The sequence below is a fragment of the Pseudonocardia ailaonensis genome (assembly GCF_039531635.1).
GTDB lineage: Bacteria > Actinomycetota > Actinomycetes > Mycobacteriales > Pseudonocardiaceae > Pseudonocardia > Pseudonocardia ailaonensis.
In genome coordinates this window covers 1-115,343 of the sequence record NZ_BAAAQK010000028.1, presented here as the reverse complement: position 1 = coordinate 115,343, position 115,343 = coordinate 1, and the positions used below count along the sequence as shown (strand labels likewise).

The following is a 115,343-nucleotide window of genomic DNA, read 5'->3' as shown; positions in this document are numbered from 1 at the left end:
GCCCTCGGCGCCCAGGTGGTACTTCACGTCGCCGGAGCCGTGGGCCTGGCCCGGGTCGAGGTTGCCCTCGAACTCGCGGAAGATCTGGGAGATCGGCTTGCCGACGATGTTGGCCAGCACGTTCAGCCGGCCGCGGTGCGGCATGCCGATGACGACCTCGTCGAGCTCGTTCTCGGCTGCCTTGTCGAGCACGGCGTCGAGCAGCGGGATGACGGTCTCGCCGCCCTCGAGCGAGAAGCGCTTCTGGCCGACGTACTTCGTCTGCAGGAAGGTCTCGAACGCCTCCGCGGCGTTGAGCTTCGACAGGATGTACTTCTGCTCGACGACGCTCGGCTTCTGGTGCGAGACCTCGATGCGCTCCTGCAGCCAGGCGCGCTGCTCCGGGTCGGCGATGTGCATGTACTCCGTGCCGACGGTGCGGCAGTAGGAGTCCCGCAGCAGGCCCAGCACGTCGCGGAGCTTCATGTGGTGCTGCCCGCCGAAGCCACCGACGGCGAACTCGCGGTCCAGGTCCCACAGCGTGAGCCCGTGGGAGAGCACGTCGAGGTCCGGGTGTCGGCGCTGGCGGTAGTTCAGCGGGTCCGTGTCGGCCATCAGGTGGCCGCGGGTGCGGTAGGACTCGATCAGCTCGAGGATCCGCGCGGTCTTGTCGACCTCGCCCTCGGGGAAGTCCTGCACCCAGCGGACCGGCTCGTACGGCACCCGGAGCGAGGTGAAGATCTCGTCGTAGAAGCCGTCGTCGCCCAGGAGCAGGCGGTGCACCCGGCGCAGGAAGTCGCCGGACTCGGCGCCCTGGATGATCCGGTGGTCGTACGTCGAGGTCAGCGTGATGATCTTGCTGACGCCGATCTGCGCCAGCCGCTCCTCCGACGCGCCCTGGAACTCGGCCGGGTACTCCATCGCGCCGACGCCGACGATCGTGCCCTGGCCCTGCATCAGCCGCGGCACCGAGTGGTTGGTGCCGAGCGTGCCCGGGTTGGTCAGCGAGATCGTGGTGCCCTGGAAGTCCTCCGCCTGGAGGTTGCCGCCCCGGGCCTTGTGGACCATGCCCTCGTAGGCGGACCAGAACTGCGCGAACGACATGTTCTCGCAGCCCTTGATGGACACGACGACGAGCGAGCGCTGCCCGTTCTTGCCGGGCAGGTCGATCGCGAGGCCGAGGTTGACGTGCTCCGGCTGCACGACGGTGGGCTTGCCGTCCGCCTCGGCGAAGTACCGGTTCATCGTCGGGAAGTCCGCGAGCGCCTTCACCACGGCGAAGCCGATCAGGTGGGTGAAGGAGATCTTGCCGCCGCGGGTGCGCTTGAGCTGGTTGTTGATGACGATCCGGTTGTCGGCGAGCAGCTTCGCCGGCACCGCGCGCACGCTCGTGGCCGTGGGCACGGCGAGCGAGGCGTTCATGTTCTTGACGACCGCGTTGGCCGCGCCGCGGATCGGGGTGACCGTGTCCTGGCTGGCGGGGGCGGGCTGCGGCGCGGCCTTGGAGGCGCTGCCGGCGGCCGGCTTGGCCTGCGGACGGGCGGCGGGGGCGCTCCCGTTGCCGTTCGTGGCGGGGGCGGCGGGGGCAGTGGTGGTGCTGGCGGGGGCCACGGTCTGCTTTCCGGCGTCGGTCTTCTCGGGGGTGGTGGGTGCGGCGGTCGGGGCGGCGGTCGCGCCGTTGCGGGAGGACCCCTCCTCGGCGGCGGCCCGTGCGGTCGGGCTGTCCTCGGCGGGCGCGGCTCCGGAGAGCGAGCCTCCCGGCTTGTAGTCGGCGAAGAAGTCGTGCCAGGCCGGGTCGACCCCGGCCGGATCTTCGAGGAACCGCTGGTACATCTCCTCGACGAGCCACTCGTTCGGGCCGAAGTCGTTGGCCCCGAACTCGCTCGTATGGCTGGACGTACTGCTGGTGGACACGCTCTCAACCGCCTTGGATCGCTTTTCAGCTCTGTGAGTCGCCGATGACCGCCCCCAAAGGGTAGTCCTCCCGGTGGCGGCGCCGGTACCGCGCCAGGACCGGCGTCACTGTCCGGCTCGCCACTCCCGGGGGATGCCCTCTCCGGGCTCCGGAAAACGGATCGGTCAGAACACCGGGAGGGCGCCGATCGCCGGGACCACCGCCGTGCGCACCGAGGTCTCCGCGATGACGGTGCCCTCGGTCAGCCCACAGGTCGACGCCCGGCGCAGGGTGTCGCGCTCCCCGGCGTACTGGCCGTCGACCGGGTCCACGAGGAGCTCCGTGCGGGTCGCGCCGACGTCGTGGACCAGGGCGAGGCAGAGGTTGCCGTCCAGATCCTTGACCTCGTCGACGAGCGTGACCGCCGGCAGCTCCAGCAGCGCGGCGAACAGCGGGGCGCGCAGGTCCGCGGGGACCGAGCAGCTGCGCAGCGCGTCGACGGCGCTGCGGAAGGGCCCGCTGTAGCTGCGGCCCTCGGGGGAGTCCTCGCGCAGCCTGGCGAGCAGGGCCACGGGATCGCGGGGGAGCAGGGCCAGGAACTCCGGCGTCGGGGTGGCCCAGGCGCCGGAGGGTCGCCGGGGCTCGCACTCGTTGAGCTCGGCGTAGAAGTCGCCGTAGGGGGCGCGGAACCGGCCGGTGGGCCAGGCGTCCCGGAGGTCGAAGCCCGCCTCCTCCGCGTCCGCCCCCGAGCCGGCGAGCCAGGTCACCCGCCCGGTGAGGACCCGGTCCAGCAGCCAGTCCGAGTCCTGCCGCGCCGGCGTCCACTGCTGCAGCAGGTGCTCGGAGAAGTGCACGTGGCAGGGGGCGTCCGGCTCCGGCTGCAGGAAGGTGCCCATCCACCACGCATGCGTCGCGATGTACCGGTAGTGCTCCGGTTCCATCGGTTCGTCGGACGTGCGCACGGGCAGTTCGGGCACCACGCAGCTCCCGGAGCGGTCGAGGACTCTCGCCTGAGCATTGTGGAACGGCCCCGATACGCGCCGTGACCCACCCCCTCTACCGAGGTGTCACGGGAGCCACTCCCGAACCTGTCCGAGGATCTTCGGTGCGTCGTTGGTGACGGCGTTGACCTGCAGATGGGTGATGCCGGCCTCGTGCAGCGCGGCGATCCGCTCCTTGACGAACGAGGGCGGCCCGATGAGCGTCGCCTGGTCGATGAACTCGTCCGGCAGCGCGGCGGCCGCCTCCTGGGGCTTGCCGTCGAGGTACAGGTCCTGGACGAGCTTCGCCGCGTCGCCCCAGCCCTGGCGCTGCATCACGGTGTTGTAGAAGTTCTTCCCGCGCGCGCCCATCCCGCCGACGTACAGCGCGTACATGCCGCGAGCGGCCTGCCGCGCGGGCTCCCACATCTCCTCCTCGAGGGCGAGGAAGCCGCCGCCGGTCATCTGTAGCGGGCCGAGCGCGGGATCGCGCTTGGCGGCGCCGGCGCGCAGCGTGTCCCCGAACGCCTGCTCCATCCGCTCCGGGACGACGACGTGGGGCAGCCAGCCCTCGGCGAGCTCGGCGGTCATCTCGACGTTCCTGTCCCCGAGCGCGGCGACCCAGATCGGGATGCGCTCGCGCAGCGGGTGGTTGATCAGCTTCAGCGGCTTGCCCAGGCCGGTGCCGCCGGAGAGCGGGATGTCGTAGAGGCCGTGGTGGTCGATCTTCTCCCGGCGCCAGACCTGCCGGCAGATCTCGATCACCTCGCGGGTGCGGGTGACCGGCTTGTCGAAGGGCACGCCGTGGAAGCCCTCGATCACCTGCGGTCCGGAGGTGCCCAGGCCCAGCAGCGCGCGGCCGCCGGACAGGGCGTCGAGGCCCGCGGCCGTCATCGCCGTCAGGGTCGGGGTGCGGCTGTAGATCGGCAGGATGCCGGAGCCGATCTCGAGCCGCTCGGTGCGGGCGGCGAGGAACCCCATCAGCGAGACGGCGTCGTAGCTGTAGGCCTCGGCGACCCACACGACGTCCAGGCCCGCCTTCTCGAGCTCGACGATCCGGGTGGCCCCCGCCACCGGGTCGTCCGAGTACGGGAGCTGCGTCGAGAGCTTCATGACAGTGAGACTGTCACGTTCGGCGGGCCTACACCAGACGACTCTCCCGGTCCGCCCAGTAGGGCTTGCGCAGGTCCTTCTTGAGGATCTTGCCGGTGGGGTTGCGGGGGAGCTCGGCGACGACGTCGATCCCCTTGGGGCACTTGAACGACGCGAGGTGTTCCCGGCAGTGCGCGAGGACCGCGGCCTCGTCGACGCCGTCCGGGGCCACGACGATCGCGCGGGGCACCTCGCCCCACCGCTCGTCCGGCACCCCGATCACGGCGACGTCGGCGATCCCCGGGTACTCGGCCAGCACGCGCTCGATCTCCGCCGGGTACACGTTCTCCCCGCCGCTGACGATCATGTCCTTGATCCGGTCCGTCACGTAGACGTAGCCGTCGGCGTCGAGGTGCCCGCCGTCGCCGGAGCGCAGCCAGCCGTCCGCGGTGATCGCCGCGGCCGTCGCGTCCGGCTGCCGCCAGTAGCCCGCCATGAGCTGCGTGGTGCGCACCCAGATCTCGCCGGGCCCGCCGGTCGGCACGGGCTCGCCGGTCCCCGGCTCCCGGACCTCGATCTCGACGCCGTGGATCGGCAGCCCCGCGGACAAGAGCCGGTGCGCGACGGCCGGGTCGTCGTGGTCCGACGGCGGCAGCGCGGACACGACGCCGCAGGCCTCGGTCATGCCGTAGACCTGGTGCATCCGGCCCGGGAACAGCGGCAGGCAGGCCCGCATCACCGGCAGCGGCATCGGCGAGGCGCCGTAGGACAGCGTGCGGATCGCCGAGAAGTCGCGCTCGGCCACGCCCGGGACCTGCGTCATCCCGGCCATCAGCGCGGGGACGAGGAAGGTGTGGGTGATCTTCTCCTCCTCCAGCTGCGCCACGACGGCGGCCGGATCGGGCATCCGCAGCATCACCATCCGTGCACCGTGCGCGATGGCGAGCAGTGCGTAGGAGGTGCCGCCGACGTGGAACAGCGGCATCGCGACCTGCACGACGGCGCTGGTGTCCACCTCGAAGCTGTGCGCGACGTTGTCCGCGTGGGCGAGCATCGCGCGGTGGGTGAGCAGCGCGCCCTTCGGGAAGCCGGTCGTGCCCGAGGTGTAGAGCTGCACGAAGCAGTCCTCGGGATCGGTCTGCGCGGGGCCCTCCTCGGGCTCGTGGGCGGCGAGCCAGGCCTCGTACTCGCCCGCGGTGACCGTGCGCGCGACGCCCGGGATCCTGTCCGCCAGCGCCGCGGCCGCCGCCTCGAACTCGGGGCCCACCAGCAGCAGCCTGGCCTCGGCGTCGTTGATCACGTAGACGATCTCGGGCGGCGCCAGCCGGAAGTTGACGACGGCGTTGGCGGCCCCGATCCGCGCACAGGCCAGCGTCATCTCCAGACAGGACGGGTGGTTGAGGTCGAGCACCGCGACCCGGTCGCCCCGGCCGATCCCCTCCGCCCGCAGCGCGCTCGCCAGCCGGCGCACCCGCTCGTCGAGCTGCGCCCAGGTGCAGCGGCTGTCCCCGAAGCGCAGCGCCTCGGAGTCCGGACGCTCGGCCACCCAGCGGGCCAGCAGGGCGGGGATGTCGGTGACGGCGCTGAGCGTCATCCAGGGCTCCTTCGACGGTGAGGGAGGTCACAAATCGGACAGCAGCCTAACGGGGCCGGGGCCGGTTGGGGAGCGCTTGCGAGGATGGCGGGCGTGACGCGCGAACCCGACGGCTCCGCCGGCCCGGTCGGCTCCGCCGGCGGCCGGGGCCGCCTGGAGGTCTCGGGCCTGGTGAAGCGGTTCGGGGCGGTCGAGGCCGTGCGCGGGCTGTCGTTCACCGTTGAGCCCGGCGCGGTCACCGGCTTCCTCGGGCCCAACGGCTCGGGCAAGACCACCACCCTGCGCGCGCTGCTCGGGCTCGTCGCTCCCACCGCGGGATCCGCGCTGGTGGAGGGCGTGCCGTACGTGGCGCTGCCGGCGCCGGGGCGGGTCGTCGGCGCGGTCCTGGAGGCGCAGGGCTTCCATCCCGCCCGCACCGCGCGCCGGCACCTGCGGGCCTGCGCCGCGGCGATCGGTGTGGACGCCGCGCGGGTGGACGAGGTGCTGGCGCTCGTCGCGCTCACCGAGGCGGCGGACCGGCCCGCGGGCGGCTTCTCGCTCGGCATGGCGCAGCGGCTCGCGCTGGCCACGGCCCTGCTCGGCGATCCCCGCATCCTGGTGCTCGACGAGCCGGGCAACGGCCTCGATCCCCAGGGCATCGCCTGGCTGCGGGACTTCCTCCGCCGGTTCGCCGCCGCCGGCAAGAGCGTGCTGGTCTCCAGCCACCAGCTCGCGGAGATCGCCCAGACGGCGGACCGGCTCGTCGTGATCAGGGACGGGACCTGCGTGTACCAGGGCGCGCGCGAGGGGCTGTCCGGTCGGCCCGGGGTGACCGTGCTCTGCGCGGACCCGGCCGCGCTGGCGGCCGCGCTCGCCGGCCGCGGGGTGCTGGAGATCGACCACCTGCCCGGGGGCGGGCTCGCGATCGCGGCGGATCCGGTGCTCGTCGGGGACACGGCGCTGGCCGCGGGCGTCGCGGTGTACGGGATGACCGAGCGGCAGGGCGATCTCGAGGCGATGTTCCTGCGGCTCACGGGGGGTGCCGGATGACCGCGCCCGCGCCGCGCACCGGGCCGGTTCGCGCGGGGCCGGTCCGCGCGCTCCGTGCGGAAGCCCTCAAGACGCTGTCGGTGAAGACCTGGTGGGCCCTGCTCATCCCGGCCGCCCTGGTCGCGCTGATGATCAACCTGTTCGGCGGGCTGTTCAGCGCCGCGATCGGCGGCGTCTCCCGGGACGTGCCGGGCGTCCTGCTCGCCTCGCTCGCCTACGCGCTGGCGCTCACCTCCGTGTTCGCCGGGCTGCACGGCGTCGTGCTCGCGACCGCGGAGTTCCGCCACCGCACCGCGACCACCACCTACCTCCTCGCGGGCCGCGCCCCGACACTGCTGGCCAAGGCGGCGTCGGCCGCGGTCGTCGGAGCGGGGTACGCGCTGGTCGCGGCGGTGGTGGGCGCGGTCGGCGGGCTGCTCGGCCAGGGCGGTGGGCGGCTGCCGTCGGTGGGCTCGCTGCTCGCCGTCGCGGCCACCGGGGTGGCGGTCTGTGCGCTCTGGGGCGTGCTCGGCGTGGCCCTCGGGACACTGCTGACGAACCAGGTCGGCGCGATCGTCGTCCTGCTGGGGTACGTGCTCGCCGTCGAGAACCTGCTGTCGATGGCGCTGCGCTCCGGCCTCGACGACGGTGTCGACTCCGGGCGGTCGCCCGGTGCGGTGGCCAGGCTGACCTCGTACCTGCCCGCCAACGCCGGCGACGTCGCCCTCTACGACCTGCCCGCCCGCGAGCTGGGTGGGCGCTACTCGACCGCCGTCGTCGAGGGGCTCGCCGGGGTGAGCGCGCCGCCACCCGGCTGGGGCGCGCTGCTGGTGCTGCTGGTCTGGGCGGCCGCCGGGGTGGCCCTGGCGTGGGTGGCCGGCGGGCGGCGGGACGTCACCTGAGGACTGTCGGTGCCCCGTCCTACTGTGGGTGGGTGCCCGACTCCACCACTCCCGCCCCCTCCTGGATGCGCCGGCTGGCCCGTGCCTGCCTGCGCCACCGCGGGGTGACGGTCGGCGCGATCGTCGCGTCCGTCTTCGGGGTGAGCCTGGACGCGGTGGGCCCGCTGCTCACCCGGGTCGCGGTGGACGACGCGGTCCGCGGGGTCACGGACACCCTGCTCGTGATCGTGCTCGCGATCCTCGGCCTGGCGGTGGTCCGGTACGTCGCCTCCTTCCTGCGCCGCTACCTCGCCGGCCGGATGGGCCTGGACGTGCAGCACGACCTGCGCCGCCAGGTGTTCGCCGCCGTCCAGCGGCTCGACGGGCGGCGTCAGGACGCGCTGCGCACCGGCCAGGTGGCCTCCCGCGCGATCACGGACCTCCAGCTCGTGCAGACGCTGCTGGCGATCGTGCCGCTCTCGGCGGGCACGGTGGTCCTGGTGATCGCGTCCGTCGCCGCGATGCTGTGGCTGTCCCCGCTGCTCACGCTCGTGTCGCTGGTGATGCTGCCGCTGGCCGCGTACGTCACCACCCGCACCCGGCGGTCGCTGTTCCCGGCCACGTGGTCCGCCCAGCAGCGCGCGGCGGACGTCGCGCAGCAGGTGGAGGAGACCGTCACCGGCGTCCGGGTGGTGAAGGGCTTCGGGCAGGAGATGCGCGAGGTCGGTGCCCTCGAGGGGCTGGCCCGGCGGCTGTTCGGCGAGCGGATGCGCGCCGCCCGGATGACCTCGCGGCTCAATCCCGTGCTGCTCGCGCTGCCCACGCTCGGGCAGGTCGCGGTGATCGGCATCGGCGGGCTGATGGCCCTGCGCGGCTCGATCTCGCTCGGCACCTTCCTCGCCTTCACCACCTACGTCGCCCAGCTCGTCGGGCCCGCGCGGCTGGTCGGGTCCCTGGTGGTCACCGCGCAGCTGGCCCGGGCCGGGGTCGAGCGGGTGTACGACCTGATCGACGCCGAGCCGGACGTGCAGGACCCGGCCGCGCCGCGCGCACTGCCCGAGGGGCCGCTCGCCGTGGAGCTCGACCGGGTGCGGTTCGGCTATGCCCCGGACCAGCCGGTGCTCGACGGCATCTCGCTGCGCGCCGAGCCGGGGGAGACGCTCGCGATCGTCGGCACCGCGGGCTCGGGCAAGTCCACGGTCGCGCTGCTGCTGCCGCGCTTCTACGACCCCTGGTCGGGCGCGGTCCGCCTCGGCGGTGTCGACGTGCGGGACCTGCGGCTGCACGAGCTGCGCGGCGAGCTCGGGGTCGTCTTCGAGGAGGCCTTCCTCTTCTCGGACACCATCCGCGCCAACATCGCCTACGGCCGCCCCGAGGCCACCGACGAGCAGGTCCGCGCCGCCGCGGAGGCCGCGCAGGTCGCCGCGTTCGTCGACGCGCTGCCCGAGGGCTACGACACCGAGGTCGGCGAGCGCGGGCTCACCCTGTCCGGCGGGCAGCGGCAGCGGATCGCGCTGGCCAGGGCCCTGCTCACCGATCCCCGGGTCCTGGTGCTCGACGACGCGACCTCGGCCGTCGACACCGCCACCGAGTCCGCGATCCACGACGCGCTGCGCGAGCTCACCGCCTCCCGCACCACGATCCTCGTCGCCCACCGCCGGTCCACCCTCGCGCTCGCGGACCGGATCGCCGTGCTCGACGGTTCCGAGGCCGGCGGGGGCCGGGTGGTCGACGTCGGCACCGAGGAGGAGCTGCGCGGGCGCTGCGCGCTCTTCCGCGAGCTGCTGGCCACCGGTGGTGAGAGCGACACGGCGCCGGAGCCGCTGCCCGCCGCGGCACCGGCCGTCGCGGTGCCCACGGGCGGGGTCACGCCCGAGCTGTGGCCGGAGACCGCCGAGCTCGACGTGGTCGAGTCCGATCGCGCCCTGCGCACGGCCGCGGCCGAGAGCGGCGGCGGCCGGGGCGGTGGCCCGCCGGCCCGCGGGACGATCGGGATGGTCGGCGGGATCAGCGCCACGCCCGCGCTGCTCACGGCGGTCGCGAACCTGGAGCCGGCCACGGACGCGCCGCTGCTCGGGGGGCTCGACCCGGCCGCGCCCGATCCCGGCTTCCGGCTCGCCAAGCTCCTGAAGCCGGTCCGCTGGACCCTCGCGCTGGGCATGGGGCTGGTCGCCCTCGACGCGCTGGCCACGCTGGCGTTCCCGTCGGTGGCCCGGTTCGCGGTCGACGGCGGGATCACCGCGGGCTCGACCCGCGTCCTGCTGATCGCCACGCTCGTCGGGATCGGCATCGTGCTGGCGGACGCGGTGGTCGTCGCGTTCCAGACGGTCGTCACCGCCCGGGCCGGGGAGAGCCTGCTCTACCTGCTGCGCATCCGCAGCTACGCGCACCTGCAGCGGCTCGGCCTGGACTTCTACGAGCGCGAGCTCTCCGGCCGGATCATGACGAGGATGACCACGGACGTGGACGCGCTGTCCACCTTCCTGCAGACCGGCCTCGCCCAGGCCGTGGTCAGCCTGCTGACGCTCGTCGGCGTCGCGGTGGCGCTGCTGGTCACCGATCCCGAGCTGGCGCTGGTCGCGCTGGCCGTGCTGCCGGTCCTGCTCCTGTCCACGGTGTTCTTCCGCCGGCTGTCCTCGCGGGCGTACGCCGAGGCGCGCGAGCGGGTCAGCGTGGTCAACGCGGACATGCAGGAGAACGTGACCGGGGTCCGCGTCGCGCAGGCCTTCGTCCGCGAGGAGCGCAGCGCGGCGGCGTTCGGGGAGCGCAGCGACGCCTACCGGCGCACCCGGATCCGGGCGCAGGGCTACATCGCGACCTACTTCCCGGGCGTCGCGTTCCTGAGCGACATCGCGCAGGCCGCGGTCCTCGGTGTCGGCGCCGCGCGGGTCGCGGCGGGGGACCTCACGCCCGGCATCCTCACGGCGTTCCTGCTGTACCTGGGCCTGTTCTTCGCGCCGGTCCAGCAGCTGTCGCAGGTGTTCGACGGCTACCAGCAGGCCCGCATCGGCCTGCTGCGGATCGCGGAGCTGCTGCGCACGCCCACCTCGATCCCGGCGGTCCCGTCGGGCGAGGCCGCGGCGGTGCCGGAGCGGCTGCGCGGGGAGATCGAGCTGCGCGGGGTCACCTTCCGCTATCCCGGCGTGGAGCGGCCCGCGCTCGCCGACGTGGACCTGCACGTGCGACCGGGGGAGACGATCGCGCTGGTCGGGGCCACCGGCGCCGGCAAGTCGACGATGGTCAAGCTGCTCGCCCGGTTCTACGACGTCGGCGAGGGCGAGCTGCTCGTCGACGGCACGGACGTGCGGCGCTTCCCCCTCACGGCGTACCGCCAGCGGCTGGGCTTCGTGCCGCAGGAGCCGCACCTGTTCACAGGGGACGTGGCCGGGAACATCGCCTACGGCCGCCCGGAGGCCACTCCCGCGGAGATCGAGGCGGCGGCGCGCGCGGTCGGGGCGCTCGAGCTGGTGCGCAGCCTGCCGGGCGGGTTCCGGCATCCGGTGGGGGAGCGGGGGCAGGGGCTCTCGGCCGGGCAGCGGCAGCTCGTGGCGCTGGCCAGGGCCGAGCTCGTCGACCCGGACGTGCTGATCTTCGACGAGGCCACGGCCGCGCTCGACCCGGCCACCGAGGCCGCGGTGCTCGCGGCCGGGGACCGGCTGACCTCGCGGCGCACGGCGTTCGTCGTGGCCCACCGGCTCGCGACGGCCGCGGCGAGCGACCGGATCGTCGTGCTGCACGCCGGCCGGATCGTGGAGCTGGGCCCGCACGCCGAGCTGCTCGCCGCGGGCGGGCGGTACGCCGCGCTGTGGCGCGCGGGCGAGCTCGAGCCCGCGGCGGACGCCGAGACGGAGGACGTCTCCGCGGCCCGTTCGGCCTAACTCTCTCGCGTTCGGGGGCAGACTCGCCGTGGAACTGCGCGATCGGTGCCCGAAACCGGGCACGGATTTGGTGGAAGGGCGCGGGATCGGGCAGAGTCGCCGCCGTGTCCGGTGAGCCGCATCCCGACCTGGTGACCCACCTGGTCCTCAGCTCCTCGCTCAGCGAGGGCGAGGCCAGCCGGGTGGTCGACGAGGTGCTGGCCTACTTCGCGGAGCGGACCGAGGAGTTCGTCCGCCGCCGGCACGCGGAGCTGCGCACCCGCGGGCTCCACAACGACCGGATCTTCGACCGGATCGGCGCCGAGCTGGCCGCCCGCCGGGTGGCGCCCCCCGCGCTGTCCGCGCGGCAGCTGCGCCGCCTGGTCTACGGCTGAGTGAGGAGCGCCCTGTGTGCGGGATCGTGGGATATGTCGGTGCGGGTGACGCCGTGCCCGTCCTCATCGAGGGACTGAACCGGCTGGAGTACCGGGGCTACGACTCGGCCGGCATCGCGGTCGTCCAGCGCGGCGCGCTCAAGGTGCGCAAGGTCAGCGGCCGGGTCGCCGACCTGGAGGCGGACCTGCCGGCGAAGTTCAGGGGCGCGCCCGGCATCGGGCACACCCGCTGGGCCACCCACGGTGAGCCGAGCGTCGAGAACGCCCACCCGCACGTCGACACCGCGGGCCGGATCGCCGTGGTGCACAACGGCATCATCGAGAACGCGGACGAGCTGCGCGCCAAGCTCACCGCCGACGGTGTGGAGTTCGTGTCGCAGACGGACACCGAGACCGTCGCGCACCTGGTCGCGAAGGCGTTCGCCGACGGCGCCGAGGACCTCGAGCACGCCGTGCGGATGGCGCTGCGCCAGGTCGTGGGCGCCTACGGGCTGGCGATCGTCGACATCGAGCACCCGGACCGGATCGTGGTGGCCCGCAACGGCTCTCCGGTGCTCCTGGGCATCGGCGAGAAGGAGATGTACGTGGCGAGCGACGTCGCCGCGATCGTCGGGCACACCCGCCAGGTCGTGTACCTCGACGACGGCGAGCTCGCCACCATCACCGCCGGCGGCTACCGCACCTACACCCTCGACGACCGGACCACGGCCAAGTCGCCGTCGGAGATCGACTGGGACGTCGTCGGCGCCGAGATCGGCGACCACGCGCACTACCTGATCAAGGAGATCGGCGAGCAGCCGCGCTCCATCGAGCGCACCCTGCGCGGCCGCATCGACGAGCGTTTCAGCACCGCGCACCTCGGCGGGCTCAACCTGTCCGTGCGCGAGGCCCGCGAGTTCCGCCGGGTGAAGATCCTCGGCTGCGGCTCGGCCTGCTACGCGGGCGACCTGGGCGCCCAGCTCATCGAGGACCTGGCCCGGATGCCCGCGACGAGCGAGTCGGCGTCGGAGTTCCGCTACCGCAACCCGGTCGTCGAGCCGGACACCCTCTACGTCGCGGTCAGCCAGTCCGGCGAGACCGTGGACACCCTGGCCGCGGTGCAGGAGCTGCAGCGCAAGGGCGGCCGGGTGATCGGCGTGATCAACGTCGTCGGCTCGACGATCGCCCGCCAGGTCGACGGCGGCATCTACATCCACGCCGGCCCGGAGATGTCCGTGGCGGCCACCAAGTCGTTCACCTCGACCGTCGTGGCGTTCGCGCTGCTCGCGGTGCACCTGGGCCGGATGCGCGACCTCGCGCCCACCGAGGGCCGCCGGATCCTCGACGGGCTCGCGGCGCTGCCCGCGCAGGTCGAGCAGATCCTCGACGCCGAGAAGCGGACAGGGGCCATCGCCGCGGTGGCGGGGGAGATCGCCCAGCGCAACAGCGTGCTGTTCATCGGCCGCCGGCGGGGCTGGCCGGTGGCCAAGGAGGGCGCGCAGAAGTTCAAGGAGGTCTCGTACGTCCACGCCGAGGCCTATGCGTCCGCCGAGCTCAAGCACGGCCCGCTCGCCCTGGTCAGCCCGGAGCTGCCCACCGTCGCCTGCGTGCCGGACGACGACCTGCTGGAGAAGAACACCTCCACGCTCGCCGAGATCCGCGCCCGCCGCGGCCCGGTGGTCGCGCTGGCGCACCGCGAGCTGTCCGCGGAGCTCGCCGACAGCACGATCGTGGTCCCGCGCAACGAGCCGGAGCTGGACCCGATCCTGATGAGCGTCCCGCTCCAGCTCCTGGCCTATCACGCCGCGGTCGCCCTCGACCGCGACGTGGACCGCCCCCGCAACCTGGCGAAGTCCGTCACCGTCGAGTAGCCGCATTATGGAGCCACAACTGTCGTTCCGAGCCCCGAAAATGACAGTTATGGCTCCATAATGCGTTTGGGGCCGGTGAGCCACTCGGTCTGCGGCGGTGTCAGAGCGATCTGCATGGGGACGTGCGGGGTGCCGACGTAGGTCTCGATCTCGCCCGCGGTGGCCCAGCCCAGGCGGTGGAAGAAGCGCTCGTTGGCCACCTGGACGTGCGCGTGCATGATCCGGCCGTCCCGGGCGCCGGCGGTGTCCACCGCGAACCGCACGAGCGGGCCGCCGATCGCCGCCGCGCGGTACTGCGGCAGCACGGCCAGCCGGTCGCCGAGCCACTCGTCGGGGCCGATCGGGTAGAGCCGCACGGTGCCGGCGGGGCGGCCGAGGTGCGTCGCCAACACGTGGATCACGTCGTCGCGGGCGTCGTGCGCGTCGACGTCCGACTCGTCGAACAGCCCCTGTTCCTCGACGAACACGGCGCGCCGGATCGCGTGGTGCGCGGCCAGCGCCGCCCCGTGCACCGCGGGCCTGCAGTGCACCGGATCCACCCCGACCAGCGCGTTCACCGGCCGCACGGGCCGGATCCGCGCCTCCGGCAGGGCCATGACGCGAGCCCCGGGCTCGGGTACGACCGCCGTCACCGCACACCCCCGAGCCGCCGACCCCCGAGCCGCCGACCCCCGATGAGCGAGCGGCCCTCTGGCTCACACCTAGTGAGCGAACGCACCGTTCGCTCACTCATGACCCGGGCCGCTTCCCGATCTGGAGCAGCCCCGGGCCGCCCCCGGAACCGCACGGCGTCGCGCCGCCGCTCTGCTGGACCAGGTTGAGCGACGAGCAGGCCTGGCAGCGCGCGCAGCCCGCGACCGCGGTGTCCGCGCCCAGCCCCTTCGCCTCCAGGAAGCCGGCGACCTTGCGGTAGATCGGCTCCGTGTACTCCCGCGCGGGCGCCGGCACGTTCTCCATCAGCGAGCCCGCGACCGGCCGCAACGGCACCACGAACGGGTACACACCCATGTCGACGGCGCGGCGGCACATCTCGACGGTCAGGTCCGGGTCCTCGCCCATGCCGAGGATCACATACGTCGACACCCGGCCCTCCCCGAACAGCGACACCGCGCGCTCCCACGTGCGGAAGTAGGTGTCGATGCCGGTGCGGAACTTGCCCGGCGCCACCCGCTCCAGCACGGCCGGGTCGAACGTCTCGATGTGGATGCCCACCGAGTCGATCCCCATGGCGTGCACCTCGTTGACCACGTCCAGCGAGCGCGGCGGCTCGAACTGCACCTCCACCGGCAGCCCGGAGGCCTCCTTGACCGCCTGCCCGCAGCGGGCGACGTACAGCGCGCCGCGGTCCGGGGCCACGGACGAGCCGGTGGTCAGCGTGGCGTCGACCGCGCCGTCGAGATCCCGCGCGGCGACCGCCACCTCGGCGAGCATCTCGGGCGTCTTGCGCGCGATCGTCGCGCCCGCGGCCAGCGAGAGCCCGATCCCGCAGAAGCCGCACTGGTCCGAGTTGCCCCAGTAGTTGCACGCCTGGACGACGGTCGACGCCAGCGAGTCCAGGTGCAGCAGCGCGATCTGGTGGTAGGGGACACCGTCCGCGGTCTCCAGGTCGTAGAAGCGCGGGCGCTTCGTGCCCGAGACCGACGCGACCTTCACCCCGTCGCGGTAGATCCCCTGGCCGTCGTCCTCCGCACGGAGCGAGTACGGGGACACGGAGCTCGGCGGCACCGTGACCGGCACGCCCTCGATCCACAGCATCCCCGAGTCCGACGGCCCGGCGCCGCCCTTGCGGGAGGTCTCCAGCACGGTCTCGATCCGCAGGCCCACGCTCTGCAGGTCCATGATCAGTTCGGCGATCCCCACCGAGGATCGCTCGTCCACCGCGGTCATCCGGGATCCCTCCACTATCGGACACGCTCGTCTCCCAAAAGAGAATTCACTATGGTGGACGCGTGCGCAACATCGTCAACGAACCTCGGGTGGCCCTGATCGGTCACTCGACGACCCCGCGGGGCGGGCACGTGCACACGCTCGGCCTCGGTGAGGCGCTCCACCGCGCCGGGCAGCCGGTGCACCTGATCGCCCTGGGGGAGCGGCTCTACCGCGAGGTCGACCTGCCGCACACGCTCGTCCCGGGGCCCCGCCGCGAGGGCACCACGCTCACCGAACGCACCCTCGACGGCATCGAACGCCTGGCCACGGCCCTCGCGGAGCGCATCGACGAGTTCGACGTCCTGCACGCCCAGGACTGCCTCGCCGCGAGCGCCGCGCTGGCCGCCCGCGAGCGCACCGGCGCGCCCGTCACGGTGCTGCGCACCGCCCACCACGTCGACGACTTCACCACCCCGGTGCTGGTGGAGTGCCAGCGGCGGGCCATCGTCGCGCCCGACCGAGTGCTCGTGGTGTCCCACATGTGGCGAGACATCCTGGCCCGGGACTTCGGGGTGGACGCCACGATCGTCCCCAACGGCGTGGATCTCGCCCGCTTCGCCCGGCCCGCCGCGGTCCCGAAACCCGACCGGTTCCTGCTGCTCGGCGTCGGCGGGATCGAGCCGCGCAAGGGCACGGTTCACGCGATCCGCGCGCTGGCGCGGCTGCGGGACCTCGATCCGGTGTTCGTGATCGTCGGCGGGCACTCGTTCCAGGACTTCGCGCCCTACCGGGAGGCCGCGCTCGCCGAGGCCGCCGCGCTGGGCGTCGAGGTCCGGGAGGTCGGCACGCTCACCGACGCCGAGCTCGCCGGCTGGTACGAGGCCGCGGACGTGCTCTGCTACCCGTCGACCGCCGAGGGCTTCGGGTTGGTCGCGATCGAGGCCATGGCGCTCGGGCTGCCGGTGGTGGCGAGCGATCTCCTGGTCTTCCGCGAGCACCTGACGCACGACGTCGACGCCCTGCTCCCACCCGTCGGGAACGATGTGGCCCTGGCCGCCGCGCTCCGCAGGATGATCACCGAAGCGGACCTCCGCGAGCGTCTGGCCGCTGCCGGGCGCGTCACAGCAGCCGGTTTCACCTGGGAGAACTCGGCCGAAGCCCACCGGCGCGTCTACGCCGACCTGAGCGAACGGCCCAGTCGCTCACTAGGTGTGAACGACAGTGCCGTTCGCTCACCGGAGGTGCCGGGTCGAGCGAGCGCGCCGGCCGCCCACCAGCACTGAGCGAACGGCCCCGTCGCTCAGTAGGTGTGAACGAGAGCGCCGTTCGCTCATCGGGAGCGGGCTACTCGGCGAGCAGCCGCGCCACCCTCGACTCCGCGACGGCCCGGCGGGGGTCGCCCACGGGCAGGAGGTCGACGAGGAGCTCGTGCGCCTCGAGATCGTCCCGGCCCATCCGGTGGGTGGTGAAGCTGTGCACCAGCTCGACGTCGTCCGACTCCAGCACCGCGCGGCGAAGGCCGACCTCCAGCTCGTCTCGCACCCCGCGGATCTCGGGGGCGTCCGAGCGCGGCAGCAGCGGGCCGGCGCAGGCCTTCAGCGCCTCGGCGACCCGGCCGTCCTGCAGGGCCCGGCGGACCCGGCCGAAATCCGTGTCCACCACCGCGTCGAGCCGGTACGGACGGGTGCGGAGCAGCTCGGGTCCGAGCAGCGCCCGCAGCCGGTGGATCTCGCCGCGGACGGTGGTCTGGTTGCCGTCGTCGCCGTAGAGCTGGAAGGCGAGCCGCTCGGCGGTGAGGCCCTCGGGATGCAGCGCCAGCGCGGTGAGGATCTCGGCCGGGCGCAGGGTGAGCGCGTGGCTCTCCCCGTCGAGCACCAGGCGGGGGCTGCCCTCGCCGAGGAACCGCAACGACAGCGCGTGCTGCGGGGTGCTCGCCGGGCGCGATCCCGCCCGGCGCGCAGCGCTGAGCAGGAAGCCCTCGGCCAGCGGCTCGACGTGCATCTCCCGCCCGTCCGCCAGCCGGACCCGGGCCGCGCCCGCGGTGAGCGCCTCGAGGTCCACCCGCTCCGGCCACTCGCCGAAGGGCTCGCCGGCGATGATCCGGCCGGTGGGGGTGACGAGCGCACCGGGCGTCCCGCGCAGGCTCGCCAGATGGGCCTGGTTGCGGGTGCGCAGCCGCTCGTCCGCCACCGCGAGCCGGCTGCGGAGCTGGGTCTCGGCGAGCTGCGCGGTCGTCGTGACCAGGGCGAGCATCGCCGGGTGCAGGGTGCTCCGCGGCCCGGTGATGTCCACGGCGCCGATGACCCGGCCGGTGTCGGGGTCCCGGACGGGGGCGGCCACGCAGGTCCACTCGTGCACCGCGCGCACCACGTGTTCGGTGGAGTGGATCTGGACCGGACGGCCGACGGCGAGCGTGGTCCCCATGGCGTTGGTCCCGATGACCTTCTCGGACCAGCAGGACCCCTCGACCAGGCCGACGCGGTCCGCCCGCCGGAGCACGGCGCTGGCGCCCTCGCGCCACAGCACCGTGCCCTCCTCGTCCGTGACCACCACGACGTGCATCGCCTCCTCGGCGATGCTCACCAGGTTGGTGCGCAGGAGCGGCATGATCCCGTGCAACGGGTGGGCGGAGAGGCGCTCGCGGCCCTCGCGGGGATCGAAGCGCAGGGGCGGCTGCGAGGTGGCCGGGTTGATGGCCGCGGCCAGGCTGCGCTGCCAGGACTCGGAGACGAGCGGGCGCACCACGGCATCGCCCGTGTCGTCCAGCACCGCCTCGAACAGCTCGTCGAGGGCCGCGTTGCGGGCGAACATGTGAGCGGCCTTCCGGGCGGCTCCTCCGGCGTACTCGGGCAGACCTGACACGGACACCCCGGTACCCGGCTCGCGCCCGACCACACCGTCGACTGGCATCGGCACTCCGCTTTCCGACGTCCTGCGTCCAGCCATCATGTCATCACCCCCACCCGGATGAGCAAGGCGAAGATGCCCTGTCCGAAAGGTGTGCGCCGAGCGGGCACGCGCGCGTGCAACGAACGGGCAACGTGACTCATCTTACCGTCGCGGCGTCAACCGCCCGTCGACGTTCGGAGGCTTCGCGATGACGGCTGAGGTTCTCGTCCTGGACTCACGTCCCGCCCACCCCACCCGGGTGCCGACGACGGCGGGCCGGGAACCGGGGCCGGGCCGCGGCGACTCGAGCATCGCGGCGGTCCGCACCGGCCGCCTCCTGGTGGTCGACGGCGAGGGCATCGTCCGCCTCGGCCTGCGCCAGCTCTTCGCTGCCGAGCCGGACCTGCGCATCGTCGGGGAGGCCGCGACCCCCCGCGACGCGCTCGTGGCGGCGGACCGGCTGCGCCCGGACGTCGTGCTGCTCGACGTCGACCTCGGCCGCGGCGACTCGGCCGGCATCGACGTGGCCCGCGCGCTGCTGCAGCGCCACCGCGGCACCCGCATCCTGGTGCTCACCAGCTGCCGGGACCGCGAGGTCATGCTCCGCACCGTGCGCCTGGGCGTGCACGGCTACCTCCGCAAGGGCGCCGAGACCGCCGACATCGTGGCTGCCGTCCGCACCCTGCTGCGCGGCGACGCCGTGTTCGACTCGCGCATCACCTCGCTGATGATGGACGCCCTGCGGGACCCGAAGGACAGCGCCGACGCGATCACGCCGAACGGCCCGCAGCTCACCAGCCGTGAGAACCAGGTGCTCCGGCTGCTGGCCACCGGCCGTTCCAACAAGGAGATCGCCGCGGAGCTGGTGATCAGCGAGGCGACCGTGAAGTTCCACGTGCGCAACCTCCGCGACAAGCTCGACGTCCGCCGCCGCACCGAGATCGTCTACACCGCGGCCCGGCAGGGAATCGTCTGACGACACTCGATCCCCACTGACCTGCGGAGACGACCTTCTCCACCATAGGAGACGGGCCTCCAGTAAGCTCAACGCCCGTGAGTACCGGTCCTGCGGCATGGGAGCCGATCGTGGACGCGATCGGCCCGAAGGTGCGTGCCGCGCGTAGTCGCCTCGGCCTGTCGTTGCAGCAGCTGGCGGTCCGGGCGGACGTGTCCGCCGCCGCCGTCCACAAGGTGGAGCGCGGGGACATGGTGCCCACCGTGACCACGCTCCTGAAGCTCGCGTCGGCGTTGGGGGAGCCCGTCTCGTCGTTCGTCGACGACGTCACACCGGCCGTGCCCGTCGCCGTCCACGTCCGGGCGGGGGAGCGGATCGCGGCACCTCGTGGCTGGGCTCCCGGGGCGCTGGGCGTTGCGGCACAAGGGATCGCCGCGCCGACCGACGTCCTGCGCGCGGCCGGGGTGGCCGCCGTCGTCGAACCGGGCGGGGAGAGCGGGGACACCGGGCCGCGGCGCAGCGGCGAGGAGCTGGTGCACGTGCTGGAGGGGACGTTGAGCGTGGAGGTCGCGGGCGCGACCTACGAGGTCGGGCCGGGCGACACGCTGCACTATCCGACCGACCGCGGGCACTCGTGGCGCAACGCCGGGGACGCCGCCGCCCGCGCGATCTGGGTGCGGCTCGATGGCTGAGCCGCTCCCCGGGCTGCTCCCGGTGCCGATCCCCGGGCCGACCCCCGGGACGCCCCCGCCCGACTCGCTCGCGGAGATCGCCGCGGCGTGCCTCGCCAATCCCGGGCTCGCCGCCAAGGCGGAGATCGCGCTGGTCGGCGAGGTGCTCGGCGACACGGACTGGGAGGGCGGGCCGGGGGACGACGGCGCGGTCGTCGGGAACGGGATCATCGCCTGCGGGGAGGCCCTGTTCCCGCCGTTCGTCGCGGCCGACCCGCACGGCGCCGGGTTCGCGGCCGTGCTCACGAACGTCAACGACGTGGCCGCGATGGGTGGGGTCCCGCTCGGCATCGTGGACACCGTGGTCGCCTCGGAAGCGGTGGCGCGCAAGGCCCTCGCCGGGATGCGGGAGGCCGCGGAGCTGCTCGACGTCCCGATCGTCGGCGGGCACCTGACGATGCACGACGGCGAGCCGGCGATCTCGGCGTTCGCGGTCGGGGCGTCGGCCGCGCCGCTGTCCGTCACGCGGGCCGCGCCCGGTCAGACGCTCGTGGTCGCCGCCGCGCTCGACGGGCGGATGCGCGAGGACTTCCCGTTCTTCCCCGCCTTCGAGGCGCGCGGGCGCCGGTGCGCGGGTGACGTCCGGCTGCTCGGCGCGCTCGCGGAGGCGGGCACCGTGGTGGCGGCCAAGGACATCAGCATGGCAGGGCTCGTCGGATCGCTGGCGATGCTGCTGGAGCCGGGCCGGCTCGGCGTGACGGTCGACGTCTCCGCGGTCCCGGCGCCCGCCGGGGTGCCGCTGACCCGGTGGTTCACCTGCTTCCCGAGCTTCGGCTTCCTGCTCTGCGTGCCACCGGGCCGCGAGGCGGAGTGCCTGGCCGCCTTCGCCGACCGCGACCTCGCCGCCGCGGCGGTGGGAATCCTGGACGACACCGGGATCCTCGCGCTGGCGCGGGACGGCGAGCGGGTCGAGGTCCTGGACCTGACCACCACCGCGATCACCGGCCTCCCCCGCTAGCCCAACCCCGCGAGTCGGCACTTTCGGTCGTCCGAATCACACGTACACGACGTCGTGGGGCCGGTCGTCGCCCGCGAGTCGGCATCGTCGGTCGTCCGAGTCCCACGTCCCGGTCGACGACCGAAACGTGGTTTTCGTGCTCCTGAAAGTGCCGACTCGCGGGTGTGGGGTCGGTCAGGGGGCGAGGCGGAGGTGGCGGGTGGGGGCCGGGACGAGGGTGGGGCAGATGCCGTCACCCGAGGCCCGGACCAGCGGATCGCTCGTGGGGCGGCGGCCGCGGAGGGCGGCGTCCGCGGCGGTGCTGAAGAGCCGCAGCGCGCGTTCCGGGTTCTGCCAGCGGTGCATCTGGGCGAACTCCACCCAACGGGCCGGGGGGACCGTCGCGGACTCGTCGTACTCCAGCTCGGCCCAGGTCACGGCCGTCTCGAACAGGTCGAGGACAGCGTCCGGGTCCGACTCGACGGCCAGCAGCCGGTCGTGGTGGGCACGGCGGGCGGTGTCCGCGCGGCACTCCGCGGGGCAGTCGATCCGGGCGGGCCTTCCTCCGAACGGCGTCACCCGTCCTTTGTAGGCCCGGCCCGTTTCCGGATTGTTTCCCCCGAATGAAAGCTCAGCCGAAGAAGACCTCGGCCTCGGCGTAGAGCGCGGGATCGACGAGGCGCAGCTCCTTCGTCGCCTCCAGCAACGGCACCATCACGATGTCCGTGCCCCGCAGCGCCGCCATCATGCCCCACTCGCCGGCCTGGACGGCGTCGATCGCGTGCAGGCCGAAGCGGGTGGCGAGCCACCGGTCCCGCGCGGTCGGGGTGCCGCCGCGCTGCACGTGGCCGAGCACCGTCGTCCGGGCCTCCTTGCCGGTGCGGCGCTCGATCTCGTGGGCCAGCCAGTCGCCGACGCCGCCGAGCCGGGCGTGCCCGAACGCGTCCGTCTGCCCGCTCTGCAGCACCTCCGCGCCGCCCAGCGGCATGGCGCCCTCGGACACCACGATGATCGGCGCGTACTGGGCGCGGAAGCGGCTCTCCACCCAGGCCTGCACCTGGTCGACGTCGAAGGGGCGCTCGGGGATCAGGATCGCGTTGGCGCCGCCCGCCATGCCGGCGTGCACCGCGATCCACCCGGCGTGCCGGCCCATGACCTCGACGATCAGCACGCGGTGGTGCGACTCGGCGGTGGTGTGGAGGCGGTCGATGGCCTCGGTCGCAATGGAGACGGCGGTGTCGAAGCCGAAGGTGTAGTCCGTGCCGCCGAGGTCGTTGTCGATCGTCTTCGGGACGCCGACGACCGGCACCCCGTCGTCGTGCAGCCTGGCGGCGACGCCCAGGGTGTCCTCGCCGCCGATCGCGATCAGGGCGTCGATCTCCCTCTCGGCCAGGGTCCCGCGGATCCGGTCGACGCCGTCGTCCGTGGCGAAGGGGTTGGTGCGGCTCGAACCGAGCACGGTGCCGCCGCGCGGGAGCAGGCCGCGGACCTCGGGGATGCCGAGCGGGCGCACGTCGCCCTCGAGGACGCCGCGCCAGCCGTCGCGGAACCCGACGAACTCGTGGCCGTACGCCGGTACCCCCTTGCGGACGATCGCCCGCAGGACGGCGTTGAGACCAGGGCAGTCGCCGCCCCCGGTGAGGACCCCGACACGCATGCAGCACTCCTTCTCCATCGATGCAGAAGACACTCCGATGTTACCGCCGTCACACTGAGGGGGCCTGCGCTGGGGTACCCGGCGACATGGCCGATCTCGATCCCGCCCACGCCCGCCCGCCCGGCACCTCCGACGAGCTGGTGGCCGCCGTCGGAAAACTCTCGGAGATGGTGGAGCGCGTCGAGCGCGCCCGCGGCGCGCTGTACGACTTCCACCAGCTGATGGGCGGCGCCGACGCGATGCTCGACGACGTCGTGGACGGCCTGCGCGCGACCGGGCACGAGGCCTGGGCGGACCGGATCGCCACGGAGCTGGTGGGGCGCAACGCGATCGAGGGCCGGTGGAGCTTCCAGATCGTCGAGGAGTTCGACGACTGCTACTACGGCCCGCTCACGGACACCGAACGCGCGCTGCGCGAGGACCTGATGGCGGGCCGCCGGCACGTCCTCGAGGCGGAGATGAAGGAACGCCGCCGCACCCGGGGCCACCCGCGGCACACCGCGACGCCCTCCGCGGGTGAGTAGCGGTGCCACTCACCCGCAGGGGGTGGGGGTGCCGGAGCCCTGCCGCGAGGTGAAGGAGAGGTGGACGTGGTCCACGTGGTTCTCGGTGGCGCTGCCCCGGTCCTCCATGCGCTGCCAGCCGGAGCCGTAGTTGATCCGCTGCTCCCAGATGACGTAGGAGATGCCGAGGGCCTTCTGGTTGCGCAGGGCGCAGGCGGCGATCTCGTCGCCCTTGGCGCCGCGGGCCATCAGGTCGAGGGCGAGGCCGCGCGGATGGTCGGAGACGCGGCCGCGGCCGGCGACGCCGATGAGGTCCGGCTCGTCGAACTGGCAGGAGAGGAAGCGGGCGGCGTCGCGCACCCAGGACTTCACGGCGCCGAGGGCCGAGAGGTCGGCGGGGCAGTTCAGGCGGGCCTCGGCGGCCTTGCGGGCCTCCTCGGCGGTGTGGGCGGCGTCGTTGAGCGCGGCGGACTTCAGCAGACTCCGCGCGGGATCCACGCTGTCGTCGTACCGGACGGGTAGCGCCATCGCGGCGAGCGTCGCCCCGCGCAGCGGCGGTTCCTCCTTTGCCGCGGCCTCCGGGGTGCGGGCCGAGCCGGCCAGGCCGACGCGGGCCTCGCCGGGCTCCGGGGCTAAGCCGCCGGCCAGCATCGTGACGGTCGGGGCGGCGACCGCGAGCGCGCCGCCCGTGACCGCGGCCGCGGCCGCGGCGAGCCCACGGCGCACGGCGGCCACGCCGGGTGTGGGGGAGCGGTGCCGCGACACGATCAGCCTCTCGGGCGCACGGCCCGGGCGGACCGCCGGCTCGCGGATGCGGGGAGCAGTCGAGCCGGGCGGATCGTCCGATCCGGGTCCGTCGGGGAGCCGGGCCGTCACGTCGCCGTCACCGTAGCGGAGAGTGGAGCATTCGTCCGATATTGGTGACTCGTGGTGAGATGTGCGTCACTGCGCGGGCGACGAGCGGTCAGCAGGTGGGCGTGCCGCCCGGTGCCGAGGAGGCGAACGAGATGTGCACGTGGTCCATGTGGTTCGCCGTCGCGCCGCCCCGGTCCTCCATCATCTGCCAGCCGCTGCCGTAGTTGATCCGCTGCTGCCAGATGACGTAGCTGATGCCCAGCGCCGCCTTGTTGCGCAGGGCGCAGGCGGCCAGGGCGTCCCCGGTGGACCGGTTGACCATGAAGTCCGCGGCCAGGCCGGACGGGTGGTCCGACGCGTTGCCGCGGCTGCCCACGCCGAGGGTCTGCGGCTGCCCGAACCGGCAGCCCAGGAACTTCACCGCCGCGCTGACCCACGGCTTGACCGCGCCGAGGTTCGCCGTGCTCATGCCGCATGACGCGGCGACGGCCGGTGCGGGGGTGCGCACGGTCTCGCCCGCCAGCGCCGCCTTGGCCCGCGCCTCGGTGGCGCTCCTGGCCGCGTCGACCCGCTTCTGGGCCTCGCCGCTCTGCAGCAGCGCCGTGGAGGCCGCCTTGGCGAGCGAGTCGACGTCGACCACCGGGGGTGGGCCGACCCGGGGTGTCGCGGCGAGCGACTCAGGCTCGTCGGCCAGGGTGAAGGCCGCCTGACCGGTGGCCGCCACGGGTGCGGGCACGGACGACGGGATGGCGGCCGCGACGACCGCGGCGACGCCGCCCGCGGTCAGGGCCACCCCGACGCCGCGGCGGACGGGGGTGGGCAGGCCCGTCTTCGGGCTGCCGGGGGAGTGAGTACTGGGCGACCGGACCGCGTCCCCCGACCGGGGGGAGCGACGCCGTGCTTCGGACGACGTCACCGGGCGGGGGAACGCGGTGCGGCCTCGTGGGGAGCGATGCCGGGCCACTGGTGCCTCTCGAGTCTTCGGTTGTGGGTGTCACGGGTCGAGCGGTGCCGGCGGGACGGGCGAACGGCTCCGGATGGGGAGTCCGACCGGGACGTTCGGGGCGTCCCGGTGCCGTTCGTGATCGTTCCGTGATCCGGCTCGACCGACGCTAGGGGGTCGGGGAGATGTCCGCTCGGTGAGGTTGCGGTGCTGAGACGATCGGGTCCGGCGGCGCGGTGAACGGCATTTCCGACCATTTGTGGCGGCCGTCACCTGCGCAGACCGTTCGGCGCGTCAGAAACAGCGATTGCAGGGAAACTGCTCCGAATGCCGCGACCGAGAATGGCGCGAAGGGACCGTTCGGTGGAGCGAAACGGCCGGGCTGCCTGAGGGCGTTCCCGCTGCGCCGCGGGGTGCGCGGGAGCGTCCTCGGACGGTCCGGACGGCTAGCGCCGGCCGCGGTGGCGGCCGCCGAGCGTCCCCGGGAGCCCTCCGCGCTGGATGTACTCGGCCTCTTCGGCCACCTCGCGCGTGGCGCACGGCCACGGCGCGGCGATGCCCGACGCCTCTCGGCACTCCCGGCAGAAGCCCCCGGGATCGGGGCTGTGCTGGGCGAGCGTGCGCTGGAGCAGGTCGGGCATTCCGGACAGGATCGACGCGAGCGCCACTGACTGTCACCTCCTGGTTTCGTGCAGGCGAAAGTAGTGGCCCGGTCACAGCTGGTGACATCGGGGGTCGTGACGATCCGATCAACGGGCACGGGCGATCGGCGTACGGAGGGCTGCCCCGGCAGGCGGCTCGGCAGGCGTGACCGCGACCACCCGCCCACCCGTCCGACGCGCCGGTGAGCGGTGCCAGGATCTCGGCGTGAGCGAGGTGCCGGGGGTCCTGGAGGTGCTCGCCGCGCGGCGCGCGGGGGAGCGGGACGAGCACGTCGTCGCCCTGGCCGTCGAGGGCGGCGGGATGCGCGGGATCGTCTCGGCCGCGATGCTGCTCGCGCTGCGCGACCTCGGGCTGATCGGGACCTTCGACCGGCTCTACGGCACGTCGTCCGGCGCGATCAACCTCGCCTACCTCGCCGCGGGCGCGGGGTGGGACGCGGTGGCGATCTACTACGACCACCTGGTGCGCGGGTTCGTCCGGCGGCTGCCGCGGCCCGGCCGGCCGGTGCTCGACATGGTCCGGGTGGAGCGGATCCTGCGCCGGGACGCGCCGCTCGACGTCCCCGCCGCGCTCGCCTCGCCCCTCGACGTCCGGATGGTCCTGACGGACGTCGACGACCGGCGGCCCGTCGCGGTCGGCACCCGGGAGGCGGGCGACCACCTGGTCGAGCACCTGCTCGCGGGCGCCTGGCTGCCGATCCTCGCCGGCCGCCCGTACCGCTTCGGCGGCCGCGCCTACCTCGACGGCGGGCTGCTCCGCCCGGACGCGCTCTACGCAGCGGCCGCCGACGGCGCGACCCACGTCCTCATGCTGTCGACCTCGACGGCGGACAAGGCCGCGGCACTGCCCGGCCCGACGACGCAGCTGCTCACCCGGGTGCTGGACGCCTGGTCGCCGGGCCTCGGCGCGGAGTTCCGGGCCGCCAACCGCCGCTGGCGGACGGACTCGGCGGTGCTGACGCCCGGCCGGCCGGTCCGGCTCGACGGCGTCGAGGTCCGGCGGGTGCGGCCGGCCGCGCGGGCCCATCGGGTCGAGCGGCTCACCCGGGACCGTGCCCTGCTGCTCGACGGCGCCCGGGTGGGCTACGCGACCGTCATGGAGACCTTCGGGCGGCCCCTGGGCGGCCACTTCGCGGTCGTCTGAGCCCCCCGGGTCGTGAGTGGCAATAGTCGCCATGGCGCCTATTGCCACTCACGGGGTCACAGGCCGTGGGCGGCGACGGCGATCTCGCGCTCGGACTCGGCGGAGAAGGGGCCGGCGACCGCCCGGGCGACGTCCTCGGTCACCAGGTCCATCGTGATCGCGCCGGCGACGCCCGCGGCGTGGGCGGCGGAGGCGATCACGATCGCGCTGACCTCGGCGAGGCTCCCAGCGACGTACACACCGGGGACGGAGGTCGCGCCGGTGCGCGGGGTCGTCGGGATCTGGCTGCCGGCCACGATCCCGTGCGCCTCGATCTCGACCGGCGTGATCCCGAGGGACTCCAGCACCGCCGAGCGGGCTCGGGCGGTCGAGGCCACGACCAGCGCTTCGCGGGGTACGACGGCGCCGGAGTCGAGCCGGATGCCGCTGAGCCGGTCGTCGGTCACCTCGACGCCGGTGACCTCGCCGTCGACCACCTGGATGCCGCGGGCGGCGAGCTCGGCCCACTGCTGCGCGGTCGGCTGGTCGCCGGTGTGCAGGAAGAGGGTGACGTCGCGGCTCCACTGCCGGAACAGCTGCGCCTGGAACAGCCCGGCGCCGCCGAGGCCGAGCACGCCGATCGGGCGGTCGCGCACCTCGTGGCCGTGGCAGAAGGGGCAGTGCAGCACGTCACGGCCCCAGCGGGCGGCCAGGCCGTCGATCGCCGGCAGCTCGTCGGTCAGGCCGGTCGTGACCAGCAGGCGGCGGCCGCGCAGCACCTCGCCGGAGGCGAGCGTCACCGCGAACCCACCCGGGATCCGCACCGCCGTGACCGCCTCGCCCGCCACGATCCGGGCCCCGTACGCCGATGCCTCGGCGCGCCCGACCGCCGTCAGCTCGCGGGGCGGGGTGCCCTCCCGGCCCAGGTAGTTGTGCACGCCGTCGGCCGGGGCGTTGCGCGGTTCGCCCGCGTCGACCACCACGACCGACCAGCGCGCGCGGCTCAGCACCAGCGCCGCACTCAGCCCGGCGACCCCGCCGCCGACCACCACCACGTCGTCCATGTTCATGGGACCGACCCTGCGCCCGGACGGACCTCGACGGCAACTAACCTTGCCGAAACCGCAAAGCAGTCTGCTCGACGCGCTCGCGATGGGCCACCGGATCGACATCCGGCAGGTTGGAGACGGCCTCCCGGTGCCCGGCCGCGCCGTCGGCCAGCTCCCGGACGATGTCCGCGTGGCCCGCGTGCCGGTGGGTCTCGGCGATCATGTGGACGAGGATCCGGTGCAGCGTGACGTCCGGGGTGGTCCACCACGGCACGCGGCCGGGGGCGTCGAGGGCGAGGGCGGCGATGGTCGCGTCGGCGTGCGCGACCGCCCGGGCGTGCAGGTCCAGGATCTCCGCCCGGCTCTCCTCGGCGGTGGCCCACATGTCGGCGTTGGGCTCGGCGTCCTCCTCGATCCACGGCATCGGCTGCGGGAACGGGCGGTCGAAGACCTCGCCGAAGTACCCCACCTCCATCGTCGCGAGGTGCTTGACCAGGCCCAACAGGTTCGTGCCGGTCGGGGTCAGGGGTCGCCGGGCGTCGTACTCGGAGAGGCCCTCGAGCTTCCAGACGATCACCTCCCGGCCGTCGCGCAGGTAGCGGAGCAGCTCAGACCTGGGGTCACGCATGGAGAGATCCTGATAGATGACCCTCAGTGTCCGGTTCGTAACGTCCAGGGGAATGGCGACGAGCGAGAAGAGGTGCTGAGCCCGAACGCGGTGAAATCGCCGTGACCTCGAATATGGAGGTACCGAACTCGACGTCAGGTGGGAGCCGGTTCGACCTGTTCGGTACCGAGTTGCCCCTCGGTCCGCATCGATATGTTCTCGACCGCCCCGCGCTGTACCAGGAGGCTCGCGCCGAGCTCGTCGAGCACTCCCTGGCCGACGACGAGCTCCTCGAGTTCCGTGAGCATTTCGGCCCGGACGAGCCTTTCGAGCTCGATGACGTGCTTGCCGGGGGCGAGGACGTCGTGCTGGCCGGAATTCGATTCGAGCGGGCCGAACGTCTGTCCGTCGGAGTGCGGGAGTCGCTACGGCCGGTGGTCGAGCAGTACGAGCGATCGGCGCTGCGTGAGCTCGCTGCGGCGTCTGCCCGGTTCCGCGACATCTACGCCAGGTTCGCTGATGCCCAGCGACAGGCGGCAGATGACGAGAGAGCCGCCGCTGACACAATACGCGGACTGATCGAGCTCATGCGGTCCGGTCAGCAGCCGGCGCCCGGACCTTCCGGAGGGATCCGGGCCGCCCTCGGAGCGTTCTCCGCACGCGTTCGCGCCCAGGACAAACCGGACCGAGGTCGGCCCGCCCGTGACGGTCTCACGGGGGACTGGCGAATCCTTGGACAGACACTGAGCCAGGCGCTGGCACAGGACATGGTCGAGTGCCGCTTCCGTCAGCAGACGATCCTCAAGCGGGCCGAGGCCGCGGCCGGCAAGGAATCGAACGCCGCCGCGGCGCTGATCGAGTGGGACGCCGCCCGTCGCGACCTCCTACGGGAGATCACCGCCGGAATGCTCAACATCATCCGGGCCGAGGTCGCCCGCCGGCTGGGGGCCACCTACACGACTGTCGTCGACGCCCTGCCGGCCGGAGGGCTGTCCTCCGCAGGCGACGTGGAGCAGCCTTTCGCCACCGACGCGTTCGCTCGGCTCGACGGGATCATGGCGCACCGACACGGGGCGAGCATTGGTCTGTCGGGACCGCGTGGTGCCGGCAAGTCGACCCTCATGCGACACGTCTGCTTCGGCGGGTCACCGACCACCGAGCCGGATGGGGAGCAGGAGTTCGCACCGCGGTTCGGCCTCCTGCTGCCGGCTCCGATCCGGTACGAGCCGCGCGAGTACATCCTGCACCTCCACGAGCAGCTGTGCCGGGCAATCCTCGGCCCCTCGGGCGAATACTTCCGGGACGTAGAGCCACTGCGTCCCCGAGATCCGCTGCCCCGGCCGAGCCGGACCTTCTACCCCGTCGTGGGGGTGTGCGCGCTCACCGCCTCGATCGTCCTGCTGTTCGCCGCGCCGCCCGTGCCGGGGGGAATGCTGGCTGCCGTTCTGGTTCTGGACGCCCTCGGGGTCGGGGCCGTGATCGTGGTGGTCGAACAGCTCGTCAGGAGCCGTCTGCGGATGTATTACGGCTACCGGTTGGCGTTCGTCCTCGTCCAGAGCCTCGCGCTGGTGGCGGCGGCCGTCGCCACTACCGGTCTTGTGCTGGGTGTCGTGCGACTGGGATTCGCCGGGGCAGGTCCGTTGATCGCTGTCGCCATTCTGGCCGCCGTCGGAATGGCGGCGTTGGTACGTACGGCTGAGCTCCGAACGGCCGTACCGCGCCGGTACGTCGAGGCGCCTGACGCCGTCCCGGAGGGGCAGTCCCTCACCCGGTTCGCAGCCAGGTCCCGTGACCACGACCGCCTGCTACCGGTCGCCTCCGCCCACCTTCAGCAGCTCAGGTTCTCGACCTCGTACAGCAGCGACTCGTCAGCGACGGTCAAGGCGGGCAACACCTCGACCGTGCCAGTCGGTCTGGAGGCGAAGCGAGGGCAGGGCGTGTCCTGGCAGCCGACCGCGCTGACCTATCCCGAGATCATCGGGCGGCTGCGGAGCCTGCTCGGCACCGTCGGCGAGCAGTACGAGGTCGTCATCGGCATCGACGAGCTGGACAAGATGCGATCCGCGGAGGACGTCGAAGCCTTCCTCAACGAGATCAAAGGCATCTTTGGTGTCACAGGATGTTACTTCCTCGTCTCCGTGTCGGAGGACGCCGCTGCAGCCTTCGAACGGCGCGGGGTCGCGATGCGGGACGTGTTCGACAGCAGCTTCGACGAGATCCTTATCCTGCCCTTCCTGTCCTTCGCACAATCCCGTCAGTTGCTCTACGCCCAGGCCGGCCGGTGGACCACCCCGTTGTTGATGCTGTGTCACGTGCTCTCCGGCGGCCTGCCGCGCGATCTGTTGCGGGTCGCCCGGCAGGTGTCCGGGATCGTCGGCCGCACGGCTGGCGAGCGTCGGGTCGGCGAGATCGCGAGGGTCCTGGTCCGGGACGACCTGGTGGGCCGGTGCGGTTCCGTTCGGCACGAGGTGCGCCGGCTGATCGGGTGGGCGGCGGCTCGCGAGCTATATGCCCGGATACCGCGCTGGGAGGGGCGTGAGGTGACCCCGGACTTGCTCCGGGCCGAGCTGCACGGACTGCAGCAGGTCGTCGCCAGTGCCGATCCGGACGACGGCATCGTCGACAGCGAGGCCGGTGCCGTGGACGCTCAGGTGCAACAGCTCGCCCTCGAGCTTGTCGCGGTGCACACCATGGCCGCGGTACTGGTTGAGTTCCTCGAGGTCGGATACACGACCGACCGGATGAAGCGGGCCGAGGGGGAGATCGAGAAGTCCGGCTGCGTTGTGGACTTCGTGGCCACCGTCGACGGGCTCGCGGAGGCCCGGCGGACCGTCGGGGTCGATCCACGGCTCGCGTGCACCCAGCTTGCGGCCTTCCGGGCGGCGCTGCTCCTGGATTGACGTCAGAATGCGGGCTCGTCCGGCCGGCAGACCGTGCCCTTCGGCGGCAGCACCAGGTCGGTCAGGTAGCGCACCCGGGCCGCGTCCACACAGGCGCTGGCCTGTTGGTAGGTCGGGTGACCGCCGCCGTTCATGACCACCAGCGAGACGTTGCGGAACCGCTTCTCGGCCGCGACGGCGTTCGGGTAGCCGGTGGCGGGGTCGTACCGGGAGTTGACCAGCAGGATCGGGGCGGTGGTGGTGGACGTCCACGGGCCGCGGTAGGCGTCGTCCGTGCGGCCGGGCCAGTTCGCGGCGCACGGCGCCCACAGCCACCAGCCCAGGACCGGGCCCCACAGCGAGCTGGAGTCCGTGAACGTCGGGACCGTGGACGGCCAGGACGACACGGGCCGGCTCGCGGGGCCGTCGAGGCAGGAGATCGCGGCCGAGGTCGTGGCTGCGGTGTAGGCCTCCGGCGAGCGCATCCCGCGGGCGACCGTCTCCAGCGCGGAGGCGTCGCCGGCCGCGGCGGCGTCGAGGTCCTTCGCGAACTGCGGCCAGCCGGGCGGGCTCCGCAGCGGGTTGAACGTGGACAGCAGCAGGTCGCCGTAGGACAGCGCGCCGGGCGGGTCCGCGTGCGGGGCCGGGATCGGGGCCTTCCGCGCCGCCGCGAGGAGCCCCGCGACGCGCTGCTGCACGGTCACGCCGTGGCCCGCGAGCGCGCACCCGGCCGGTCCGGCCGCCTGGCACTGCCGCTGGAACTCGGCGAACGACTCGTCCGTGCTCGCCACGTCGTTGCGGGTCCGCGCCTCGGCCGAGCGGGTCGTCGGGACGGGGTCCACCAGCCCGTCGAGCATCATCGCGCGGATCCGGTCGGGGAACAGGGCCGCGTAGGTCTGGCCGATCATCGAGCCGTAGGACAGGCCGGTGTAGGTCAGCTTCGGGTCCCCGACGGCCACGCGCAGGGCCTCGAGATCCCGTGCGGTGTCGGCGGTGGAGATGTGGTCGAGGAGGTCGCCGCTGACCTTCCCGCAGCGCTGCGCGAGCTCGGTGACCTTGCGCGCGTAGGCCTGCGACTCTGCCCGCGTGGTCGGGATGCCGACCCCGGCCCAGAAGCGCGCCTCCTCGGCGGAGCTGGTGAAGCAGCGCACCGGCGAGCTCGCGTTGGTGCCGCGGGGGTCCCAGCCGACGATGTCGAAGCGCCCGTCGGTCCACGCCTCGAGATCGGCGCCGCTCTCGCGGACCAGCGTCAGCCCACTCTCGCCCGGACCTCCGGGGTCGACCATCATCGAGCCGATCCGGTGCCCCGGGTCGCTCGCGAGCCGGCGCATCACGGCGAGGTCGATCTGTTTCCCGCGCGGCTGGTCCCAGTCCAGGGGGACGGTCAGCGTGCCGCACTGCAGCACCGGATCCGCGGGCGCGCACGATCGCCAGGAGATCGTCCGGTCCGGCTGCCCGGCGGCCGCCGCGGGAGCGGTGACGACCACCCCTGCGACCAGGCCCAGGACGACGATGACCACGCGCAGGGCTCGGAGCATCGCCGACCATCCGCCTTCCGTACGGGTCCACCATGGACCGGGAACGGCCGGTGAGGCCTCCGGGAGGACTCGCCCGACCGGCCGTCGGCGTTTCGTCCGTCTCAGGCGGCGGGCGCGACCGGCAGGAACGTCCCCCGCCGGATCCCGACGACCGTGCGGACCGCGATCCCCGCGATCAGGCCGGTGACGGCGGTGAGGACCAGGGCGGCGAGCAGCGCGGCGCCGGGCGGGCGGGTCAGGTCGATCCAGTGCAGCGCGTAGGTGGCCGTCGCGGCGTAGGCGAACGCGAAGGCCCACATCCCCGGCGCGAACGGGCTCCGGAGGTACATCCGGAGCAGGACCACCTGCACGACGGTCGCCACTGCCGCCCACACCCCGAACACACAGGTCAGCGCGTCGATCCGGCCGCCGTTGATCGCCAGGAGGGCGTTGCCGGCGAGCACGGGCGGGGTGATCTCGATGGCGAGGGTCGGGATCAGCGCCGCCGGCAGCCGCGGCCCGCGGAGCAGCCGCACGGTGACGATCGACCCGAGCACCGCCCAGCAGGCCAGCCCGGAGCCGAAGGCGATCCGCGCCGAGTCGAGCTGCCCGGTCCGGGCGAACCCCGCGGCCGCGAGGAGCCCGCCCGCCACCGTCGGCAACAGGTAGCCGGAGTGCAGCGTGCGCAGGGACGGCGGATGCGCGGCCCAGCATGCCGCGATCCGTGCGGCCAGAACGAGCGTCGCGAGGGCGAACACCGCGAAGACGGCGCCCCCGGCCGTGGGCGCGTAGGTGCTGAGCGCGAGCCCCAGCACCATCCCGCCGATGGGCACCAGCGACACGAACGGCCCGAGGACCGGATCGCGCCACTCGCCGACGAGCGTGCGGGAGCGCATCCGCGCCACGACCAACGCCAGCCAGACGGCGGCGGCCAGGGCGAACAGCGCGGCGGCCGGCCAGTCCGGCACCAGCCCCTGGCCGTGCGCGACCTGCCACGCCGCCCCGAGCCCGGCGGTGCCGGTGGCGATGCCGAAGAGGTTGGGCGTGATCCGTCCGTCTGGTGAACGCATGATCCCCTCCGTTCTTCGGCGTCGCCCCACAGTGGCCGGAGCGGCCGAGGAGGGGGAACGGGCGATCGACCGAGAAGGCGGGGGAGGCCGGGTCCGCCGATCGGGGGACGCGCCCGGCCCGACGCGACGCCGTGGAGTCAGCCCGCGTCGGCGGTGAGGGGCGTGCGCGCGGGCGAGCCGGCGGTCGGGTCCTCGACGACCTCGACGACGTCGAAGTAGTCGTTCTCGAACGTCGCGAGCCCGGCCCAGTACTTCTCGGCGCTGGTGAACCCGGGTTGCCGCAGGAGCGTGGCGAAGTGGTCGAAGGTGGACCACGTCCCGACGTTGACCAGGCGCTCGCCGTCGAGGCTGCGGTGGAAGTTGACGGTCCGCAGACCAGGGGTCACCAACGACGCGGGTGCACTGGCCGCGACCTTGTCCAGGAGCGCGTCGGTCCGACCGTCGAGCACCGTGAACAGGCCGAAGTGCACCAGCGGCGTGTGGGCGATCGATACCAGGGCCGGGGGTTCCTCGCCGTCCTGCCAGACGAGCTCGTAGGCCCGAGTGTCCAGCGTCCGGGCCGGGACTCCCCGGGCCGTGACGGTGTCCAGCACGGGCCGATCGGCCGACCCGGTGCCTGCGTCGAACCGGCTGTAGACGCTGATGCGGTTGTGGTCGCGGCCGGCGAGCACGATCGCGCCGCGGAACCCCGGGACGGAGCGCAGGCCCCGGACGTGCTCGATCACGTCCGGGAGCACGCGGACCTGCTCCGGAGCGCGGTACGGCACGGCGTGCGGAGGCTGCGGGGCCGTGGGACCCGGAGCGGCCGGCGCGGGTTCGCCCAGTTCGAGGCGCTCGACGACGGCGACCACCTCGGGACCGGCGGTCAGCGTGAGAGGTGCGGTGTTCATCGTTCCCCCGTTCAGGCGGCCGCGACGGTGGGGGCCTGAACGGAGGGGGCAGGCCGTCGCAGGCTGCGCCCGGCGAGCACGTAGCCGGGGACTGCGTAGGCCACCACCACGAGGTGCATCACCATCAACGCCACGACCCCGGCCGCGTTCGTCCCCGGGATGAAGCGCAGCGCGAGCAGGGCCAGGTCCGGCGCCAGCGACACCACGGTGGCCACCGGGACCAGCACGGTCAGCACCGCCCGCGGCCGCGCGGCCCGGCGCGTCACCATCCGCCATCCCAGCCATCCGACGAGCACCCCGAGGGCGGTGAACCCGCCGTACACGGCGGGCGTGAGCGGTGCGAAGTCGCTGTTCGCGCCCAGCCCGTGGGCGATCAGCGCGACGAGCGCGTTGGTGGCGACGGCGATCACGACGACCGCCGCCAGTACCGCGGCGGCGGTCCACGTTCCGCGGGAGCGGTTCTCGCTGAGCTGCTGTGCCATGACATCCACCTCGTGGGATCGGAGCGTCTTTCGGGACCCATTGGTTCCGTAACTTACGGTACCACTCGGTACCGTAAGGTGGGAGTGGTGAGTCCCCCCTCCTCCGACGCGGCCGCGCCGACCGGCCGCCCGCGCGATCCGGCCCTCGAACAGGCCATCCTGGACGCCACCGTGGACCTCATCGTGCGGCGCGGGATGGCGGGCACGACGGTCGCGGAGATCGCGCGACAGGCCGGAACCGGGAAGGCCGCGGTCTACCGGCGCTGGCCGACCAAGACGGCGCTGGTGGTCGCGGCGGTCCGCGCGCTGCAGGCCGAGGTCACCGTCCCGGACAACGGGTCGCTGCGCGAGGACCTGCACGACTGGGTGCGGCACTTCACGTCCGGCGACGAGAAGGCCGCCGTCCTGCTGGCCACCCTGCTCGGCGAGGCCTCCCGCGACACCGAGCTGCGCGAGGCCGCGGCCGCCGCGATCGGCCGCCCACCGGCGGCGGCGCTGCGCGCGGTGATCGGGCGGGCGGTCGAGCGCGGCGAGGTCGACCCGGCGGCGCCGGTCGACGTCGTCGTGGAGATCATCCCGTCGATCGCCTTCCGGCGGCTCGTCACCGAGGGGCGGACGCTCGACCCGGTCACCGCCGCGGCCCTCGTCGACCAGGTACTCCTGCCGGCGCTGCGGCATCACCCCGGCCGACCGCCGGCGCGGTGAGCCGTCGAGGGACTCAGAGGGCGATGCGGTCGAGCTCGGCCAGGTCCTCGGCGGACAGTGACAGGCCGGCACCGGCGATGTTCTCGTGCAGGTGCGCGGTCGACCTGGTGCCGGGGATGAGCAGGACGTTGGGGGAGCGCTGCAGCAGCCAGGCCAGCGCCACGGCCATCGGGGTGGCGTCCAGCCGGGCGGCGACGGCGGAGAGCTCCTGCGACTGGATCGGGCTGAACCCGCCGAGCGGGAAGAACGGCACGTAGGCGATGTGGTCGCCGGCGAGCGCGTCGACGAGGTCGTCGTCGTGGCGGTGCGCGAGGTTGTACATGTTCTGCACGCACACGATCGGGGCGACGGTGCGCGCCTCGGCGACCTGCTCGGGGGTGACGTTGCTGACGCCCAGCCGGCGGATCAGCCCCTGCTGCTGGAGCCCGGCCAGGGTCTCGAACGCCTCGGCGATGGACCCCGGCCGGGTGCCCTGCGCGTCGCCCATCCGCATGTTGACCAGGTCCAGGGCCTCGACGCCGAGGGTCCTCAGGTTCTCCTCGACCTGGCGGCGCAGGTCCGCGGGCCGGCGTGCGGTCGGCCAGCCGCCTTCCGCGTCCCGGTCGGCGCCGACCTTCGTGGCCACGAGCAGCGCGGCCGGGTAGGGGTGCAATGCCTCGCGGATCAGCTCGTTGGTCACGTGCGGGCCGTACGCGCCGCTGGTGTCGATGTGGGTGATGCCGGCCTCGATCGCCGCGCGGAGGACGGCGATCGCGCCGTCGTGGTCCGCCGGTGGCCCGACCACCCACGGGCCGGCGAGCTGCATGGCGCCGTAGCCGAACCGGCTGACCGCCGAGTCGCCCAGGGTCCAGGTGCCGCCGGGAAGGGTCGTCGACGTGCTCATGGTGGTGCTGCCTCTCGGGTCGTCCGAGGCTGGTGTTCCCGACCTCGCGGTCCCATACTGGAGATCATGCTTCCCGACGGGAAGTAGGCACCTCAGAGTGCGTTAGTCCCCGCTGGGAGGCGACCGGTGGCCACGACGACGAGAGCAGCCGACCGCCGGCAGAAGCGCGTCGAGTACGACGCGTTCCTGGCGGTCTGCCCCAGCCGCCAGCTGCTCGACCGGATCTCGAACAAGTGGGTCGTGCTGATCCTCTGCGCCCTCGGGGACACCCCGGCGGACGGGCCGGCGCCGCGGACGATGCGCTACTCCGAGCTCTCCCGCCTGCTCGCCGGGGTCAGCCAGAAGATGCTGACCCAGACCCTGCGCGCCCTCGAGCGAGACGGCCTCCTCACCCGAACCGTCACGCCGACCGTGCCCGTCACCGTCACCTACCGGCTGACCGACCTCGGCCTCTCCCTCCACACCATGACCAGGGCGATCCGGGACTGGGCACAGGAGCACATGGACGACGTCCTCGCCCACCGCGCCGAGCACGACGAGCCCGCCGGCTGATCCTCGACCGTTGTTGACGTGCCTCAGCGGCGGACGAGTGTCCACCCGGTCAACCGGCCGGGAATGCTCGAATCGAGCACCGCGGCGGACCCGGCTGGGTATCCTCGACCACATGAGCGAGCAGCCGGCCAGCGTCTCGGCAGACGCGTTGCACGCGGTCGGCGAGCAGGCCGCGTCGTGGGAGCAGGCGGTGCGTCGGGCCGAGAGCGGGGAGACCGTGGCGGTGCTCGCCCACGGCCGCCATGTCGCCGACGTCGTGCCCTCCGGTGAGATCGAACGGCTGCGCGAGACGATCGACGTCCTTTCGGACACGGACCTCCTCCGCGACCTGACCGCCGGTCTGGCGGATCTGCGTGCCGGCCGAGTCGTCTCCGCGGACGAGGTGGCCACGGATCTGAAGCGGCGCTCCGCGCAGACGTGACCTCGTCCGAGGGATACTCGGTGGTGTTCACCGCAGCGGCTCGGCGTGGGATGAATCGACTTCCGTCGGGTGCTGCCGCTGCGTTGTTCGAACATCTGACCGGGCCGGTTGTGGAGAACCCGTTCCGGCTGAGCAAGCAGCTCGACGCACCCCTCGAAGAGCTGCGTAGCACCCGACGGGGCGAGTACCGGGCGCTGTACGTCGTGGATGTCGAGAACCGGGTGGTGACGGTGGTCGCCGTCGCGCATCGTCGAGACGCCTACCGGATCTGACGACGGCGCAGTGGACGGCCATCTCCCGCGACTGATGTCGATGTCCAGGATGTGCCCCCGGCGCCCGCGGGCTTGGTCTTCTGGTCTTCGTTCCCCACATGAGTCCGTCGCCCCGATGATCTCCGAGCGGCGTCGGGTATGAGCGGAGCCCCTGTTTCAGCGATTGCACAGCCGCACCAAACCTACGGCCGGCCCAACGACTCGTCGACGGCAAAGAGGTCAGGCTTGTAGGGGACGTCAGCTTCTGTTGGATCAGGGTGGTCCAGTACCAAGACGTCGTTGTCCAATCGGATGCCGTATCCAGGCGGCAAATGTCGAGAGCCAAGTTCTTTGCGCTCGAAATTGAAAGCCGCACCAGGCCCGTAGTGGGCCTTCACCGAGGACAGTCCTGGGCGCTCCTTTTCGAGCCATTGGCCCATCGGTGCTCCATAGGCCATGCGTGTCAACGGTGTGTGGGCGTTTCCTGCGACGACGAGCGATCGGCGTGACGGGTCGACTGAACCAAGAATCCGTCGAGCCATGCCGTGATCACGGGCAGTCCACGATGACTCTCCAGGGAGGTCCGGTGGATTCCAAGGGTCGAACGCCAACCAGTCCACGGCAGGATTTCGGTCGGCGAGCTGCTTGAGCAGCGCAAGATGTCCAGGCGTCAGACGGCCGTCCCCGAGCCACAGAAGATCGTGATCGTGAAGGTGGCCGGTCCGTCGGAATAGATCGATGGTCTCCGTCAGCTGTTCGGGCCACTCCAGTGCCAGGATCTCGATGCCGAAGAGTTGGACAATCGCGGCGACCACCTGCGGTGTCTCCTTGACGCCGTGGACCTCCCCCAAGAGAAGAAGGCCGGAGCGGGAGATCGACTCATCGATGACAGCCTTGGCATCGTCGTCAACACGCAAGTTCATGGGTGGCGCGTTGCCCGCCTCCGCGATGAGCCTTCGAAGATCGGCCAAGGAGTCAACCGTGGGCATGGCGATGAGTATGCGGGTGAGCCTCGATGAGCCAGGCCGACTTTGGCCCGCCCCGCTCGCCGAGACCCCGCCCGCACGCACTGGGCGCGCTTGTCGACGTGGCTGAACGCGGGGGGCGGTAATCTCGACGCGCCGTGAATCCGCAGCTCACGAGCCTTCTCGGCTGGTGAGTGGTTGGTGCCCCCGGCAGGATTCGAACCTGCGCTCCCGCCTCCGGAGGGCGGTGCTCTATCCCCTGAGCTACGGGGGCCGTACGACGTGGAACCTTACCGCACGGGCTCGCGGAGCCCGTGCGGCGGGGTCCTCGTGATCAGTTCTGGGGCAGGGGCTGCGCGCCCCGGTCGCCGAGCATCGTGCGCATGAGCCCGGCCTCGGAGGTCTGGGCCGACAGGGCCTGGGCCGCCAGGTTGCGGACGACCGGTTCGCTGGCCCGGTCCGCGGCGTACTGCAGCATGTCCGCGCCGCCGACGTGGTGGCGCAGCATGAGCTGCAGGAACAGCACGTCGAGATCCTTGCCGGTGGCGGCGCGGAGGTTGCGGAGGTCCACATCGGTCGCCATCCCGGGCATGCGGGCGGCACCGGCCGAGGCCATGCCGCTCATCGAGTGCCCGGAGTCGGCCATCCACGTCATGTAGTCGCGGCCGACCGGGGCGGACGGCTGGCCCCACAGCGCCAGCCAGCCCTGCATCTGCCCGATCTGCTGCAGCTGCGTGGTCTCGATGTCGAAGGCCAGCTGCTTGACCTGCACGTCGGTGGTGTGGTCGCGCGCCCAGGCCGCCATCTCGACGGCCTGCTCGTGGTGCACGGTCATGTCCTGCGCGAACCCGACGTCGACCGAGTTCGCGGCCGGCGAGCTGCTCGTCGACGACGCGCCGGGCAGCCCGATCAGGAGCCCGGCCGTCGCCCCGATGAGCAGCAGGGCGACCGCCGCGGCGACGATCACCAGCGGCCGCACCCAGCGGGGCTGCTGCGGCGCGGGCGCCTCGGGGCCGTCGACGGCCGTGCCCATGTCGAGGCTCACTGTCCCGGCTTGCTCGGGTCCGCCGCCGTGCCGGTGGCGCCGCTGCGCTCGGCGACGACCGTGGTGCCGTTGATCTCACCGACGGCCGGGGTCGGCTGGAACGCCGGCGGGTTGTCCTGGTCGAACGCGCCCGGGCCCAGCGCCTGGCAGGTGGCGCCGATCTCCGGGTAGACGTACTGGTTGCGGCGCAGCGCGGTGATGAACTGGTCGATCCGCGGGTCGTTCGCGTCGGCCAGCTTGAGCTGGTGGTTCCACGCCTGCAGCGAGATCGGCTGGTCCAGGCCCGGGTACGGCGCCATCACCGTGTACGGCTGGCCGTCGACCTTCTTCTTGAGGACGTCGAGCGCGTCGCCGCTGACCCGGTCCGGGTTGTAGGCGATCCACACCGCGCCGTGCTCGAGGGAGTGCACGAGGTTCTCCTGCCGCACGGCCGTCGGGTAGACGACGCCGGTGCAGGCGGCCCAGTACTGGTCATGGTCCCCACCCATGGGCGGCGAGTGGGTGTAGGCGACGCGGGCGGGCGCGACGATGTGTCCCTGGCCGTTGCCCGTGTAGTTGTCCGTGACGACGCCCTGGATCTGGGCCGACGGGTCCTTGTTGGTGTCGCTGGGGGTGTAGGCGGCCAGCGCGGCCTTCGCGGCGCTGTTCTCGTTGCCCCGGTAGACGGCGTACCCGAAGATCCCGCCCGCGAACAGCACGACGACGAGCACTCCCGCGATCAGGCCCCACGGCGTCCCGCGCCGGTTCACCACGGTGTTGCGGGCCGTGCTCCGGCTCGCCTTGCTGCTCTTGCCGCTGGGGGACATGAACCGTCCAGATGCTCGTGGGGTTGCGCGAGGTCGCCCGAGCTGAGCCGATTCTCGCTCCGCAAGCTCCGCTCGGTCGTCGCGGGGAGGCAGTCTAGGAGCGCCGCCTGAGAAACCGGTGAGCACCACCTCCTATCCTCGACACGTGACTCCCGACGTGCTCGCCGACCTGGTCCGGACCGCTGCCGCGGCGGTGCTGGCCGCCCGAGGGCTGCCCGCCGACGCCCTGCCCGGTGACGTCGGCGTCGAGCGCCCGCGCAATCCCGACCACGGCGACTACGCCACCAACGTCGCGCTGCGCACCGCGAAGAAGGCCGGCGTGAACCCGCGGGACCTCGCGACCTGGCTGGTGGAGGAGCTGTCCGCGAAGCCCGGCATCGCCTCCGCGGAGCTCGCCGGGCCCGGCTTCATCAACCTGCGGCTGGCGGCCGACGCCCAGGGCGCCCTGGTCGGGGAGGTGCTGGCGGCCGGCGAGGCCTACGGCACCGGCGCCGAGTACGCGGGCCGGAAGGTCAACCTGGAGTTCGTCTCCGCCAACCCGACCGGCCCGCTGCACCTCGGCGGCACCCGCTGGGCCGCGGTCGGCGACGCGCTGGGCCGGGTGCTCTCCGCGCGCGGCGCCGCCGTCACCCGCGAGTACTACTTCAACGACGCCGGCGCGCAGATCGACCGGTTCGTCGACTCCCTGGTCGCGGCGGCGAAGGGCGAGGCCGCGCCGGAGAACGGCTACGGCGGCGCCTACATCGCGGACATCGCCGCGCGCGTGCTCGCGGCCGAGCCGGGCGCGCTCGACTCCCCGGAGCGGGACGAGATCTTCCGACGGGTCGGCGTCGGCTTCATGTTCGACGAGATCAAGGCCGACCTGCACTCGTTCGGCACGGACTTCGACGTCTGGTTCCACGAGGACTCGCTGCACAAGTCCGGTGCGGTGGAGGACAACGTCCAGCAGCTCAAGGACTCCGGGGCGCTGTACGAGAAGGACGGAGCCTGGTGGCTGCGCTCCACCGAGCACGGCGACGACAAGGACCGCGTCGTGATCAAGAGCGACGGCAGGCCCGCCTACATCGCCGGCGACATCGCCTACTTCCGGGACAAGCGCTCCCGGGGCTTCGACCTGCTGATCTACATGCTCGGGGCGGACCACCACGGCTACATCGGCCGGCTCAAGGCCGCCGCCGCCGCGTTCGGCGACGACCCGGCCGTCGTCGAGGTGCTGATCGGGCAGATGGTCAACCTCGTCAAGGACGGCACGCCGGTGCGGATGAGCAAGCGCGCCGGCACCGTCGTCACCCTCAACGACCTGGTCGAGGCGGTCGGGGTCGACGCGGCGCGGTACTCGCTGATCCGCTCCTCCGTCGACTCGGCGCTGGACGTCGACCTGGACCTGCTCACCAAGCGCAGCAACGACAACCCGGTCTTCTACGTGCAGTACGCCCACGCCCGGCTGTCCTCCCTCGCGCGCAACGCGGCGGAGGTCGGGCTCACCGCGGGGACGGAGTTCGGGCTGCTCGAGCACCCCCGCGAGGGCGACCTGATCCGGACGATCGGCGAGTTCCCCGAGGTGGTGCGCTCCGCGGCCGAGCTGCGCGAGCCGCACCGCATCGCCCGCTTCCTCGAGTCCCTGGCCAGCGCGTACCACAAGTTCTACGACTCCTGCCGCGTCCTGCCGATGGGCGACGAGGAGATCACCGAGCTGCACCGGGCCCGGCTGGCGCTCTGCGTCGCCGCGCGCCAGGTGCTCGCCAACGGGCTGGCCCTGCTGGGCGTGAGCGCACCGGAGCGGATGTGACCAGGGCGCATCCGGCCGGGCCCCTGCACGCCGGCATCTCGGCACCCCCGGAGACCGCGGGCCCGCGGCCGGGCAGCGCCGCGGAGCTCGACCACCTCGCGCCCGCGGTCTGGCCGCGCAACGCCGCCCGCGGCGACGACGGTGTGCTGCGGATCGCCGGCGTCGGCGTCACCGAGCTGGCCGAGCGCTACGGCACGCCGCTCTTCGTGATCGACGAGGCGGACTTCCGCTCCCGGGCGGCCGAGTTCGCCGCCGCGTTCGGCGCGGGCTCGGTCCACTACGCGGCCAAGGCGTTCCTCTCCACCGAGATCGCCCGCTGGGTGGCCGCCGAGGGCCTCTCCCTCGACGTCTGCAGCGGCGGCGAGCTCGCCGTCGCGCTGCGGGCCGGGTTCCCGGCCGGGCGGATCGCCCTGCACGGCAACAACAAGTCGGTCGCGGAGCTGACCCAGGCCGTCGAGGCGGGGGTCGGGCGCGTGGTGCTCGACTCCTTCCACGAGATCGCCCGGCTCGACGCGGTCGCCGCCGAACGCGGTGTGGCGCAGCCGGTCATGATCCGGGTGACGGTCGGGGTCGAGGCCCACACGCACGAGTTCATCGCCACCGCGCACGAGGACCAGAAGTTCGGCTTCTCGATCTCGGGCGGCAAGGACTCCGCCGCGGCGGACGCCGCGCGCCGGGTGCTCGCCGCGGGCAACCTGCGGCTCGTCGGGCTGCACAGCCACATCGGCAGCCAGATCTTCGAGACCGAGGGCTTCGAGGTCGCCGCGCACCGGGTCGTCCGGCTGCTGGCCCAGCTGCACGCCGAGCACGGCGCCGAGGCGCTCGCCGACCTCACGACGCTGGACCTCGGCGGCGGCATCGGCATCGCCTACCGCCCGGACGAGGACCCGCTGTCGGTCCTCGCGCTGGCCGAGGAGCTGCGGGCGATCGTCAAGCGCGAGTGCGCGGCCGCCGAGCTGGACGTCCCGGAGATCGCGGTCGAGCCCGGCCGGGCCATCGCCGGTCCGGGCGGGATCACGCTCTACGAGGTCGGCACGCTCAAGGAGGTCCCGCTCGGGGGCGGCTCCCGGCGGTACGTGAGCGTGGACGGCGGGATGAGCGACAACATCCGCACCGCCCTGTACGACGCGCTGTACGACTGCCGGCTGGTCTCGCGCGCGTCGGCGCTCGACTCGCTGCCGGGCGGGGACGCCCCGCTGCTGTCGCGGGTCGTCGGCAAGCACTGCGAGTCCGGTGACATCGTCGTCCGGGACTGCTGGCTCCCGTCGGACCTGGGCCCCGGTGACCTGCTGGCGGTGGCCGCGACCGGTGCCTACTGCTACTCGATGGCCAGCTCGTACAACCGGCTGCCGCGCCCCGCCGTCGTCGCGGTGCGGGACGGGCAGGCCCGGGTGCTGCTGCGCCGGGAGACCGAGGACGACCAGTTCCGGCTCGAGGTGTCCTCGTGAGTGTCGGCACCCATGGGTACCGCAATGGGCGCCGAGCGGGGATGATCCCGCGTCGGGCCTGCACCATCCGAGGAGGTTGTTGTCAGTGAGCGTCCGCGTCGCCCTTCTGGGCTGCGGCACCGTCGGCACCGAGGTGGTGCGGCTGCTGGAGGACCAGGCCGGTGACCTCGCCGCGCGTGTGGGTGCGCCGATCGAGCTGGCCGGGGTCGCCGTGCGGCGGCCCGGCCGTCATCCGGGTGTGCGCCAGGAGCTCCTGACCACGGACCCCGCCGCGCTGGTCGCCCGGGACGACGTGGACGTCGTCGTCGAGGTGGTCGGGGGGATCGAGCCCGCGCGGTCGCTGCTGCTGCAGGCCATCAAGTCCGGCAAGTCCGTGGTCACCGCCAACAAGGCGCTGCTCGCCGAGGACGGGGCCACGCTCGCCGAGGCCGCGGACGCCGCGGGCGTCGACCTCTACTACGAGGCCTCGGTGGCCGGCGCGATCCCGCTGCTGCGCCCGCTGCGCGAGTCCCTGGCGGGGGACCGGATCACCCGCGTCGCCGGGATCGTCAACGGCACCACCAACTTCATCCTCTCCGCGATGGCCACCTCCGGCGCGGGCTACGCGGAGGCCCTGGAGGAGGCGACCCGGCTCGGGTACGCCGAGGCGGACCCGACCGCGGACGTCGACGGCTACGACGCCGCCTCCAAGGCCGCGATCCTCGCCACCATCGCCTTCCACACCCGGGTGACCGCGGCGGACGTGCACTGCGAGGGCATCCGCACCGTCACGGCCGCGGACATCGCCGCCGCCGAGGGCCTGGGCTGCGCGATCAAGCTGCTGGCGATCTGCGAGCGGGTCCCCGGGGCCGGCCGGGGGACGGCAGCCGGCGGAGCCGGCGGGGTGGGTGAGCTCGGCGCGCCGGAGTCGGTGTCCGCGCGGGTGTATCCGGCGATGATCCCGCTCTCGCACCCGCTGGCGAGCGTCGGCGAGGCGTTCAACGCGGTGTTCGTCGAGGCGGACGCCGCAGGTCAGCTGATGTTCTACGGCCAGGGCGCCGGTGGCGCGCCCACCGCGAGCGCCGTGCTGGGCGACCTGGTCGCGGTGGCCCGCAACCGGGTCGGGGGCGGCCGCGGGCCGCGCGAGTCCGCCTACGCGAGCCTGCCCGTGCGACCCATCGGGGACGTGCTGACCCGCTACCACGTGAGCCTCGAGGTCGCGGACCGCACGGGCGTGCTGTCCGCGGTCGCGGGGGAGTTCGCGCGGCGCGGGGTGAGCATCGCGGCGGTGCGCCAGACCGGGGGCGAGGCGGACGGGGAACAGTCCGCGCGAGAACAGCAGGGCGCCCGGCTCGTCGTCGTCACGCACGGGGCGCCGGACTCGGCGCTGGCCGCCACCGTGGAGGCCCTCGCCGGGCTGGACGTGGTGCGCGGGGTGGAGAGCGTGCTGCGCGTGGAGGGCCTCGGACGGCCCGTGTCCACGCTCGGCGTCGCAGGCTGATCAGCGTCACAAGGCCGCTGAGCCGATGAACGGAGAACGAGTGAGCACCGTCAGCCCGCTGGCCCCCTGGCCCGGCGTGATCAACGCCTACCGGGACCGGATGCCCGTGCAGCCGGGCTGGGAGATCGTGACCCTCGGCGAGGGCGGCACGCCGCTGCTCCCGGCGCCGGAGCTCTCGGACCGCACCGGCTGCGAGGTGTACCTCAAGGTCGACGGTGCGAACCCGACCGGTTCGTTCAAGGACCGCGGCATGACGATGGCGGTCACCGCCGCGCTCGCCGAGGGGAAGAAGAGCGTGCTGTGCGCGTCGACCGGCAACACGTCGGCCTCCGCGGCCGCCTACGCCGCCCGCGCCCGGATGACCAGCGCCGTCCTCGTCCCGCGGGGCAAGATCGCGCTCGGCAAGATGGCCCAGGCCGTGGCGCACGGCGCCCGGATCCTGCAGATCGACGGCAACTTCGACGACTGCCTGGAGCTCGCCCGCAAGACCTCGGCGGACTACCCGGCGATCGCGCTCGTCAACTCGGTGAACCCGACCCGCATCGCGGGCCAGGCCAGCGCCGCCTACGAGATCTGCGACGCGCTGGGCCGGGCCCCGGACGTCCACTGCCTGCCGGTGGGCAACGCGGGCAACATCACCGCGTACTGGAAGGGCTACCGCGCCTACCACGCCGACGGCCTGGTCCAGGCGCTGCCGCGGATGTTCGGGTTCCAGGCCGCCGGCGCCGCCCCGCTCGTGCACGGCGCGCCGGTGAAGAACCCCGAGACGATCGCGACGGCCATCCGGATCGGCGCCCCGGCCTCCTGGAACGGCGCGGAGACCGCCCGCACCGAGTCGGGCGGCCGGTTCGCGGCCGTCACCGACGACGAGATCCTGGCGGCGCACCGCTTCCTGTCCGCGAAGGAGGCCGTGTTCGTGGAGCCGGCGTCCGCGGCCAGCGTCGCGGGGCTGCTGCAGTCCTCGGCGGACGGCTCGCTCGCGCCCGGGCAGCTCGTGGTGTGCACGGTGACCGGCAACGGCCTCAAGGACCCGGACAGCGTGCTGGCCACGGCGCCGGCGCCGGAGGTCGTGCCGATCGACCCGACTGCCGTCGCCGCGGCGCTCGAGCTCGCCTGATGGGACGCCCCACCGAGGTCCGGGTGCGGGTGCCGGCGTCGTCGGCGAACCTGGGGCCGGGGTTCGACTCGCTCGGCCTCGCCCTGTCCCTGTACGACGACGTCGAGGTGACGGCCACCACGGAGCCCGGTGTGCACGTCGAGGTCTCGGGTGAAGGCGCGGAACAGGTCCCGTGCGACGACTCGCACCTCGTGGTGCGGGCGATGCGCACCGCGTGGGCGATCTTCGGCGACGAGCCGGCGGGCATCCGGATGCGCTGTCGCAACGCCGTGCCGCACTCGCGCGGGCTGGGCAGTTCGGCGGCCGCCGCGGTGGCCGGCGCGGTGGCCGCCTGCGTGCTCTCCGGGCGCGAGCCGGAGCTCGAGCGCGAGGCGTTGCTGCAGGTCACGGCGGGGATGGAAGGGCACGCGGACAACGCGGCGGCCTCCCTGCTGGGCGGGTTCGTGATCGCCTGGGAAGAGGTCGGGAACACGTCCGCGCGCTTCCACGCCGTGCGTCTGGACACCCACGCCGGGATCGCGCCGGTCGCGCTCGTCGCGGGCCTCGAGTCCTCCACGAAGACGACCCGGGGTCTGCTGCCCGAGCTGGTGCCGCTGCCCGACGCGGCGTTCACCGGGAGCCGGACCGCGCTGAGCGTGCTGGCCTTCACCCAGCGGCCCGAGCTGCTCATGGCGGCCACCGAGGACCGGCTGCACCAGGGCTACCGGCGCCCGGCCTATCCGGCGTCCGCCGACCTCGTCGACGCCCTGCGCGCCGCGGGGACCCCGGCGACGATCTCCGGCGCAGGGCCGACGGTCCTCGCGCTCACGGCCGACGGCACGGTGCCGGCCGGTCTGGACCTCACCGGGTTCACGGTGCTGCCCCTGCCGGTGGACACCGTGGGCGCGCAGGTCGAGATCGCCTGAGCCACGGGCGGTTGAGATCTCCGACACGCCACCTCTGACCGGGGGTGTTGTTGCCGCGTGGCCGGGGACGGTCTACCCTCGGCGTCGCACGGCGATCCACGCGTCATCCGCGTGGCCTCTCGAGCCGGAACCCTCACTACAGCCCATGTGGTCGGATCCGGTCCGGACCGAGCGGCCTCTTCCCCGCGACCGTCGCACTGGTCGCCGCCCCTGCACATCTGCCGACGGCGGCTCATCTTCTCGTGCCGTCCCGGCGTCGTAGTCCGGCGGAAGAGCCGGGCGTGACGTGTGGAATCCGCTGGTCCGAGCATCCGCTACGGGCTGGTCAGGAAGGAAATTCGTGAGCGAGACCGATCTCGTCAGCACCCCCGGCACCGTGTCGCCCGAGGAGCCTGCCGCGCCGAAGAAGCGTGGCGGACTGTCCGGAATGGTCCTCGCCGACCTGCGCGCCCTCGCCGGAGAGCTGAACATCCCGGACATTGCCGGGATGCGGAAGGGCGATCTCATCGCCGCCATCAAGGAGCGCCAGAGCGGCGGCTCCACGGCGACGACGACAGCGCCCGCGCCCGCCAAGCGGGCCCCCCGCAAGACCCCGGTGGCCTCGGACCAGCTGCCCTTCGAGGCCGCGGACACCCCGAGCGCCGCCCCTGCCGCTGTCGCGGAGCCCGTCGAGGCGCCCGCCCCGGACCCCGGCCCGGCCCCCACCCGCCGCCGTCGCGCGGCGTCCCGCCCGGCCGGTGCGCCGGCCCCCGCGGCGGCCGAGCCCGCCGCCGAGACCCCGGCCGAGGCCCCCGAGGTCCGCGCCGAGCCCCTGGCCGAGGCGCCGGCCGAGTCCGGTACGAACGGCCAGGTCAACGGGCATGCCCCGGCCGCGGAGCAGGACGGCGAGGCCGAGGGCTCCCGCCGCCGGCAGACCCGCCGCCGCGCGGAGCGCGCCGCGGGCGAGCCGACCCAGTCCGACACGCTCGACGCCGTCGCCGCCAGCATCGGGGCCTCGGACAAGGAGCGCACGGACCGCCAGGACGGCCGGAACCGGAACGGCCGGAACAACGACGGCCGGAACAACGACGGCCGGGCGAACGACGGGCGCACCAACCGGAACGAGCGCACCGACCGCGCGGACCGCACCGAGCGGAACGAGCGCACGGACCGGAACGAGCGCACGGACCGCACCGAGCGCACGGACCGCAACGAGCGGGTCGACCGCAACGACCGCACGGACGAGGGGAACGCGAACCGGGGCGGCAACACCCGCAACGACCGCGACACCCGCGACCTGCGGGACGACGAGGACGACGAGGGCGACGGCCGCGGCCGTCGTGGCCGCCGCTTCCGGGACCGCCGCCGCGGTCGCGACCGCGACACCCGTCCGGGCGGCGGCACCGAGCGTGGCGTCGACACCGAGGTGCGGGACGACGACGTGCTGCTCCCGGTGGCCGGCATCGTCGACATCCTGGACAACTACGCCTTCGTCCGGACCAGTGGTTACCTGTCCGGCCCGAACGACGTCTACGTGTCGCTGTCCATGGTGCGCAAGCACGGTCTGCGCCGGGGCGACGCGATCACCGGCGCCGTCCGGCAGCCGCGCGAGGGCGAGCAGCAGCGCCAGAAGTTCAATCCGCTGGTGCGCATCGACTCCATCAACGGTGTCGACCCGGAGTCGGGCCGCTCCCGCCCGGAGTTCACCAAGCTCACGCCGCTCTACCCGAACGAGCGGCTGCGTCTGGAGACCGAGCCCTCGAAGCTCACCACCCGGGTCATCGACCTGGTGATGCCCATCGGCAAGGGCCAGCGCGCGCTCATCGTCTCCCCGCCCAAGGCGGGCAAGACGATGGTGCTGCAGTCCATCGCCAACGCCATCACCACGAACAACCCCGAGTGCCACCTCATGGTCGTCCTCGTCGACGAGCGGCCCGAGGAGGTCACCGACATGCAGCGGTCGGTGAAGGGTGAGGTCATCGCCTCGACCTTCGACCGCCCGCCGTCGGACCACACCGCCGTCGCCGAGCTCGCCATCGAGCGGGCGAAGCGGCTGGTGGAGCTGGGGCACGACGTGGTGGTGCTGCTGGACTCGATCACCCGCCTGGGCCGCGCCTACAACCTGGCGGCGCCGGCGTCGGGCCGGATCCTCTCCGGTGGTGTGGACTCCACGGCGCTCTACCCGCCGAAGCGCTTCCTTGGCGCCGCCCGCAACATCGAGGACGGCGGCTCGCTCACCATCTTCGCGACGGCCCTGGTCGAGACCGGGTCGACGATGGACACGGTGATCTTCGAGGAGTTCAAGGGCACCGGCAACGCCGAGCTCAAGCTCGACCGCAAGCTCGCGGACAAGCGGATCTTCCCGGCGATCGACGTCGACGCCTCCGGCACGCGGAAGGAGGAGCTGCTGATGTCCGCGGACGAGTTCGCGATCAGCGTCAAGCTCCGCCGGGTGCTGGCCGCGCTGGACCATCAGCAGGCGATCGACCTCGTGCTGGGCCAGCTCCGCAAGACCCGCACCAACATCGAGTTCCTCATGCAGGTCCAGAAGACCACGCCGGGGAACTTCGGCACAGGCGAGGAGTAGCGCGCCCCGACCGTCCGGCCCCGGTGGGAATCCCCGCCGGGGCCGGATGGTTGAATGGAGCGTCACGCATCCGGCTCCGGTTCACCTGCCCCGGCAGGACCCGGCGGCCGATCTTCGAGAGGAAACACCCCCATGCGCGAGGGCATCCACCCGCAGTACACCGAGACCCAGGTCTCCTGTTCCTGCGGCAACAGCTTCACCACCCGCAGCACGTCGACCAAGGACTCGCTGACCGTCGAGACCTGCTCGGCCTGCCACCCGTTCTACACGGGCAAGCAGCGGATCCTGGACTCCGGTGGCCGCGTCGCCCGCTTCGAGGCGCGCTACGGCAAGCGCGCTGCGGGCAAGGCAGCCGCCAACTAGCTCCGCCCACGGCGCCCGTTCCCCGCACCAGCCGGGAACGGGCGCCGTTCGCGTGTCGGGAGCCGACCCCGCGAGTCGGGACGCGGCTCCCGCGAGTCGGGAGCTGGTCCGCGCGAGTCGCGGTGTGGCTCGGCGCGAGTCGGGATCATGGTGAGGACGGGAGCAGGACGATGGCGGTGAGCGGCAGCCCGGTGGGCGTGGATGCGCTCGTGGACGAGTACGCCGAGCTGGAGAGCCGGCTCGCCGACCCGTCGGTGCACGCGGACACCGGGCTCGCCCGCAAGCTGGGTCGCCGCTACGCCGAGCTGGGCCCGCTCGTCGCCGTCGCCCGGGAGCTCGACTCCGCCCGGTCCGACGAGGCCGCCGCCCGCGAGCTCGCCGCCGAGGACCCGGCCTTCGCCGAGGAGGCCACCTCGCTGGCGGCGCAGATCCCCGCGCTGGAGGCGAAGCTCGCCGAGCTGCTCGTACCCCGCGACCCGCACGACGGCGACGACGTCGTCATGGAGGTCAAGTCCGGCGAGGGCGGCGAGGAGTCCGCCCTGTTCGCCGGCGACCTCGTGCGGATGTACACGCGCTACGCCGAGCGCCGCGGCTGGAAGGTCGACGTGCTCGACGCCGTCGACTCCGACCTCGGTGGCTACAAGGACATCACCCTGCTGCTCAAGTCGCGCGCCCCGACGCCGGACGGCGTGTGGTCCGCGATGAAGTTCGAGGGCGGCGTGCACCGCGTGCAGCGGGTCCCCGTCACGGAGTCGCAGGGCCGCATCCACACCTCCGCCGCCGGAGTCCTCGTCTACCCGGACACGGGGGAGGACGCGGAGGTCGAGATCGACGAGAACGACCTGCGGGTGGACGTCTACCGCTCCTCGGGCCACGGCGGGCAGTCCGTCAACACGACCGACTCGGCCGTCCGGATCACCCACCTGCCCACCGGGATCGTCGCGAGCTGCCAGAACGAGCGCTCGCAGCTGCAGAACAAGGCCCGGGCGATGGAGGTGCTGCGCTCGCGGCTCCAGGCGCTGCACGAGGCCGAGCAGGCCGCGGTGGCCTCCGCCGAGCGGAAGAGCCAGGTGCGCACGGTCGACCGCTCCGAACGGATCCGCACCTACAACTTCCCGGAGAACCGGATCTCCGACCACCGGGTCGGCTACAAGGCCCACAACCTGTCCACGGTCCTCGACGGCGAGCTCGACGACGTCGTCGCCGCCCTGCAGAAGTCGGAACGGGACGAGGCGCTCGCCGCCGCGGAGCAGGCGTGAGCCCCACCCCCCACGAGTCGGCACTTTCGGTAGGCCGAAACACACGTCTGCGACGTGGTACGGGCCTCGCGTGGGGAGCGCCGCGGCGTGCCGGCGGCCGGGGGCGCGGTGGGGCCGGCGCTCGGCCGCGGACTCCGCGTCGCGGTGGTCCGGCTCGGGGTCGGTCGTGACGCGGTTGCCGCTCCGGGTCGCGATCGCCGAGGCCGAGCGGGTGCTCGCCCAGGCCGGCGTCGAGTCCGCCCGGGTGGAGGCCGAGTTCCTCGCCGCGCACGTCGTCGGGGTGCCGCGCTCGCAGCTCGTGCTGCGCCCGCTCGTCGACCCCTCGCAGGTCGAGGCGCTGCAGGCCCTGGTGGCGCGGCGCGCGACCCGGGAGCCCCTGCAGCACGTGCTCGGCACCGCGGTCCTCGGGCCCGTCGAGGTGGCCGTCGGGCGCGGCGTGTTCACGCCCCGCCCCGAGACCGAGCTCCTGCTCGAATGGGGGCTCAAAGAGCTCGCCGGCGTGGCGAACCCGCTGGTCGTGGACCTGTGCACCGGTTCGGCGGCGCTCGCCCTGGCGTTCGCCGCGAGCCGGCCGGACGCCGTCGTCCATGCCGTCGAGGTCGATCCCGCGGCGCTGACCTGGGCGCGGCGGAACACGGCGGACAGCCGGGTGGTGCTGCACGCGGGGGACATCCGGACCCCGGACCTGCTGCCGGAGCTCGAGGCCCGCGTCGACCTGGTGGTGTGCAACCCGCCGTACGTCCCGCTGGGTACCCCGGTCCCGCCCGAGGTGGCGGAGTGGGACCCGGCGATCGCGGTGTTCGGCGGGGAGGACGGGCTCGACCTGGTCCCCGCCGTGATCGAGACGGCCGCGACCCTCCTGCGCTGGGGCGGTGGCCTGGCGATCGAGCACGACGACACCCATGCCGACGCCGTCCCCGCCCTGCTGCGCCGCCGGAGCGTGCTGACGGACGTGCAGGCCCACACCGACCTCGCCGGCCGCCCCCGCTTCGCCACCGCCCGCCGCACCCACCCCCCGACCTGAGCGAACGGCCCTCTCGCTCCCGCGAGTCGCGCCCTCGCGCTGCGCGACTTGCGCCCTCATCCCGCGAGTCGGCACTTTCGGGAGGCCGAATCACACATCTGCGACGTCCGCCCGCGGCGTCGACGGCCCCGTTCGGCCGCACGACCACGCCGGTCCCAGGGGTCCGGGCAGCGCCTGTCGGGTGCGGTCGTAGGGTGCGGGCGTGACCGCTCCGACCGTGCCCGTCTACGACTGCTCCGATCCCGACACCCGTGTCGAGGGCCTCGCCGCCGCGGCTCGCGCGGTGCGCGCGGGGCAGCTGGTCGTGCTGCCGACGGACACGGTCTACGGCATCGGCTGCGACGCGTTCTCCTCCGCGGCGGTCCGCTCGCTGCTCGCGGCGAAGCACCGCGGCCCGGACATGCCGGTCCCGGTCCTGCTCGGCTCCTGGTCGACGATCGACGGCCTGGTCCTCGGGGTCCCGCCGCAGGCCAGGGCACTGATCGAGGCCTTCTGGCCGGGCGCGCTGTCGATCGTGCTGCCGCACGCGCCGTCGCTCGCCTGGGACCTCGGCTCCACCAAGGGCACCGTCATGCTGCGCATGCCGTTGCATCCCGTGGCCCTCGAGCTGCTGCGTGACGTGGGCCCGATGGCGGTCTCCAGCGCCAACATCTCCGGCCGCCCGCCCGCCGCGACCGCGGCGGAGGCGATGGACCAGCTCGTCGACACGGTCGCCCTGTACCTCGACGGCGGCCCCTCCGGCGAGCCCGTCGCCTCCACCATCGTCGACCTGACGGGAAACAGCCCCCGGGTCCTCCGTGAGGGCGACGTGACCAGGGCGGATCTCGCCGAGGTCCTGGGCGTCGAGGTCCCCCTCGGCTGAGGTCCCGCCCCTCTCCCGGGTGATCACCAGGACGTCACTGCTGTTCGATCATGGAAAACTCGCGGTGAGGTCCTTCTCGGCGCTCTCGAGCATGATCATCAGGGCGTCGGAGCTGTGTGGGCCTCGGTTGCGGTGATCATCAGGACCTCAGCGCCCCCACCTGGTGATCATCAGGACCTGACCGCCGTCGCGGCGCGGTTCCCGGCGTCGACTTTCCCCGTTTCGCCACGGGCTGCGAGCCGGTCGGGAAGCGTGGCGCCATGCTCGACGCACCCTTCCGCGGATCCGACGCCGTCGCGTCCGGTCTGCTCACGCCCGGCGCCCTGCGCGGACATCGCTTCGTCCGCGTCTTCCCGGACGTCTACGTCCCCGCCGACCTCCCGCTGACGTTCGAGGTCCGCTCCCGCGCAGGCCACGTCCTGACCGAACGCCGCGGCGGTGTGCTCGCCGGATACTCCGCGGCCGTCCTCCTCGGGGCGTCGTGCGAGCCGCGCGGTGCGCCCGCCGAGGTGATCGTCCCGTCGCACGTCAGGAGGGTGCCTGGCCTGCTGTCGCGTCAGGGCGACGTGGACCCGGCCGAGCGGGTCGCGATCGGATCGGTGCCGGTCACCTCGCGTTTCCGGACGGCCTGGGACCTCGCCCGCCGGCTCCCGCTGCTCGACGCCGTGGTCGCCGTCGACGCGCTCGCCCGCCCGGCCCGCCCGGGCCGTCCGCCGCGCTTCGATCCGCTCGACCTGCTGGACCGGCGGACGAGCAGTCCGGGAGCGCGCGGCTGTCGTCGGCTCGACGAGGTCGTCGTCCTCGCCGATCCGCGCGCGGAGTCCCCGCCCGAGACGCTGATGCGGCTGGCGCTGGTGTTCGCCGGGTTGCGGCCCCGGGTGCAGCACGAGCTGCTCGACGCGCGCGGTGACGTCGTCGCGCGGTTCGACCTGGCGTTCCCGGAGGTGCTCCTCGCCGTCGAGTACGACGGCGAGGACCACGACGACACCCTCGACCGGGCACGTGACCTGCGGACGGGTGCGTTCGGCTGGCACACGATGCGCTTCCGGGGCGCGGACGTGCTGAGCCGTCCCGACCGGATGGTGGCCCTCGTCGAGGCGCAGATCCTGCACCGGCGGGGACTGCCGGACGTCGAGCGCGCCTCCCGAGCAGCCGCAGCGTCCTGGTGATCACCGGACAGGGCGGCGCCGATGTCCTGATGATCATGTCGTGGCGCGCCGAGAAGGACCTCACCGCGAGTTTTCCATGATCGAACAGCAGTGACGTCCTGATGATCACCGAAGCGGGACGCTGATGTCCTGATGATCAACGTGCGGGAGCGCTGAGGTCCTGGTGATCATCCAAGGCTGGGGAGGCCGGCGTCCGCGGCGAGGGCGGTGGCGACCTCGTGGAAGTACTTCTCGTGGTCGACCACCACGTTGTGGGTGTGGCCGAAGAGCTCGAAGCTGATCGCGCCGAAGAGGCCCGACCAGGCCTGGACCACACGCGTCCCCAGGTTCGTGTCCTCGGGGAGGCCGAGGTCGGCGAGCAGGCCGGGCAGGATGATCGCCTCGTCGTCGCCGGGGGCGGCGGTGATCGCGCCCGAGGCCAGGCCGTCCCGGAGGATGCCCGCGAGGAGCAGCGCGACCCGTCCGGCGGGGCCGGTGGTGTCCTGCGGCGCCGAGTAGCCCGGCACCGGCGAGCCGTAGAGCAGCGCGTACTCGTGCGGCCGGGCGAGCGCCCACTCCCGGGCGGCGGTGAAGACGGCCAGCCAGCGGCCGAGCAGGTCGGAAGCCGGCACCGCCGCGGCGGCCCGCTCGGCGGCCTCGCCCAGAGCGTCGTACCCCTCGATGATCAGCGTGGTGAGCAGGTCGTCCCGCGAGGGGAAGTAGCGGTAGACGGCCGAGGACACCATGCCCAGCTCCCGCGCGACCGCCCGGAGCGAGAGCGCCGCGGCGCCCGAGGTGCCGAGGTGGGTGCGCGCGACCTCGACGATCTCCGCGGTCAGCTGGGCCCGCACGCGTTCGCGGGCGGTGCGGGGGGCGGAACGCTCGGCCATCCGGCCACCGTACAGAGCACCGCACTCGAATGCGAGCACTGATCGCAGGAAATCGGGCGAGGGTCACGTCCGGACGGTCGGAACCCGCAGGTAGCCTGGTCCATCGTGAGCGAGCGTAGCGACATCCCGTTCTGGGGCCCGGACTTCGGCGCCCTGCAGGCCCAGGACCCCGAGATCGCGGGCGTGGTCCTCGACGAGCTGGAGCGCCTGCGCGGCGGACTGCAGCTCATCGCGAGCGAGAACCTCACCAGCCCGGCCGTGCTCGCGGCGCTCGGTTCCACGCTGAGCAACAAGTACGCCGAGGGGTACCCGGGCCGCCGCTACTACGGCGGCTGCCAGGTCGTCGACGTCGCCGAGGAGATCGGCAACGCGCGGGCCAAGGAGCTGTTCGGCGCGGAGCACGTCAACCTGCAGCCGCACTCCGGCGCGAGCGCCAACCTGGCCGCCTACGCCGCCTTCGCGAAGCCGGGCGACACCGTGCTGGCCATGGACCTCAAGCAGGGCGGCCACCTCACCCACGGCTCGAAGGTCAACTTCTCCGGCCTGTGGTTCAACGCCGTGAGCTACACCGTCCGCGAGGACTCCGAGCTCATCGACTACGACCAGGTCCGGTCGCTCGCGCTCGAGCACAAGCCGAAGATCATCATCGCCGGCGCGACCGCCTACCCGCGGCTGATCGACTTCAAGCTCTTCCGCGAGATCGCCGACGAGGTCGGCGCCAAGCTCATGGTCGACGCGGCGCACTTCATCGGCCTGGTCGCGGGCAAGGCGATCCCGTCGCCGGTGCCGTTCGCGGACGTCGTCACGGCCACCACGCACAAGGTCCTGCGCGGCCCGCGCGGCGGCATGATCCTGACCCGCGCGGAGCACGCGAAGGCGATCGACAAGGCCGTCTTCCCGTTCTCGCAGGGTGGCCCGCTGATGCACGCGGTCGCCGCCAAGGCGGTCGCGATGCGCGAGGCGGCCCAGCCGGAGTACCAGGCGTACGCCACCCAGGTGATCGCGAACGCCCAGGCGCTGGCCAAGGGCCTCGAGGCCGAGGGCATGCGGGCCGTCTCCGGTGGCACGGACACCCACCTCGCGCTGATCGACCTGCGCCCCATCGGCGTCACGGGCAGCGAGGCCGAGGCCCGGTGCGACCTCGCGCGGATCACGCTGAACAAGAACGCGATCCCGTACGACCCGGCGCCGCCGATGAAGCCGTCGGGCATCCGGGTGGGGTCGCCGAGCACCACCACGCAGGGCATGGTGGAGTCGGACATGGCCGAGGTCGCGAGCCTGCTGGCCCGCGCGGTCAAGGCCGAGCACGGCACCGAGGCGGGGGACCGCGAGCTGCGGGACGTCGCCGAGTCGGTCGGCGCGCTCGTCGCCCGCGCCCCGGCGTATCCGCGCGGCTGACAGCCAACAGATCGGCAGGGCACGTGGTCATCGCCCAGTCCCAGTTCGGCCTCGGGCTCCCGATCCGGGAGTACCTGCTGGTCGGGCTGGTGGCTGCGGTGGTGACCTTCCTGCTGGTCGGGCTCGTGCGGGTGCTCGCGCTGCGGCTCGGCGCCGTGGCGTGGCCCCGCGGCCGGGACGTGCACGTCACGCCCACCCCGCGCTGGGGAGGGCTGGCGATGCTCGGCGGCGTGCTCGGCGGGATCGGGCTCGCCGCCCAGCTCCCGGCGCTGCGGCTGGCCTTCGACTACTCGCGTGACGTGCAGGGCGTCCTGCTCGCGGCCGTCCTGCTCGTCGCCGTCGGGGCCCTGGACGACCGCTTCGAGCTCGACGCGATCACCAAGCTCGCCGGCCAGACGACGGCGGCGGGTGTGCTCGTGCTGTTCGGTGTCCAGTTCTCCGTGTTCTGGATCCCGTGGGGCGGCGGCGGCACCGGCATCTCCGGGTCGATCCTCTCCCTCGGCCCCGAGCAGGGCGTCGTCCTCACGGTCGTGCTCACGTTGGCGCTGGTCAACGCCATGAACTTCGTCGACGGCCTGGACGGGCTGGCCGCCGGCATCGGGCTGATCGCGGCGGTCGCGACCGGGATCTTCGCCATCGGCCTGGTCAAGCAGAACGGCAACGACGCGGCCGCGTACCCGCCGGCGCTGATGGCGTCCGTGCTGGCCGGGGCCTGCCTCGGGTTCCTGCCGCACAACTTCAACCCATCGCGCATCTTCATGGGCGACTCGGGCTCGATGCTGATCGGGCTGATGCTGGCGGCGGCGACCACGAGCGCGTCGGGCCGGATCCCGATCACCACCACGACGGACGGCACGGACGTCCTCGCGCTGTTCGCGCCGCTCATCGTGCTGCTGGCGGTCGCCTTCGTGCCCCTGCTGGACCTGCTCATGGCGGTCGTGCGCCGCACCCGGAACGGGACGAGCCCGTTCTCCCCTGACAAGATGCACCTGCACCACCGCCTGCTGGAGATCGGCCACAGCCACCGGCGCGCGGTGCTGCTGATCTACCTCTGGGCGGGGGTCCTCGCGTTCGGCGCGGTGGCGCTCGCCCTGATCAACGACCCGGCCTTCGTCCTGTGGGCGGTCGCGATCGGTCTCGGGGTGGCGGTCCTCGCCTCGGCCGTCCCGCGGGCGCGCGCCGCCGGACGCCGCGCCGGGCCGACCGGGGTGGACGGGTCACCGGCGGCGCCGCCGGTGCGCCCGGGGCCCCAGACGCGGAGATGACCTCATGACCGAGCCCGACCGAACCGACCCCGGCAGGACCGACCCCGGCAGGATCGACCCCGGCAGGACCGAGGCCGACAGGAGCGAGGCCGGTACCGCCGAGCCCGGCGCCCCTGCCGCTGCCACCGAGGCCCCGCACGTCCGGACCGTCCTGCTGCTCGCCCGGGCCATGCAGCGCAACGCCGTCGTCCTGGGCGTGCTCGCGAGCATCGTCGCCCTCGTGCTGAGCCTGGTCCTGCGCGGCACGTCCGGCCTGGTCGGCGCCGTGATCGGGGTGGCGATCGGGCTGGGCCTCGGGTTCATCGGCACCGGTGTCATGAAGGGCACCGCGCGGGCCACCCCGGGCGGGGTGATGATCGGCGCGATGGCCTCGTTCGCCGGCAAGTTCGTCGTCCTGCTGGTGTTCCTGCTGATCTTCCGCGGCACCACCCTCTTCGACGCCCGGACGTTCGCCTTCAGCCTTCTGGGTGTGACGGTGGCGTGGATCGCGGGCGAGGTCGTCGGTTTCATCCGGGCCAAGGCGCCGTCCGTCGACGTGTAGGGAGTGTCCGCGCTGGTGGCGGCCACCGTCGGCTGGGCCGAACGGGTGAATGCCGAAACCTGTCCGAGGTGTCCCAAACGTCCGTGAGCGCGGTCTCATCGCGACCTCGGTCACACCGGTTCGACAACTTCTACAAGCGATAGAGCGACGTCGGGGCCCTGTGGCGGCGCCGGACGGTGACGAGGGTTGCTCCGGCGGCCGTCACGGCAGGTCGTACCGGGTAAGTAGGTCGTAACTCGGCTGATAGGGTCCCTCGTGATGGAGCAGGAACAGCCACGGAAGGCGAGCGGGGCGCCGGGGGATCCGGCGAAGAAGACGCCGCCCGCCGCCGAGGCCTGGACCGCCCTGTCGCACCTCATCACCGGGATCGTCCTCTTCGGGGCGATCGGGTGGGGGGTGGATGCGCTGTTCGACATACGGGGCTTCACCGCCGCCGGCCTCCTGGTCGGCGCGGCGGCCTCGATGTACTTGATCTACGTCAGGTACGTTAAGTCCTGATCGTCTCGATTCCGTGAGGTCCGGCCCCCGGGCAGCGGAACCGAAAGGAGCATTGGGTGACCACGACGGCCACCGCCCCCGCACCGGGATTCGAGTCCCCGGGGGTCGCGGACTTCCAACTGCCGCCCGTTTTCGGACCGGTGACGAAGCCGGTGCTGGAGCTCGTGCTCGCGGCGATCCTCATCGTCGTCTTCTTCCGGCTCGCGGTGCGCAAGCCCGCGCTCGTCCCCGGCAAGATGCAGTTCCTCGGCGAGTCCTTCCACGGCATCGTCCGCAACTCGATCGCGCGGGACATGATCGGGCCGAAGTTCCTCGGCTACGTCCCGTTCCTCACCGCGCTGTTCGCCTTCATCCTGGTGAACAACCTGTTCGGCATCGTGCCGTTCATCCAGTTCCCCACGTTCTCCCACCCGGGCGTGCCCTACGCGCTGGCCGGACTCGTGTGGATCATCTACACGGTCGTCGGCGTCCGGCACCACGGTTTCGGCGGGTACATGCGGATCTCCACGTGGCCGCCGGACGTGCCCTGGTGGGTCCGGATCGTGCTCACGCCGATCGAGTTCCTGTCGAACATCATCCTGCGGCCGGTGACCCTGTCGCTGCGACTCTTCGGCAACATGTTCGCGGGCCACCTCCTGCTGCTGCTCTTCACCCTCGGCGGGGAGTACATGCTCTTCACCGCGGGCGACTGGCAGCTGAAGGTGCTCAGCCCGTTCGCCTTCCTGATGGCGATCGTCTTCACGTTCTTCGAGGCGTTCGTGCAGGTCATCCAGGCGTACATCTTCGTCATGCTCACGGCGTCGTACATAGGCACCGTCCTCGCGGACGACCACTAGGTCCCGTCGAGTCCTCCTCAAGAGACCCTTCGGAACCGCGGGCCTACCGCGGGCCGGATCGAAAGGAAATGCGACATGGTCACCGGTAACCTGAACGCCATCGGCTACGGCCTCTCGGCCATCGGCCCCGGTATCGGCGTCGGTATCGTCTTCGCCGCCTTCATCAACGGCGTGGCCCGCCAGCCGGAGGCTCGCGGCCAGCTCCAGGGCATCGCGTTCATCGGCTTCGCGCTCTCCGAGGCGCTGGCGATCCTGGGCCTGGTGCTCGCCTTCGCGCTCTAGTCGCCCCCGGTCCCTGGTGAGGCGGAGGAACACGCCATGAAGTTCATCGCTGCGGAGGAGCTCAACCCGCTCGTCCCGCACCTCGTCGAGATCATCGTCGGTCTCGTCGCGTTCGGTCTGCTGTTCTGGATCCTCGCGAAGACTGTCTTCCCGCAGTTCGAAAAGCTCTACGCCGAGCGGACCGACAAGATCGAGGGTGGACTCAAGCGCGCCGAGGAGGCCCAGGAGGAGGCGGCTGCCCTCAAGAAGCAGTACGAGGACCAGCTCGCCGGCCTCCGTGCCGAGGCGGCCCGCATCCGTGACGACGCCCGCGCCGAGGGGCAGCAGATCAAGGCCGAGCTGCGCGCCGAGGCCGAGTCGGAGGCCACGCGCATCCGTGAGCGGGCCGACGAGCAGATCGCGGCCCAGCGCCAGGCCGCGGAGCGGTCGCTGCGCGGCGAGATCGGCGGCCTGTCCGCCCAGCTCGCCGAGCGGATCATCGGGGCCGAGCTCACGGACCCGACCCGTCGTTCCGCGACGGTCGACAGCTTCCTCGCCGAGCTCGACGGCATGACGCCGCGGCAGGCGTCGAGCAGCGCCGGGGCCCACTGATGGCACTCGTCCTGCAGGCCACCAGCCGTGAGTCCCTGGCCGCGGTCGCCGGGCGGTTCGAGACCCTTCTCGAGCCGCTGGCCGCGGGGGACCGGCAGAAGCTGGGTGAGGAGCTGTACGCCGTCACCCGGCTGCTGGTCGCCCAGCGCGGCCTGCGCCGGGCGCTGTCCGACCCGGCGACGACGGGGGAGCAGCGCACCACGCTCGCGCAGGGGATCCTGGGCGGGAAGGTGGCGCCGGCGACCCTCGAGTCGGTCGGCGACCTGGTCTCGCTCCGCTGGTCCGGGCCCGGTGACCTCATCGAGGCCACCGAGTCGCTGGCCCGCACGGCGCTGCTGGCCGCGGCCGAGAAGCAGCGCGCCCTCGACGACGTCGAGGACCAGCTGTTCCGGTTCGGCCGGATCCTGGAGCGCGAGCCGCAGCTGCTCACGCTGCTCGGCGACGAGGACCAGCCCGCGGACAAGCGCGTCGCCCTCCTCGACTCGGTGCTGGGCACGAAGGTCTACCCGGTGACCGCGGCACTGCTGCGGGACCTGGTGCGGACCCCGCGCTCGCGGCACCTGGACGTCGCCGCGGAGGAGCTCTCCGAGCTCGCCGCGGCCCGGCGCAACCGGTCGGTCGCGCACGTGCGGACGGCCGTCGCGCTGTCCCCGGCGCAGGAACAGCAGCTCACCTCGTCCCTCACCCGGATCTACGGGCGGGACATCGCGCTGCAGGTGGAGCTCGACGAGAGCCTCCTGGGCGGCATGGTCATCAGGGTCGGCGACGAGGTCATCGACGGCAGCGTGAGCGGCAAGCTCGCCGCCGCCCGTCGAGCGATCCCCAGCTGACCAGCGAGAAGTTCGAAGAGAAGGAACAGACGACAGCCATGACAGAGCTGACGATCTCCCCGGAGGAGATCCGGAGCGCGATCTCCAGCTACGTCTCGTCGCTGGAGACCGGCACGTCCCGCGAAGAGGTCGGGACCGTCTCGGACACCGGTGACGGCATCGCCCACGTCGAGGGCCTGCCCTCGGCGATGACCAACGAGCTCCTCGAGTTCGGCGGCGGCGTGCGGGGTGTCGCGCTGAACCTGGACGCGCGCGAGATCGGCGCGGTCATCCTCGGCGACTACGCCGGCATCGAGGAGGGCCAGGCCGTCAAGCGGACGGGCGAGATCCTCTCGGTGCCCGTGGGCGACAACTTCCTCGGCCGGGTCATCGACCCGCTGGGCACCCCGATCGACGGGCTCGGCGACATCGAGGCCGAGACCCGCCGCATCCTGGAGCTGCAGGCCGCGGGCGTCATGGACCGCTCCGAGGTCCGCGAGCCGCTGCAGACCGGCATCAAGGCCATCGACGCCATGACGCCGATCGGGCGCGGCCAGCGCCAGCTGATCATCGGCGACCGCAAGACGGGCAAGACCGCCGTCTGCGTCGACACGATCATCAACCAGAAGCAGAACTGGGAGTCGGGCGACCCGACGAAGCAGGTCCGCTGCATCTACGTCGCCATCGGCCAGAAGGGCTCGACGATCGCCGGTGTCCGGCAGTCGCTCGAGGACGCGGGCGCGCTGGAGTACACGACGATCGTCGCGGCTCCCGCCTCCGACCCGGCCGGCTTCAAGTGGCTCGCGCCCTACACCGGTTCGTCGCTGGGCCAGCACTGGATGTACCAGGGCAAGCACGTCCTGATCGTCTTCGACGACCTGTCCAAGCAGGCCGAGGCCTACCGCGCGATCTCGCTGCTGCTGCGCCGCCCGCCGGGCCGCGAGGCCTACCCGGGCGACGTCTTCTACTTGCACTCCCGCCTGCTGGAGCGTTGCGCGAAGCTCTCCAAGGAGCTCGGCGCGGGCTCGATGACCGGCCTGCCGATCATCGAGACCAAGGCGAACGACGTGTCGGCGTACATCCCGACCAACGTCATCTCCATCACCGACGGCCAGGTCTTCCTGGAGTCGGACCTGTTCAACCAGGGTGTACGGCCGGCCATCAACGTCGGTATCTCGGTCTCCCGGGTCGGCGGCTCGGCGCAGATCAAGGCGATGCGGTCGGTCTCCGGCTCGCTGCGCCTGGACCTGTCGCAGTACCGCGAGCTGGAGGCCTTCGCGGCGTTCGGCTCGGACCTCGACGCGGCCTCGGCCGCGGCGCTGGGTCGTGGTGAGCGCCTCGTCGAGCTGCTGAAGCAGGCGCAGTACGCGCCCTTCGCGGTCGAGGAGGAGGTCGTCTCCATCTGGCTCGGCACCACCGGGCAGCTGGACACGGTGCCGGTCGGCGACGTCGGCCGCTTCGAGACGGACTTCCTCGCGCACGTGCGGCGCAACCACGAGGGCGTCTTCGCGGAGATCCGGGACACCGGCCTGCTGAAGGACGAGAACGTCGAGCGCCTGCAGAGCGTCGTCGACGACTTCAAGAAGAACTTCACCGCCTCGGACGGCTCCTCGGTCGTCAAGGACGTCAAGGCGGAGGCCCTCGAGGCCGACGCGGTCGACCAGGAGACGGTGAAGGTCAACAAGCCGGCGCCGGCTTCGAGCTGACGGGTAGGGACCCATGGCGGCACAGATCCGTGTGCTGCGGCGGCGGATCAGGTCGACGCAGTCCATCAAGAAGATCACCCGGGCGATGGAGCTCATCGCGACCTCGCGGATCGCGAAGGCGCGGGCCCGGGTGGACGAGGCGAAGCCCTACGCCGAGCAGATGACGGCGGTCCTCACCGAGCTGGCCTCCAACTCGGCGCTGGACCACCCGCTGCTCGTCGAGCGCGACAACGCCAAGCGGGCGGCGGTCCTGGTCGTGACCAGTGACCGCGGCCAGTGCGGCGGCTACAACTCGAACGTGCTCAAGGAGGCCGAGCAGCTCCAGTCGCTCCTGCGCGAGCAGGGCAAGGAGCCGGTCCTCTACGTCATCGGGCGCAAGGGCGTGAACTACTACCGGTTCCGCCGCCGCCCCGTCGCCGCCTCGTGGACGGGCTTCTCCGAGCAGCCCACCTACGAGAACGCGGCCGAGGCCGCCCGCGAGCTGGTCGGCGCGTTCATGGCCGGTGCGGACGACGAGGGCGACGGTCCCGGCGAGGACGGCATCCTCGGCGTCGACGAGCTGCACCTCGTCTACACCCAGTTCCAGAACATGGTGACCCAGGTGCCGCAGGCGCGGCGGATGGCGCCCATGGAGGTCGAGTACGCCGAGGTGGACACCGTGGCGGGCGAGCCCGAGCCGGAGCGGGCGGCAGCCTCCGCGGATGCGCCGAACGGCCTGTACGAGTTCGAGCCGAGCGCCGAGGTGCTGTTCGACGCGCTGCTCCCGAAGTACGTCGGGGCGCGGCTGTTCGCGGCCCTGCTGGAGTCGGCGGCGAGCGAGTCGGCGAACCGGCAGCGGGCCATGAAGGCCGCGACGGACAACGCGAACGAATTGATCCGTACCCTGACACTGGAGGCCAACCAGGCCCGCCAGGCACAGATCACCCAGGAGATCAGCGAGATCGTCGGTGGCGCCGACGCTCTTGTGACCGCAGGAAGTGAGAGCTGATGACCGCCACTGCTGATATCCCTGCCAACGCGGCTACCAGGGTTGGCCGGGTTGTCCGGGTCACCGGCCCGGTCGTCGACGTCGAGTTCCCGCGCGGCCAGGTGCCGGAGCTCTACAACGCCCTCACCGTCGAGATCGAGTTCGGCGAGCTGTCGAAGACGCTGACCCTGGAGATCGCCCAGCACCTGGGCGACAACCTGGTCCGCGCCATCTCGATGCAGCCGACGGACGGCCTCGTCCGCGGTCAGTCGGTGACGGACCTCGGCCGCCCGATCTCCGTCCCCGTCGGCGACCAGGTCAAGGGGCACGTGTTCAACGCGCTCGGCGACTGCCTCGACGACAAGGACTTCAAGCCGACCGGTGAGCTCTGGGGCATCCACCGCAAGGCGCCGAACTTCGACCAGCTCGAGGGTCGCACCGAGATGCTGGAGACCGGCATCAAGGTCATCGACCTCCTCACCCCGTACGTCCAGGGTGGGAAGATCGGCCTGTTCGGCGGTGCCGGCGTCGGCAAGACGGTGCTCATCCAGGAGATGATCACCCGTGTCGCCAAGAACTTCGGTGGTACGTCGGTGTTCGCCGGGGTCGGCGAGCGCACCCGTGAGGGCAACGACCTCATCACGGAGATGACCGAGTCCGGCGTCATCAACGACACCGCGCTCGTCTTCGGTCAGATGGACGAGCCGCCGGGCACGCGTATGCGGGTCGCGCTCTCGGCGTTGACGATGGCGGAGTACTTCCGTGACGAGCAGAACCAGGACGTGCTGCTCTTCATCGACAACATCTTCCGGTTCACGCAGGCCGGCTCCGAGGTCTCCACGCTGCTCGGCCGCATGCCGTCCGCCGTCGGTTACCAGCCGACCCTGGCGGACGAGATGGGCGAGTTGCAGGAGCGGATCACCTCGACCCGTGGCCGCTCGATCACCTCGATGCAGGCGATCTACGTGCCCGCGGACGACTACACCGACCCCGCGCCGGCCACGACCTTCGCCCACCTGGACGCGACGACGGAGCTCTCCCGCCCCATCTCGCAGAAGGGCATCTACCCGGCGGTCGACCCGCTGACCTCCACCTCGCGGATCCTGGACCCGCAGTACATCGGCGACGAGCACTTCCGCGTCGCCAACGAGGTCAAGCGGATCCTGCAGAAGTACAACGACCTGCAGGACATCATCGCCATCCTCGGCATCGACGAGCTGTCCGAGGAGGACAAGCAGCTCGTCGGCCGGGCGCGCCGCATCGAGCGCTTCCTGTCGCAGAACCTGCTGGTCGCCGAGCAGTTCACCGGCCAGCCGGGCTCGACGGTCCCCCTCAAGGAGACCATCGAGTCGTTCGACAAGATCGCCAAGGGCGAGTTCGACGACGTGCCGGAGCAGGCCTTCTTCCTCTGCGGTGGTCTCGAGGACCTCGAGAAGAACCGCAAGAAGCTCGAGGGCTGACATGGCTGAGATGACCGTGGAGCTCGTCGCGGTCGAGCGGCGCCTCTGGTCGGGGCAGGCGAGCTTCGTGCTCGCCCGCACCACCGAGGGCGACCTGGGCATCATGCCCGGTCACGAGGCGACGCTCGCCCAGCTCGAGGAGGCCGGCGTCGTCCGGATCGACCCGGTCGACGGCGCTCCGCTCACGATCGCGGTGCACGGCGGCTTCCTCGCGATCGGCCCGGAGACGGTGTCGATCCTGGCGGAGTTCGCCGAGCTCGCGGACGAGATCGACGTGCGGCGGGCGCAGTCCGCGCTCGATCGCGCGAAGGGCGACGAGCCGGCCGAGGCGGCGGCACGCAAGCGGGCCGAGGCACGGCTCAGAGCGGCCGACGCCGCGACGGCCGGCTGACACGAAAGACGCGCGAGAAGCAGTGGCCGGGACCGTGGCGATCGTCATCGGAATCGTGCTGCTGCTCGCGTGTCTGCTGCTGGGCTGGCTCGCCGTACGGCGGGTACGACTCATGCGGGGCGGCGGTGTGGACCTGTGTCTGCGCCGCCGTTTCGCTGTCACGGACTGGCATTTCGGCGTCGGCCGGTACCAGGGCGACGAGTTCGCCTGGTACCGGCTGACGAGCTTCCGGCTCGGCCCGACGGTCGCGATCGACCGCACCGAGCTCGAGATCCTGGACCGGCGGGATCCCCTGCCCTCGGAGTCCTTCGCCATCCCTCTCGCGGCCTCCGTGCTGCGGTGCCGGGGGGACGACGGCAAGGACGTGGAGCTGGCGATGTCCGGCGACGTCCTGACCGGTTTCCTGGCCTGGCTGGAGGCCGCGCCCCCCGGCCGCGGCGGCTACCGCCAGGCCAGCTGACGCCGCGGGTTAGGGTCGTCGCGTGGCTGTGCACCTCACGCGGATCTACACGAAGACCGGCGACGACGGGACGACGGCGCTCGGCGACTTCTCGCGGGTGCCGAAGACGGACGTGCGGCTCGCGGCCTATGCCGACACGGACGAGTGCAACGCCGCCATCGGGGTGGCCGTCACCGTCGGGCAGCTGGAGGAACGGCTGCTGGTGCCGCTGCGCCAGATCCAGAACGACCTGTTCGACGTCGGCGCGGACCTGTGCGCACCGATCGTCGAGAACCCGGAGTACCCGCCGCTGCGGGTCGAGGAGCGGTACGTCACCCGCCTCGAGGGCTGGTGCGACGAGTTCAACGAGGACCTGCCCAAGCTGGCCTCGTTCATCCTCCCCGGCGGCACCCCCGGCGCGGCCCACCTGCACGTGGCGCGGACGGTGGCGCGGCGCGCCGAGCGCAGCGTCTGGGCGCTCCTGGAGCAGGACGCCGAACGGACGAACCCGCTCACCGCCAAGTACCTGAACCGCCTGTCGGATCTGCTGTTCATCCTCGGGCGGTGCGCCAACCCCGCCGGCGATGTGCTGTGGCAGCCGGGCGGTCCGGAGGCGGGCCGCTGAACGGCGGGTCGCCGGAAGATCGCTCCGGGAGGGCGATACCGTCGCTCATCGTGACGGAGCATTTCGCGGTGCGTGGCGGGGCCCGGCTCTCGGGGACCGTCGACGTGGTCGGGGCCAAGAACAGCGTCCTCAAGCTGATGGCGGCGGCGTTGCTGGCCGAGGGCACCACGACGATCACGAACTGTCCGGAGATCCTCGACGTGCCGCTCATGGCGGACGTGCTGCGCAGCCTCGGGTGCACCGTCGACGTCGCCGGCGACACGGTGACCATCGACGTGCCGCGGGAGCCCGGCTCCCAGGCGGACTACCGCTCGGTGTCGAAGCTGCGGGCGTCGGTCTGCGTGCTGGGCCCGCTCGTGGCCCGCTGCCGCAAGGCGATCGTGCCGCTCCCGGGCGGGGACGCGATCGGGTCCCGTCCGCTGGACATGCACCAGAGCGGCCTGCGCAAGCTCGGCGCGACCACCGAGATCGAGCACGGCCGGGTCGTCGCGCAGGCGGACGACCTGCACGGCGCCCAGATCTGGCTGGACTTCCCCAGCGTCGGCGCCACCGAGAACATCCTGATGGCGGCCGTCCTGGCCGAGGGCACCACGATCATCGACAACGCGGCCCGCGAGCCCGAGATCGTCGACCTCTGCGTGATGCTGCAGCAGATGGGGGCGATGCTCGAGGGCGTCGGCTCCTCCACGCTGACGGTGCACGGGGTGCGCGGGCTGCGGCCCACCAGCCACCGGGTCATCGGGGACCGGATCGTGGGCGCCACCTGGGCGTTCGCGGCCGCCATGACGCGCGGCGAGGTGACGGTCCGCGGTGTGGACCCGCACCACATCGATCTGGTGCTCGACAAGCTGCGCAGCGCGGGTGCCGAGACGACCGTCGGCGAGCAGGAGTTCTCGGTGTCGATGGGTGGGCAGCGCCCCCGGGCCGTCGACTTCGTGACGCTCCCGTACCCCGGCTTCGCCACGGACCTGCAGCCCATGGCGATCGCGCTGACCGCGGTCGCGCAGGGCACCTCGATGATCACCGAGAACGTCTTCGAGGCCCGGTTCCGGTTCGTCGACGAGATGGTCCGGCTCGGCGCGGACGCCCGCACGGACGGCCACCACGCCGTGATCCGCGGCGTCGAGCAGCTCTCCAGCGCGCCCGTGTGGGCCAGCGACATCCGGGCCGGCGCGGGTCTGGTGCTGGCCGGCCTGTGCGCCGAGGGCGTCACCGAGGTCTGGGACGTCGACCACATCGACCGCGGCTACCCCCGCTTCGTGGAGAACCTCCGCTCCCTGGGCGCGGACGTCGAGCGGGTGACGGCGGACCCGACCCGCTAGGCGTCCGTCCGGCCCTGCGGGGTGGCTCGGTTGCCGCAGCGGCTCCCGATCGTGTGAGCCGTACGGCGGCACAGGGTCACCGGCGCGGTTCGAGCGACCCCGAATGGGGCATACCTCCGCCGACCCGATCCGACGGAGGACCCATGTCGAAGTCCGAGCCCGCCCGAGCCGTGCGCGGCGTCGCCGAGAAGGCCCGGGACGTGCTCCCCTCGGGGCACGACGCCCGGCGCGTCGGGCGCAGTGGGCCCGTGAGGAAGGGGGCCCGGGCCGGGATCGCGGCCAACGGCGTCCTCCACCTGCTGATCGCCTGGCTGGCGCTGCAGGTCGCGATCGGGGGCGGGGGACAGGCGGACCAGAGCGGCGCGTTGTCGACGCTGGCCCAGCAGCCCTTCGGCCGGGTGTTCCTCTGGGTGCTGTTCGTCGGGTTCGTGTGCGTGGTCATCTGGCGGCTGACGACCGCGCTGTTCGGCTTCGGGTACGTCGACGACGACAAGAAGAAGCTGCTCAAGCGCCTGACGAGCGCGGGGCAGGGGATCGTGTACGCCGGCCTGGCGGTGCTGACCGTCAAGACGGCCGTCTCCGGCCGCTCCGAGGGCGGCGGGGGCGGCAAGGCGACCGCGGGCCTGCTCGGGCTGCCCGGCGGCCAGGTGATCGTGGCGGTCGTGGGCGTCGGCATCGTGATCGGCGCGGGCGTGATGGCCTGGAACGGCTGGAAGAAGAAGTTCACCGAGGACCAGGATCTGTCCGGCGCGGACCACCGCGCCCGTACGGCCGACGAGCGCAGCGGTCAGATCGGCTTCATCGCGAAGGCCGTGGCGCTCGGGGTGCTGGGCGTGCTCGTGGTGTCGGCCGCGGTCAAGTTCGACCCGCAGGAGGCCAACGGCCTGGACAGCGCCCTGAAAACCCTTGCGGCGCAACCCTTCGGCGTGGTCCTGCTGATCGCGGTGGCGATCGGGATCGCGGCCTACGGGGTCTTCTGCTTCTTCGACGCGAGGTACCACCGCGTCTGAGGCGCTCGGGGTGACATGCGTCCTCGCGTGCGTGGTTTGCTGTGCGATAGGACGTGCATCGCGTACTTTTCCATGCAGACAGGTGTGACACGCCCGATCGTCGGGGGTGGTGAGGGCTACCCGTTAGTACGATCCGGGGGTCCGCAACGTGGAGGTGTCCGGTGCCGTACCCGACCGATCGTGAGCGTGACCGCCCGTGGGTCATCAGGACCTACGCCGGTCACTCGTCCGCGGAGAAGTCGAACGCGCTGTACCGGCGCAACCTCGCGAAGGGCCAGACCGGTCTGTCGGTGGCCTTCGACCTGCCCACCCAGACCGGCTACGACCCGGACGACGAGCTCGCCAAGGGTGAGGTCGGCAAGGTCGGGGTGCCGGTCAGCCACATCGGGGACATGCGCACGCTGTTCGACGGCATCCCGATCGCCGAGGCCAACACCTCGATGACGATCAACGCGCCGGCGATGTGGCTGCTCGCGCTCTACACCGCCGTCGCGGAGGAGCAGGCCTCGGAGTCCGGCCTCGACATCTCCGAGGTGCGGGCCAAGCTCGCCGGGACGACGCAGAACGACATCGTCAAGGAGTACCTGTCCCGCGGGACGTACGTGTTCCCGCCGGCCCCGAGCCTGCGGCTGATCACGGACATGGTGGCCTGGTCGGTCACCGAGATCCCGAAGTGGAACCCGATCAACATCTGCAGCTACCACCTGCAGGAGGCCGGGGCCTCGCCCGCGCAGGAGCTCGCCTACGCCCTGTCCACCGCGATCGCGGTGCTCGACTCGGTGCGCGACTCGGGCCAGGTGCCGCCGGAGAAGTTCGGCGACGTCGTCGGGCGGATCTCGTTCTTCGTCAACGCCGGGCTGCGCTTCGTCGAGGAGATGTGCAAGCTCCGGGCGCTGGGCCGGATGTGGGACCAGATCACCCGCGAGCGCTACGGCGTCGAGAACCCCAAGCAACGCCGCATGCGCTACGGCGTGCAGGTCAACTCGCTGGGGCTCACCGAGGCGCAGCCCGAGAACAACGTCCAGCGCATCGTGCTGGAGATGCTCGCCGTCACCCTGTCCAAGGACGCCCGCGCCCGCGCGATCCAGCTCCCGGCGTGGAACGAGGCCCTCGGCCTGCCGCGGCCCTGGGACCAGCAGTGGGCGCTGCGCATGCAGCAGGTCCTGGCCTACGAGACGGACCTGCTCGAGTACGAGGACATCTTCGAGGGCTCGGTTGTGATCGAGGCCAAGGTGTCCGAGCTGGTCGAGGCCGCGCAGGCGGAGATCGACCGGGTGCAGGAGATGGGCGGCGCCGTCGCGGCCGTCGAGAACGGGTACATGAAGGGCGAGCTGGTCTCGTCCCTGGCCGAGCGGCGCCGGCGCATCGAGTCCGGCGAGGACGTCGTCGTCGGGCTCAACAGGTTCGAGACCACGGAGCCGAGCCCGTTGCAGGGCGACGCGGCGGCGATCGAGACCGTGGACCCGGCCACCGAGGCGGCGGCGATCGCCGCGATCCGCGAGTGGCGCGCGTCGCGGGACCAGGCGGCGGTCGACGAGGCGCTGACGCGGCTGCAGGACGCGGCCAAGACGGACGAGAACCTCATGCAGGTCTCGGTCGACTGCGCCAAGGCGGGCGTGACGACCGGCGAGTGGGCCGGCGCGCTGCGCGCGGTGTTCGGCGAGTTCCGCGCACCGACGGGCGTGTCGGCGGCGGTGGCGTCCGGGGAGGCGGCCGTGGAGATCGCGGAGGTCCGCGAGCGGGTCCGGGCGACCGGCGAGGAGCTCGGCACCCGGCTGCGGATGCTGGTGGGCAAGCCGGGCCTCGACGGGCACTCCAACGGCGCCGAGCAGGTCGCCGTGCGCGCCCGCGACGTCGGCTTCGAGGTCGTCTACCAGGGCATCCGCCTCACCCCGGCGCAGATCGTGGCGGCCGCGGTGCAGGAGGGCGTGCACGTCGTGGGGCTGTCGATCCTGTCCGGCTCGCACCTCGAGGTGGTCCCCGCGGTGGTCGACGGCCTGCGCGCGGCGGGCGCGGACGACGTCCCGGTGATCGTCGGCGGCATCATCCCCGCGGACGACGCCGCGGCCCTGAAGGCCAAGGGCATCGCCGCGGTCTTCACACCGAAGGACTACCAGCTCACCGAGATGATGGACGAGATCGTCACCATCATCCGGCGGACCCACAACCTCACCTGAGCGCTCTCTGGATCCCGATCATTCCGAGCGTGACGGGTGCGCTGTCACCGCAGCACTGAGGTGACGCCCGTGCTCATCACCTGCTGGTGATCAGCACGACTGTGACTCCGTTGCTGGTGCGGGGGCTGTCGGGTTGCTCTCGGAAGGATCATGATCGTGATCGTTCCGAGGGTGCCACCTGCGCTGTCCTCCTCGCGCTGGGGTGACCCTCGGAAGGATCACCGGGCCGGTGATCAGCGCGAGCGTGACCTCAGTGTTGAGGCGGGCGCTCCCCGGTGGCTCCCGGAAGGATCATGTTCCGGGCCGTCTCACTCGGCGTCGGCCTCCTTCTCCTCGCCGCGGCGGCGGAAGAAGCCGAAGCCGGGGATGCCGTTGATGGCCTGCCGGACGCCCTTGAGCTCGTCGAGCAGGTCGTGGACGTCCGGGCCGACGCGGTCGAGGGTCGTCAGGATCGGCATGATGTCGTTCTCGAGGTGCTCGGTGAGCGCGGGCAGGTGGTCGATCATCCGGATCGCGGCGCGCAGCTCCTCCTCGGAGAACTCCTCCAGGAACTTCTGCGCGAGCGGCGCGGCCTTGTCCGCGATCGGCTTGTAGGTCGCGAGCATCCCCTCGGCCTGGTCGGTGAGCCCGGCGGCCGTGGTGACCAGCCCGTCCGCGCGGTCCGCGACGGAGCCGGCGCGGGAGACGACCCCGGACGCGTCCTCGGCCACGGTGTTCGCGCCGGCCACGACCTTGCGGGCATCCTCGGCCACCGATCCGGCCGAGACGACGATCCGCTCGGCATCCCCGGCAACGCTCCCGACCCGCGCGACCAGCTCCTCCGCCGAGCCTGCCGTCCCGTTCACGCGTGCGACCAGCGCCTCGGCCGAGCCCGCGGTCCCGTTCACCCGGGCGACCAGGTCCTCGGCGGCACCTGCGGTCCCGCCCACCCGCGTGATCAGCCCGTCGGCCTGGTCCGCGGTCACGCCGACCCGCGCGATGAGCGCCTGGGCCTCGCTCGCCGTGCGGTCGACGCGGACGATCAGCGAGTCCGCCCGGCCCGCGATGCCCTCGACCTCGTCGAGCAGCCCCTCGACCCGCCCGGCGATGCCCGTGATCCGCCCGAGCAGCGCGGACACGTCGTCGAGCAGGGCCGTGGTGCGGGCCGGCAGGTCGGCGGCGACGCCGACCACCTCGCCGCCCCAGCCCACGACCGCCTTCGCGCCCTCGATCAGCTCACCCGGACCGGGTACGGGCAGCCCCGCGATGCGTAGTGCCATGACCCGATCCTCCACCACCGCAGCCCCGCCGGCCTCCGGGATCACCCCGACCCACCCGTGGTGGCGATGGTCGCCGGAGCGACTCTGCCCACCCACCCCGCCGGCTCCGCCGTCGACCGTCCCCCGGGCCACTCACGACGGCATCTACGGGCGGTCGGAGGCGGGGAGCCCGCGGCCGGCGCAGGCGTCGGCGGTGGTGAGGGCGTTCGGTGGGGCGGTGTCGGGGCCGAAACCGAAGGGCCGCACCAGGTCGAGCCAGCGGCCCGACGTGTGCAGGTCCGTCAGGCCGGCGTCGAAGGCGGCGAGCAGGTCCGTGTTGCCCGGGCGGAACGCGAAGGCGCCGACGGGGTAGACCTGGGTCCCGTCCGGGTTCTCCCGCACCGGGATGCCCGGCGTGACCTGCAGGGGAGTGCCCGGGTTGCGGGCGAGCTCGTCGAGCAGCGAGATCCGGGTGAGGGCGGCCACCGGGACGTCGCCGTCGCGGACCGCGCGGAACAGCGTGCTCTGGCCGTCGTACGTCCGGACGTCCGTGATCCCGGCCGCCTGCGCGTACTCCTGCTCGGCCGCGCCCGCCAGCACCCCGAGCGGGACGCCCGCGCGCCGCACCCCGTCGAAGGTCCGGATCCCGCGCGGGTTGCCCGCCGGCACGAGGAACGCGACCGGGGCCACGAAGTCCGGGCGGGAGAAGGCGACCCGCGCACAGCGGCCCGGCGTGATCGTCGTCCCGGCCGCGACCAGGTCGAACTGGCCGGCGAGCAGCCCGTCGAGCAGCGTGCCGAAGGGAACCTGCACGGCCTCGAGCCCGTCGACCCCCATACCGGCCAGCACGGTGCGCGCCACGGTGGGCGCCTCGCCGGTGACCGAGCCGTCGGACCCGGGATAGCCGTAGGGCCGCTCGCCGGAGATCCCGACGCGGGCGACCCCGTTGGCGCGCATGCGTTCCAGCGTCGTGCCCCGAGCCCCGCACGCCCCGAGCACCGCCAGCCCGGCGGTGCCCGCGAGGAACGCTCTGCGGGACACCAGCGCGCGGGACACCATCGCGCGGAACCCTAGTCGGGCCAGACGGGCGAGCGCTTCTCGAGGAAGCTCGCCATGCCCTCCTTCGCCCCCGCGGACTGCGACATCGACGCCATGACCTCGACCGCGATGCCGTAGGCGTCCGCCTCGGGGCGGTCGAGCTGGGCGTAGAGCGTCTGCTTGCCCACCTCCTTGCCGAAGCGGCTGCCGCGGGTCGCGCGGGCGAGCAGCTCGTCGGTGCGGGCGTCGAGCTCGGCGTCCGGCACGGCGTAGTTGACGAGGCCCCAGTCCGCGGCGGTGCGGGCGTCGATCGGGTCGCCGGTCAGGGCCAGCTCCATCAGCCGCTTGCGGCCGACGTTCCGCGCCACCGGCACCGCGGGCGTGTGACAGAACCAGCCGGCCTTGCCGCCGGGCAGCGCGAACGCCGCGGACTCCGCGGCCACGGCCAGGTCACAGGTGGCCACGAGCTGGCAACCGGCGGCCGTCGCGATCGCCTGCACCTTGGCGACGACGACCTGGGGCACGGCCTGGATCGTCTGCATCAGCTCGGTGCAGAGGGCCAGGAGCTCCCGGACGCCCCGCAGGTCGCGGGACGCGACGTCGGCGAAGTCGTGCCCGGCCGAGAACGCCTTCCCCTCCGCCCCGAGCACGATCCCCGTGGCCCCGCTCGAACCGGCGGTCTCGAACGCGTCGAGCAGCTCCCGCAGGTGCTCCTCGGAGAGCGCGTTGCGCCGTTCCGGCCGGTTCATCGTGATCCGGACGGTGTCGCCGTCGGCCTTGACGAGGAGGTGCTCGTAGCCCATCCCGCCACGGTATACGCTGACTGCGTGACCGAAAATGCCAAACTGGTCAACAAGTCACGCGAGGACCTGATCCTCGACGCGGCGGCCGACCTGCTCGTCCGCTGGGGGTACCGGCGCGTCACGATCGAGGACGTCGCGAAGCAGGCCCGGATCGGCAAGGGCACCGTCTATCTGCACTTCCGTACCAAGGAGTCGCTGTTCCTGGCGGTCCTGCTGCGCAGCCACCACGGCGTGCTGGCCGGGATGGCGGAGCGGATGGAGGCGGACCCGGCCGAGGCGCTGCCGTCGCGGTGCGTCCGGTCGGTCTATCGCACGCTGCTCGACGACCCGGTCACCCGCCGGCTCTACCTGGGCGACGCGGAGCTCCTGGGCCGCCTCGCCCACGAGGCCGCGATCGCGCTGAGCGACCTCGCCGCGCGTCGGGACGAGGTGGGGCTGGCGTGGATCGGCCTGCTGCGCGAGGCGGGCCTGCTGCGCACGGACCTGGCGCCCGACGAGCAGCTCTACGTCTTCACCGCGATCGGAGGCGGCTTCTTCTTCCTCGACGGGGCGCCCCCCGCGTACGGGGACTTCGCTCCCGACCGGCGCGCCGACCTGCTCGAACACACCCTGCACTGCGCCCTGGAGGTCCCCGGCGCCGTGCCCAGCGCGGAGCTCGCGGCCGCCGCGGCCGCGCTCTTCCGATCCTTGATCGACCACTTCTGACAGGGGTGCCCACCATGTCCGTCCCCGACGCTCCGGCCCTCACCGATCCCGCCCTGATCGCCGACCCCTGGGGTGGTTTCGGCCGCCTCCGCGAGCAGGCGCCCGTGCTGCGCAGCTCGTTCGGCATGGGGTCCGACGCGCCGTTGTGGCTGGTCACCCGGTACGCCGACGTCCGGGCGGTGCTGAACGACCCCCGGTTCGTCAACGATCCGGCGAACGCGCCCACGGTGGCGGCGGACCGGACGGTCCCGCTCAAGGCGGTGGGCATCGGCGACGACCTGATCCCCTATCTCACCAGCAGCATCATCGACGCGGACGGCGCGACGCACACCCGGCTGCGCAGGCTCGTCTCGCGGGCGTTCACCGTGCGGCGGGTCGGGGACCTGCGGCCTCGCGTGCAGGAGATCGCGGACGACCTGCTGGACGGGCTGTCCGGGGAGGTCGATCTGGTGGAGGCGTACGCCTATCCGCTGCCGATCACCGTGATCTGCGAGCTCGTCGGCATCCCGGAGGAGGACCGGCCGTCCTGGCACGTCTGGGGCCGTGACCTCGTGTCGATGGATCCGTCACGGGTGCCCGGGGCGTTGCGGGCGACGATCGACCACATCGAGGGCCTGGTCGCCCGCCGCCGCCGCGACCCGGCGGACGACCTGCTCAGCGGGATGATCCGGGCCCAGGAAGACGCGGACCGGCTGACCGACTTCGAGCTCGTCACCATGGTCCTGGCCCTGGTCTTCGCCGGGCACGAGACCACCGCGCACCTGATCGGCAACGCCACCGCCGCGTTGCTCACCCATCCCGACCAGCTGGCCCGGCTGCAGGCGGATCCCGCCGGCTGGCCCACGGCGGTGAACGAGCTGATGCGGATGGCGGGGCCGGTCGGCATCGTCCGCGTGCGGTACGCGGCGGAGGACGTCGAGCTCGGCGGGGTGCACATCCCCGCCGGCTCCTCCGTGCAGCCGGTCCTGTACTCCGCCAACGGCGATCCGCGGGAGTTCGAGAAGGCCGACACCCTGGACGTCGGCCGCGAGACCGCTCGGGGCGAAGGACACGTCGGGTTCGGTTTCGGCGCCCACTACTGCCTGGGCGCGGCGCTGGCCCGCCAGGAGGGCGAGGTGGCCCTGCGGACCCTCTTCACCCGCTTCCCGGACCTCCGCCTCGCCGTCGACCCCGCCGAGCTGGAGTGGCAGCCGATCCCCGGCTCCCGCCGCCTCGCCGCCCTCCCCGTGACCCTGTGACCCCGTGAGTGGCAATAGTCGCTCTAGCGACTATTGCCACTCACGGGGTTACTCGTCGCGGCCGGTGGAGGCGGTGCCGGAGGTGAGGGCGCCGCCGGTGGCGTCGGCGGGCAGGCGGGGGGACACGCAGTAGTGGCGCTTGTTCAGGCCGTCGACGATCGTCTGCAGGGCGGTGGCGCTGATCAGCGCCGCGTCCTGGTCGCCGTCGTGCAGGGTGATGATCGTGCCCGGCTTCAGGCCGGACAGGACGTGGTCGGCCACCGACGCCGGGGTGGCGCCGGGGTCGGTGTCGTGGCCGTCGTCGAAGGTGTCCTGGGTGTCGCTCCACGGCATCACCAGGCGCAGGCCGAGCGTGCGGGCCACGGCGTCGACCTGCGGATCCACCGAGCCGTAGGGCGGGCGGTACAGGGTCGGCCGGGGTGCCCCGGCGGCCTGGATGATGTCGTTCGCCTTCTGGAGCTCGAACCGCACCTGGGTGTCGGTCCAGGGCTTGCGGGCGACACCGGCGAGGTCCTCGCCCGTGACCAGGTTGAAGTGCCGGTAGGTGTGGTTGCCCACGACGTCGCCCAGGGCGACCTCCCGGCGGATGTCCGCCTCGCGTCCGGCCACGCGCTCGGCCATCACGAAGAAGACGGCCTGCATGTGGAGCGCCGAGAGCTCGTCGAGCAGCTGGGCGGTGTGGGCACCCGGCCCGTCGTCGAAGGTCAGGTGCACGGTGCCCGCCCGGCAGTCGTTGGCGAGCGGCCGGACCGGGCCGGTGCGCACGGCGGCGGCGGTCGGCGGGGCGGCGACCGGGCCCACCACCGTGGGCGTCCCGGTGGCGGTCGGGTTGAACAGCATCGCGCTGACGACCACGCCGCACGCGGTCACGAAGGCCACCCAGGCCCAGACCGAGGGGCGCGGGGCGGAGCGGGACGTCGGGGACACGAATTTCTCCAGGTCAGGCGGACACGAGCGGGCCGACGGTCTTCGCGAACGCCCAGCCCGCGGCCTCGTCGGCGGAGGTGTTCCAGCAGAAGGCGCCCCGCACACCGGGGACGGCCGCCGCGACGCCCTTGTAGGCCGTGGCGCACTGGGCGGCGGTGAGGTAGTTCGGGGCGTTCGCGATCACGCCGAAGCCGATGTAGAGACGGTCGGCGCCGACGAGCGTGGCCCAGTGGGCGGCGGTGTCGGCGATGTAGGCGGCGTCGGTGAGGCCCGGTCCGTCGTAGAACTGGGGGCCGCAGAGGTCGAGCAGCCCGGCGCGCGCGAGATCGCGGCAGAAGGCCTCGTCGATCTCGCTCCACGGCGCGGGCGGGGCCGTGACCAGGAAGTTCTTGCCGTAGGTGGCCTTGAGGGTGCGGCTCACCCAGGCGTACTCGTCCGTGTTCGGCGCCTGCTCGGCCTCGAAGGTGTTGAGGTCGATGCCGTCGACCGCGCCCAGCTCGGCGTCGACGATCCGGCGCACGGAGTCGACGAACCGGGTGGAGACGGCGCGGGAGCCGAAGGTCAGCCCGTGCCCGGCGCCGCCGATCGAGAGCAGCACCGCGCGCTTCTGGGTGGCGCGCGCGTACGCGACGTCCTCCCGCAGGTGGGTGGCCGCGCCACGGCCGTCGCCGGGTTTCGCCCAGGTCAGGGTGCCGTCGGTGCCCGCGGGGGTGGCGGCGAAGAGGTGCACCATGCCGTAGGCGGCCGGCAGGTCCCGGATGCGCACGGCGTCCGGGATCCAGGTGGGCCAGTAGCCGGCCAGCACCCCCTTCGGGAGGGCCCGGGGCGGGGTCGTGGTGGCCGCCGTCGTGGTGGGGGCCGTCGTCGCCGGAGCGGCGGAGGCCGACGGGGTCGGGGTGCCCGACGTGCTCGGCGGGGGTGCGGCGCTCGGCGGGGGAGTGGCGGGCACGGTGCTCGGATCGGTGACCTTCAGCAGCTCGGCCTCGGCCGGGCGCCCACACGCGGCCAGCCCGACCGCACCGACCAGCCCGGCGAGCACGGCCCTGCGCGACGGCGCGCTCACGGCAGCGTGTCGATCAGCCGGTACACGGTCCAGGTGGCGAGCGGGTCGTAGGCGTCCGGGACCGGGGCCTCGCGCACGTAGTCGGCGCTGAGGTCGAGGGCGGCCACCAGCACCGTCCGGTCCGCATCGGCCGCCGTCGTCGGCTGGAGCAGCACGAGGGAGAACCTCCTGTCGGCCACGGCGGCGCGGACGGCGTCCGGGCCGGTGGCGGCGAGCGCGGCGGTCGACTCCCAGCGGACGCCGGGCGCGGCCGTCTCGTAGCGGAGGGCGTCCGCCGCGGTGGAGAGCCGGACCCGGCCCGCGTCGGCACCCGGCTCCGGCGCGATCGCGGCGACCGGGCGCACGTCGACCCAGCCGTGCGCCATGTACGAGCTCTCCGCGACCGCCAGCACCGGCGCCACCAGCAACAACGCGGCCACCGGCACCCAGCGCAGCAGGCGGCGCGAGGCGGCCGCGAGCGCGAGCGCCCCGACCGGCGCGAGCAGGAGCGCCGCGAAGGCGGCCGCGGGCCGGGCCGACGGGGCGGTGCCCGACCAGTCCGCCAGGAGCGGCAGCACGAGCGCGGCGCCGACGGCGATACCGGCCCGGGCCCGCGGCCCGACGAGGGCGGCGCCGGCGATCGCGAGCACCGCGACCAGGCCCGCGCCGAGGGCGATCCCGCCGAGCCGGTCGCCGGCCCCGTCCACGGTGAACGGCGGCCGCAGCCCGGCCGCGAGCCGCACCACGCCGACCAGCACGACGACGGTGCCGAACGCCAGCAGCGGCCGGACGGCGTCGCGGCGCGGCGCGAGCAGCGCGAGGAGCGCGACCACCGCGGGCAGCAGCACGAGCACGGCAGGGACCAGCGTGACCGCCAGCGCCAGGGCGGCCCCGCAGCCGACCGCGGAGCCGACCGAGCGCCCCACCCCGGCCCGGATCGCGAGCGCCAGCGCCAGCAGGCCCCACGCCGTCCCGGTGCCCGTCCCGCCGGCGACGACCACCGCGGGCGCGGTGGCGACCAGGGCGGCGGCCAGCACCCCCGTCCGCTCCGAGCCGGTGCCGATCCGCACGGCGCCGCCGAGCAGCACGATCGCGGCCGCGGCGGCGAGCACGCTCGCGACCCGCACCGCCGCCAGCCCACCGACCCCGTCGAGCGCGGTGGCCAGGGCGGGGTGCACGGAGGCGCCCGCCGGCAGCGCCCGGAGGATCTCGTCGACCTCGGCCACCGACGGGGTGGTGGTGTCGACGGCGAAGGTGAGCCCGGCGAACGCCAGGGCCAGCCCGAGCATCGGCAGCCGCATGATCCACCGCTCGACGCGGGGGCCGCGCCACGCCTCGGGCAGGTGCCCGGAGGCGGCCTGGACCCAGCCCGGGCGGTGGTAGACGGGCCGGTTCAGCGCCCGGAACCGGACGGTCGGCGGGGAGAGCTGGGTCATCGCCGCCGGCCCTGGTCGCGGCGCGGCGGGACCGCGGAGCGTGGCCGCTTCGGCAGCAGCCGGTAGAGCGACAGGGCGACCACCCCGATCGTCAGCGCGGAGAACAGCCAGGTCGCGACCATGAAGACCGTGTGCCCGACCTCGGGCAGCACACCGTCGGCGAGCAGCATCAGGTGATCCACTCCGTGCGGGCGCGGCGCAGGCTCAGGAACAGCGCGCGCCAGTAGACGAGGGACTGGGCGGCGTCGTAGAGGTACATCGGCAGCAGCGCCACCGCGACCAGCCGGGCGCGCGGGCCCGCCCGCCAGGAGCAGACGAGCTGGTCCAGCACGAAGACGGGCAGGACCACCAGCCAGAACGGCTGCACCGTGAGGCTCTCGAAGCTCAGCGCGTAGATCCAGTACAGGACCATCAGCAGCGGGACGAGCGAGCGGAAGTAGGTCCACAGCTGGATCAGCCAGGCGGAGCGGGTGTGCGGGATCCAGCCGTACTGGAACAGCGTCTCGAGGGTGCCGCGCTGCCAGCGCAGCCGCTGGGTGCGCCAGGCTGCCCAGGTGCCCATGACGTCCGTCTCGACCTCGCACTCGCGGGCGTTGAGCGGCTCGTAGCCGATCCGCTTGAGCGCCACCGTCAGCTCGTAGTCCTCGGTGAGCGACTCGGGCAGGTAGACCAGGCCCTGACGGCCGGGGAGCACGTCGGACCCGCGCAGGCGGGCGACCTTGCGGAGGGCACCGACGGAGAACATGCAGGCGGCGCCGGACAGCACGTGGATCCGGCCGCCCTTGGCGTGCACGGTGTGCAGGCCCTGCGCGTACTCGAGCCGCTGCATCAGCCCGACGATCGTGGCGTCGTCGCGGGCGCGGTAGGAACCGCTGATCGCGCCGCGCTCGGGGACGCCCTCGAGGTAGTGCAGGCCGTTGCCCACGAAGTCCGGCATCAGCTTCGAGTCGGCGTCCATGGCGAGCACGACGTCGGTGTCCCGCAGGGTGGGCAGGAGCACCTCCAGGGCGGCGTTGAGGGCACCCGCCTTGCGGTGGGTGTTGCCCTCGGTCGTGAAGACCTCGGCGCCGGCGGCCTCGGCCAGCTCGACGGTCCGGTCCGTGCAGTTGTCCGCCACGACGACGATCCGGTCGGGGGCCCGCTCCTGCCCGCGCAGCGACTCGACGGTCGCCACGATCCCCTCCTCCTCGTTGTGCGCGGGGACGAGTGCGACCACGCACGTGGTGGTGGGGAGCGCGTCGAGGGCGCGGCGCGGAGCGGGCAGGGCGGGCCGCCCGGCCGTGTGACGGGCGGTGCGGACGCCCCGGCTGACGATCGGGCGGCTGGGGACGGCGGGGATCGCACGGGTCGGCGCCGCCGCGACATCTGCGGTGGCGTCCGCGGGCGGGGCCGTGGACGGTCGCGCCGCGGGGGGCCGGGCGATGGTGGGGCGGGCGATGGTGGGCCGGGCGATGGTGGGCCGGGCGATGGTGGGCCGGGCGAGGGTTGGCTCGGGCGCCGTGGGCCGGGACTCAGCGGGCCGGGCCGTGGTGGGCCGGATCTCGGTGGGCCGGATCTCGGTGGGCCGCGCTTCCGTTGGCCGGGCCGGTGCCGCCCGGTTCGGCCGGGCCGCGGTCCGACGCGGTCGGGCCGCTGGCACGACCGGCAGAACGGTGGTCCTCGGCTCGGCGGGGGCGGGCAGGGGCGTGGCGGGAACCCGAAGGGGCTTAACCGGGACGAGCGCGGGCCGGGCGGCGACGGAGCGGGGCTCGGCGGGGACGCGAACGGGCTCGGCCGGGAGCAGCGCCGACCGGGTGGCGACGGGGCGGGGCTCGGCGGGGACGCGAACGGGCTCGGCCGGGAGCAGCGCCGACCGGGTGGTGACGGGGAGGAGGTCGGCGGGGACGCGACGCCGCCCGGCCGGATCGTCGAGGGGCTCGCCGGCAACGGGGCGGGACTCGGCAGGGACGGCGAGGTCCGGCTCCGGCCGGGAGTGGCGGGGGGCGGCACGGGGTGTCACCGCGCGCAGCGCGACGGTCCGCTCGGCGAGCGCTTCCGCCACCGACCCCGTGGTGGCGCCGGGGCGGGGCCCGGTCGGGAGTCCGCCGGCTCGCGGTCCCTCGCCGCCGAGCGGGTGCAGGTCGGCGAGGCTCCGGGCCGTCGCCCGCGGCGCCCGCACCGTCCGGTGTGCCCCACCCGCGGCCGCGGAGGGCGACGACGACTGTCCCTCCCCCTTCGGCACACGCGGCGCCGGGACCTTCACGGCGGCGTGCCGCGGCGGCCCCGCCGGCTCCGCGACCAGGGTGCCTGCCCGCTGGGCCGGGATCCGCGGCGCGGACGTCGGCGGCCCGCCGACCGGCTCGCGCACGTCCTCCGCGACGGCCGACCGACGCCGCCCGGACTCGGGGCGCGACGACGGGACCGGTTCCCTCCGGGACCGGCTCGGCTGTTGCTCCACGTAACGTCGATCGAGCCGTATCGTCTCGCCGTAACACGAATGGGGGCCACATCATCACAATTGGTGAAGACGTGTGAGCGACGCGCTAGTCCTTATGGGGGATCGGGCGTACCGCCTTCAGTTCTACCGTCGGTCGTGGAGCACCAAGAGGAAGTAGGCGGCGATGGACTGCGCGTCGGTGATCTCGCCCGCGGCGATCATCCGCTCGAGCCGCGCGGTCGTGAACCACGCCTGCCGCATGTCCTGCTCGCTGTGTTCCCGCTGGTGCTCGCCCTGCGTCAGCTCCGTCGCGAGGTAGACGTGGCCGCGTTGCGAGGACATCCCCGGAGCCACGTCGAGCAGCCCGATCTTCTCCATCCGCCCCGCCCGCAGCCCGGTCTCCTCCACCAGCTCGCGCACGGCGAGCTCGGCCGGATCCTGGTCGGCGCGGTCGGGCGCGGTGCCGGCCGGGAACTCCCAGCGGCGCATCCCGATGGGGTAGCGGAACTGCTCCACGAGATGGATGCGGTCGCCGTCGCGGGGGATGACCAGCGCGTACGTCGGCTTGTCGACGACGCCGTACACGCCGTCGCTCCCGTCGGGCCGGCGGATCGCGTCCTCGCGGACGGTCATCCAGTTGTTCGCGTAGACCTGGCGGGTCGAGAGGGTCTCCACGGGGCCAGTGTCCCGGGTCCGCGGACGGGTGCCGGGGCAGGGTCTCGGGCACCGGCCCGTCACCTGCGACGATCGGGTCCGTGCGCGCCTCCCGGCTGATGGCCCTGCTCTTCGTGCTGCAGCGCCGCCGCGCGGCCACGGCGGCCGAGCTCGCGGCGGAGCTGGAGGTGTCCGAGCGGACGATCTACCGGGACGTCGCCTCGTTGACGGACGTCGGTGTCCCGATCTGGACCGAACCCGGACCGGGCGGCGGGATCCGGCTGGTCGAGGGCTGGCGGACGAGGCTCGACGGCCTGACCGCACAGGAGGCCGGCGCGATGCTCGCGATGGGCGCGCCGGCGGTGCTCGCCGAGCTGGGGATGGGGTCGGCGCTGGCCGGTGCGCAGGCCAAGATCCTCGCCACGCTGCCGGAGGGCCTGCGCGACCACGCCCGGACGGTCGCCGAGCGCGTCCATCTCGACGCCCCCGGCTGGTTCCGGGCGCCGGCCGAGGTCACGCACCTGGCCGCGCTGGCGGGCGCGCTGTGGGAGGAGCGGCGGGTCGCGATCCGCTACGGCCCGCGGAAGGTGCGGCGCGTCGTCGAGCCGCTCGGCCTCGTCCTCAAGGCGGGGGTCTGGTACCTCGTCGCGCAAGTGAGGCCGGAGGCGGAGCCGACCCTCGGAACCGGGGCGGAGCCGACCGTCGGACCCGGGGCGGAGCCGACCGTCGGACCCGAGGGGGAGTCGGCGGCCGGCCGGGTCGTGCGCACCTACCGCGCCTCCAAGATCGACGAGGCGACCGTGCTCGACCAGACCTTCACCCGCCCGCCCGACTTCGACCTCCCCTCCCACTGGGCCCGCTCCGCTGCCGAGTTCGCGTCGACCATGCTCCGCGACCGGGTCCGCATCCGGGTGTCCCCGCGTGGCCTGCGCGGTCTCCCGAGCGTGACCGACACCGACGCCGCGACCGCGGCGATCACCGCCGCCGGTGAGCCCGACGCCGAGGGCTGGCGGGAGCTCACGCTGGACGTCGAGTCGCTCACGGTCGCGTCCGGTCAGTTGCTCGCCCTGGGCGGCGAGGTGGAGGCGCTCGACCCTCCGGAGCTGCGCGAACGGCTCGCCGAGTACGGCCGCGCGGTGCTGGAGCGCAACTCGGGCCCGGTGAGCCAGGGCGGCGGCACGAACCCGCCGTAGCACCAGTACCAGGAGGGCTGGGCGCACAGCGCGTCGAACACGATCTTGCCGGCCCGCCGCAGCACCCGCGCCAGGACCGGCCCGCGCGGCTCCCCGTCCGCCGCGGGGCGGGCCGTGGGCGCACAGGGACCGGCGCCGCCGTCCGCGCAGGAGCGGATCGGATCCGGTTCCTCACCGGGTCGCAGCGGCCCGACCCGAGGAGCCCGGGCCTGCTCGTCCGCGCCGAGCGTCCGCCCGCTCCCTGCCGTCCCCTGGCGTACCTCGGCCTGGCGACCCGCCGTCCCACAGCGACCCGCCGTCCCAGAGCGACCCGCTGTCTCCTGTCGATCCGCTGTCTCCTGCCGAGCGAGCTTGGCGCTGCGCGCGGGCCCGCTCATCGGGCCGGCTCCAGAACCGGGCGGCCCTCCCGCAGGACCGCGAGCGGGCGCAGGAGAGCGGCGACGTCGACCGTCGGATCGCCCTCGACGGCCAGCACGTCGGCGTCGAAACCGGGGGCGAGGCGCCCCTTGCGCGTCCCCAGCCCCACGACCCCGGCCGCCGTCGACGTCCCGGCCCGGAGCGCGTCGAGCGGCGTCATCCCTTGCGCGACCAGCTCGGCGAGCCCGCGCGGCAGCACGCCGTGCGGCTTCACGGGGCCGATCCCGGCGTCCGTCCCGGCGACGACGACCGCGCCCCCCGCGATCAGCCGCCGCAGCGTGCCGAGGATCGCCGGCAGGTGCTTGAGCACGTGTGGCGGCGGCATCATCCCGGGGATCGGGACCAACCCCACCGTGGCCCCGATCGCGACCCGCCGCCGCACCAGCTCGGCGACCAGCGCCTCGGGTGCCTCCACTCCGTCCGCGGTGAGGCAGGTCAGGTGCTCGATCCCGTCGACGCCCGCCGCCACCGCCGACATCACGGCCGGCAGCGCGTGGGCGTGCGCGGTGACCGGCAGCCCGCAGCGGTGCGCCTCGTCGACGAGGGCGCGCAGGTCGTCGTCGGTGAACTGCGGCGCGAGCATGTCGGTGCCCGGGGTGAGGCCGCCGCCGCTGGCCATCACCTTGATCACGTCGCAGCCGCGTTCGGCCCGTTCCCGCACCGCCGCCCGCACGTCGGTCGTCTCGCCGCCCAGGTAGTGGCAGTGCCCGCCGACCGAGGTGATCGGCGGGCCGGCCGCGACGATGGTGGGCAGCGGCCCGCCGGAGGCCCGCAGCCGCAGCGCGGAGTAGTCCCGGTCGCCGAGGTCCCGCACCGTGGTGACCCCCGCCCGGAGCTGTGCGGCGGCGGCCTCGGCCATCGCCTCCTGCTCCGCGTCGGGATCGCGGGCGGCGAGCGCGCCCACGGGATCGGTGCTCGCGTCGAACGCGAGATGGATGTGGGTGTCCACGAGCCCGGGCAGCAGCGTCGCGCCCGGGAGATCGAGGAGCTCGGCATCGGGCGGGACGGGCCCGCCGACCCGGACCACTCGGCCGTCCTCGATCAGGAGGACGGCATCGTTCGTGCAGGTCAGGCCGTCGAAGAGGCGTTCGGCGCGCAGGGCGATGAAGGTCATGCCCCTGGTCTACGGGGGCGCGGCGAACGGGCCATCGTGGAAACCACGGATCCGTGGTACCGATACGCCCGTGCACCCCCGTTTCGTGGGCAGGGCGGCCGAGCTCGCGGCGCTCACGGCCCGGCTGGAGGCCGCCCTCGCCGGCGAGCCCGCCGTCGTCCTGGTCACCGGTGAGCCCGGGATCGGCAAGACCCGCCTCGCCGCCGAGCTCGAGCGGCTCGCCGGTGCCCACGCGGTCCCGGTGCTGTGGGGTGGCTGCAGCGAGGACGAGGGCGCGCCCGCGTACTGGCCGTGGCGGCGGGTGCTGCGGTCCTGGCGGGCGCTCGGCGGCGAGGTCCCCGCAGCGCTGGCGGCCATCGAGGGGGGAGAAACCGACGCGGCCGGCCCGGCCGCGCGCTTCGCCCTGTTCGACGCCGTCGCCTCCTTCCTGACGACGGCGGCGGCGCCGGCCGGGCTCGTCGTCCTGCTCGACGACCTGCAGTGGGCCGATCCGGACGCGATCGCCCTGCTCGCGCACGTGGCCCGCGAGACCGGCCCGGCGCGGCTCCTGGTGATCGGCACCGCGCGCCCGGCCGAGCAGCGCAACCCGCTGGCCGGCCTGCGTGCCGCCCGGATCGAGCTCACCGGGCTGGCGGCGGACGAGGTCGCGCAGCTCACCGGCGCGGGCCCCGACAGCGGCGCCGCGCTGCGGGCCCGCACCGGCGGCAACCCGTTCTTCGTCCGGGCGCTGGAGGGTGCCGGTGCGACGGTCCCCGGGACCGTCCGCGAGGTCGTCGCCCAGCGGGTGGCGCGGCTGCCCGCGCCCTGTCGCGCCCAGCTCGGGCGGGCCGCGGTCGTCGGCCGGGAGTGCGAGATCGCCCTGCTCAGCGGCCCGGATCCGCTCGGTGCGCTCCGCCCCGCGCTCGACGACGGGCTCCTGGAACGGATCGGTGGGCGCGTCCGGTTCGCCCACGACCTGCTCCGCGAGGCGATCCTCGTCGACCTGCCGGCCCGTGCGGAGATCCACGCCGCGGTGGCCGCGCAGCTCGCGCCGCGGGCGGCCGATCCGGACGTCCTGCCGGAGCTCGCGAAGCACGCGCTCGCCGCGCTGCCGCTCGGCGACCGGGACCGGGCGTTGCGCTGGGCCCGGGAGGCCGGCGAGCTCGCGCTGCGCACCCTCGCCCACGGGGAGGCCGCGCGGCTGTTCGGCCGGGTCCTCGACGAGCACGCGGACCCGCCCGCCGGGCGCCTGGACCTGTTGCTGCGCACCGCCGAGGTGCTCGGCTGGTCCCACGCCATCGGCGCCGCGTCGGAACGGGCGGCCGAGGCCGCCGAGCTGGCCCGGAAACTCGGCGACGTCGAGGGGCTCGGGCGGGCGGCGCTGGTCCTGCCCGGCGTCTCCGAGTTCGACTGGCTGAGGCTCTGCGGCCCCTGGGCGGTCGAGGCCCTCGCCGGCCTGCCCGAGGCGGACTCCGCCCTGCGCGCCCGGCTCCTCGCCCAGCACGCCCACGCGCACGCCCTCGCGGGCGACACCGGCCTGATGGACCGGGTCAGTGCCGAGGCACTGGCGATGGCCGAACGCCTCGACGACCCGCGTGCTCTCGCCGACGCCCTGCGCGCCCGCCAGCTCGCCCGCGCCGGACCCGACGGCAACGCCGAGCGCCTCGAGCTCGGCACCCGCCTGCTGGCCCTCGCCGACCGCACCCGCGACCCCGACGACGCGCTGTGGGGCAGGCTGTGGCGCTTCGACGCGTTGCTGCAGGCGGGGCGGATCGACCAGGCCGAGACCGAGACGGAGCGCCTCGCCCCCCTCGTCGCGCGCCTGCGCCGGCCGCTCGCCGAGGTCCACGTGCTGCGCTGCCGGATCGCCACGCTCTTCGGCCGCGGCTCCTGGGCGGAGCTGCACGCGCTCAACCGCGAGGTCGAGGAGCTCGGCCGCCACGGCGGCCACGAGGGCGTACGGCTGACGGCGGTGGCGGTCCGCTACCTCGTGACCATCCAGACCGGTGAGGACGAGCCGGACCGCCCCACGCTGCTCGCGCTCGCGGCGGCCGCCCGCGAGCCCCAGGCCCTGCTGATCCAGTCCAACATCGCCCTCTGGTACGTCACGGAGGGGCAGCGCGACCTGGCGGTCCCCTGGTACCGGCGGGTCCCGCCGACGGGCTCGCCGCGGATCCCCAACTACTCGTCGCTGGTGGTGGAGGCCTGCCGGGCGGTCGTCGCCACCGAGCTCGGGGACCGGGCCGCCGCGGACTCCTGCTATCTCTGGCTGCGGCCGCACGCGGACCTGCACCTGGTCGGCGGAGCCGGCGGGATCACGACGTCCGGCTCGATGCACCTCTACACCGGGATCGCGGCCGTCGGGGCCGGGCGGTCCGAGGCCGCCGTCCGGCACCTGCGCCGGGCCGTCGAGATCAACGCCGCCGCCGGCCTCGACCCGTTCACCGCTGCGGCCCAGGTGCGCCTGGCCGAGGAGCTCCGCCGCCGCGACCATCGCGCCGAGGCGGACGAGCTGGCCCGCGCGGCCCTGGTGACCGCTCGCCGCCTGGGCCTGAAGCCGCTGCTCGCCCGGCTGGAGAAGGCCGGGACCGGCCCGTTGAGCGCCCGCGAGGCCGAGATCGCGGCGTTCGTGGGGGAGGGCCTGACGAACAGGCAGATCGCCGCGACCGCCCACATCTCCGAGCGCACGGTCGAGACCCACGTCCAGCACATCCTCGCCAAGCTGGGCTTCTCCGGCCGCAGCCAGATCGCCGCGTGGGTCGCATCGCGCGACCGATAGGGTCGGGCGGGTGCGCCTCGTCATCGCCCGCTGCCAGGTGGACTACGTCGGCCGGCTCACCGCCCATCTCCCGATGGCCCCGCGGTTGCTGCTGGTCAAGGCCGACGGGTCGGTGAGCATCCACGCCGACGACCGCGCCTACAAGCCGCTGAACTGGATGAGCCCGCCCTGCTGGCTCACCGAGGAACCCGGCGTCTGGACGGTGAGGAACAAGGCGGACGAGTCCCTCGTGATCACCATCGAGGAGGTCCTCCACGACTCGAGCCACGAGCTCGGTGTCGATCCCGGCCTGGTCAAGGACGGCGTCGAGGCCCACCTCCAGGAGCTCCTCGCCGCCCACCCCGAGACCTTCGGCGAGGGCTGGACCCTGGTCCGCCGGGAGTACATGACCGCGATCGGCCCCGTCGACCTCCTCTGCCGCGACGCGACCGGCGCCCACGTCGCCGTCGAGATCAAGCGCAGGGGCGAAATAGACGGTGTGGAGCAGCTGACCCGCTACCTCGAGCTGATGAACCGCGACCCCCTCCTCGCCCCGGTCGCCGGCGTCTACGCCGCCCAGCAGATCAAGCCCCAGGCCCGCACCCTCGCCGAGGACCGCGGCATCCGCTGCCTCACCGTCGACTACAACGCCCTGCGAGGCATCGAGACCAAGGAGCTGCACCTCTTCTGACCCCTGTGAGTGGCAATAGTCGCTAGAGCGACTATTGCCACTCACAGGTCCTGACGTGCCGAAACAGGCCCGCGCGGGACGCTCCGCACCCCCTACGCTGGGCTTCGTGACCAGCACCGTCGCCGGCGAGCAGACCTTCGACTCCCTCGATCCCCGCACCGGGGCGGTCGTGGCGAGCCATCCCGTGCACACCGCCGAGGACGTGCGCACGGCCGTGAGACGGGCCGAGGAGGCCGCGCGGTGGTGGCGCGGCCTCGGCTTCGACGGCCGCCGCACCCGGTTGCTCGCGTGGAAGAAGGCCCTGGTCGCGCGGCTGGACGAGGTCGCGGCCGTGGTCGTCGCCGAGACCGGCAAGCCCCTCGACGACGCCCGCCTCGAGCTCGTCCTCGCGATCGACCACGTCGACTGGGCGGCCACCCACGCGAAGAAGGTCCTCGGCCGTCGCTCGGTCAACCCGGGGCTGCTGGGGGCGAACCAGGCGGCCTCCGTCGGCTACCCGCCGCTCGGCGTCGTCGGCGTGATCGGCCCCTGGAACTACCCGGTCTTCACCCCGATGGGGTCGATCGCCTATGCGCTCGCGGCGGGGAACACGGTCGTCTTCAAGCCCAGCGAGCTGACGCCCGGGGTCGGTGAGATCCTCGCCCGCACCCTGCACGACGCCGTGCCCGAGCGGGCGCTGGTCGAGGTCGTGACGGGCTTCGGGGAGACCGGTGCCGCACTGTGCGGCGCGGGCGTCGGCAAGATCGCCTTCACCGGGTCGACGGCGACCGGCAAGCGCGTGATGGCCGCCTGCGCCGAGACCCTGACGCCGGTGCTCATCGAGTGCGGCGGCAAGGACGCCATGGTCGTCGCGGCGGACGCCGACCTCGACGCCGCCGCGGACGCCGCGGTCTGGGGCGGGATGTCGAACGCCGGGCAGACCTGCGTCGGCGTCGAGCGCGTGTACGTCGTGGAGCAGGTGGCGGACGAGTTCGTGGCGAAGGTCGCCGCGCTGGTCCCGTCCGCGCACTACGGCCCGATGACCATGCCGTCGCAGGCCGACGTGGTGCGCCGCCACGTCGCCGACGCGATCGCGAAGGGCGGCCGGGTCGTCGTCGAGGGCTCGATCGAGGGGAACGTCGTCGACCCGGTCGTGATCCTCGACGTCCCCGAGGACTCCGTCGCCGTCACCGAGGAGACCTTCGGGCCCCTGCTCGTCGTCAACAGGGTGCCGGACGCCGCCGAGGCCGTCCGCCGCGCCAACGCCACCGGGTACGGGCTCGGGGCCAGCGTGTTCGCCGGCGCCGGCGCCATGCGGATCGCCGAGAGCCTGCGCTGCGGCATGGTCAGCGTCAACGGCGTGATCTCGTTCGCCGGGATCCCGGCCCTGCCCTTCGGCGGCGTCGGCGACTCGGGCTTCGGCCGCATCCACGGTGCGGACGGCCTGCGCGAGTTCACCCGGCCGCAGGCGATCGCGCGGCAGCGCTTCGCCCTGCCCGTCCCGGTCACCAGCTTCACCCGGACGGCGGCCCACATGCGCACGCTCCTGACGCTGGTCGCCGCCCGGCACGGGAGAACCCTCCGATAGGACGGGTGTTCCCGACCTCATGCGTGGGTTACCAAGCACCGGTGCATGACACACTGCGCGAGGCGAGTAGTCCTCGAAGCGGAGGTACGGGCGTGGCACGGGAGTTCCGGACGGTCGGCGTGGTCGGCCTGGGCACCATGGGTGCGGGCATTGTGGAGGTCTTCGCCCGCAACGGCCTGGACGTGATCGCGGCGGAGGTCGACACCGATGCGGTCGCCCGGGGCCGGGCCCACCTGGAGACCTCCACCAAGCGCGCGATCGAGCGCGGCAAGCTGACGGACGAGCAGGCCGCCGAGCTCCTCGGCCGCATCACCACGACCACCACCCTGGCCGACCTGGCCCCGTGCGACCTGGTCGTGGAGGCGGTGCCGGAGAGCCTCGAGCTCAAGGCGTCGGTGTTCGCGGAGATCGACAAGCACGTCGGGCCGGAGACGATCCTGGCGTCGAACACCTCGTCGCTGTCGGTCACCGAGCTGGCGGTGGGCACGGGCCGCCCGGGCAAGGTCGTCGGGACGCACTTCTTCAATCCGGCGCCGGTGCAGAAGCTGGTCGAGCTGGTGCGCACGGTCGTCACCGAGCCGGACGTCGTCGAGGACCTGCAGGCCTTCGCCGCCTCGCTGGACAAGGTCCCGGTCGTGATCGGCGACCGGGCCGGCTTCATCGCCAACGCGCTGCTGTTCGGCTACCTCAACCACGCGGCGCGGATGTACGAGTCGCGCTACGCCAGCCGCGAGGACCTCGACGCCGCCATGCGCTACGGCTGCGGCTACCCGATGGGGCCGTTGGCCCTGCTCGACCTGATCGGGCTGGACACCGCGTACGAGATCCTCGAGACGATGTACGCCCAGTCGCGCAACCTCATGCACGCGCCGGCGCCGGTGTTCAAGCAGATGATCACGGCCGGGCTGCTGGGCCGGAAGAGCGGCCGGGGCTTCTACACCTACGAGAAGGCCCACAGCAGCACCGTCGTGGCCGACGCGCTGACCCCCACCTCGGCGGTGCCCGAGGGCGTCACGCCGCGGGAGGTGCGCCGGGTCGGTGTGGTCGGCACGGGCACCATGGCCAGCGGGATCGTGCAGGTGTTCGCGCAGAACGGGTACGACGTGATCGTGCGCGGCCGCAGCGACTCGAAGGTCGACGGGTCGATCGCCGGGATCCGCAAGGCCCTGGAGAAGTCCGTGGTGCGCGGCAAGCTGACCGAGGAGCAGCGGGACGCCACCCTCGGCCGGATCACCGGCACCACCTCGCTCGAGGACTTCGCGGACGTCGACCTGGTGGTCGAGGCCATCGCGGAGGAGCTCGAGGTCAAGCGGGCCGTGTTCGGCGCGCTCGACGAGATCTGCAAGCCGGGCGCGATCCTGGCGACCACGACCTCCTCGCTGCCGGTCGTCGAGTGCGCGGCGGCCACGAACCGGCCGGCCGACGTCATCGGCCTGCACTTCTTCAACCCGGCGCCGGTCATGAAGCTGGTCGAGGTCGTGTCGGCGATCGGCACCTCGCCGGAGGTGTCCGCGACCGCGCTGGACGTGTGCCAGAAGATCAAGAAGGTGCCGGTGTCCTGCGGGGACCGGGCCGGCTTCATCGTCAACGCGCTGCTGTTCCCGTACCTGAACGACGCGGTGAAGATGCTGGAGGCGCACTACGCCACGGCGGACGACATCGACGCCGCGATGAAGACGGGCTGTGCGCTCCCGATGGGCCCCTTCGAGCTCCTCGACGTGGTGGGCCTGGACGTCTCGCTGGCCATCGAGCGCTCGCTGTTCGCGGAGTTCCGCCAGTCCGGCTTCGCCCCCGCCCCGCTGCTGGAGCACCTCGTCACCGCGGGCCGCCTGGGCCGCAAGACCGGCCAGGGCTTCCGCGACTACACCACCCGATAACCCGCGGGTCGGCCCCTCCCGGGAGGGATCGGCAGAGCCGGGAGGCCGAAACACACGTCCACGACGCCGGTTACCGTGGACGCATGGCACGCGGTCGACGGCCCCGTCCCTCCGAACGAGGGCGGGGCCGTCCCGTGTCCGCGCCCCTCTCGTCGGGCATCGTCACCCACTCCGAGTCGGGTCCGGACGGCGAGTGGGCCGTCCGCCACGTCCCCGGCGGTTCGTCGGTCAAGACCTACCGCTGCCCGGGCTGCGACCAGGTGATCCCCGCCGGCGTCGGCCACGTGGTCACGTGGCCGGCGGGGGAGTACGGCACCGTCGAGGACCGCCGCCACTGGCACCTGCCCTGCTGGAACGCGAGGGGCCGCCGCCGCCCCGGCCTCCGCCGACCCCGCTGACCCGACTCGCCGGGAAGCGGCCCGGCGGCGCTGTTACCTTGCGGCCGTTCCCCACCACGGAGGCCTCATGCAGCTCGACGAACTCGACCGCTCCCTGCTGATCCTCCTGCTCGAACGTCCCCGCGCCGGGCTGCGCGAGCACGCCCGCACCCTCGGCGTGGCCCGCGGCACCGTGGCGGCCCGGTTCCTGCGGCTCCAGGAGGCCGGGGTGATCTCGGGGCTCGCGCCGGCCGTCTCCCCCCGCGCCTTCGGCTACTCCATGCTCGCGTTCGTCCATCTCGACCTCCGCCAGGGCTCGCTCGACGCCGTGGTGGAGGCCCTGGAGGCGATCCCGGAGGTCACCGAGGCCTTCACCGTGACCGGCGACGGCGACCTGCTCTGCCACGTCGTCGCCCGCGACACGAGCGAGCTCGAGACGGTCATCCAGCGGATCATCGAGATCCCCGGCGTGGAGCGCACCCGCTCCCAGATCGCGCTCACCCAGCGCATCCCGAACCGGGCCCTTCCGCTGATCCGCAGCAACCGCTGGGCCACCCGACCAGCGCGTCCCCCTCAGAGCGCCGCGACCTGAGCCAACGGCTCACCGAGACCAGACTGATCCTGGACGGAGAACCAGGAGATCCATAGCGTCCGGGCCGAAGGACCAGGAGGCCCGATGACGCTCGCGACCCCACCGCACCCTCCGCTGCGCCGCCTCGGCCCGGACGACCGCTACACCACCGTCGACGGCACGGTCCACCTGACCGGGCTGCAGGCGCTGGTCCGGATGCTGCTGGACCACACCCGCCACGACCGCCGCACCGGGATCGACACCCGCACCTTCGTGTCCGGCTACGAGGGCTCCCCGCTCGCCGGCCTCGACCTGGAGCTGCAGCGCCGCGCCGCGATGATCGACGAGGCCGGCATCGTCTTCCGCCCGGGCCTGAACGAGGAGGCCGCGGCGACCGCGGTCCAGGGCACCCAGCTCACCGCGAAGGCCGGCTCGCGCCACGACGGCGTCGTCGGCGTCTGGTACGGCAAGGCCCCCGGCCTCGATCGCGCCTCCGATGCCATCCGGCACGCCAACCTCATGGGCACCCACCCGACCGGTGGCGTCCTCGCGTTGGTCGGCGACGACCCGGGCGCCAAGTCCTCCAGCGTCCCCTGCGCCTCCGAGGCGGCCCTCGCCGATCTCGGCGTGCCCACCCTCTACCCGGCCGATCCGCAGGACGTCGTCGAGCTCGGCCTGCACGGGATCGCCCTGTCCCGCACCAGCGGCCTGTGGGCCGGCCTCAAGATCGTGACGGCGGTGGCGGACGGTTCCGCGACCGTGCACCTGGAGGAGGGCTCCTTCGATCCGGTGCTGCCGACGCTCGAGGTCGACGGTCGCCCGTGGCGGCACACCGTGACCGGCAACCTCCTGCAGCCCGTGCTCGGCCCGCTGGAGCGCGACCTCCACGGCCACCGCTACGAGCTGGCCCGCCGCTACTCCGCCGCCAACCACCTGAACACGATCCCCGTGCGCACCGCCGACGACCGGATCGGGATCGTCTCCGCCGGCAAGACCTGGCTGGACCTCCGCCAGGCGCTCACCGCGCTGGGCCTCGACGACGACGAGCTGCGCCGCCGCGGGATCCGCCTGCTCAAGCTGGGCATGATCCACCCGCTCGAACCCGGGATCGTCGAGGAGTTCACCCGCGGTCTCGGCGAGGTCGTGGTGATCGAGGAGAAGCGCTCGTTCGTCGAGGCCCAGCTCAAGGAGCTGCTCTACGGCCGCCCCGGCGCCCCCGCGGTGCACGGCAAGACCGCCCCCGACGGCACCACGCTCTTCCCCCCGCACGGCGAGCTCGATCCCGACCTGATCGCCGACCGGCTCGCCGCCGCGCTGTTCGCGGACCTCCCGACCGTCGTCACCTGGCAGCGGGAGCGCCGGGCGAACCGCCCGTCGCGGATCTCCCTGCCGCTGGCCCCGATCGCCCCGCGCACCCCCTACTTCTGCTCGGGCTGCCCGCACAACTCGTCGACCAAGCCGGTCGAGGGCTCGCTGGTCGGCGCCGGGATCGGCTGCCACGCGATGGTGCTGCTGATGGACCCGGCCCAGGTCGGCGACGTCCAGGGGCTGACCCAGATGGGTGGCGAAGGCACCCAGTGGATCGGCATGGCGCCCTTCGTCGAGGCGAACCACCTGGTGCAGAATCTGGGCGACGGCACGTTCCACCACTCCGGCAGCCTGGCGATGCGCGCCGCGGTCGCATCCGGTGTGGACATCACGTACCGCCTGCTGCACAACGGGACCGTGGCGATGACCGGCGGGCAGGACGCCGTCGGTGCGCTGTCCGTCCCGGCGATCACGCGGCTGCTCGCGGCCGAGGGCGTGCAGCGCACGATCATCACGGCCGACGAGCCGGAAAGGTTCAAGGGGGTCTCCCTCGCCGAGGGCGTGGAGGTCTGGCCCCGCGAGCGGCTCGACGAGGCGCTGCAGCTCCTCGCCGGGCTCAAGGGCGTCACCGTCCTGATCCACGACCAGGAGTGCGCCACCGAGAAGCGCCGCCGCCGCAAGCGCGGCCTGATCCCGACGCCCACGGCGAAGGTGATGATCAACGAGCGGGTCTGCGAGGGCTGCGGCGACTGCGGCGTGAAGTCCAACTGCCTGTCCGTGCACCCCGTCGAGACCGAGTTCGGCCGCAAGACCCGCATCCACCAGTCGTCGTGCAACGTCGACTACTCCTGCCTCGCCGGCGACTGCCCGTCCTTCATGACGGTCGTGCCGGGGACGAAGCAGAAGCGCACCCTCGCCGACCTCACCGCGGACGCGGTCGCCGAGCCGCTGCGCATGGCCGTCGCGGGGTGTTCCATCAGGATCACGGGCGTCGGCGGCACCGGTGTCGTCACGCTCTCGCAGGTCCTGGCCACGGCCGCCACGATCAGCGGCCTGCACGTCCGCGGCCTGGACCGCACCGGGCTCGCGCAGAAGGGTGGCGCGGTCGTCTCCGACCTGAAGATGACGGCGGACCCGTCCGAGGCCGCCGGCCAGCTCGCCAAGGGGGAGTGCGACCTCTACCTGGGTGCGGACGTCCTCGTGGCCGCCGACGCCGGCAACCTCGCCGCCACCGACCCGATCCGCACCGTGGCCGTGGTGTCGACCGACGAGGTGCCCACCGGGACGATGGTCGTCGACCCGACGGCGAGCTTCCCGAGCGACACCCGCGCCCGCATCGACGCCGCGGTGCGCACCGCCCTGCACCTCAACGCCCGCGCGCTGTCCGAGGCGCTGTTCGGCGAGGACCAGTCCGCCAACATGATCCTCGTCGGCGCCGCCTACCAGGCCGGCACGCTGCCGATCCCCGCCGAGGCGATCGAGCGGGCGATCACGCTCAACGGGGTCGCGGTGGAGCGCAACCTGCAGGCCTTCCGCCGGGGCCGCCAGTTCGTCGCGGACCCGGAGGCGCTCGACGCCGCCCTCGCCCCCGCGCCGGCCCCGGAGCCCGTGCGCCACGAGCTGCAGGACCTCATCGGCGCCGAGCAGGACTCCGAGCTCGACCGGCTCCTGACCGTCCGGATCCCCGAGCTGGTCGCCTACCAGGACCGCGACTACGCGATCCGCTACGCCGAGGACGTCGAGCGGGTCCGGGTGGCGGAGCAGCGCGTGGTCCCGGGCTCCACCGCGCTCACCGAGGCCGTCGCCGTGGGGCTGCACAAGCTCATGGCCTACAAGGACGAGTACGAGGTCGCCCGGCTCTCCCTCGATCCCGGGCTCGCCGCGGACGTCGAGGCGCAGTTCGGCGCCGGCAGCCGGGTGTCGTGGAAGCTCCACCCGCCGGTCTTCCGCGCGCTCGGCATGGACCGCAAGCTCACCCTCGGTCCCTGGTTCACCCCCGCCTTCCGGGTACTGCGTTCGATGCGGAAGCTGCGGGGCACCCGGCTGGATCCCTTCGGCATCGCCCGGGTCCGCCGCGTCGAGCGCGAGCTGCTCGCCGAGTACCGCCAGGTGCTCGACGAGCTGGTGGCCGGCCTGACCCCGGACACGCACGCCACGGCCGTGGAGATCGCGGCCCTGCCGGACCTCGTGCGCGGCTACGAGGAGGTCAAGCTCGCCTCGGTCGAGCGCTACCGCGAGCGCCTTGCGGCCCTGCGCCCCTGACCGGAGGATCGAGGAATGACGTCACTGCTGCCGTCGCGGCGCAGGTCCCGCGAGGACCGCCTGAGCCGCTTCCCCCGCTACCGCGACGAGGAGCGGGAGACCATGCCGCCCGCCCAGCGGGACAGGGTCATCCTGGAACGCGTCCAGGCCCAGCTCCAGCGCGCCTACCACGAGCTGCCCTTCTACCGCCGCCACTACGACGCCCACGGCTTCCACCCGGACCAGGTCCGCACGCTGGCGGACTTCACCGAGAAGGTCCCGGTGATCACCAAGAAGATGCTGGTAGCCGACCAGGCGGAGCACCCGCCCTTCGGCAGCTACCTCGGCATCGAGCGCCGGGACCTGGCCCGGGTGCACGGCTCCTCGGGCACCAGCGGCAAGCCCACGATGTACGGCGTGTCCATGAAGGACTGGAAGCGGGCGGGGGAGGCGTCGGCGCTGGGCCTGTGGTGCGCCGGTTTCCGCCCGGACGACCTGGTGCAGATCACCTTTCCGTTCAGCCTGTTCTTCGGCGGCTGGGGCAACGTGCAGGCCTTCGAGCTGCTCGGCGCCGGCGCCTTCCCACCCGGCTCGATGGTCCCGACCGAGCGCCAGGTCGAGCTGCTCGACGAGCTGAGCATCGACGCGCTGGTCGGCACGCCCTCCTACCTCACGCACATGGCCCGCCGGTCCGCCGAGCTCGGCCGCGACCCTCGGGACTCCGCGGTGGGGCTCCTGCTGGTCGGCGGCGAGCCCGGTGGGTCCCTGCCGGAGGTCCGGGCGACCCTGTCGGAGCTCTGGGGCGGTGCGGACGTCATCGACGGCGCCGCCGGCTCCTGCTCGGAGATGTACCCCTTCCTCACGAACATCGGCTGCCTCGAGGACCCCGACGGCGGCGTGCACCTGTTCCAGGACGAGAACTACACCGAGATCGTCGCCAAGGACGACCCCAACGTCGGGGTGCCGCCGGGCACCGCCGGCGGGACCGTGGCGACGCACCTCTGGCGCGAGTCGCAGCCGATGATCCGCTTCTGGATCGGCGACGAGGGCGTCCTGACGGACGACGGATGCCGGTGCGGCAGAACGTATCCCAAGCTCCCGAGGGGTGTCTTCGGCCGCCTCGACGACATGCTGGTCATCCGCGGCGCCAACGTCTACCCGAGCGCGATCGAGGCGGCGGTGCGCTCGGTCGACGGGGCGTCCGGGGAGTTCCGGGTCATCGTGGAGCGCAGGGGAACCCTCGACGAGCTGACGGTCGAGGTCGAGCCGGACGTGGACGTCCCCGCCGGGTCCCGGGAGACCCTCCGCACCGACCTGGAACGCGCCCTGGCCCACGCGGTCACCGTCCGCGTCCCCGTCACGATCGTCGACCCCGGCACCCACGAGACCCAGACCTTCAAGGCCCGCCGGGTGATCGACAGGCGCTGACCCGGCGAGCGGCAGTGCCTGCGGCGGAGGAATTGCCACCGGTGGCCTGGACCGCGTCCGCAGATCTCCGTGTCCGCAGATCTCCGTGGTGTGCGAGAGAGCCGGGGCGCGCGGCCCGGTCGACGGTCGAGAAGGGTTACCGCCGATTAACGCGGCCCTATGATGCTCGTGGCCGGTCTGCTAAGAAACTGGACGTGGCATTCGCAGGAGACGGTCTCCTCTCCGGGCCCGCGTGAACGCAGGCCGGCGCCCGTCGACGAGAGGAGGCGCGGTCCCCGTGGCCAACCCGTCCGAGTCCCGCGCCGACCAGCTGCTCCGGCTGGCGGCGGAGCTGTTCGCGGCGAGGGGCTATCCGGCCGTCGGGATGGGCGCGATCGGGGAGGCCGCCGGCATCTCCGGCCCCGCGGTGTACCGCTACTTCCCGAGCAAGCAGTCGCTGCTCGAGGCCGTCTGTGACCGCGCGATGGACCGGATGCTCGATGCCGCGACGAGGGCGGTCGACGAGTACGACGAGGCCGACCCCCGGCTGGCCCTCGAAGCGCTGGTCACCCTCCATGTGGGCTTCGCGGTCGACGACCGGGTCGAGCTCGGCGTCTGGGTGCGCGAGCAGCGCCACCTGACGGCCGAGATGCGGCAGTCCCTGCGGACGCGCAGCCGCGCCTACGAGATGCCGTGGCGCTCGGTGGTCGGTCAGCTGCGCCCCGACCTGGACACGGACGAGGTCGCGTTCGCCGTCTACTCGGCCATCGCGATGCTCAACAACTCCACGGTCGCGCCGACGGAGCTGCCGAACCACCGCCTGCGGACCATCCTCCGGCGGATGACGCTCAGCGCGCTCCTGGTCCGCCGGGCCCCCGGGGCGCTCTCCGTCGAGCACGACGCGGCCACCGGGGTCGCCGGCGTCTGAGCAGCCGCTCCGGGAACCCGGCGCGCTCGGGGCCGCCTGTCGTCCTGCGGGCCGGTCCCGGAGACCTCCCGACGGCGATCGGCCCCGGTCGCATTAGGTGTCGTTCAGCCAGGAGGCGGTCGGAGCGGAGTGGGGCCGGGTTCGACCCCGCGGACAATTCCGGCGCAATGATCGCCGGATCGGGAGAGGGAAAGCCATGACGGTGCAGATCGCGTACCTGGTCGACGATCTCGGGGCGGCCGCGGAGCGGTGGGCGGCCCGCGGGGTCGGGCCGTTCCTGCGCCGCGCCCGCACCCGGCTCGAGGCCAGCCGGGACGGGCGACCCGTCGTCCACGACCTCTCGATCGCCCTGGCGCAGTGGGGCCCGGTGATGCTGGAGCTGGTGGAGCTGCACGAGACCGGGGTGCCCGAGCTGCGGTACCCGCAGGGCGTGCACCACGTCGCGGAGTTCGTCGACTCGGTGGCCGAGGCCCGGGCGGCGTCGGTCGCGCGGGGCTGGCCCATCGCGATCGACCTGGTGTCGCCGCAGGCGGGGCCCGTCGTGTTCGCCGACGCGCGGGCGGAGCTGGGCCACTTCGTGGAGTACTACGAGCCCTCGGAGGCGATCCTCGCGCTGTACGCGCGGGTGAAGGAGAGCGCCGGGTCGCCCGGCCCGGTGATCAGGGAACTCTAGGCCCCTTCAACCGGACGGGCGGGCCGGGAGGTCGTCGGCGAGGGCGGGACGCGCGGTGGGCGAGTGGGGCGGGCCCGCCGGGCGCGGGCTAGCGTGGCCGCGTGCTCCGTGTGGCGGTACTCGCCGGCCTGGTCGCCCTGACCGGGCTCGGGATCGTGGGCGTGCTCCTGCTGGGAGCCGGCTGGTGGGCCCTGGCGGGCGTCGCGTTCCTGCTGCTCGTCCTCGCCGTGCGCGACGTGCTGCAGCGCGATCACTCGCTGCTGCGCAACTACCCCGTCGTCGGGCACTTCCGGTACCTGCTGGAGCACCTGCGGCCCGAGGTCCAGCAGTACTTCATCGAGCGGAACACCGACGGGCGGCCGTTCGACCGGGACACCCGCACCGCGGTGTACGAGCGGTCCAAGGGGATCAAGGGCGAGAAGGCCTTCGGCACCGAGCGGGACGTGAACACCGCCGGGTACGAGTACCTCGTGCACGCGACGGTCCCGGTGCCGCCCTCGGACGGGCCGCACAAGGTCCGCATCGGGGGCCCGGACTGCACGCAGCCGTACGACATGGCGCTGCTGAACGTGTCCGCGATGAGCTTCGGGGCCTTGTCCGCCAACGCCATCCGCGCGCTGAACATCGGCGCGCGCGAGGGCGGGTTCGCGCACGACACCGGCGAGGGCGGGCTGTCGCGCCACCACACCGAGAACGGCGGCGACCTGATCTGGGAGCTCGGCAGCGGCTACTTCGGCGCCCGGACGGCCGACGGCGACTTCGACCCGGACATGTTCGCGCGCAAGGCCGCCCACGGGTCGGTGAAGCTGGTGTCGCTCAAGCTGAGCCAGGGCGCGAAGCCCGGCCTCGGCGGGGTGCTGCCGGCGGCGAAGGTCACGGCGGAGATCGCCGAGGCCCGGTCGGTCCCGGTGGGACGCACCGTGACCAGCCCGGCGTTCCACCGGGTGTTCGCCACGCCGCGGGAGCTGGTGCTCTTCCTCGCCCGGATGCGGGAGCTGGCGGGCGGGAAGCCGACCGGGTTCAAGCTGTGCGTGGGGAGCCGGCGCGACGTGCTGGCGATCTGCAAGGCGATGGTCGCCGAGGGCGTGGCGCCGGACTTCGTGGTGGTCGACGGGTCCGAGGGCGGCACGGGCGCGGCGCCGCTGGAGTACTCCGACCACGTCGGCACGCCGCTCACCGAGGGCCTGATGACGGTGCACAACGCGCTCGTCGGCACCGGCCTGCGGGACCGGGTGAAGATCGGGGCCGCCGGCAAGGTGGCGACCGGCTGCGACGTCGTCAAGCGGATCATCCAGGGCGCGGACTACACGAACGCGGCCCGCACGATGATGATGGCGACCGGCTGCATCCAGTCCCAGCGCTGCCACACCAACCAGTGCCCCGTGGGCGTCGCCACGCAGGACCCGCGGCGGGCGCGCGCCCTCGACGTCGCGGACAAGAGCGAGCGGGTGCGCCGCTACCAGCAGCTCACGGTCGCGGAGGCGCAGCGGCTGATGGCCTCGATGGGCTGCCGCACGCCGTCGGAGCTGCAGCCCTGGATGCTGCAGCGGCGGGTGAACTACACCGAGACGCGGTCGTACGCCGAGCTCTTCGACTGGCTGGAGCCCGGCGAGCTCCTCGCCGACGCCCCGGCGGCCTGGGAAGCGGACTGGAAGGCGGCCGACCCGGACCGCTTCTGACCTCCACTCGGGACGATCAGCGGGTGCGGTGCGGGAGCCGCTCGACGGCGGCGGATGGACCGCAACCCGCTCGTCCGCCGGAGCGCGCGGTGCGGGCGCCGGGGGGCTACCTTGGGGCGCGGTTGAGCCACCAGCCAGGTCGCCGGGTCTGATGCTGCCCTCGGGGCGCGGGCGGAAGGGGTGGAGCCTCATGGCGCAGGGGAACGGGGACGGTGGTCGCACGGAGCCCGACGAGCGCGGGATCGCGCTGTCCGAGCTCGCGGCGTCCCTCGCCGGGGCCACCGGCGTCGTCGAGGTGCTGCAGCGGGTCGTGGATGCCGGGGTGCAGGTCGTGCGGGGTGCCGACCTCGTCAGCGTGACGCTGCGCGAGACGGACGGCACGTTCTCGACGCCGGTCGAGACCGACGCGCTCGCCACCCGTCTCGATCTCCTGCAGTACCGCTTCGACGAGGGGCCGTGCGTCTCGGCGGCGGAGCGGGAGCGGCCCGGGGTGATCTCCGTACCGGACCTGGACACCGACACGTCGCTGGGGCGGTGGAGCCCGGCCGCGGTCGAGCACGGGGTACACGCGGCACTGGCCGTCGGGGTGTTCCCGCTCGACGAGCCGCCCCGCTCCGGCGCGCTCAACTTCTACTCGCTGCGCCGCCGCGGGATCGACGACGCGGACCGGGAGATCGCGATCATGGTCGCGGCCCATGCGGGCGCCGCGCTGGCGGCGACGAGGGCCGTGACGGCCGCCGAGATGGAGTCCGCGCAGCTGCGCGAGGCCATCCGGACCCGGGACGTGATCGGGCAGGCCAAGGGGATCCTGATGGAGCGGCAGGGGATCGGGGCCGACGAGGCGTTCGCGATCCTGCGGTCGGCCTCCCAGCGGCTCAACGTGAAGCTGGCGGAGATCGCCGGCACGCTCGTCGCCCGCCGTGGAGAACTCTGATCCGGAGGATTGGAACGGGCGAAGTCCGGGGACCCGCCCGGTGTGCCGGCCATGAACGACGACGGGGGGACCGCGGACACGATGCGGTCCGCGCCCGTGCTGAGGGCCGGGTTCGCCCTGTCCCGGATGAGCGTCCGCGAGCTGTGGACCGCGCACCTCGCGCTCGGCGGGATGCTCTCCCGGACGGAGATCGAGGACACCCTGGCCCTGCGCCGCGAACCGTCCTGGGCCGAGCACGACGTGATCGCCGCGGCCCTCAACGACTGGTTCACCGAGCGGGGCCAGAACCACCCCGTGGCCTACTCGGAGGACCTCCGGGACGGCCGGTGACCTGGCCGGTCGACCGGCGTCCGACGTGGGGGCGCGGTGGCCACGGCCCCACGTCGGACCGTGTCAGGAGGTGGCCCCGACGCCTTCGCCCGCGGCGACCTGCGGTCGCTCCGCCCGTTGCTGGAGGGCCGGCAGAGCCAGCACCCCGGCGAGCATGACCACGGCGGCCACGGCGGGAATGATGCCGACGAGGAACACGTTCCCGCCGGACCGTTCCAGGATCGCGGTGGCGGCGATGGGGCCGAGGCCGCCGCCGATGACGGCCGCGAGATTGTACGAGAGCGACAGGCCGGTGTACCGGGTGGCCGCCGTGAAGGTGCGGGCGACGTCGGCGCCCAGCAGCCCGTACGCCGAGCCGACGAAGATCATGGAGACGCCGACGGCGAGGTAGAGGCCCCAGGGCGGCATCGTGCCGGCGAGCAGGAAGGACGGGAGCGCCCAGACCAGGAGGCCGACGGCGGCGAAGACGTTGATCCGGCGCGTCCCCAGCCTGACGCTCAGCACGGCGGCGACGATCACGAAGACACCCTCGACCACGGCGGCGATCAGGTTCGACGGGAGCGACACGGCGCTCGTGAGGCCGAGCGTCGTCTTCGCGTAGGCGAGCATGAAGGTCGTCATGAGGTAGTAGGTCAGGAAGATGCCGACGAAGGCGCAGGTGCCGACGAGCAGCGGGAGCCACTCGTGGCGCAGGAGCTGCGCGATCGGGAGGGAGTGCTGCTGGTTGTTGTCCCGGACCGCCGCGAACTCCGGGCTCTCGTCGATCGCGGAACGGATCACCAGGCCGATCGGCACCAGGACGATCGAGAGCAGGAAGGGGACCCGCCAGGCCCAGTCGAGCACGCCCGCGGAGCCGAACGTCGCGGTCGTGCCGAGCACGACGAGGGTGGCCAGGACCAGGCCGATGGGCGACCCGAGCTGGGCGAAGGAACCGTAGAGGGCCTTGCGCGCGGGCGGGGCGTTCTCCACACCGATCAGCGCCGCGCCACCCCACTCGCCGCCGGCCGCGAGCCCCTGACAGACCCGCAGGACGACCAGCAGGATCGCCGCGAGGTAGCCGGTCTGCTCGAACGTCGGCAGCAGGCCCATCGCGAAGGTGGCGATGCCCATCAGCAGCAGCGTCGAGATGAGCGTGCGCTTGCGCCCGAGCCGGTCACCGATGTGCCCGAAGATGATCGCGCCGAGCGGCCGGGCGACGAACCCGACGCCCTGGGTGGCGAACAGCAGGAGGATGCCCGTCAGCGGTGACGCGCTCGGGAAGAAGACCGTGTTGAGCGCGATCGCCGACATCTGGGCGAAGACGAAGAAGTCGTACCACTCGATGGAGGTGCCGATCGACGACGCTGCGGCGATGCGCCGCATCGGCGTGCGAGGCATCGTGGGTGCGGACGTGCTCATGGCTCACCTTCCGGAGGTGGGGCGGAAATGCACCGCGGAGTGGTCCGGACATCGGCGGAGTCGCCGGCGCGGCGGTGCGGGGAAGCCCGAATCGTGGCACAGCGCGACCGGACCGGAATGTGCAGAACGTCTCGTCCACGCCGTGGCTACGAGACGTTTCGTCGTTGCCCCGGTGTCACGCGGTCGGCGGGATCCGCCGTCGGGTCGGCCAACCAGGCGCGCAGGGACACCGTGTCCGCGCCGAGGGCCGGGGGAGCCCGATGGTAGCGAACGGGTGTGGCGTCGAGGCGGACCGGATTGGCCAGGGTCGCGATGCCCGAGGGGTCGCCGGCCACGGTGGCGATCGGGGCCAGCCCCAGGTCGGACGCGAGGTCGATGGCCTGGGCGATGTCGTTGACCCGGCCGCAGGGCAGGCCGCGATCCCGTAGCTCGGCGGCCCACTCCTCGGTCGTGCGGTGCCGCATCGCGTCCTCCAGGGCGGCGATCAGCTCGCTCCGGTTCCGGACCCGGTCGCTGTTGGTGGCGAAGGCCTGCTCCGAGGCCATGCCGGGCCTGCCGACGGCGTCGGTCAGCGCGGTGAACTGCCGGTCGTTGCCGATGGCGACCGCGATGACGCCGTCCTTGGTCGCCACGGTCTCGTACGGCGCGATGCTGGGGTGCCGGTTGCCCATCGCGGCCGGCACCCCGCCCCCGTTGAGGTATCCCGTGCCCTGGTTGACCAGGGACGCGATCAGGCTCGACATCAGGTTGACCTCGACGTGCTGGCCGAGCCCGGAGCGGTCCCGCTCCCGCAGGGCGGCCAGGATGCCGATCGTCGCGTGCAGTCCGGTCAGGACGTCGACCAGGGCGACCCCGACCTTGGTCGGTGCGCCGGCGGGCTCCCCGGTGATGCTCATGAGGCCGCCGAGGGCCTGCACCACGAAGTCGTAGCCCGGCAGGTCGGCGCCGGGGCCGCTGCCGAAGCCCGTGATCGAGCAGTACACCGAGGCGGGGTTCGCCGCCCGGACCGTGGCGACGTCGAGGCCGAACCGGTCGAGCGAACCGGTGCGGAAGTTCTGGACCATGACGTCGGCCCGGCGGGCCAGCCTGCGGGCGAGCTCCGCGTCCTCGGGCCGGGACAGGTCGAGCTCGAGGCTCTGCTTGTTCCGGTTGACGCTGGCGAAGTACGTGCTCGTCCCGCCGACGAAGGGCGGCCCCCACGCGCGGGTGTCGTCGCCCGCCCCGGGCCGCTCCACCTTGACGACCGTCGCGCCCAGATCCGCGAGGAACATCGAGGACAGGGGCCCCGCCAGCACCCGGCTGAAGTCGGCGACCAGGACGCCCGCCAGCGGGGCCGGGCGCCCCTCCGTTCGTTCGTCCTCGGATGAGGTCTTCACCGGCAGGCCACCTTTCTCGGGGGGTGCAGCGGGCAGGAACCGGCCGGGACCGGCAGGGACCGGCCTTGACCCGCCGCCCGCGCGACATCTACGATTTTAGAAAATCGTAGGAACAAGATGCTAGCCGGAGGTGTCGGGCGTGCCAACCGCTCGCGATCGCAGCCAGGGCGCGGACCGGGTCGCCACGGTGCAGCACGCGACGTTGCGATGGCTGCGCGAGCAGATCGCCACGGGCGCGTTCGAGGCCGGGGCCAAGCTGCGGCAGGAGGTCCTGGCGCGGGAGTTCGGGGTGAGCGTCCCGCCGGTCCGGGAGGCCCTGCAGACCCTCGAGGCCGAGGGGCAGGTCGTCTACGCGCCGCGTCGCGGCTACTTCGTCGCCACGCTCAGCGCGGCGGAGCTCACCGAGGCCTACCGCATCCGGGACCTGCTGGAGTCCGAGGCGATCGCCCGTGCCGTGCCCCTGCTCGATCCCACGGACATCGAGCGGATGCGCGCGGCCATCACCGACATGGCCGCGGCCCACGAACGCGAGGACCTGGGCGCGCTGACCGAGGCGAACCGCCGGTTCCACTTCACCTTGTTCGACGCGGCGGGCATGCCGCGGATGGCCGAGCTGATCAGGGTGCTGTGGGAGTCCACCGACCGGTACCGCTCCCGCTACTTCGCCGACGAGCGGCACCGGGACCGGGTCGACGCCGAGCACCAGACGATCATGGACGCCGTCGCGGCCGGACGGGCCGGCGAGGCCGTGCAGCTCCTGCGCGAGCACCGGGAGCACGCCCTGGAGGCGCTCCGGGCGGCCCTGCCGGACGACGGTACCGGCGGCTGAACCGCCGACCGGAACGACGCACGCGCACCCCGTACGACACCTCGGCGCACCCGCGCCGGGGATCGTTCTGCACAGAGACACACAGAGAGGCTGGGCAATGCCCGCAACCGACGTCACCGAGCTGCTCGGCTTCGATCACCTCATCGATGAGGAGGAACGGCTGATCCAGGAGACCGTCCGGTCCTTCGTCGAGGACCGGGTGCGCCCGAACATCCAGGAGTGGTTCGCCGAGGGGATCTCCCCGCGCGAGCTGGCACCGGAGATCGGTGCGCTGGGACTGCTGGGGATGCACCTGAGCGGGTACGGCTGCGCGGGGACCAACGCCGTCAGCTACGGGCTGGCCTGCCTCGAGCTGGAGGCGGCCGACAGCGGGCTGCGCAGCTTCGTGTCGGTCCAGGGGTCGCTGTCGATGTTCTCGATCTGGCGGTACGGATCGGAGGAGCAGAAGCAGGAGTGGCTGCCGCGGCTGGCGGCGGGCACCGCGATCGGCTGCTTCGGCCTGACCGAACCGGACTTCGGATCGAACCCGTCGGGGATGCGGACCCGGGCGGTCCGCGACGGTGGCGACTGGATCCTGACCGGCAGCAAGATGTGGATCACCAACGGCAGTGTGGCCGACGTCGCGACCGTGTGGGCGCAGACGGAGGAGGGGATCCGCGGGTTCCTGGTGCCGCGGGGGACGCCCGGCTTCACGAGCTCGGACGTCCCGTACAAGCTCTCCCTGCGGGCGTCGACGACCTCGGAGCTGAGCCTGGACGAGGTGCGTCTCCCCGGCGACGCGATGCTGCCCGGTGCGCAGGGCCTCGGCGGCCCGCTGGGCTGCCTGAACGAGGCGCGGTTCGGCATCGTCTGGGGTGCGGTCGGCGCGGCCCGGGACTGCCTCGAGGCCACCCTGGAGTACGCGGGGTCCCGGGTGCAGTTCGACCGGCCGATCGCCGGGTTCCAGCTCACGCAGGCGAAGCTCGCGGACTGCGCGCTGGAGTACCACAAGGGTCTCCTGCTGGCGCTGCACCTCGGCCGGCTGAAGGACTCCGGTTCGCTGCGGCCCGAGCAGGTCAGCCTGGGCAAGCTCAACAACGTCCGCGAGGCCATCGAGATCGCCCGGACCTGCCGCGGCATCCTCGGCGGCTCGGGCATCACGCTCGAGTACCCGGTCCTGCGGCACGCCAACAACCTCGAGTCGGTGCTGACCTACGAGGGGACCAGCGAGGTCCACCAGCTCACCATCGGCCGGGCCCTGACGGGCCTCTCGGCCTTCAAGTAGGGCCCCGCCCGGGTACCGAGGCAACGAAACGAGGTGTGACGTGGACGCCCAGCAGGACAGCCCAGGAGGCCGAGGACCGATGCAGTTCGCAGCCCAGCCCGATGCCGGCGCAGGCCGTCGACCGACCCCGGGGCCCTCACACGGCCGGCACGTGGTCGGCATCGACATCGGCGGCACCTTCACCGACGTCGTCGCGCTGACCGCCGACGGCGAGGTCGAGGTGCTGAAGGTCCCGTCCACGCCGCCGCGGTACGAGGACGCGATCCTCGGCGCCGTCGGGCGTCTGGACGAGGCCGGGCTCGCGCCCGAGCGGATGGGCGCGCTGGCCCACGGCACGACCGTCGCCACCAACGCCGTCCTCGAGCGGCGCGGCGCGCGGGTGCTGCTGGTGACGACGGAGGGCTTCCGGGACGTCCTGGAGCTCGGGCAGATGCGTCGACCGGTGCTCGTGGACCCGCAGTGGCACAAGCCCGCCCCGCTCGTGCCCCGCCGGGACCGCATCGAGGTCACCGAGCGGGTCGACGCGGAGGGCCGGGTCGTCGTCCCGCTCGACGTCGAGGCGTTCGGCGCCCATCTCGACCGCTTCGCCGCGGCGGACTCCGTGGCGGTGTGCCTGCTGCACGCCTACCTGAACCCCGCGCACGAACGGGCCGTGCGGGAGGCGATCCGCGCCCGGTACCCGGACCTGCCCGTCTCCCTGTCCTCGGACGTGCTGCCCGAGCTGGGCGAGTACGGGCGCCTCTCCACGACCATCGTCAACGCCTACGTGCAGCCCGTCATCGAGCGCTACGTCGGGACGCTCGAGGCGGGGCTGCGCGAGCGCGGTGCCGCCAGCGGCGTCGACATCATGCAGTCCAACGGTGCGCTGTGCGGCAGCGCGGCCGCCGCCGCCCGGCCGGTGACGATCATCGAGTCCGGTCCCGCGGCCGGCGTCGCCGCGGCGGCCGCGCTCGCCGAGCGCAGCGGCCTGGCGAAGGTGCTCACCTTCGACATGGGCGGCACCACGGCGAAGGCGTCGCTGATCGAGAACGGCAAGCCCGTCGAGACCTCGACGTACGAGGTCGGCGGCGGGATGAACGCCGGCCGCCTGCTCTCCGCGGGGGGCGGCTACCAGATCGGCGTCCCGTCGATCGACATCGCCGAGGTCGGCGCCGGCGGCGGGAGCCAGTTCTGGATCGACGGGGCGGGCCACCCGCAGGTCGGGCCGGAGAGCTCCGGCGCGGTACCCGGCCCGGTCTGCTATGGCCAGGGCGGCACGCGGGCCACCGTCACCGACGCGAACCTCCGGCTCGGCTACCTGGCCCCGCAGGGCCTGGCCGGCGGCGAACGGGCGGTCTCCGCCGAAGCGGCCGCCGAGGCCATCCGGGTCCAGAGCGCCGAGCCCCTGGGCCTGACGGTCGACGAGGCCGCGTACGGCATCCACCAGGTCGCGAACTCGGCCATGGTCCGCGCCCTGCGCGCGGTGTCCACCGAACGCGGCCGGGACCCCCGCGAGTGCGCGCTGATCGCCTTCGGCGGCTCGGGCCCGCTGCACGCGGTCGCCCTCGCCCGCGAGATCGAGGTCCGCACCGTGGTGGTCCTCGAACGCGCCGGGTTGTTCTCGGCCGTCGGCCTGCTGCAGGCGCCGGTGCGGCACGACCTCATGGCGCCCTGGCTGCGCGCCGTCGACGGCGACGCGATCGACGCCGAGCTCACCGTGCTCGCGGACCGGGCGCTCACCGAGCTCAAGGCCGAGCGCGCCGACGTCTCCGGCATCAGCTGCGAGCGGCTGGTGGACGTGCGCTACTCGGGGCAGGCCACCTACCTGACCGTCCCGGTGGGGGAGGGGGCGTTCACCTCGGCCGGTCCCTCGGCCGGTCCGGCGGCCGTGCGCGAGCTGTTCGAGGTCGAGTACGAGAAGACCTACGGCCACCGCATGCCCGAGGACGCCATCGAGATCGTCAACCTCCGGGTGCGCGCGCACCTGCCGCTGCCCGCGTCGGGCCGGGCCGGCCTGTTCTCGCCCGCCCGGCGCGCCACGCCGGGCGGCCCCGGCCGCCGGGACGCCTACTTCGGCGCCGAGCACGGGCGGATGAGCACCCCGGTGCTGCGGCGCGACCAGATCACCGGCCCGGTCACCGGCCCGCTGCTGATCGACGACATGGACACCACCACGGTCGTCCCGCCGGGCTGCTCGGTCGAGGTCGACGAGTGGGGCAGCCTGGTGATCACGGTCGGCGAGGACACCGAGGTCGACCTGCACGCGGTGGCGGACGCCACGGACCCCGTGACCAGCGAGATCGTGCGCAACGCGCTCACCTCGATCGCCGACGAGATGGCGGTGACCATCGTCCGCACGGCGCGCTCGCAGATCGTCCGGGACACGATGGACTTCTCCACGGCGCTGCTCGACTCCCGGGGCCGGCTGATCAGCCTCGGGCTGACGCTGCTCCTGCAGCTCGGATCGCTGCCGGACGTCATGGACACGATCCAGAGCCGCTTCGCCGGCGACATCAACCCCGGCGACGTCTTCGTGGGCAACGACCCCAGCGAGGGCGGCATGCACACCCCCGACGTCTACCTGATCAGCCCGATCTTCTCCCCCGACGAGCAGCGGTTGCTGGGGTGGGCCGCGGCCATCGCCCAGCACGCGGACGTCGGCGGGCTGGCGGCCGGGAGCACCTCGCCCGCGGCCAGGTCGATCTTCCAGGAGGGGCTGCAGATCCCCTTCGTCAAGCTCTACGAGCGCGGCCGGCTCAACGACGCGCTCGCCCGGGTCATGCGGCGCAACAGCCGGGTGCCGGAGATCCTCTGGTCGGACGTGCAGGCGCAGAAGGCGGCGTGCGAGCGCGGCACCCGCGGGCTGCAGGCGCTGTCCGAGCGCTACGGCGAGACCTTCCTCGCCGAGGTGATGGAGCGCGAGCTCGACGCCACCGAGCGCCTGGTGCGCAGCGCGATCGAGGCGCTGCCCGACGGGCGGCACGAGTTCACCGACCACCTCGACGACGACGGCTACGGTTCCGGCCCGATCCCGATCACCGTCACGGTCACGGTGGAGGGGGACCGCCTGCTCGTCGACTTCGAGGGCTCCAGCCCCCAGGTCGCGTCGGCCCTGAACTCGACGATGTCGTTCACCCGCGCCGCGGTGTACGCCGCGCTGGTGTGGACGCTGGCCCGGCGCGAGAACCTCAACAACGCCGGGCTGTTCCGGGCCGTCGAGGTCCGGGCGCCGGAGTCGTCGATCGTGAACGGCAGCTACCCGGCCCCGCGCGGGGCCCGCGGCACCACCGGTTTCCGGATCATCGATGCCGTGCTGGGCGCGCTGCACGGCCTGGTCCCGGGCCGCGTGCCCGCGGCCGGCGAGGGCGGCCTGTCCGTCGTCTCCTTCGGCGGCCGGACGTCGGACGGGCGGCCGGTGGCCTTCAACGACATCTTCTCGTCCGGGTGGGGCGCCCGCGACGGCGGCGACGGTATCGACGGCACCAGCCCGATCGGGGCGAACCTGGCCAGCACGCCGGTCGAGACGATCGAGCGCTACCACCCGGTCCGCGTCGAGCGGTACGGCTTCGTGCCGGACAGCGGCGGGGCCGGGCGGTTCCGCGGCGCCCTGGCCCTCGAGCGGTCGTTCACCTTCCTCGGGGAGGACGGCGACCTGCAGGTCCGCTCCGACCGGCGGCTCTTCCGGCCGTACGGGCTGGCCGGCGGCGAGCCGGGCAGCGCGTCGCGGACCTGGCTGGCCGCTCCCGGCGGCGAGCCCGAGGACCTGCCCAGCAAGGTCACCCGCCCGATCGAGACGGGCACGCGGGTCGCCCAGGTCACGGCGGGCTCCGGCGGGTACGGCGATCCGCGCGAGCGCGATCCGCGGCTCGTCCTCGCGGACGTGCTCGACGGGAAGGTCACGGTGGAGGGCGCCGCGCGCGCCTACGGGGTACAGGTCGACCCGGTAGCCGGGACCGCGCACCGGACGGGGGACCCGGCATGAACTGGGGAGAACGCAGCCTGTGGCTCGACGGGCTGGACATCGTCCGGCGCCCGGGTCTGCAGGGCGACCTGAGCTGCGACGTCGTGGTCGTCGGCGGTGGGTTCACCGGCCTGTGGACGGCCTACTACCTCAGGCGTGCGCAGCCGGACCTGCGGGTCGTCGTGCTGGAGCGCGAGATCGCGGGCTTCGGGCCCTCCGGCCGCAACGGCGGCTGGGTGTCCACCGGCATGGCCGGGCCCGCCAAGGCCTTCGGCGTCGAGGGTGCGGCGCGGCGCCGTGCGGAACGCCTGACCTACCGCACGGTCGACGAGATGGCCGCGGTCGTCGAGCGCGAGGGCATCGACTGCGCCTTCCGCAAGGAGGGGCAGCTCTCGCTCGCCACCACCGAACCCCAGCGCCGCCGGCTCACCGCCCAGGTCGAGGCGGCCCGCGGGATCGGCCTGACCTCGGACGACCTGCGGCTGCTGCAGCCCGACGAGCTCGACGGGCTCCTCCACCTCCCGGAGCCCGCGGTGGGCTCGTTCACCCCGCACGGCGCCCGGGTCGACCCGGGCCGGCTCGTCCGGGGCCTGGCCGACGCGTGCGAGCGCCTCGGGGTGCAGATCCTGGAGGGCACCGAGGCGCGCGAGATCGCCCCGGGGCGGGTCCGGTGCCTCGCGGGCACGGTCCGCGCCGACCACGTCCTCGTCGCGACCGAGTCCTACACCGTGCAGCAGCAGGGCCAGGGCCGCCGGTTCCTGCCGCTGTACTCCCTGATGGTGGCCACCGAGCCGCTGCCGGAGGAGGTGTGGAAGGAGATCGGCTGGCGGGACGGGCTGCTCGTGCGCGACACCCGGCACCTGTTCTTCTACGCCCAGCGCACCGCCGACGGACGGATCGCGATGGGCGGGCGAGGTGCCCCGTACCGGTTCGGGTCGCCGATCGCCGACGACTCCGAGCGCAACGACGACGTCAGGGCGCGGCTGGTCCGGGCCCTGCACCGGCACTTCCCCGCCGCCGCCGACGCGGCCGTCACCCACCACTGGGGCGGGCCGCTCGCCGTCCCGCGGGACTGGGCGATGAGCGTCCGCCACGACCCCGTCACGGGGCTCGGCTGGGCGGGCGGCTACTCCGGGCACGGGGTCGTGGCCAGCAACATCTCCGGGCGCACGCTCGCCGACATGGTGCTCGGGCAGGACACCGAGCTGCTGTCGATGCCGTGGGTGGAGCACCGCAGCCGCAGCTGGGAGCCGGAGCCGCTGCGTTTCGTCGCCTCCCAGGCGATCATCCGCGTCCTCGAGCGGGCGGACGCGATCGAGGACTCGACCGGACGCACCTCGCGCCGGGCCGTCCTCGTGAGCCCGTTCATGCCCGGCCACTGAGAATCCGTCCCCGACTGCACGAAGGACGAGCATGACCACGAGAGAGCTGGTCGGGGCGCCGAGCTTCGACCCCCGCACCGGACTGGCCTCGGCCACGGTGCCGGAGTCCACCGATGCGGCCGTCGCCGACGCCGTCCGGGTGGCGGAGGGAGCGGCCGCGGCCGTCGCCGCCGCTTCCCCGGCGGAGCGGCGCGCCTGGCTGCGCGCGGTGGCGGAGGGGCTGGAGGCCCACCGCGCGGAGCTCGTCGACCTGGCCGACGCCGAGACTGCCCTCGGTCCCGAACGGCTCGACGGCGAGCTGACCCGGCTCCAGGGCCAGCTCGCCTTCTATGGCGACGTCGCGGTGGAGGGCTCCTACCTCGGCGTCACGATCGACGGGGCCACGACGGGCACCCCGCGGATCGTGCGGGTCAACCGCCCCCTCGGGCCGGTGGCGGTGTTCGGGGCGAGCAACTTCCCGTTCGCCTTCGGGGTCCTCGGCAACGACACCGCCAGCGCGCTGGCGTCGGGGTGCCCGGTCGTCGTCAAGGCGCATCCGGCCCATCCGCGGCTCAGCGTCCGGCTGGCCGAGGTCGCCCGTGAGGCCCTCCGGGGAGCCGGCGCCCCCGACGGCACGCTCGGGCTCGTCGTCGGGATGGAGGCCGGTGCGGCGCTGGTCGGGGCCCCGGGGATCGCGGCGGTCGGGTTCACCGGCTCCCAGGCCGGCGGGCTCGCGCTCCGGCGGCTCGCGAACGAGCGCGAGACCGTGATCCCGGTGTACGCGGAGATGGGGACCGTCAACCCGGTCGTCGTGACCCCGTCGGCGGTCGCCGAGCCCGGTGCCGTCGACCGGATCGCCGACGGCTTCGCCCGCGCCTTCACCCTGGGCATGGGCCAGTTCTGCACCAAGCCGGGACTGCTGTTCGCCCCGGCCGGCTCCGGTCTCGCCGCCGCCACCGCCCGGGCCCTGGAGGCCCTCGCTCCGGACCCGGTCATGCTCACCCGTGGCATCGCGCAGGCGGTGTCCGACGGCCTCGCCGCGCTCACGGCGGCCGGCGGCCGGATCCTGCACCGCCGTGAGGGCACGACGGCGGGCTGGGCGGCTCCGACGGCGGTCCTCGAGGCGGACGTCGACGAGCTGGCCCGGGGCAGCCGGCTGCTGGAGGAGTGCTTCGGGCCCGTCGCCCTCGTCGTGGAGTACGGCGACGAGGCGGAGCTGTCCGGGGCGCTGTCCCGCCTGCAGGGCTGCCTGGTGGCGAGCCTCTTCGCGGCCGGTGGCGCCGATCCGGACGCGGCCCGGATCCTGGGGTGGCTCACCCCGCTCGCCGGACGGGTCGCGGTCGGGGACTGGCCCACCGGAACCGCGACCGTGTGGGCCCAGCACCACGGTGGTCCGTGGCCGGCCACCAGCCGGCCGGCGGCGACGTCGGTGGGCGCGGGCGCGCTGGGCAGGTTCGTCCGCCCCGTCGCCTACCAGTCGGTTCCCGACGCGTGGATCGGCCCGGAGGCCGACCCCGCCAACCCGTGGGGCCTGCCCCGGCGGGTCGACGGGGTCCTGCAGCCCGGGTGACCAGTCCCGGGCCTCGTGAGTGGCGATAGTCGCCGGAGCGACTATCGCCACTCACAGGGACGCTCCTATGGTTCGTCAAGCTCCTGAGGGCGTTGGTGGGTGTTCGAGCTGTCGGTAGAG

At 73.2% G+C, this 115,343-nt stretch carries 100 protein-coding genes and 1 tRNA gene (1 of these 101 running past the window's edge); 65 read left to right on the top strand and 36 right to left on the bottom strand.

The annotated features are described in order from the left end of the window. The 4 genes from ABD324_RS32885 to ABD324_RS32870 all read right to left on the bottom strand — a co-directional run. Positions 1–1,812, bottom strand: the 5' end (the start) of a protein-coding gene (locus ABD324_RS32885) for a multifunctional oxoglutarate decarboxylase/oxoglutarate dehydrogenase thiamine pyrophosphate-binding subunit/dihydrolipoyllysine-residue succinyltransferase subunit (RefSeq protein ID WP_425565970.1). 1,899 nt of this gene lie to the left of the window's left edge; the window shows 1,812 of its 3,711 coding nt (coding positions 1–1,812); it begins with the start codon at positions 1,810–1,812; the stop codon falls past the left edge of the window. 246 nt (positions 1,813–2,058) lie between these two features. Further along, positions 2,059–2,850 carry a hypothetical protein gene (locus ABD324_RS32880; RefSeq protein ID WP_344426278.1) on the bottom strand — a complete coding sequence of 264 codons (792 nt, stop codon included), beginning with the start codon at positions 2,848–2,850 and terminating at the stop codon, positions 2,059–2,061. Between the two features lie 90 nt (positions 2,851–2,940). Beyond that, positions 2,941–3,966, bottom strand: coding sequence for an LLM class F420-dependent oxidoreductase (locus ABD324_RS32875; protein WP_344426276.1), 1,026 nt, complete (start codon positions 3,964–3,966; stop codon positions 2,941–2,943). Positions 3,967–3,994: 28 nt separating this feature from the next. Beyond that, on the bottom strand, positions 3,995–5,539 hold the full coding sequence (locus ABD324_RS32870) for a long-chain-fatty-acid--CoA ligase (RefSeq protein WP_344426274.1): 1,545 nt from the start codon (positions 5,537–5,539) through the stop codon (positions 3,995–3,997). Between the two features lie 93 nt (positions 5,540–5,632). On the opposite strand from ABD324_RS32870, the gene ABD324_RS32865 reads away from it, so the two are divergent. From ABD324_RS32865 to glmS, 5 genes are all read left to right on the top strand, one after another. Further along, positions 5,633–6,568 carry an ATP-binding cassette domain-containing protein gene (locus tag ABD324_RS32865; RefSeq protein WP_344426271.1) on the top strand — a complete coding sequence of 312 codons (936 nt, stop codon included), beginning with the start codon at positions 5,633–5,635 and terminating at the stop codon, positions 6,566–6,568. Then, positions 6,565–7,449, top strand: coding sequence for a hypothetical protein (locus ABD324_RS32860; protein ID WP_344426268.1), 885 nt, complete (start codon positions 6,565–6,567; stop codon positions 7,447–7,449). Before ABD324_RS32865 ends, ABD324_RS32860 begins: the two co-directional genes overlap by 4 nt. A 65-nt stretch (positions 7,450–7,514) precedes the next feature. Further along, a complete protein-coding gene (locus ABD324_RS32855; protein ID WP_344427533.1) occupies positions 7,515–11,306 on the top strand; it encodes an ABC transporter ATP-binding protein in 3,792 nt (1,263 codons plus the stop codon). A gap of 104 nt (positions 11,307–11,410) precedes the next feature. Next, positions 11,411–11,680, top strand: coding sequence for a hypothetical protein (locus ABD324_RS32850; protein ID WP_344426265.1), 270 nt, complete (start codon positions 11,411–11,413; stop codon positions 11,678–11,680). A 14-nt stretch (positions 11,681–11,694) separates the two neighbouring features. Next, the gene (gene glmS, locus ABD324_RS32845; protein WP_344426262.1) at positions 11,695–13,530 is read left to right on the top strand and encodes a glutamine--fructose-6-phosphate transaminase (isomerizing); all 1,836 of its coding nucleotides are present in this window, start codon (positions 11,695–11,697) and stop codon (positions 13,528–13,530) included. A gap of 47 nt (positions 13,531–13,577) precedes the next feature. Here glmS and ABD324_RS32840 read toward each other — a convergent pair whose 3' ends face one another. Continuing rightward, positions 13,578–14,162 (bottom strand): MSMEG_0567/Sll0786 family nitrogen starvation N-acetyltransferase, encoded by a 585-nt coding sequence (locus ABD324_RS32840; protein WP_344426260.1) that lies wholly within the window; start codon positions 14,160–14,162, stop codon positions 13,578–13,580. A gap of 97 nt (positions 14,163–14,259) precedes the next feature. Next, on the bottom strand, positions 14,260–15,417 hold the full coding sequence (locus tag ABD324_RS32835) for an MSMEG_0568 family radical SAM protein (protein WP_344426258.1): 1,158 nt from the start codon (positions 15,415–15,417) through the stop codon (positions 14,260–14,262). A 62-nt stretch (positions 15,418–15,479) separates the two neighbouring features. Here ABD324_RS32835 and ABD324_RS32830 point away from each other — a divergent pair, with 62 nt between their 5' ends. Next, complete coding sequence (locus tag ABD324_RS32830; RefSeq protein ID WP_344426256.1) at positions 15,480–16,682, top strand: MSMEG_0565 family glycosyltransferase; 1,203 nt, start codon at positions 15,480–15,482, stop codon at positions 16,680–16,682. Between the two features lie 61 nt (positions 16,683–16,743). On the opposite strand, the gene ABD324_RS32825 is transcribed toward ABD324_RS32830, so the two are convergent. After that, positions 16,744–18,309 carry a helix-turn-helix domain-containing protein gene (locus ABD324_RS32825; protein ID WP_344426254.1) on the bottom strand — a complete coding sequence of 522 codons (1,566 nt, stop codon included), beginning with the start codon at positions 18,307–18,309 and terminating at the stop codon, positions 16,744–16,746. Between the two features lie 187 nt (positions 18,310–18,496). Between ABD324_RS32825 and ABD324_RS32820 the strand changes: the two genes are divergently transcribed. From ABD324_RS32820 to ABD324_RS32810, 3 genes are all read left to right on the top strand, one after another. After that, a complete protein-coding gene (locus tag ABD324_RS32820; RefSeq protein WP_344426251.1) occupies positions 18,497–19,264 on the top strand; it encodes a LuxR C-terminal-related transcriptional regulator in 768 nt (255 codons plus the stop codon). A gap of 77 nt (positions 19,265–19,341) precedes the next feature. Further along, positions 19,342–19,935 carry a helix-turn-helix domain-containing protein gene (locus tag ABD324_RS32815; RefSeq protein WP_344426248.1) on the top strand — a complete coding sequence of 198 codons (594 nt, stop codon included), beginning with the start codon at positions 19,342–19,344 and terminating at the stop codon, positions 19,933–19,935. After that, entirely contained in the window at positions 19,928–20,932 is a 1,005-nt protein-coding gene (locus tag ABD324_RS32810) for an AIR synthase related protein (RefSeq protein ID WP_344426245.1), read from the top strand. The genes ABD324_RS32815 and ABD324_RS32810 overlap by 8 nt, the downstream gene beginning before the upstream one ends. Positions 20,933–21,106: 174 nt before the next feature. Here the strand turns inward: ABD324_RS32810 and ABD324_RS32805 are convergent, their stop codons facing one another. Together ABD324_RS32805 and ABD324_RS32800 are read right to left on the bottom strand one after the other, a co-directional pair. Beyond that, the gene (locus ABD324_RS32805; RefSeq protein ID WP_344426242.1) at positions 21,107–21,490 is read right to left on the bottom strand and encodes a hypothetical protein; all 384 of its coding nucleotides are present in this window, start codon (positions 21,488–21,490) and stop codon (positions 21,107–21,109) included. 52 nt (positions 21,491–21,542) lie between these two features. Continuing rightward, positions 21,543–22,568, bottom strand: a complete 1,026-nt coding sequence (locus tag ABD324_RS32800; protein WP_344426240.1) for a 6-phosphofructokinase — start codon at positions 22,566–22,568, stop codon at positions 21,543–21,545. 86 nt (positions 22,569–22,654) lie between these two features. Here ABD324_RS32800 and ABD324_RS32795 point away from each other — a divergent pair, with 86 nt between their 5' ends. After that, positions 22,655–23,092: a hypothetical protein gene (locus tag ABD324_RS32795; protein WP_344426237.1), complete on the top strand. Its 438-nt coding sequence runs from the start codon at positions 22,655–22,657 to the stop codon at positions 23,090–23,092. Between the two features lie 9 nt (positions 23,093–23,101). On the opposite strand, the gene ABD324_RS32790 is transcribed toward ABD324_RS32795, so the two are convergent. The 3 genes from ABD324_RS32790 to ABD324_RS32780 form a co-directional block, all read right to left on the bottom strand. Beyond that, on the bottom strand, positions 23,102–23,947 hold the full coding sequence (locus tag ABD324_RS32790; protein ID WP_344426234.1) for a VldE C-terminal domain-containing protein: 846 nt from the start codon (positions 23,945–23,947) through the stop codon (positions 23,102–23,104). A gap of 88 nt (positions 23,948–24,035) precedes the next feature. Further along, entirely contained in the window at positions 24,036–24,719 is a 684-nt protein-coding gene (locus ABD324_RS32785; RefSeq protein ID WP_344426231.1) for a VldE C-terminal domain-containing protein, read from the bottom strand. Between the two features lie 596 nt (positions 24,720–25,315). After that, positions 25,316–25,510 (bottom strand): hypothetical protein, encoded by a 195-nt coding sequence (locus tag ABD324_RS32780; protein WP_344426228.1) that lies wholly within the window; start codon positions 25,508–25,510, stop codon positions 25,316–25,318. A 226-nt stretch (positions 25,511–25,736) separates the two neighbouring features. On the opposite strand from ABD324_RS32780, the gene ABD324_RS32775 reads away from it, so the two are divergent. Further along, entirely contained in the window at positions 25,737–26,675 is a 939-nt protein-coding gene (locus ABD324_RS32775; RefSeq protein WP_344426225.1) for a patatin-like phospholipase family protein, read from the top strand. A gap of 56 nt (positions 26,676–26,731) precedes the next feature. Here ABD324_RS32775 and ABD324_RS32770 read toward each other — a convergent pair whose 3' ends face one another. Together ABD324_RS32770 and ABD324_RS32765 are read right to left on the bottom strand one after the other, a co-directional pair. Further along, positions 26,732–27,724 carry an NAD(P)/FAD-dependent oxidoreductase gene (locus ABD324_RS32770; protein WP_344426223.1) on the bottom strand — a complete coding sequence of 331 codons (993 nt, stop codon included), beginning with the start codon at positions 27,722–27,724 and terminating at the stop codon, positions 26,732–26,734. Positions 27,725–27,761: 37 nt separating this feature from the next. Beyond that, entirely contained in the window at positions 27,762–28,331 is a 570-nt protein-coding gene (locus ABD324_RS32765) for a DinB family protein (protein WP_344426220.1), read from the bottom strand. Positions 28,332–28,432: 101 nt separating this feature from the next. On the opposite strand from ABD324_RS32765, the gene ABD324_RS32760 reads away from it, so the two are divergent. Next, positions 28,433–31,210, top strand: coding sequence for a hypothetical protein (locus ABD324_RS32760; protein WP_344426217.1), 2,778 nt, complete (start codon positions 28,433–28,435; stop codon positions 31,208–31,210). A gap of 2 nt (positions 31,211–31,212) precedes the next feature. On the opposite strand, the gene ABD324_RS32755 is transcribed toward ABD324_RS32760, so the two are convergent. From ABD324_RS32755 to ABD324_RS32740, 4 genes are all read right to left on the bottom strand, one after another. Continuing rightward, a complete protein-coding gene (locus ABD324_RS32755; protein ID WP_344426214.1) occupies positions 31,213–32,727 on the bottom strand; it encodes an alpha/beta fold hydrolase in 1,515 nt (504 codons plus the stop codon). A gap of 101 nt (positions 32,728–32,828) precedes the next feature. After that, positions 32,829–33,776 carry an SLAC1 family transporter gene (locus tag ABD324_RS32750; RefSeq protein WP_344426211.1) on the bottom strand — a complete coding sequence of 316 codons (948 nt, stop codon included), beginning with the start codon at positions 33,774–33,776 and terminating at the stop codon, positions 32,829–32,831. 137 nt (positions 33,777–33,913) lie between these two features. Continuing rightward, positions 33,914–34,666: a hypothetical protein gene (locus tag ABD324_RS32745; protein WP_344426208.1), complete on the bottom strand. Its 753-nt coding sequence runs from the start codon at positions 34,664–34,666 to the stop codon at positions 33,914–33,916. A gap of 11 nt (positions 34,667–34,677) precedes the next feature. Beyond that, positions 34,678–35,148, bottom strand: a complete 471-nt coding sequence (locus ABD324_RS32740; protein WP_344426205.1) for a DUF6069 family protein — start codon at positions 35,146–35,148, stop codon at positions 34,678–34,680. A gap of 87 nt (positions 35,149–35,235) precedes the next feature. Between ABD324_RS32740 and ABD324_RS32735 the strand changes: the two genes are divergently transcribed. Then, positions 35,236–35,853 carry a TetR/AcrR family transcriptional regulator gene (locus tag ABD324_RS32735; protein ID WP_344426202.1) on the top strand — a complete coding sequence of 206 codons (618 nt, stop codon included), beginning with the start codon at positions 35,236–35,238 and terminating at the stop codon, positions 35,851–35,853. 13 nt (positions 35,854–35,866) lie between these two features. Here ABD324_RS32735 and ABD324_RS32730 read toward each other — a convergent pair whose 3' ends face one another. Continuing rightward, positions 35,867–36,736, bottom strand: a complete 870-nt coding sequence (locus tag ABD324_RS32730) for an aldo/keto reductase family oxidoreductase (protein ID WP_344426200.1) — start codon at positions 36,734–36,736, stop codon at positions 35,867–35,869. 126 nt (positions 36,737–36,862) lie between these two features. On the opposite strand from ABD324_RS32730, the gene ABD324_RS32725 reads away from it, so the two are divergent. From ABD324_RS32725 to ABD324_RS32715, 3 genes are all read left to right on the top strand, one after another. Next, positions 36,863–37,288 (top strand): winged helix-turn-helix transcriptional regulator, encoded by a 426-nt coding sequence (locus ABD324_RS32725; protein WP_344426198.1) that lies wholly within the window; start codon positions 36,863–36,865, stop codon positions 37,286–37,288. Positions 37,289–37,400: 112 nt separating this feature from the next. Beyond that, positions 37,401–37,709 carry a hypothetical protein gene (locus ABD324_RS32720; RefSeq protein ID WP_344426195.1) on the top strand — a complete coding sequence of 103 codons (309 nt, stop codon included), beginning with the start codon at positions 37,401–37,403 and terminating at the stop codon, positions 37,707–37,709. A gap of 20 nt (positions 37,710–37,729) precedes the next feature. Beyond that, positions 37,730–37,981, top strand: coding sequence for a type II toxin-antitoxin system RelE family toxin (locus tag ABD324_RS32715; protein WP_344426192.1), 252 nt, complete (start codon positions 37,730–37,732; stop codon positions 37,979–37,981). Between the two features lie 182 nt (positions 37,982–38,163). On the opposite strand, the gene ABD324_RS32710 is transcribed toward ABD324_RS32715, so the two are convergent. The 4 genes from ABD324_RS32710 to ABD324_RS32695 form a co-directional block, all read right to left on the bottom strand. After that, a complete protein-coding gene (locus ABD324_RS32710; protein WP_344426189.1) occupies positions 38,164–38,949 on the bottom strand; it encodes a hypothetical protein in 786 nt (261 codons plus the stop codon). Positions 38,950–39,124: 175 nt separating this feature from the next. Then, a tRNA-Arg gene (locus ABD324_RS32705) sits at positions 39,125–39,199 on the bottom strand. A 60-nt stretch (positions 39,200–39,259) separates the two neighbouring features. Next, a complete protein-coding gene (locus ABD324_RS32700; RefSeq protein WP_344426186.1) occupies positions 39,260–39,958 on the bottom strand; it encodes a DUF305 domain-containing protein in 699 nt (232 codons plus the stop codon). 8 nt (positions 39,959–39,966) lie between these two features. Then, entirely contained in the window at positions 39,967–40,776 is an 810-nt protein-coding gene (locus ABD324_RS32695) for a thioredoxin-like domain-containing protein (RefSeq protein ID WP_344426183.1), read from the bottom strand. Between the two features lie 145 nt (positions 40,777–40,921). Here ABD324_RS32695 and argS point away from each other — a divergent pair, with 145 nt between their 5' ends. From argS to ABD324_RS32640, 11 genes are all read left to right on the top strand, one after another. Next, positions 40,922–42,565 (top strand): arginine--tRNA ligase, encoded by a 1,644-nt coding sequence (argS, locus tag ABD324_RS32690; RefSeq protein WP_344426180.1) that lies wholly within the window; start codon positions 40,922–40,924, stop codon positions 42,563–42,565. Beyond that, positions 42,562–44,013, top strand: coding sequence for a diaminopimelate decarboxylase (gene lysA, locus ABD324_RS32685; protein ID WP_344426177.1), 1,452 nt, complete (start codon positions 42,562–42,564; stop codon positions 44,011–44,013). Before argS ends, lysA begins: the two co-directional genes overlap by 4 nt. 85 nt (positions 44,014–44,098) lie before the next feature. Beyond that, complete coding sequence (locus ABD324_RS32680; RefSeq protein ID WP_344426174.1) at positions 44,099–45,493, top strand: homoserine dehydrogenase; 1,395 nt, start codon at positions 44,099–44,101, stop codon at positions 45,491–45,493. Between the two features lie 100 nt (positions 45,494–45,593). Continuing rightward, the gene (gene thrC / locus ABD324_RS32675) at positions 45,594–46,610 is read left to right on the top strand and encodes a threonine synthase (protein ID WP_344427530.1); all 1,017 of its coding nucleotides are present in this window, start codon (positions 45,594–45,596) and stop codon (positions 46,608–46,610) included. Next, entirely contained in the window at positions 46,610–47,515 is a 906-nt protein-coding gene (thrB, locus tag ABD324_RS32670) for a homoserine kinase (RefSeq protein WP_344426171.1), read from the top strand. The genes thrC and thrB overlap by 1 nt, the downstream gene beginning before the upstream one ends. Positions 47,516–47,855: 340 nt before the next feature. Continuing rightward, positions 47,856–50,081: a transcription termination factor Rho gene (rho, locus tag ABD324_RS32665; RefSeq protein WP_425565955.1), complete on the top strand. Its 2,226-nt coding sequence runs from the start codon at positions 47,856–47,858 to the stop codon at positions 50,079–50,081. Positions 50,082–50,213: 132 nt separating this feature from the next. Further along, positions 50,214–50,444, top strand: a complete 231-nt coding sequence (gene rpmE, locus ABD324_RS32660) for a 50S ribosomal protein L31 (protein ID WP_344426168.1) — start codon at positions 50,214–50,216, stop codon at positions 50,442–50,444. Between the two features lie 176 nt (positions 50,445–50,620). Then, on the top strand, positions 50,621–51,703 hold the full coding sequence (prfA, locus tag ABD324_RS32655; RefSeq protein WP_344426165.1) for a peptide chain release factor 1: 1,083 nt from the start codon (positions 50,621–50,623) through the stop codon (positions 51,701–51,703). Between the two features lie 166 nt (positions 51,704–51,869). Next, complete coding sequence (gene prmC / locus ABD324_RS32650; RefSeq protein WP_344426162.1) at positions 51,870–52,727, top strand: peptide chain release factor N(5)-glutamine methyltransferase; 858 nt, start codon at positions 51,870–51,872, stop codon at positions 52,725–52,727. A gap of 202 nt (positions 52,728–52,929) precedes the next feature. After that, positions 52,930–53,589, top strand: coding sequence for an L-threonylcarbamoyladenylate synthase (locus tag ABD324_RS32645; RefSeq protein ID WP_344426159.1), 660 nt, complete (start codon positions 52,930–52,932; stop codon positions 53,587–53,589). Positions 53,590–53,849: 260 nt separating this feature from the next. Next, positions 53,850–54,758, top strand: a complete 909-nt coding sequence (locus ABD324_RS32640; protein WP_344426156.1) for an endonuclease domain-containing protein — start codon at positions 53,850–53,852, stop codon at positions 54,756–54,758. 167 nt (positions 54,759–54,925) lie between these two features. Here ABD324_RS32640 and ABD324_RS32635 read toward each other — a convergent pair whose 3' ends face one another. Continuing rightward, positions 54,926–55,627: a TetR/AcrR family transcriptional regulator gene (locus ABD324_RS32635; protein ID WP_344426153.1), complete on the bottom strand. Its 702-nt coding sequence runs from the start codon at positions 55,625–55,627 to the stop codon at positions 54,926–54,928. A gap of 105 nt (positions 55,628–55,732) precedes the next feature. On the opposite strand from ABD324_RS32635, the gene ABD324_RS32630 reads away from it, so the two are divergent. The 17 genes from ABD324_RS32630 to ABD324_RS32550 all read left to right on the top strand — a co-directional run bounded on the left by ABD324_RS32630 (position 55,733) and on the right by ABD324_RS32550 (position 71,944). Then, the gene (locus ABD324_RS32630; RefSeq protein ID WP_344426150.1) at positions 55,733–57,025 is read left to right on the top strand and encodes a serine hydroxymethyltransferase; all 1,293 of its coding nucleotides are present in this window, start codon (positions 55,733–55,735) and stop codon (positions 57,023–57,025) included. Positions 57,026–57,054: 29 nt separating this feature from the next. Then, positions 57,055–58,290: a glycosyltransferase family 4 protein gene (locus ABD324_RS32625; protein ID WP_425565968.1), complete on the top strand. Its 1,236-nt coding sequence runs from the start codon at positions 57,055–57,057 to the stop codon at positions 58,288–58,290. A 4-nt stretch (positions 58,291–58,294) separates the two neighbouring features. After that, positions 58,295–58,831 (top strand): Cg1360 family ATP-synthase-associated protein, encoded by a 537-nt coding sequence (locus tag ABD324_RS32620; protein ID WP_344426145.1) that lies wholly within the window; start codon positions 58,295–58,297, stop codon positions 58,829–58,831. Between the two features lie 258 nt (positions 58,832–59,089). Beyond that, the gene (locus ABD324_RS32615; protein ID WP_344426140.1) at positions 59,090–59,329 is read left to right on the top strand and encodes an AtpZ/AtpI family protein; all 240 of its coding nucleotides are present in this window, start codon (positions 59,090–59,092) and stop codon (positions 59,327–59,329) included. A 56-nt stretch (positions 59,330–59,385) separates the two neighbouring features. Further along, entirely contained in the window at positions 59,386–60,165 is a 780-nt protein-coding gene (gene atpB / locus ABD324_RS32610) for a F0F1 ATP synthase subunit A (protein ID WP_344426137.1), read from the top strand. Between the two features lie 75 nt (positions 60,166–60,240). Next, positions 60,241–60,447: an ATP synthase F0 subunit C gene (atpE, locus tag ABD324_RS32605; RefSeq protein ID WP_344426134.1), complete on the top strand. Its 207-nt coding sequence runs from the start codon at positions 60,241–60,243 to the stop codon at positions 60,445–60,447. Positions 60,448–60,483: 36 nt separating this feature from the next. Next, the gene (locus ABD324_RS32600; RefSeq protein WP_344426131.1) at positions 60,484–61,038 is read left to right on the top strand and encodes a F0F1 ATP synthase subunit B; all 555 of its coding nucleotides are present in this window, start codon (positions 60,484–60,486) and stop codon (positions 61,036–61,038) included. After that, positions 61,038–61,868, top strand: a complete 831-nt coding sequence (locus ABD324_RS32595) for a F0F1 ATP synthase subunit delta (protein WP_344426128.1) — start codon at positions 61,038–61,040, stop codon at positions 61,866–61,868. The genes ABD324_RS32600 and ABD324_RS32595 overlap by 1 nt, the downstream gene beginning before the upstream one ends. A gap of 38 nt (positions 61,869–61,906) precedes the next feature. After that, positions 61,907–63,553: a F0F1 ATP synthase subunit alpha gene (atpA, locus tag ABD324_RS32590; RefSeq protein ID WP_344426126.1), complete on the top strand. Its 1,647-nt coding sequence runs from the start codon at positions 61,907–61,909 to the stop codon at positions 63,551–63,553. 13 nt (positions 63,554–63,566) lie between these two features. After that, positions 63,567–64,541 (top strand): F0F1 ATP synthase subunit gamma, encoded by a 975-nt coding sequence (locus ABD324_RS32585; RefSeq protein ID WP_344426123.1) that lies wholly within the window; start codon positions 63,567–63,569, stop codon positions 64,539–64,541. Further along, positions 64,541–65,980, top strand: a complete 1,440-nt coding sequence (gene atpD / locus ABD324_RS32580) for a F0F1 ATP synthase subunit beta (RefSeq protein ID WP_344426120.1) — start codon at positions 64,541–64,543, stop codon at positions 65,978–65,980. The genes ABD324_RS32585 and atpD overlap by 1 nt, the downstream gene beginning before the upstream one ends. A gap of 1 nt (position 65,981) precedes the next feature. Next, positions 65,982–66,371: a F0F1 ATP synthase subunit epsilon gene (locus ABD324_RS32575; RefSeq protein ID WP_344426118.1), complete on the top strand. Its 390-nt coding sequence runs from the start codon at positions 65,982–65,984 to the stop codon at positions 66,369–66,371. A 34-nt stretch (positions 66,372–66,405) separates the two neighbouring features. Next, complete coding sequence (locus ABD324_RS32570) at positions 66,406–66,831, top strand: DUF2550 domain-containing protein (RefSeq protein ID WP_344426115.1); 426 nt, start codon at positions 66,406–66,408, stop codon at positions 66,829–66,831. A 22-nt stretch (positions 66,832–66,853) separates the two neighbouring features. Then, entirely contained in the window at positions 66,854–67,435 is a 582-nt protein-coding gene (locus ABD324_RS32565; protein WP_344426112.1) for a cob(I)yrinic acid a,c-diamide adenosyltransferase, read from the top strand. A 50-nt stretch (positions 67,436–67,485) separates the two neighbouring features. Then, a complete protein-coding gene (gene murA, locus ABD324_RS32560) occupies positions 67,486–68,757 on the top strand; it encodes a UDP-N-acetylglucosamine 1-carboxyvinyltransferase (RefSeq protein WP_344426109.1) in 1,272 nt (423 codons plus the stop codon). Between the two features lie 143 nt (positions 68,758–68,900). Further along, positions 68,901–69,767 (top strand): DUF1206 domain-containing protein, encoded by an 867-nt coding sequence (locus ABD324_RS32555; RefSeq protein WP_344426108.1) that lies wholly within the window; start codon positions 68,901–68,903, stop codon positions 69,765–69,767. A 161-nt stretch (positions 69,768–69,928) separates the two neighbouring features. Beyond that, positions 69,929–71,944 carry a protein meaA gene (locus ABD324_RS32550; protein ID WP_344426105.1) on the top strand — a complete coding sequence of 672 codons (2,016 nt, stop codon included), beginning with the start codon at positions 69,929–69,931 and terminating at the stop codon, positions 71,942–71,944. A gap of 308 nt (positions 71,945–72,252) precedes the next feature. Here ABD324_RS32550 and ABD324_RS32545 read toward each other — a convergent pair whose 3' ends face one another. The 3 genes from ABD324_RS32545 to ABD324_RS32535 all read right to left on the bottom strand — a co-directional run bounded on the left by ABD324_RS32545 (position 72,253) and on the right by ABD324_RS32535 (position 75,023). After that, complete coding sequence (locus ABD324_RS32545; protein ID WP_344426102.1) at positions 72,253–73,203, bottom strand: hypothetical protein; 951 nt, start codon at positions 73,201–73,203, stop codon at positions 72,253–72,255. 144 nt (positions 73,204–73,347) lie between these two features. Beyond that, on the bottom strand, positions 73,348–74,241 hold the full coding sequence (locus ABD324_RS32540) for a transporter substrate-binding domain-containing protein (RefSeq protein ID WP_344426099.1): 894 nt from the start codon (positions 74,239–74,241) through the stop codon (positions 73,348–73,350). Between the two features lie 11 nt (positions 74,242–74,252). After that, positions 74,253–75,023 (bottom strand): enoyl-CoA hydratase-related protein, encoded by a 771-nt coding sequence (locus ABD324_RS32535; protein WP_344426096.1) that lies wholly within the window; start codon positions 75,021–75,023, stop codon positions 74,253–74,255. A gap of 24 nt (positions 75,024–75,047) precedes the next feature. Between ABD324_RS32535 and ABD324_RS32530 the strand changes: the two genes are divergently transcribed. Next, positions 75,048–75,728, top strand: coding sequence for a TetR/AcrR family transcriptional regulator (locus ABD324_RS32530; protein WP_344426094.1), 681 nt, complete (start codon positions 75,048–75,050; stop codon positions 75,726–75,728). 14 nt (positions 75,729–75,742) lie between these two features. Next, positions 75,743–76,966 (top strand): cytochrome P450 family protein, encoded by a 1,224-nt coding sequence (locus ABD324_RS32525; RefSeq protein WP_344426091.1) that lies wholly within the window; start codon positions 75,743–75,745, stop codon positions 76,964–76,966. A 48-nt stretch (positions 76,967–77,014) separates the two neighbouring features. On the opposite strand, the gene ABD324_RS32520 is transcribed toward ABD324_RS32525, so the two are convergent. The 6 genes from ABD324_RS32520 to ABD324_RS32495 form a co-directional block, all read right to left on the bottom strand. Continuing rightward, positions 77,015–77,893, bottom strand: a complete 879-nt coding sequence (locus tag ABD324_RS32520) for a polysaccharide deacetylase family protein (protein WP_344426088.1) — start codon at positions 77,891–77,893, stop codon at positions 77,015–77,017. Positions 77,894–77,906: 13 nt separating this feature from the next. Continuing rightward, positions 77,907–78,956 carry a glycoside hydrolase family 18 protein gene (locus ABD324_RS32515; protein ID WP_344426085.1) on the bottom strand — a complete coding sequence of 350 codons (1,050 nt, stop codon included), beginning with the start codon at positions 78,954–78,956 and terminating at the stop codon, positions 77,907–77,909. Continuing rightward, a complete protein-coding gene (locus ABD324_RS32510) occupies positions 78,953–80,371 on the bottom strand; it encodes a hypothetical protein (protein WP_344426082.1) in 1,419 nt (472 codons plus the stop codon). The genes ABD324_RS32515 and ABD324_RS32510 overlap by 4 nt, the downstream gene beginning before the upstream one ends. Next, a complete protein-coding gene (locus tag ABD324_RS32505) occupies positions 80,368–80,541 on the bottom strand; it encodes a hypothetical protein (RefSeq protein ID WP_344426079.1) in 174 nt (57 codons plus the stop codon). Before ABD324_RS32505 ends, ABD324_RS32510 begins: the two co-directional genes overlap by 4 nt. Beyond that, positions 80,541–82,718 (bottom strand): glycosyltransferase family 2 protein, encoded by a 2,178-nt coding sequence (locus tag ABD324_RS32500; protein WP_344426077.1) that lies wholly within the window; start codon positions 82,716–82,718, stop codon positions 80,541–80,543. Before ABD324_RS32500 ends, ABD324_RS32505 begins: the two co-directional genes overlap by 1 nt. Before the next feature lie 213 nt (positions 82,719–82,931). Beyond that, a complete protein-coding gene (locus ABD324_RS32495; RefSeq protein ID WP_344427524.1) occupies positions 82,932–83,420 on the bottom strand; it encodes an NUDIX domain-containing protein in 489 nt (162 codons plus the stop codon). A 122-nt stretch (positions 83,421–83,542) separates the two neighbouring features. Here ABD324_RS32495 and ABD324_RS32490 point away from each other — a divergent pair, with 122 nt between their 5' ends. Next, complete coding sequence (locus tag ABD324_RS32490) at positions 83,543–84,634, top strand: helix-turn-helix transcriptional regulator (protein ID WP_344426074.1); 1,092 nt, start codon at positions 83,543–83,545, stop codon at positions 84,632–84,634. Positions 84,635–85,007: 373 nt separating this feature from the next. Here ABD324_RS32490 and ABD324_RS32485 read toward each other — a convergent pair whose 3' ends face one another. Continuing rightward, on the bottom strand, positions 85,008–86,165 hold the full coding sequence (locus ABD324_RS32485; RefSeq protein WP_344426072.1) for an amidohydrolase family protein: 1,158 nt from the start codon (positions 86,163–86,165) through the stop codon (positions 85,008–85,010). Between the two features lie 70 nt (positions 86,166–86,235). Here ABD324_RS32485 and ABD324_RS32480 point away from each other — a divergent pair, with 70 nt between their 5' ends. The 13 genes from ABD324_RS32480 to ABD324_RS32420 all read left to right on the top strand — a co-directional run bounded on the left by ABD324_RS32480 (position 86,236) and on the right by ABD324_RS32420 (position 103,485). Continuing rightward, on the top strand, positions 86,236–88,923 hold the full coding sequence (locus ABD324_RS32480) for an ATP-binding protein (RefSeq protein ID WP_344426070.1): 2,688 nt from the start codon (positions 86,236–86,238) through the stop codon (positions 88,921–88,923). A gap of 10 nt (positions 88,924–88,933) precedes the next feature. Beyond that, on the top strand, positions 88,934–89,593 hold the full coding sequence (nucS, locus tag ABD324_RS32475) for an endonuclease NucS (RefSeq protein ID WP_344426067.1): 660 nt from the start codon (positions 88,934–88,936) through the stop codon (positions 89,591–89,593). Between the two features lie 106 nt (positions 89,594–89,699). Beyond that, positions 89,700–91,160, top strand: a complete 1,461-nt coding sequence (locus ABD324_RS32470) for an aldehyde dehydrogenase family protein (protein WP_344426064.1) — start codon at positions 89,700–89,702, stop codon at positions 91,158–91,160. 92 nt (positions 91,161–91,252) lie between these two features. Beyond that, positions 91,253–93,037, top strand: a complete 1,785-nt coding sequence (locus ABD324_RS32465; RefSeq protein WP_344426061.1) for a 3-hydroxyacyl-CoA dehydrogenase family protein — start codon at positions 91,253–91,255, stop codon at positions 93,035–93,037. Positions 93,038–93,120: 83 nt separating this feature from the next. Continuing rightward, the gene (locus ABD324_RS32460) at positions 93,121–93,435 is read left to right on the top strand and encodes a hypothetical protein (RefSeq protein WP_344426058.1); all 315 of its coding nucleotides are present in this window, start codon (positions 93,121–93,123) and stop codon (positions 93,433–93,435) included. 67 nt (positions 93,436–93,502) lie between these two features. Next, a complete protein-coding gene (locus ABD324_RS32455) occupies positions 93,503–94,006 on the top strand; it encodes an Lrp/AsnC family transcriptional regulator (protein ID WP_344426057.1) in 504 nt (167 codons plus the stop codon). Between the two features lie 84 nt (positions 94,007–94,090). Next, entirely contained in the window at positions 94,091–97,555 is a 3,465-nt protein-coding gene (locus tag ABD324_RS32450; RefSeq protein WP_344426054.1) for an indolepyruvate ferredoxin oxidoreductase family protein, read from the top strand. Between the two features lie 15 nt (positions 97,556–97,570). Further along, complete coding sequence (locus ABD324_RS32445) at positions 97,571–98,962, top strand: phenylacetate--CoA ligase family protein (protein WP_344426051.1); 1,392 nt, start codon at positions 97,571–97,573, stop codon at positions 98,960–98,962. A gap of 277 nt (positions 98,963–99,239) precedes the next feature. Beyond that, positions 99,240–99,869, top strand: a complete 630-nt coding sequence (locus tag ABD324_RS32440; RefSeq protein ID WP_344426048.1) for a TetR/AcrR family transcriptional regulator — start codon at positions 99,240–99,242, stop codon at positions 99,867–99,869. A gap of 196 nt (positions 99,870–100,065) precedes the next feature. Continuing rightward, a complete protein-coding gene (locus ABD324_RS32435; RefSeq protein ID WP_344426045.1) occupies positions 100,066–100,542 on the top strand; it encodes a VOC family protein in 477 nt (158 codons plus the stop codon). Between the two features lie 101 nt (positions 100,543–100,643). After that, the gene (locus tag ABD324_RS32430; protein WP_344426043.1) at positions 100,644–102,221 is read left to right on the top strand and encodes an FMN-binding glutamate synthase family protein; all 1,578 of its coding nucleotides are present in this window, start codon (positions 100,644–100,646) and stop codon (positions 102,219–102,221) included. A 190-nt stretch (positions 102,222–102,411) separates the two neighbouring features. Then, the gene (locus ABD324_RS32425; protein ID WP_344426041.1) at positions 102,412–103,155 is read left to right on the top strand and encodes an ANTAR domain-containing protein; all 744 of its coding nucleotides are present in this window, start codon (positions 102,412–102,414) and stop codon (positions 103,153–103,155) included. Positions 103,156–103,206: 51 nt separating this feature from the next. Then, the gene (locus ABD324_RS32420) at positions 103,207–103,485 is read left to right on the top strand and encodes a hypothetical protein (protein WP_344426039.1); all 279 of its coding nucleotides are present in this window, start codon (positions 103,207–103,209) and stop codon (positions 103,483–103,485) included. 63 nt (positions 103,486–103,548) lie between these two features. Here the strand turns inward: ABD324_RS32420 and ABD324_RS32415 are convergent, their stop codons facing one another. Further along, the gene (locus tag ABD324_RS32415) at positions 103,549–104,883 is read right to left on the bottom strand and encodes an MFS transporter (protein ID WP_344426036.1); all 1,335 of its coding nucleotides are present in this window, start codon (positions 104,881–104,883) and stop codon (positions 103,549–103,551) included. Positions 104,884–105,029: 146 nt separating this feature from the next. Next, a complete protein-coding gene (locus tag ABD324_RS32410) occupies positions 105,030–106,259 on the bottom strand; it encodes a CaiB/BaiF CoA transferase family protein (protein ID WP_344426033.1) in 1,230 nt (409 codons plus the stop codon). Between the two features lie 139 nt (positions 106,260–106,398). Here ABD324_RS32410 and ABD324_RS32405 point away from each other — a divergent pair, with 139 nt between their 5' ends. The 5 genes from ABD324_RS32405 (at position 106,399) to ABD324_RS32385 (ending at position 115,223) form a co-directional block, all read left to right on the top strand. Beyond that, positions 106,399–107,088 carry a GntR family transcriptional regulator gene (locus ABD324_RS32405; protein WP_344426031.1) on the top strand — a complete coding sequence of 230 codons (690 nt, stop codon included), beginning with the start codon at positions 106,399–106,401 and terminating at the stop codon, positions 107,086–107,088. Positions 107,089–107,185: 97 nt separating this feature from the next. Beyond that, positions 107,186–108,352: an acyl-CoA dehydrogenase family protein gene (locus ABD324_RS32400; RefSeq protein WP_344426028.1), complete on the top strand. Its 1,167-nt coding sequence runs from the start codon at positions 107,186–107,188 to the stop codon at positions 108,350–108,352. Between the two features lie 151 nt (positions 108,353–108,503). After that, the gene (locus ABD324_RS32395; protein ID WP_344426025.1) at positions 108,504–112,313 is read left to right on the top strand and encodes a hydantoinase B/oxoprolinase family protein; all 3,810 of its coding nucleotides are present in this window, start codon (positions 108,504–108,506) and stop codon (positions 112,311–112,313) included. Continuing rightward, positions 112,310–113,674 carry an NAD(P)/FAD-dependent oxidoreductase gene (locus tag ABD324_RS32390; protein WP_344426022.1) on the top strand — a complete coding sequence of 455 codons (1,365 nt, stop codon included), beginning with the start codon at positions 112,310–112,312 and terminating at the stop codon, positions 113,672–113,674. Before ABD324_RS32395 ends, ABD324_RS32390 begins: the two co-directional genes overlap by 4 nt. Positions 113,675–113,705: 31 nt before the next feature. Beyond that, a complete protein-coding gene (locus tag ABD324_RS32385; RefSeq protein WP_344426020.1) occupies positions 113,706–115,223 on the top strand; it encodes an aldehyde dehydrogenase family protein in 1,518 nt (505 codons plus the stop codon). Positions 115,224–115,343 lie beyond the last annotated feature (120 nt).

What these genes read in the sequence shown, in the direction of transcription:
- ABD324_RS32700 (WP_344426186.1), bottom strand. Translation starts at nt 39,958, where the DNA reads ATGGGCACGGCCGTCGACGGCCCCGAGGCGCCCGCGCCGCAGCAGCCC.
- ABD324_RS32495 (WP_344427524.1), bottom strand. Translation starts at nt 83,420, where the DNA reads ATGACCGTCCGCGAGGACGCGATCCGCCGGCCCGACGGGAGCGACGGC.
- ABD324_RS32730 (WP_344426200.1), bottom strand. Translation starts at nt 36,736, where the DNA reads ATGAGCACGTCGACGACCCTTCCCGGCGGCACCTGGACCCTGGGCGAC.
- ABD324_RS32540 (WP_344426099.1), bottom strand. Translation starts at nt 74,241, where the DNA reads ATGGTGTCCCGCGCGCTGGTGTCCCGCAGAGCGTTCCTCGCGGGCACC.
- ABD324_RS32615 (WP_344426140.1), top strand. Translation starts at nt 59,090, where the DNA reads ATGGAGCAGGAACAGCCACGGAAGGCGAGCGGGGCGCCGGGGGATCCG.
- ABD324_RS32545 (WP_344426102.1), bottom strand. Translation starts at nt 73,203, where the DNA reads ATGGCACTACGCATCGCGGGGCTGCCCGTACCCGGTCCGGGTGAGCTG.
- thrC (WP_344427530.1), top strand. Translation starts at nt 45,594, where the DNA reads ATGCCCGTGCAGCCGGGCTGGGAGATCGTGACCCTCGGCGAGGGCGGC.
- ABD324_RS32640 (WP_344426156.1), top strand. Translation starts at nt 53,850, where the DNA reads ATGCTCGACGCACCCTTCCGCGGATCCGACGCCGTCGCGTCCGGTCTG.
- ABD324_RS32750 (WP_344426211.1), bottom strand. Translation starts at nt 33,776, where the DNA reads ATGCGTTCACCAGACGGACGGATCACGCCCAACCTCTTCGGCATCGCC.
- ABD324_RS32695 (WP_344426183.1), bottom strand. Translation starts at nt 40,776, where the DNA reads ATGTCCCCCAGCGGCAAGAGCAGCAAGGCGAGCCGGAGCACGGCCCGC.
- ABD324_RS32765 (WP_344426220.1), bottom strand. Translation starts at nt 28,331, where the DNA reads ATGCGTGACCCCAGGTCTGAGCTGCTCCGCTACCTGCGCGACGGCCGG.
- ABD324_RS32720 (WP_344426195.1), top strand. Translation starts at nt 37,401, where the DNA reads ATGAGCGAGCAGCCGGCCAGCGTCTCGGCAGACGCGTTGCACGCGGTC.
- ABD324_RS32455 (WP_344426057.1), top strand. Translation starts at nt 93,503, where the DNA reads ATGCAGCTCGACGAACTCGACCGCTCCCTGCTGATCCTCCTGCTCGAA.
- atpA (WP_344426126.1), top strand. Translation starts at nt 61,907, where the DNA reads ATGACAGAGCTGACGATCTCCCCGGAGGAGATCCGGAGCGCGATCTCC.
- ABD324_RS32780 (WP_344426228.1), bottom strand. Translation starts at nt 25,510, where the DNA reads ATGCCCGACCTGCTCCAGCGCACGCTCGCCCAGCACAGCCCCGATCCC.
- ABD324_RS32595 (WP_344426128.1), top strand. Translation starts at nt 61,038, where the DNA reads ATGGCACTCGTCCTGCAGGCCACCAGCCGTGAGTCCCTGGCCGCGGTC.
- ABD324_RS32510 (WP_344426082.1), bottom strand. Translation starts at nt 80,371, where the DNA reads ATGACCCAGCTCTCCCCGCCGACCGTCCGGTTCCGGGCGCTGAACCGG.
- ABD324_RS32585 (WP_344426123.1), top strand. Translation starts at nt 63,567, where the DNA reads ATGGCGGCACAGATCCGTGTGCTGCGGCGGCGGATCAGGTCGACGCAG.
- ABD324_RS32535 (WP_344426096.1), bottom strand. Translation starts at nt 75,023, where the DNA reads ATGGGCTACGAGCACCTCCTCGTCAAGGCCGACGGCGACACCGTCCGG.
- rpmE (WP_344426168.1), top strand. Translation starts at nt 50,214, where the DNA reads ATGCGCGAGGGCATCCACCCGCAGTACACCGAGACCCAGGTCTCCTGT.
- ABD324_RS32875 (WP_344426276.1), bottom strand. Translation starts at nt 3,966, where the DNA reads ATGAAGCTCTCGACGCAGCTCCCGTACTCGGACGACCCGGTGGCGGGG.
- ABD324_RS32825 (WP_344426254.1), bottom strand. Translation starts at nt 18,309, where the DNA reads ATGCCAGTCGACGGTGTGGTCGGGCGCGAGCCGGGTACCGGGGTGTCC.
- ABD324_RS32385 (WP_344426020.1), top strand. Translation starts at nt 113,706, where the DNA reads ATGACCACGAGAGAGCTGGTCGGGGCGCCGAGCTTCGACCCCCGCACC.
- ABD324_RS32435 (WP_344426045.1), top strand. Translation starts at nt 100,066, where the DNA reads ATGACGGTGCAGATCGCGTACCTGGTCGACGATCTCGGGGCGGCCGCG.
- ABD324_RS32740 (WP_344426205.1), bottom strand. Translation starts at nt 35,148, where the DNA reads ATGGCACAGCAGCTCAGCGAGAACCGCTCCCGCGGAACGTGGACCGCC.
- thrB (WP_344426171.1), top strand. Translation starts at nt 46,610, where the DNA reads ATGGGACGCCCCACCGAGGTCCGGGTGCGGGTGCCGGCGTCGTCGGCG.
- ABD324_RS32460 (WP_344426058.1), top strand. Translation starts at nt 93,121, where the DNA reads ATGGCACGCGGTCGACGGCCCCGTCCCTCCGAACGAGGGCGGGGCCGT.
- ABD324_RS32710 (WP_344426189.1), bottom strand. Translation starts at nt 38,949, where the DNA reads ATGCCCACGGTTGACTCCTTGGCCGATCTTCGAAGGCTCATCGCGGAG.
- ABD324_RS32600 (WP_344426131.1), top strand. Translation starts at nt 60,484, where the DNA reads ATGAAGTTCATCGCTGCGGAGGAGCTCAACCCGCTCGTCCCGCACCTC.
- ABD324_RS32795 (WP_344426237.1), top strand. Translation starts at nt 22,655, where the DNA reads ATGGCCGATCTCGATCCCGCCCACGCCCGCCCGCCCGGCACCTCCGAC.
- ABD324_RS32835 (WP_344426258.1), bottom strand. Translation starts at nt 15,417, where the DNA reads ATGACCGCGGTGGACGAGCGATCCTCGGTGGGGATCGCCGAACTGATC.
- ABD324_RS32445 (WP_344426051.1), top strand. Translation starts at nt 97,571, where the DNA reads ATGACGTCACTGCTGCCGTCGCGGCGCAGGTCCCGCGAGGACCGCCTG.
- ABD324_RS32575 (WP_344426118.1), top strand. Translation starts at nt 65,982, where the DNA reads ATGGCTGAGATGACCGTGGAGCTCGTCGCGGTCGAGCGGCGCCTCTGG.
- ABD324_RS32450 (WP_344426054.1), top strand. Translation starts at nt 94,091, where the DNA reads ATGACGCTCGCGACCCCACCGCACCCTCCGCTGCGCCGCCTCGGCCCG.
- ABD324_RS32860 (WP_344426268.1), top strand. Translation starts at nt 6,565, where the DNA reads ATGACCGCGCCCGCGCCGCGCACCGGGCCGGTTCGCGCGGGGCCGGTC.
- ABD324_RS32485 (WP_344426072.1), bottom strand. Translation starts at nt 86,165, where the DNA reads ATGACCTTCATCGCCCTGCGCGCCGAACGCCTCTTCGACGGCCTGACC.
- ABD324_RS32810 (WP_344426245.1), top strand. Translation starts at nt 19,928, where the DNA reads ATGGCTGAGCCGCTCCCCGGGCTGCTCCCGGTGCCGATCCCCGGGCCG.
- atpE (WP_344426134.1), top strand. Translation starts at nt 60,241, where the DNA reads ATGGTCACCGGTAACCTGAACGCCATCGGCTACGGCCTCTCGGCCATC.
- ABD324_RS32820 (WP_344426251.1), top strand. Translation starts at nt 18,497, where the DNA reads ATGACGGCTGAGGTTCTCGTCCTGGACTCACGTCCCGCCCACCCCACC.
- ABD324_RS32555 (WP_344426108.1), top strand. Translation starts at nt 68,901, where the DNA reads ATGTCGAAGTCCGAGCCCGCCCGAGCCGTGCGCGGCGTCGCCGAGAAG.
- ABD324_RS32870 (WP_344426274.1), bottom strand. Translation starts at nt 5,539, where the DNA reads ATGACGCTCAGCGCCGTCACCGACATCCCCGCCCTGCTGGCCCGCTGG.
- ABD324_RS32745 (WP_344426208.1), bottom strand. Translation starts at nt 34,666, where the DNA reads ATGAACACCGCACCTCTCACGCTGACCGCCGGTCCCGAGGTGGTCGCC.
- ABD324_RS32770 (WP_344426223.1), bottom strand. Translation starts at nt 27,724, where the DNA reads ATGAACATGGACGACGTGGTGGTGGTCGGCGGCGGGGTCGCCGGGCTG.
- ABD324_RS32420 (WP_344426039.1), top strand. Translation starts at nt 103,207, where the DNA reads ATGAACGACGACGGGGGGACCGCGGACACGATGCGGTCCGCGCCCGTG.
- ABD324_RS32400 (WP_344426028.1), top strand. Translation starts at nt 107,186, where the DNA reads ATGCCCGCAACCGACGTCACCGAGCTGCTCGGCTTCGATCACCTCATC.
- ABD324_RS32755 (WP_344426214.1), bottom strand. Translation starts at nt 32,727, where the DNA reads ATGCTCCGAGCCCTGCGCGTGGTCATCGTCGTCCTGGGCCTGGTCGCA.
- ABD324_RS32800 (WP_344426240.1), bottom strand. Translation starts at nt 22,568, where the DNA reads ATGCGTGTCGGGGTCCTCACCGGGGGCGGCGACTGCCCTGGTCTCAAC.
- ABD324_RS32635 (WP_344426153.1), bottom strand. Translation starts at nt 55,627, where the DNA reads ATGGCCGAGCGTTCCGCCCCCCGCACCGCCCGCGAACGCGTGCGGGCC.
- ABD324_RS32415 (WP_344426036.1), bottom strand. Translation starts at nt 104,883, where the DNA reads ATGAGCACGTCCGCACCCACGATGCCTCGCACGCCGATGCGGCGCATC.
- ABD324_RS32425 (WP_344426041.1), top strand. Translation starts at nt 102,412, where the DNA reads ATGGCGCAGGGGAACGGGGACGGTGGTCGCACGGAGCCCGACGAGCGC.
- ABD324_RS32390 (WP_344426022.1), top strand. Translation starts at nt 112,310, where the DNA reads ATGAACTGGGGAGAACGCAGCCTGTGGCTCGACGGGCTGGACATCGTC.
- ABD324_RS32525 (WP_344426091.1), top strand. Translation starts at nt 75,743, where the DNA reads ATGTCCGTCCCCGACGCTCCGGCCCTCACCGATCCCGCCCTGATCGCC.
- ABD324_RS32620 (WP_344426145.1), top strand. Translation starts at nt 58,295, where the DNA reads ATGACCGAGCCCGACCGAACCGACCCCGGCAGGACCGACCCCGGCAGG.
- ABD324_RS32855 (WP_344427533.1), top strand. Translation starts at nt 7,515, where the DNA reads ATGCGCCGGCTGGCCCGTGCCTGCCTGCGCCACCGCGGGGTGACGGTC.
- atpD (WP_344426120.1), top strand. Translation starts at nt 64,541, where the DNA reads ATGACCGCCACTGCTGATATCCCTGCCAACGCGGCTACCAGGGTTGGC.
- ABD324_RS32505 (WP_344426079.1), bottom strand. Translation starts at nt 80,541, where the DNA reads ATGCTGCTCGCCGACGGTGTGCTGCCCGAGGTCGGGCACACGGTCTTC.